Source organism: Candidatus Uabimicrobium helgolandensis (genome assembly GCF_041508025.1).
Classification (GTDB): Bacteria; Planctomycetota; Uabimicrobiia; order Uabimicrobiales; family Uabimicrobiaceae; genus Uabimicrobium; species Uabimicrobium helgolandensis.
On sequence record NZ_CP165719.1, the window covers coordinates 6,108,006 to 6,223,348 of the forward strand.

Below are 115,343 nucleotides of genomic sequence, written 5' to 3' on the forward strand. Positions count from 1 at the left end.
TGTTGAGCTTTTAGACCTGGTTTACTTCGATTTGCGCGAATGTTTTTTATCGTAAATGGTCTTTGACATAAAATAGAGAGAGTGAGAGAACTTCGTAAAACTTGTCCCCCTCCTTCGCCTAACGAGCCATCAATTTCTAGTGGTTCAGACATAAAATACCTCTAAATATCTTCATCAGTACTTACCGCATTACGGCCTTTTCGTTTTGATTCGTATAGAGCATCGTCAGCGCTTTTCATTATTTCTTCAAACTTACTTTTAACTCCGCTCTTACCATGACTACTTCCCACACCAACACTAATAGATAGTTTTTTGCCAATGTTCAAATGTGAACAATCGCAATTTTCGACACTAATTCTTAATCTTTCCGCTATTTCGCGTGCGTTTCTTCTATCAGTATTCGGTAAGCCAATTACAATTTCATCGCCACCGTAACGCATACCTAGATCTTCTTTGCGTATTGATTTTTTAACTATTTCAGAAAGAGCTTTAAGTATTTCATCGCCAACATCGTGTCCAAAGTTATCATTGATCCCTTTGAAATGATCAAGGTCAAGAATAATAAGAGAAAAACATCTCCCTGTTGCAACCATTTCTTCATACATTTTGGGCAAAGCTTCTATAAAAAAGCGTTTAGATAGCAATTTTGTTAATGCATCAACTTCAGACTCTTCGGCCTTATTGATAATCTCTTCGTAGAATTTGGCAACAATACCATCTTGTATTTCAAACAGTAATAGTGATTCGCCAATAAAAATTTTATCTCCGGGACCTAATTCCTCAATATCTACTTCTTTGCCGTTGAGCATTGTTTTATTCGTACTTCCTAAATCTTTGAGTTTAACTACTCGTTCATTTTCATTCCATTCTGTCCATACAATAGCATGAGCTCTAGACACAGAAAAATCATCAATCATGATATCACAGTCGTTGTTACGACCAATAACATATTGATGGTTTTCACATATTTGGATACGACTTCCTGCATTTTTACCCTTGATAACAGTTAATGTTGGTACACATGCTCTTTGGGCTTCTCTTAAAGAATCCAAATCTATTTTTATGGGCATTGTTTTTCGATAACGTTCGTTATCCATTTTACGACCTCATGGTAGAGAGTAACCATACTGGGTTTTGCGAAACAGTAAATAACACTTTATTATACACTACACTTAACTCACATAAAAACTTATTTATATCGTTTTTTTTGTGAGTATAACCCCACATTTTTATTTGCGAAGAATTTTTTGATGATATTACTTTATGAAACAATTGACTTTCTTGCATCTTTAAAACTACATCCTCGTGTTTTTCTGCACAGTACATATCTATTTGTATCATTGGAAGGTAACCATAGTCTTCAGTAGGTGTTTTTTGAGTAACAACGTTATCGATAATTGCACCATCTTCTCGAAGCCACTGTAATTGTTTACTATCTATGCCTACAGAGCCTGTTAAATCTAATCCTTTTACACGGGCATTGTATTTTTTTTTGTTGCTGTCAGGATAAAAGCGTACATTGAGTAAAAAAGCCTTTTTCATTGATACGTTTTCTAAATGCGCTCTTATAAAACTCGCTCCTTCGCAATCGCATTCATCAAGCGTTGCCGAATGTTTTCCTTTATCTGAAAATAATGCTTCGCGAAACAAACTAAGCGAAAAATTCGCTCTAGACATGTTTGCATTCAAAAAAGATGCTTTGGCAAAATTAATTCCTCGTAGTTGTGCACGGTATTTGTCTTTGCTAAACAGGCAATCATTAAAATCTTTATGTGGCCACTTGATTTTTGCAGCGACAATTTGCGATAGATCTTTCTTTTGATGAGCATTTTTAATAAAAACATCATGTTCATTTTCTGGTAGCTCGCGTAAAGATTCTATATTACCTCTATCGTCAAGATGTGTGATTTCTCGTAAAAAAGGCGAAAATCTTTCTTTTTCGATTATACGTGCATAGTTGTGATAGCCAGCATATTTTTCCCAAGTTCCTAAACACTCATCTATATTTTTTGTGGAAAATTCAATTTCGCTTAACCATTTTAGCGATTTATAAAAGTAACGTTCGCAACCAGCGATAAGTCGAAGTGGTCCACCATTTTTATAGGGCAAAGGCTGATTATTTAGACAACCTGACACAATTACATCCGATGTTTTATAGCAATATTCGTAATCTAGTGCTGTATAGTGTTTTTGTGTACTTGGACCGCAACTTCCAGAAGCTTCACTTGTAAAAATGATTGTCTTGATATTTTGTTGTGGGCAAACTAAGTCTATTAGCGTACGTAAAGTTACTCCTGCGAAAATAGCTGGTTTATTGCCATAAATTTTTCCAGCAGAAACGCATTCTATTTTAACAGAAACTTCCTGTGTTGGTAATGACCACAATTGTGATAAATTCATTATTTGTGGATAATGAATTTCTCCATGAATTCTAATTTGCCAATTCAATGTTGCATTTAACAAGTCACAATTATGACTTGCTCCAGAATCACCAACAACTTTTAAATCTTCATTTTTCATGTTACATCACTACCTTGCAATTGCTAAATGAAGTTTATTTTCTTTGTTATGTAAGATTTCTTTTGCTTCTTCGTAAGAAGCATTACATTTCGCCATTACTACCGCTACTTTTACTTCCCATTGTGCTTTTTCGAGTGTTGTTGTCGCATAATTTTCATCAGCGTTTTTAACTATCTGACAAAAAATGCGTTTTGCACGGCCACGTAATTTAATATTACTTGCGTTGAGGTCAACCATCAAGTTTTCATACACCTTGCCTATTTGCACCATTGCCACTGTCGTAATCATATTCAAAATAAGTTTGGTAACAGTACCTGCTTTTAATCGAGTAGAGCCACTAAGAACTTCAGGGCCAGTGATTGCACAAATTAAATGCGCAATGTAATCAAATTCTTGAAGACGAACACAAGTAATAAGAGCTGTTTTTGCTTTGCGCTTATGAGCTTCTTTGAGAGCTCCGTGGACAAAAGGAGTACGTCCACTTGCTGCAATTCCAACGACAATATCATCGTTTGTGATTTCACGCTCGACAATAGCAATACTTCCCTGTTCCTGTGAATCCTCAGCACCTTCTACCGCGTTTCGTAAAGCGGTATCTCCTCCTGCGATAATACCTTGTACCATACTATCGGGTGCCCGAAACGTAGGAGGACATTCACTTGCATCGAGGACCCCTAAGCGACCACTTGTTCCTGCACCAACGTAAAACAAACGACCTTGGTTTAAAAAACTTGCGACCACTTCCTTAACTAGAGCATCAATCTTTGCCTGGCTACTTTTTAGAGCATTTATCACATTATACTCTTCATCAATCATTAGCGTTGTGATTTGAGATATTGACATTTGATGAAGATCTGTTGAAGACGTCAGTCTTTGTTCTGTTTCAGGTAAATCATCGTTATTTACAGGCATAGTAAACAGCTCCTAGTATCAGTTTTTTATTTGCTCCTGTTGTAGACGGAATATGATTGTGACATTTGAGTAATGTCTGATGTCCCAGTACAGCAAAAGCAAATGCTTCCTTCGCATCTTCGCTAATTCCATATGTGCCAATAGGAACAAATTGCCACGACGATAATTTTTTTTGTAATGAATTCATCAAAGTTGCGTTGTGTTTACCTCCGCCACTAATCACTATCTTACCAGTAGAAGTACAAAATTGATTTATCGCGTTAGCAATGCTTGTAGCGGTGAGTTCTGTTACCACTGCTATTTTGTCTTCCGTATTTAGTTGTGACGTTTCTTTGATAAAATAATCCATATAATTTTTGCCAAAATCATTGCGTCCTGTTGACTTGGGAATTGTAAGGCTAAAATAGTTATGTAATAAAAGTTTTTTTAATATATTTTTATCAACTCTGCCTTGCGCAGCAATTTGCCCTTTTGCATCGTAATCTTGTTTATAGTAATGCTTAACAAGAGCATCAATAACCATATTTCCTGGTCCAGTATCAAAGGCAATTATTTCTCGATCTTTACCAATGTAAGTTATATTAGCAATACCACCAATATTAAGAAGTACAATCGGTGCTTCTTCGGCAAATAAAAGATTATCAACAAATGGTACGAGAGGTGCCCCTTGTCCTCCTGCTCCGATATCTTGAGAACGAAAGTCGCTTACTACTGTCATATCAAGAATAGATGATAACATACCTCCTGAACCGAGTTGTAGTGTTGCACTATCCTCAGGTAAGTGTCTTATCGTTTGTCCTGAAAAAGACACTAAATCAATTTTTGAGGTAGCGAAATTACGAATTGCTTGTGCTGCAAACTTGGTAAAAGCGGTATTTGTTTTCATTAAGAAATTGATAGTTGTTGTAGGTTCATTTGCTAAACTTCGTAAAGAATTTTGTAATTCTTTCGGAAAATCTATCGTTGTGAATTCGGTGAGTTGGTATTTTTGTTTTTCGTAACAAACAATAGCTATATCAAGGCCATCAAGTGAGGTTCCCGACATTGTACCAACAATGAAAAAAGGTTCACTTTTTGTTACCATATTATAATTCCAAACTATTTTTTTAGTAGGGCGTGTCATCATTCAAAATATTGTGTGTTTTTTCGAGCCCGAGCCCGTTTCCGAAACTTTCACTAACAATTTATCAAAGAAGCAAAGTTTCTTTTTCCATCGCAAAAAACTAGTATTGAACCAATAAATCACTTTCTGCCGCTCTCAAAAAGTTTTCGGGCGCGGGCTCGCAAACGGGCTCGGGCTCAATACTACTGGCGTATCATTAAATGAATCCGTTATATTTTTATCTGTATTGAATGATGACACGTCCTAGTTAAAGAGAAGGCAATCTTACAATTATAAAATTACCCTCTCTTTGATTTTAATTCTTAATTCGTAAGAAAAAATACCAAATAATAATAACCAATTGGAGCTGTTAATAAAAGGCTGTCCACCAAATCGAGAATACCACCAAATTCTGGTATAAGTTGATTAGAATCTTTTACATCACAGCGTCTTTTTATTAAAGATTCACAAAAATCACCTAACAAAGATAGTATAGCCATTAAGCAAGCAAATATTATGGTATGGGTTAGAGTTAAACTAGAACGAATAACTTCAATATTTTCTCGAAATAAATAGGCAACCCCTATAGCTAAAATTATACCGCCAATAGCTCCCTCGTAAGACTTATTTGGGCTAATTCCTGGAACAATTTTGTGTTTACCAAAAGCTTTTCCGACTAAATAACCTCCAATATCCATACTTTTCGCTACAAAAAGTAAGAATACTAAGTAATAAAGTCCATCCAAATTATGCTGTAACTCGCCGCCGATAGCTCGTATTTTAAGCACAAAACTAAATAGAAAATAAACATACACTAGACCAAGAACAGTGATAGCGCAATTTTCTAGGGCATTTTCTTTATTTACATCGAATAAGAATCGAATAAAAACGCCTGATAGTACAATAGCAAAAAGGTCTATTGGCAACATATGCGAAATCATAGCAGCAACCATTACTAAACTACTTAACAGTCCATATACAGTGTAGGGCTGATAGTTTCTATTTTTAGTCATGGCGTAAAACTCTGACAAGGCAACTACCAAAGCAAGTCCCATAATAGAACTGGTAGCGTATGCTGTATTTGTTTTATAATCTGTGTACCCTAACAAAGCGACAATAGCGATTAAAAGAATTCCTATTGGAATACGCACTCTATACATAATTATTCCTCTTTGACTTGTATGGTATAAGGGCGGCTAAAAAGTCCTTCTCTGTATGAAAAAAGTACATCGTTCTTTTGCGACTTAGATAACCACTCAATTCGACCTTGGTTGCTAAATACTTCATGTTGTTCATAGTTTTTATAATCGACAAGTACTATTTTGTCTTTTCCGCCTTTTTTGATATAAGCAAAATGCTGATCTAGCCAGGTAACCTTGCAATTCTCTGTAGAGCGTGTATTTGTAACCCACTTTTCAATTGGATCTTGTAAATTTTGCCAATTCCAAGCGCAAATATCGACATTTCCTTTGCCTGTCGCATTATTTTGTAGAAAAACCAGTTGATCACCTCTTGGTGATATTGAAAAATAACGTCCGTAGATGTCTGCTTCGGTTTTCTTCACGCGTTTGCTTCTTGGAAATTCCCATGAAACAATACCGCGAAGATCATTAGCCACAAAAAGTAAATGGCGACTATCTTTACTCCACACTGGTACCCGTAAAGTATCACCTCCTCCAGAAGTTGAATACAACATTTTACCTGTTAACATATCATTTATACGTATCTGCGTAGTATTATTTCTGTTGTAGACGTAAGCGAAAAAATGTTGGTTAGGAGAGATAGACGGAGGGCCAAGAGTAATAGGATACTGAGTTTTTACCATCTCTCTCATTTTTGCAGAGGCTTGCATACTGTTTTCGTCAACTTTAAGTTGCAGGCGGTGAATGCGATTAACTCCTTTTACTCTGGTGAGAAGTACAATACGCTTGTCTCCATTCCAATCATAAATAAAGGGTACTTCCCGATCTTTTAATTTTACAACAGGAGTTTGAAATAGAGTTACTTCTTTGCCAATACCACGCGAAGTGAGAAAAGCTAGTTTTAGATAACGACGTACGCGTTTTCGGCCAGCGTCTTGATCTCGGTAGAAGATCATGTACTTGCCATTATTCGATAACAAAGGAAAGTGGAAATCGCTTTCTTCAGAGGAAAGGGTTGCTACTTGTGTTTTTGGGGCTTTCGTTTTTACAGGAACACTACTGGTCTTTTTTTTTTGCTTCTTTAAGGTTATAACTTGTTTTTGCAATTCATAATTAGCATCGCGAATTTGTTGCATATCTTTTTGCAACTCACTGTTTTTCTTTTGCATTTCCCTATAAGTAACAAGCAAAGCTCTGTAAGATTTCTCTTTTTCACTAATAGTTGACTTCTCTTTTTTTAGGTTGCGTACAGCATTGCGATATTCTTTGTAAATTTTCTGGTACTCATTTTGCCATTTTTTTTGTTCATCATTTTTCACTGGTATTTGAATCTGAGGAAATTCCGGAAATTCTGGCATTTCAATATTAGCAATTTCGCCTTTAATAGAAAAGAGGGCTTGTGTAATATCTTTACTTTGCTTATCAAAGAAATGATATGCTAACATTGCAAAAGAAGAAAGAACGAGAAGCCACAGAAAATTCAATATCAAAATAGCGGCATAATTTTGCTGTAATTTGATACGGTTGTGTTGAGCTGGTAGATGTTCTTTTATTTTTTTCACATCTTCTTGAAGACCAAGTTCTTTTATTGAAAACTCAATTGTATCTTCTACCGAATCTTTTACTTCGTTAGGAGATGATTGCATCCCAGCACTGGTAATTGCTTGCGGTTGTTTTTCTTTATTAGCCAAAATATCACTTTTCTGAATTTTGACTGTCTCTTTATGTTTATCAGGAGTTTTATTTTCTTGCTTTTGCCTCGTAGAGCGAATTTTTCTTTCGGTAATTGGACTTTGTACTTCTACTTCTAATGCCTCTTCCTCAATTTCCTCTTTTTGTTCTAACATACTTCGGTTCATAACCGGCATTTTTACAGTTTGTTGCCGCGTTTTTTTCTGCGGAGAGGGGGCTTCTTCGAAAACTTCTTCAAGAGGATTTTGTTCTTCTTTCTCCAACATACTTCGATTCATAACCGGCATTTTTACAGTTTGTTCCCGAATCTTTTTCTGCGGCGGTGGAGTTTCTTCAAAAACTTTCTCAAGAGGGTTTTGCTCTTCTTGCTCTAACATACTGCGGTTCATAACCGGCATTTTGATTGTAGCAGGTCGTTTTTTCGATTGTATTTTTTCCGTAGGATTGTCATTTACTTTTTTAATCGGTTCTTGAGAAACACATTCTTGTATCGGAGGCCACTGTATGGGTTTTTGCTCAGATGGCTGATGTTGTTGAAAGTCTTTTACTATCTGTTGAGGAGAAGATTGTACTTCAAAATTAAAAACAGAATGCACTGCATTTACGTCTTTTGTTGTATATATCCACAGTAGAAAATTTCCTTGTGAATTGTGTTGAAACAATTGAGGAAAAAATGGTTGCGACTTCCAATCACAATGTTGACAATTTACAACCCACTGCTCTTTTTGTAAAGAATCCTGTTTGTCAGGGTTTTTAAATATGTAGTTCTCATGCCCATTTTCGCATTTGAAGTACAAGTATTCATTGTGTGAATTTTTATCCATAACTAGGGAGTGTCCTTATTCATTTCCCATAATTCGGTACTTTCAAGTACATAACAATACTATACACTTTTAAAGCACTTTCCTACTCGAATTTTACAAAAATCTAAATAGGGACACGCCCTATCAACTAACTTAAATTTGGTATTTTTTCTCTACACTACGACAAACAATTTCGAAAAAGCTAATACACAAAACAATAACATAAAAAAACAAAATTAAGTAGTGCCAATTATCGTATTGTAAAGCCTGTACTGCCGAACGTAGGAGAGCATTGTATGAAAAAGTGTACTCAATTACAATACTCTCTACAATTATATGAGGAAGTAATTCGCGTAATGTCACAAAAATATGAGGTATAAGACCAGGAAATACATAGTAATAAAAAATATGTTTTTTTGGTAAACCTAACGACTTTGCGTACATAACATATGGTTCTTGCAATTGTTTTTTTAGGCATACTTCTAGTTTATTATACAAGTAGCCGACATTAAATAACGAAAGACACAATATTCCATAAAAAAAATTATAGGAGTGAATAGTGTCTAAATGTAGATAGCGGATTAAAACAATAGCCGTTATAAACAAAGGAATCGAAGAGAAAATAGTTGGTAAACTGTTTATACTAAGCAATAAAAATTGCCGCGTTTTCGAAGCGTAATTTGCAAAATAACTAGCCCCAAATATAAGCACTACGATTAAACTCGTCACAAAAATAGAAGGAATTATTAGTAGTAAACTATTTTTAGTATCTTTAAATAGTTTAGGAGCATAATCCCATAAATAGATTTTTTCACCTTCGTAGGTAAATGTTCCCAAATAAAGAGTAAGTCCAAAACCACAGCACCCTAGAAACCACCAAATCCACGGATGTAATTTTTTATCGATCATGTATTTATTCCGCTACTTAATTTCTACGCGAACGCGATATTCGCCATTCTCTTCTGATTCCTGTAAAGAAGTAACATTCCCCATTGAGTTTGCTTTTTGTTTTACCGCTTCTTTATATACTTCCTTCAGAACTTTATTTACAAGTTGTCTTGCTCCTAAACTCTCTTCAACAATTACTTGCAAAATATTTTTTTCTGCTTCTTGTAGTTGCCCACCTATGCGGCTAGATAGTTCTTCCATCATATCAGATTCCCCATCTATTTCAATACAGCCACCTACCGCTAGATTTTTAATTTTTCGCGATAGAGATTCTTCTTCGACAAGAATATCAATATCCTTTTTTAAACCCCTAACATCAATTTCTAGCTTTTGTTGCTTAGGATCTATTGTATAAATTATATTTTTCTTTGGTTCTATTTGTATCTTTCCATCTACTTCACTTCCTCCTGCTTTTTTTAGCTCTTCTGCTAAAATTTCCTGCATAGTTTCTGTGTCGAGAATGGGAAGTAAATCTATATCTAATATTACATTTTGATCTTCGTGGAGATTCATATGCATACCTGCAATTTTGATACGATAAGCTCTACTCATTTTTTTCTCCTATGAAATTTTGATAGACCCCAAAGACTTTTTTATCTCTTTTAAACTGGATATGTTTTTTAACAACTGCCATTCTCGTTCGTGTTTGTGTAAAAAATCGCTATCATCATAGCCAATAGATCCTTCATTACACCAATATTTATAAGCGTTAGTTACAGCCTCGATTTCTAAATGTGATTCCATATTTTCTAGCCATTCCCAAAATCTTTTATCGCGCAAATCTAAACTATAACGATAACCACTATTCCAGTAACCTTCAGAACTAGATGCGATAACATCTTCGAAGATCTCTATTACTTTACTATAGTAAGTTGCTGTTAATTCAATTAATATAAATCGTAGAGGATATACAATTTTTTTGTAATTTTGGAAATAGAACGCGTGAGGAAATTTATTGTATGCAAATTTTTTATTTTGAAAAAACATAAAATAGGCCATAACTAACCAGTGCGCGTCGTTTTGCAAAAGCCACTGTTCCGAATAAAACTTATGTTTTGGGGCAAGAATCTGAATAAGCATTGCATCCCACGGGTTTATAGATTCAACAGAGGTTTGTTTCTTTATGTAGCTACACCATAAAACATTTGCACCTTTTTGGGTAAAACAAAACTCAATATTTTTCCAAAAGGAAGAGTCTGAAATGTTGCAACGATAAGTTGTTTCATTTTTACTAAAAAAGAAATCTCGCCATTTAAAAATATCTACTAATTTTTGTAATACAATTCTTTGCACAATTTCTAGATAACAATCGCGAAATTCGTTGGTTAATTTCAATTGATTTGGCAAAGTAATACCATCAAAAATCGGAATTTTTTGTGGAGAAAGACTATTTATACTTACCAAATATTTAAGTAACAAACGCTCGAGAATATATTTTTGCCTCACTGGGTATTTTCCTCGTTTATTTTCTCAACTTCACTACTACCACTATTATCAACTTGACTTACCTGTGGTTCATCATCTAAGCAAATCATATCAAGTTTACCACTCTTTACTTCATCTGCAATTTTGTCGCCAAAAAAATCTTTTACGACCTCTAACAATTCATCGCGCAAAGAACCATCGCGAATTCCGGTATTTATTTCTAAAGGCGTCATACTTTGGTCATGAAAATCGACAACGATATTTGTGGCGCCGGTTCTTTCGTTAAAAACAAAATCTAGTATATATTTTCTCATTATAATATTCCTGTGTCAAAAGGAGTGCCATTTACGATAATTTCCCCATCTTTTATATGAAACTCTACTTCATTGCGGTGATATTCCCAATCACCTTGTAAATGTTGATAACGTTCTGTAACAAAGTGAATTGTTTGGTTTTCTGATCCTATCCAGCGTCGTGAGGTAGGAGTGTATTTTTGAATGTAAGGCCCAGCAACCACCAAGTCGCACAATGAAATTATATCCATTAAGGTTGGTTGTGTTTTTATGTATTTCCATGTATACCCAGTAAATAACATTACACTGAGATCACACATTTTGCGCAAGTATTGTAAAAATTTCTTTACTTCCTCTGGCTGCTGTAAAGGTTCTCCACCCAAGAGAGTGATTCCATCAACGTTTAACTTAGCACAGTACTCACTTAATTTTTGTGCGCACCACTCTTTGCCTCCTGTACGTGGAAGATACTCCTGATTACAACAACCAGGACAATTTAAAGTACAGCCTTGAACCCATATTGCTGTTCTAAGTCCTGGACCTTCAACTTGTGTTTTATCAATAATTTGTGCTATGCGCATATTTCTACCTTGAAAAATACCCTGAATTGACAGCTCCCATTTCCATAATAGCAAAACGATTTTTAATTTTTTTAGCGATGAAAAAACGTTGATCATACCCAGATTTTTTTAGTTTTTCATCTGAATTTGTGCGTCTATACTTATAACGTACATGAACTTTTATCATGTTTTTTTTACGCCACTCCACCTGAATTTTTTGTAATGAATCAAAAATATAAATGCCAGCCCAGTCACCTTCTTCGTTGTAAAACTGAGCAATAGCAAGCTGTAAAGTTTTATATGTTTTTTGCTGATAAGTTCCTTTTTGCTTTTCACGACATCGCAGCAAACTTTTGCGAATTCTTTTACTAAATATCGATTCTAAGGCCAAGCACAATTTCCAATTTTTAATTGCTAACTTATATTTTCCGTGTATTTCATAAAGTCGCGCTAAACGATCATAAGAATTAGAATATCTTGGGTCTAAAGCAATACATTTTTTGTAATCGGCGGCAGCTAAAGAGTGTTTGCCTTGGTGTTCATAAGTAATACCGCGATTGTAGTAGCTCATGGCTTCTTTTGGATCTAGTGAAATAGCTATATTTTGATCTGCTAACGCTTGTTCGTTTTTTCCTATATATTTGTACGACAATGCTCTCGCATTGTATGCTTCTTTATAAACTTTATTTTTATCAATCGCTTTATTAAAACTCGCTATTGCTAAATCATACTTCTGAAGTTGATGGTACACTAAACCACAATTGTAATATCCATATAAAAAATCAGGGTTAATCTCAAGTGTTTTCTTGTACTGAGTAATTGCTTTTTCATACTCTTTTAAAGCTTGGTGTATAGTACCCTTGCGATTAAAATAGTATACATCCTTTTTTAGAGAAATAGCAGAATCAATATCTCGTAATGCCAATTGATACTCTTCTAACTCATCGTATAGCATAGCTCGATAGTAAAGATATGTAGAGTCCTGAGGATTAAGATTGATTGCGACATTGTAATCTCTTAAAGCTAGCTTAATTTCTTTTGTTTTTTCGTAAATCCTAGCGCGAGCGTAGTAAGAATATGAATTTTTAGAATCTAGTTTAATTGCTTTTTCTATATCAATTAACGCTTTTTGATATTCTTGTTGTTTACTATAACTAAATGCCCGCGACTGATACAAAAAAGTAGTTGGTGATATAAGAATAGCTTGAGAAAAATCGTTAACTGCCTGTTGATAGTTTTTTTTAAAATCATAAACAATACCGCGAGACTCCAGAGCACTTAAATCATTTGGAGATATACGTAAAATAAGATTATAGTCACTAATAGCTAAATCGTATTTTTGTAGCACTTTATATGATTCAGCTCTTGCCATATAAGCTTGTTTATAGTCTGGACGTATTAAAAGCACTTGATTGAAATCTGCAATAGCGCGGCTATACTGTTTTTGACCATGATAGGCAATACCTCGACTATATAGCGCCATTGGGTGGTATGGAACAATTTGTAATATTTTTTCAAAATCAGAAATAGCTTTTTTGTACTGTTGTATTTTACCATACAAAGTTCCACGACTTATATAGCCAAAAATCTCTCTTGGGCTTTTCTTTATTACTTCACTATAATCCTTTATTGCCAGTTCATATTTTCCACTTTTTTCATACACATAACCACGATCCATATAGGTAAGGACCTGGTTGTTATCGCGCTTAAGTATTATTGAAAAATCAGCAATAGCGAGAGAATATTTTTTTTGTTTACCATATGCAATACCTCGATTCGAATAAGCCGATAAGTTTTCAGAGTTAATTTCTATTGCCTTACTGTAGCTTTTGACTGCGAGATCGTACTCTTTTTGCTTTTCATACTGCAATCCTTCAGCAATATAATTTGTTACTTGTTCTTTTGTTTCGCGAGGATTTTCCTGGTACTTTACCTTATCTTTAGCTTTGGCAATTTCTAAAGACAAAAGTTGTTTGTTTTTGGGGTTTTTTGCAATTGCCAAAGCTAAATCGCTAATGGCATGCACGTATTCTTCTTGTAAAAGGTAAAGAAGACCTCGTTCCTTGTAAACTCTTGCATTGTGTGGTTGAAATTCTAAGATAGTTGTGTATTCATCCATTGCACGGTTATATTTTTGTTGCTTCTCGTAAATAGTTGCTCGCAACCAATAAGCCGGGAAAAATTTATAATTATAACGTGTTGCTAAATTGAGATCTTGAATAGCAAGATTATATTTTTTTTGATCTTTCAGAAGCTGTGCACGATGAAAATAAACCTCGTACATTTCTTTATTTTTAACTAAGGCCTTGTTGTAGTCATCGAAAGCTTTTGTATATTGTTTTTGTAAGTAGTAAGTCTTTCCTCGTAAAAAATAAAGTTGCGCTTCTGGAAAAAGTTTTAAAGCTTTACTATAATAATCACTTGCTAAACCATATTCATGTCGTTTTGTATGCTCATAAGCTTTTTCTTTATAATTGGCAAAAAGTTCTTTTTCATTAGGAGAAAAAGTAATCAATATCGTAATGCTGAAAAAAATCATACAAAAACATGCAATTTTTATTTTTGATGATATTGTTTTTGAAAATGATTTTTTTTTCTGTTCGTACGAGCGACATTTCTCTAACAGAGAAGAAAATTCTTCCATTGATGAAATACGCTGTAGGTGATTTTTAAACAAACTTTTAACTAAAACACTAGAAATTTTATGATACAAAGGATCACTATAAGGATATGCTTCGCTAAGCGGCAGTAAGTCCTTATTCACAATTTTATCAATAGTGGCGATCATGCTCCCTGCAAAAAATGGAGAGTGCTCTTGCCAAGAAAAAAATTGGTATAGAATTGTTCCCACACAAAAAACATCACTACTTGGATATACTTCTCCACTAACAGACTCTGGGCTCAAGTATTCTGGTGTTCCCACAATATCACCTGTTTTGGTGAGAGAAGACAAGTCTTCATTTACTGCTTTTGCAATGCCTAAATCAATGATATGAGGTTCATAAGAATCGTCATGCAAAATAATATTTGCAGGTTTCATATCGCGGTGAAGTATACCTTTTTTGTTTAGTTCTGATGCAGCATTGCAAATTTTAATAGCAATATCTAATTGTTGTTCTGTAGAAAGACTGTGGGGGTGGGTTTGGAGAAGATCCTCAAGAGTAATACCTGAAATATATTCCATTACAATAAAATAACGATCATATTCGTAAAACAACTCAAATGCTTTTACAATATGAGGATGGTCTATTTGGTTTAAGAAATAAAACTCTCTTTTAATACGTTTTATATACATATCAGCGTTAGAGCCTTGTTTGACAAAATGTTCTTTGATAGCAACTTTTGACTCACGTTGTATGTCTATAGCAAGAAAAACACGGCCCATAGCACCTTGGCCAATCATTTTTTCTAAACGATATCGCTGGTTTAATAGCTTCACTTTTTTATCCCACAAAATTACCCAGATTGTTCGAACGTGTCGACATTTATCTTTCCAACAAATTCGATACTTCGGAACTTAACCTTGTTGTTTTTCGGTTGCGTAGCGAAACTATGCACTTTAAAGTGCCTCGCTATTGTCCCAAATTATTCAAATTTCAAAAAAACCTAAATATCGATGCGCCCAGTTAAAGTAAAATAAACCACAGAGAAAGGTTCAATTTTTGAAGAGATAGGCCTAGTAATTAAGGTAAAATTCTAATTTGTTTTAAAACTCTACATGCGACGATTTTCCAAAAACCATTGACGTTATTTATGGTATAAACTGCTTCGTATTCGTTTGTACGTAGATGTTTGTGCCCCATATGTACAGCCCAACCACTGACTTGCCATCTTACTTTTACCTGGAAAGAGTCACTTTTTAATTCTATAACATAATCATCGTGAATAACAACATTATCTATGAGAAAAGTATTTTTTGCGTCGACAAATAGACTGCGGTGCGCTTCGAGATATATTTCTTCTAGCATATTACCACTCGTACTAAAGCTCAGCATATCATACACTTCTTCTTTAGTGTCATAGGAAAAAGAATTATAAACGTTGTGAAGTAAAGTACGAATGATCTGCTTTTTTGCATCCTTGGATATTGGTTTTTCTACAGTATGGTTCACGATTCTCAAATGCTGAAAAGAAAATGGTAAAACGTAAAATGCCAAAGCCAAGAAAGTGATCAAGATGATGTTTTTTTTGCGAAAGTATATTGCGAATAAACACAAAGTCAAAAATAAAAACCACGAGGCAACACGAGCGCGTTTTTCAGTAGAAACTTTAATTTTTTGCGGTGCTTTAGTGTATTTAGGAGACCACAATACATCTTTTTTTTGTTTGTTGAGTTTTGTTTCCATAGGGGATGCGTGTATTATTTTCGCAATCAAGTATACATCATTTTTACTATTTGACTTCTGCGACCAATTTTTTAACATATCAGAAGACAATTCAATCTGAGAAAGTTGCCACGATTTTTTAGCGACAGGTAGAATATCTTTGGGAAATATGTGCCAGGAAACTTTGATTTTTTGTGGCGGTGTTACGTAAGTATATCGTAAAGTAGTTTGTACATAGAGAGTCTTTACTTCACACTCTATACTGGAAATTGTCAACATAGTATCGTTGATAAAAATACTATTGAGATTTGCACAAAACTGTGAAAACTGTGTATAATTGGTGTAGTTTTTTCTTTTACCGTACAAAACGTTATTGTACACTTCTTTTGAAAAGTAAACATTTTGGACAATAGAATCTTTTGTTATGTTAACAACAGAACGAATATGAAAGTTCGTAGTATCTGCCTTGGTAAAACAAAGACAAAAACAAAAAACAATGGTTAAGTAGCGTATCATGCAATTATTCCCCATAACTTGCCTACACGAGATGATTGTTACTTATTGTAGCAGAAAGTAAAGGTATGTTACATATAAAAATAGATGATTTACCTGAGAATGTATCGATGTATCAAGCAGTAGAATACTGTTATAGCAATGAAATTCGTTTCATCTGGTCGCGGCTCAAAGATGGAATGTCTGTACTTATTCGCTGTGAAAAACAAATCATTCCCTATTTGCAGTTGATTATAAAGAAAAAATTAACTAAAGAAGGGAAGCAAATTGCAATTATTGATGGTAGAAGTGACTCTAGCGAAGCAATGCAGACAAGCCGCATCAATAAAATTGTCAACCATTTTCGCGACATAGTCTATTCATCAGAAACAGACAAAATATTCTTACTCCCTTATCTTGATATTATTACTTCTATTGCCCATGGAGCATTATCTATGGAAGGCAAGGAAGTCATGACCATTATTCACGAAAACCCATTTTTGGTACTTGCAGCTTTTGAAGATCCAGACTTTCCTATTCCTGATCTCATTGCGCAAGCATTTCCAGCAAAGGCAGAACTCGTCGGTATTCCGCGTAGTAAACTTCATAAACTTATTGCTAAAAGCGAAGCGCGAAAATTTGCAGAACAAGAACTAAATGTTATGGAGTTGTACAAATATATCTCAGGATTAAATCCTGTCAAACTCAGACAAATTATGCAAATTTTTGATAGTAAAGCCGACTATAACCCTGAAATCCCAAATATGAGTCAGGAATATTTTCGCGAATTACGAGAATACACAGCAACAGGAACGGCAAACCTTTCAGGTATTTGTTTAGATCGTGACATAGCAGGCTATAAAGATGTAAAAGATAAAATTCGCGAAAATATATTGGGTTTGTTAGAAAGAGCTTTTAAAAGCGGCAATGTTAAAGAAATTGAAAAAATAGAGGGTATAATACCTAAAGGGATCATTTTTCAAGGACCTCCAGGAACAGGAAAAACATTATTTGCTAAAGGAATTGCCGAAGCCATTAACGCTACTGTTCATATTGTTAGTGGGCCGGAATTAAAATCAAAATGGGTAGGACAAGGAGAAGCAAATATCCGCCGTCTTTTTGCAAGAGCACGTTCTACTGCGCCATCTGTTATTGTTTTTGACGAAATTGATTCCATCGCATCACATCGATCTGGAGAATCCGATGGTGGAGCCCAAGCTCATCATTCGATGGTAAACCAGCTACTCACAGAGTTAGATGGATTCCGTAAAGAAGAGCTAATTTTTGTTGTTGGTACTACCAACTTTGTCACAAGTTTAGATGAAGCCTTTTTGAGACCTGGACGCTTTGAGTATCAAATCGAAATTAGTTACCCTAAATGGGAAGATCGCAAAGAAATTTTAGAATTGTACAACAAAAAACTTCAAACAAATTTAAATGAAAAAGATATTGATAATCTCGCAGACTGGAGTGAGCGCCCTACCGAAACTTTCACTCCGCATACTGGTGACCACCTCAATGCAATTATGCGCAATCTAAAAAGACACCTTATCAACAAAGATTTAGACTGTGTAACAGGAAAAGATCTTATTTCTTGGTTAAATAAGAAATCTAAATTACACAAGCTTAGTTCACAAGAAGAAAAAGTTGTTGCTATTCATGAAATAGGCCACGCTTTAATGTATCACAAATACGATAGAGTAGATGAAATTAAGCGCATTACAATTGAAAGTGGACTCACCAATGCTCTTGGCATGGTTGAAGCCAAGCGAAAAGATTTAAACATGTATACTCAATCGACATTACGTCAAGAAATATCTATTTGCCTAGGTGGGTATAGCGCAGAAAAAATTATGTTTGGCGAGTATTCTACTGGGGCTTCGCAAGATTTAGTTCACGCCACTTTTATTGCTGAAGACATGGTTAAACGGTATGGCATGGGAAATTTAGGTGTACCAAGAAGTTATATTGACGAACGTGGTAGCACAAATCCGTATTTTTATAGTATTATTTCTCCGCAGATAGATGCTATTTTAATTGAAATCCTCAAAGACGTAAGTGATTACTTGACGAACAATAAAAAACTACTAGAAACGCTTTGTCAAAGTTTACTAAAACAGAGGACTCTTGACAAAGATCAGTTTCAAAAAGTATTGCAAGAATCATAGAGCAAAAGGCAGAAACATGTTAAAAAAACAAGTGTATTTACGAATTCCAAATTTCAACGATGCGCTGGCTGCGAAACTACTTAGTAATCAATATTCACAACTCCAAGGGGATTTTGTTGAAGAAGTAAAATACCCCTGGAGTTTGTGGTTATCATTGCCAGAGAAAATACAAAGTGACGAATCTTTTCTAAAAGCTATTCCGTGGAAATTTGGTATCCCTGAGATAAAAACGCGTAAAATAAAATGGAGCGATCTCCTAAAAAAAATAATATTAGAGGAAGATCGTAGCCAAAAAATTACGCAACGGATTATCATAAAGACCTCTAACTTAAAAGTGTTTATGCATTTAATTTTTAAACACTTTCAACTACAACAAGGACAAATTTTTTTTACTTCTCCTTCAGAGAAAGCAAATTTTTACTTATTAAAAATAACCCAGCCATCTTTATGGTGTATTCATTTGGCAGAAAATATAGGACAACTAGACATTTTTAACGAAAGCGACGATGTCGAACAACTATTTATTAAGCGAGGCTGGAAACAACGAGGCAAAATTACTTCAACAACTCTAAACATTCAGGGAAACGCAACTATACTTTTAGAAGAAAATACTTCTCCACAAGCATATACAGTGTACTGGAAGTCAGCAAATGAAATTATTGACATAAAGGAAACAAAACTACAGCAACTCGTGGCTGACGACGCCCAGCGAATTACAGTACCTTTATGTTTAATTGAAAATGAACGAGGAATTCCATCTTTATGGAAGATAAAAGATCATAAAAAATTAATTAAGGTAATTTCTCAGGTTCACTATAACCAGTTAGCTGGTTTTCGCGCGTGGTTCGACAATAATGGTCATATTTTCATTATGTCAGAAGGACGTTTAGCTGATAGTGCACTTCGAAGTCAGCTAACTGCTGTATTTGAAAGTTATTGTAAATATGAATCGCGTATTTTTTTTCCGCGAGGAAAAAGTCTTATGCCAGGTCTTCCAGAAAGAATGCTTGTCCAAGTGTATAATTCTCGAGGAGATTTCCTGTGCTTTGATGAAGATACAAATAAAAAATTATACGTTTGGCGCTTAAAAAGTAGTGAATTAAAAGACTTAACTTTCTTTTTACAGTACTCTGCTCAAACAGCTATTCGCGAAATTGATAGCTTTCAAAATCAGTGGGATTTAAATTTTCCTGACATTATTCCCAATCCGATAGTTGTTATTAAGGATTCTGGGGGAAAAAAAGGCATAGAGATAAGAGAAGATAAGTCTGCTCCTTCTAAACAAAAACTGAAAAAAGCCGCTAAAAAGAAAATGGTAATTAAAGATACACGTCTAAATTACATAGAAAAATTAAAAGAAGTAGATAGTCTTTTAGTTGAAGATATTGCTAACGCAAATTTGTGGCAACAACGAGCACAGTTAAGTTACGACTTAGGAAATGTAATGTGTGGGGTTGTGGCTCACTTGACGTCGTGTATCATTTCTAATAACCATAGTGCGCTTCTATCGTTTCTCCAAAAAAACTCCAATGCAAGAGAACTAGATATTCCCGAACTATTCATAGATGATCATCCAAAAGGAAAGATTCTTGCTAAAATACGTGATTGTAAAATGTATAAAGCCGAACTGAGTTATGTTTTACAACTGTGTTTTGCCCATCGATTTAATGATGAAGATGTTCGCAATAATGCTCTTGCAGCTATGCGCATTGGTTATGCCCGTACCGAATATAAGTTTCATATTTTTGAAGATTTTGATAAATCAGTAGAAAAAGTCGTGCAATCATCGAAAATAGAAGAAGAAGAACTCGTTGCCATTAAGAAAAAGTCTCTTGAGTTTTTATCTGGGTTGTCGGACGCGAAATTGGAACAACGCGTTGTTATTGAAAGACAATTTGCACTAGTCTTACAAAATAATTTCGGCAAAGAAGTCCTGCCTTTGGAAGACGCAGACCCTTCTTCGTGGATGGAGGAATGGCAAGAAATACTACAGTATTTACAAAATTACCATAGTATTGAAACTGATAAAGTAGATGACACCTATAAAATATGGCTAGAAAAATTATCTTTAAAAGACTTAAAGAATACTAGTTTTGAAAATATATTCACAGGAGATGTCTATCGTCCGGTATTTAATTTCGATTTCAAAGAAAAAACAACGAAGGAAGTAGAGGTTATTTACAACGATTATGCCAATGGCGGAACAGGATGGAGAGATCAATTTTCTCACAAATATACCGCTTTTGACAACGCTAAAAACCAACGCAAACTTCTTTATTTAATTACTCAATATGGTCCTCTACCTGATTTTGAAGACTGTATTTATGATTTTGTATTTGGCGATATTCATTTTAATACAATTATAATGAACTGCGATATTTACCGCTTACACCTTATGTACAACAAAAAAATAAATGAAAGAGAATTTTTTGATGAAATGTTAGCTATTTTTCCTCGCCCTAACTCAGGTTACAGCCTTATCGATTTTTGCGATGGTATGGAAAATGTAATACTGTGCTTATTTTTGTCTTCTTATCAAAAACGCGATGATATATTTATGCAAATTTTCGATAAAATACTAGAATGGATAGACTTTTATCCATCCTATTTGACAGAGTTACTTACTCTTGTCGCATTTTTACAAATAGGCATTGTTTATCATAAACTCCCTGATAGTGTTTGTGCATATAATTTCTATGCGCGCAAAAAAAGTTTGTGGATGAATCACGCTAACTATATTTCTCAGAATGGATGGACTACATAAATGACCAAAACAAATATTTCTGACATCAACGAATGCCGCGAGAGAGTAGTTAGTTACTACAATGACTTATGTTCATTTTTTATTGATCGCGATGAAATACTTAAAATGATGATCACCGCTACTGTAGCTCAAGAACCTATATTATTCGTCGGAAGACCAGGAACAGCAAAATCATTACTTGTTTCTGTTTTTTGCGAAGGAATTGGCCTACAACAAAGTGAATATTTTGAATATATGCTGACTAAATTTACCGAACCAGGCGAAGTAATGGGACCAGTGGACATAAATGCCTTAAAAAAAGGAAAATATATACGCAAAACTCAAGGACTCCTTCCTGAAGCTAAAATTGCATTTCTCGACGAAATTTTTAAAGCCAATTCGGCAATACTTAATATGCTACTAACTATTATTAATGAGAGAAAATACTATGAAGAAGGCGCCCCTGTTAAAGTTCCTCTTGTTATGCTTTTTGCTGCAAGTAATGAAATACCCGATTTTAGCGAATTCGACGCTCTAAAAGATCGCTTTATATTAAAAATGGAAACCGTTTCTGTCAAGGACTCACATTTCCATGAATTGATCAAATATGGCATCGAGTTTGAATGCCGCAAACGAAGTAATAGCAAACCATGGAAATCTGACTGTTCACTAGAAGACTTTAAACACCTCAATGATTATGTACTGCGTTATGTTCTTCCGCAAATGGTAAAGAATGAACAATCAATGGGCAGTGAAAAAATGACCAAAGCATTCAAAACAATTATTGATATTTTAGAGAATGAATTGGCAATTGAAATTACAGACCGCAAGTTAATCAAGCTGTATAAGCTAATCGTCACTCAAGCTTTTTTGTTTAACGGTGGAAAAGTAACAATGAACGATATGCGTTTACTATGTTATTGCGGAAATAACTTTAAGGATATTCGCAAAATCAAAAAACGTCTCACAGTATTACTGGAAAATATGTAATGGAATTTTTAAATCCTCAACAAGTAAACAATTGGTTTCAAACATCCTTACAATATTCAGGATACCAAAAGCTAGATAAATGGAGCTTTGTTGTTTGGAGAGATTTAGTAGAATTAGGCTATTGCTGTTTTCCTCCTGGATTAGTCGCTAAAATATTGAGAAAATTAACTCACCGAAGCGTTGGTACTAATTTTCCCAAAGAAGCTAATCTCGAAGACAAATTAGTTAATATTATAGTGAGCGGAAAAGGTTTTTCATTGTTAGAAGGTGAATTTCTAATTGCCAAAGAAGAAAACAACGAAAAATGTTTAGCCGTAACAAAGCGCATTGCTGAAAAATCGGGTAGTTTTTACCATCCACAAATTTTATTTTCAGTAAACGATGTAGACCAAGCTCTGGCTACTACAAAAAGTGATGATAATTTCTCTAATACTCTTGAAGATATATACCAAAAAGCTATTTCTCATTTAGTCAAAAACAATGAGTCTATAGACGAAAATGATATTTTTGAAATTACTCATCCACAACTTTTTGTTTCACCAACAGCTCGTAGTCTATTTCAAAAAATGGTATTCTCTCAAAAACACTTACGCGAAAATATCGCAGGCGAAATCACACCTGTGAAAGAAAACGACGAAGTAGCAGCTGTTTTTGGAGAACCGCAGTCTCTACCTCTAGGAGGATACGACTCAATCACTCGCAAAGGAGATATAGCCTCTCTTGTACCTTCAGAATTAGCTTATATCGAAGAAAATGAGGTAATAGATTACTTTGACTACAAGTACATGCAAAACGAATTAATGTACTTTAAACGCGAAGAAGGAATTGTATTTCGTATTCGTCGGCAAATGCATCTATTTTTATTGCTAGACCACGAAATGGAACACGAACGCAATTTAGCTGACTTATTTGCCTTTGTTTTGGTATTTTGCGAAAAAATATTTAATGTATTTGTTAAAGACATTATAGCCATCAATATTTATTTTCAAGGCGACCTTCCCTCAGAAATAAAATCAGCAATTTCTTTTTTACAACACTATTTAGAAGAAGGTAACTACCAAAATCAAGTACAAATCTATATAAATAGTGGCCTACAAATACAACAGCAAGAAAAAAAATCACAACATTGGTATTTAGGACCCGATTTACCAGAGATTCAGGTTAATAAAAAAATAGATTTTCTATTTCCCGGATTAGAAAACCTAACCAAAAAAAACCGCGTTTTTTTTCTCGCAGATCTTATTGATGATTTAGTTGAAAAAATAACGAGTATGTCTTACTACTAAGAGCGTTTCATATTCGAGGTTTTATGAAACATTTTCTCCAAAAATTAAAGTAATATCGGACAATTACTTCTGTTATTTTGCTTCATTGATTTAATTAATAACACACCTAACAGAAAAAATATAGTCTTGCCAAGATAAAACAATTGTAATTACAGTTGTTTTATCTCAAACATATATTTATCCAACCCAGTTGCCTTCTCATAGCGACATCTAAACTTATACTTTGGTTAAACGGCAACCATATTTTTATGAACTAAGCTCATTCGGTTAACAACTGAACATCATATACAACTCTCATCTTTTTCAATACTTCTTTTAACCAGAGACGCCCGTTTAAAAAAGAATCTGGCTTTGCTAGAACCAAAAAAACACTCCTGCTGGGATCTATATGCACAGATCGCGGCACCTTTGTATCTAGAAACCGTTCAATCTCTTCTTGTGAATTGCATTTTTCAGTGTATGTATAGTTTACGTGAGTTATTTGAAAAGTATTATTTTTTTTGATCACTATTTCAAAAATATTATAATTTCTTTGTAAAACAGATGCTTTTTGATAAATCTTGATAAGATTATGATTATCAAAATTGCTTTTAAGTTCTTTCCACATTTTGTCATATTGTTTTTGTAGTGCAGAGTTAAATATTTTATGCTCTTGAATAAGTATTTTTTGCTCTCGAATCTTTTTTTGCGCAGACTCTAGTTCTTTTTTATTACTTCGCTTTTGTTGCGTTAACTTATGGTCTTGTATTTGCAGTTTTTGTTTAAGTTCTTTTATTGTATTTAGTAAAGCATATTTTTTTTCTACTAATTCTTCGCGTTGTGCAAGCATTATTTCAAGCATTATTTTGACATTTTCATCTTTTACCGCTTTGATAAGTAAATCATCTTTGTTGTCCTGATCTGATTGCTGCGCGTACAGAGATAAACCAAATAGTAGTATCAGTATTATTTTTTCCATATAGCTTTCCCTTCGTAGATATATTCATTTTCAAATACAATAACAATAATAGCTTTTATTTTCTATGGTACAACTTATTTTAAAGAGACTACCTTTCATAATAACAAAGAAAAAGTAAATGGACAAAAGTGTCAGAAGGAAAAGTAAGATGAAAAGTAAGATGAAAAATATTTGCAAGTACTGTTGTGAAAAAATTATAGAGCCTTATAATATTATACTTTGCAGATCTTGCCGCGAGATAGGATATAGTAAGCGAGAAAACAAATACGAAGGTAGATTACAAGATCCGTGGTGGGAAGAGTGGTTACTTTCAAAGGAACTTTTTCTTACTATTCATTCGACAATAGCTGGAGTTAGTAAACCTGCGTCGTCTATGTGTGATGGAACAGTATTTTTTTTCAATAGTGAACAATATTGCAGAGTAGATGTTTGGATGTCTGATTCAGAGGTTATTGTTGCTTATCCCTTTTTATGTGGATATGCCACCTCTCAACAAGAAATAGCAGCAATTTCAGAATTTGAAATTTGGATTATAGACTTACGCCAAGGAGAGACTTTAAATTTAGGACAATGTAGAGATCGATCTCGATTCGAAAGGAAAACTCATCGTGAAATGGGCACAACCTGGTGATTGGGCTGCACTATTTAGCAATTGGTTGATTGATGAGTTAGATATTTAACCTTCTACATCTCATCAAAATATTTTTTAATTTTCAATGCTTGGGTTGTCGAACCTGCTTTTTTCTTTTTCATCATTCGTGTTACTACTTTTTGCAAATTAGTGGTTTTTCTGTCTTTAAGATTAGTTAAAGCTGCTGATACTTCGGTAATATTTTGATAGCGTTTTTCAGGTTTCTTATTCATCATTCGACAAATCACCTCAGAAAACATTACTGGTAAATCGCCTCTTTTTTCGTGTGGAGGAACAACATCTTTATGAATGTGTGCCATGAGGGTTGCCATACTTGTCGGGGTTTCAAATGGAGGGAATCCAGTTGTTAAGTGATATAATGTTGCACCAAGACTATATATATCAGAAGTTTGGTTTATTGGTTCTCCCATACACTGTTCTGGAGACATGTAAAGAGGTGTACCTATAATGGAACCTTTTTTAGTTTCTTCTTGATCGGGATTGATATGATGAACGCTCCCAAAATCTACCAAAATAGGTATAGCAGTATCTTTTTCAATGATAATATTCGATGGTTTTATATCGCGGTGTACAACTTTAAGGTTGTGTACTTGTTGTAATCCTGAACAAATATCAATAGCTACTGATAAAGCAACGCTGTAAGGTATAACTTCTTCTCGTTTTAGAATACTCTCTAAATTTTCACCTTCTATATAACGCATAATTAAAAAATCGTAGCCTGATTCGTGACCAAGATTAATAATTTTGGCTATGTTATTGTGTTCTATTTGAGCTAAAATACGTCCCTCTTGGACAAAACGTTGGATAGCATCACCGTCGTCTTCATTCGGAGTGAGAACTTTTATGGCAACTTTCATTCCCATATTAATGTGGATTCCTTTGTAAACCTTACCAGCCCCACCTTTGCCGATAAGAGCTCCTACTAAACAGCCACCAATTGTTTTATGGTTAATAGAACTAACATGTTCTGTTTTTGTTACTGATGTTATTGAGTGATTTGTTTGTGCTTGTTCGCAAAAAACATGTCTTTCAATTTTGTTGAGAATAGGTTTGCAAGCAATCCCAAAAAGTTTGCTATTAAAAAAACTATCAACGACAACAATTAAATATCCACTGGCAAATTTTTGCGCAATAATACTTTGATTTTTATAAGTAAAGTTAACACAGTCAGCTCCGTATGAGCTATTTATAACATCGCAGCAATTTACAACACATTCTACCGTCGCTTTAAGGTTTTCATCTACTGCAATATCGCTAAACGAGTATACAAGCTCGCTTTCGCGGTACAAAAAAACGTCTTGTATACCTTGTAACTTTTTTATAGGAGATAAAATCTGTTCCAAGGAGGCCATGTTAAATTTCCTTATGTTTTAAAATGTAATCAAATACTAAAGACAAAGTTTTAGAGAACAAGACTGTCTTAAAAAACACATATATTTCAATTCTACAATAGTTATACATCAAAAAGCAACACCGATTTCAGTAATTTAACTAACAGTTTGAAATAATTCATATTTATAAATAGTTTTAAGTCACCCGCCAAAAGTATTTACACATTGATATTTGTTCTTTTGGTTTTTAGTTTTGAGTCCACAGTTACGCGACTGTGCGTTTTCGTCGTGCCACGTTAGAAAATAAAAGATTGCACTGAGCAGGTCTTTTTGCTTTGTCGCTTAGCTTAAAGTTTTTTCAAGATAGGAAATATACTTACTATCCGAAATATCTTTGTCTATCATTACTAGAATTAAAATATTTCTTTGCTCGGTGATAATGCATTTATAAGTTTTGTACTCAAAAGAAATCTTATGAAAAGACGACAAACCAAATTCTTCACCCACTTGGAGTGCACTTTGGTGTAAAAATGAAGACATTGCTGCTTCTTCCTCTGTACTTCCGGTACTCTTTACAATTGTATTTCCTTGTAAATCAGCAATAATCATATGATGCACATATGGTAGTCGCAAATTTTTTTGTATAAATCTATAATAATCGTCCATATTATGTACTCTATGTAAATAAATTAGAAATAAACTTGGCCTCATCTTCCACAAACGGATCTATATATTTATAACGCTGGGTTCGCCACATGTCAACTTCAGAAGTATAATATCTCGAAAATCTTCTATCACTTGGCCCTCCTAGTATATGACTCATTATTCCGGTAGTGTTCATATCGACAATGACTCTCAAAGATGGTACAAAACTTGTCTTACGTCCTCCACTTTGATAAATTTGACCTTGTTGGGCTGTTGCGCGTCCGCCAGGTATATCAACAGGTCCATAGTCAAATAACCATTTAAATTTACCAGAAAAAAAGATATTGGTTAGTTCGATTTTTTGGTTGCTCCCCCAAGTTTTTATTTCCGAGGAAGAAAGCCTCGCTATACTTTTTTGATAAGCATCGTTAAAAACTTGTTCTTGGGTTTTACCTGCAAACCAACAATTAGTTTTTTGCAAGAGTATACAATCAAAATTTTTAAAAAAGTCTACAAAAATCCCTGTTTCCTTTTGCAAAAAACGAAATACAGTTTCCCCGCCAATAGTAGCAAAAACATCGTAAAGCAGTTGGCCGTAAAACTGTTCAAATAACCAAGCTCCTTTTGAAAGCAAGTCATATTGGTAATTCCATTCTCGGAGTTCTTGCGCTGCATCACTATTATCAAGTATTGGCTTTAACACCTTCATAAAGTCCTTAGCTTGTAAAGAGAAAAGGTTATGCTGCATTTTAATACAGTCAGCGCTGGAAATATCTTCTGCTTTTTCCAAAATTTGTGAAAGAATATTTGCACGATAGCTACCCATACACAAATTAATAGGGGAAACTTTTCCGAGATGATTAAGATCATTGTTGGCAGTAACGATATATTTTTGTTCAGGGTTAAGCACTCGTGGCAGATCTTTATAAGAGTGGAATCCTTGCCAATCATTTTCAGAAAAGCGCCCATCTGCCGGATACAAACCTGACCAATTTCGTATAGGACTTAAACCAGACATTTGGTAGGCGATGTTTTGATGGTCGGCGATTACCCAGTTAAATGGAACTTCTAGTTGTCCTAAAACATCCATCATTTCTTCTGTCGAAACGGTAAACGCAGCACAAAACAATGAATCAAGAGAAAGAGCTCCTGTGTTTTCAGAACAAGCCCATTTAGTAGCTAGATAACAGCCACTATTGTAAGGATCACCACTTAGAATTCCATGTTCGTTTTCGTAAAAGTACACCTTGTGAGCTTTCTTTTTTCGATAAATCGTTTCTTCTCTTTTTGTAAAAGGGTGCCACTGATCGTCTTTAAAGTATCTTCCATCTTGACACGTCTCTACCCATGAATCTAAACTATCCATAAAGGAATATGTCGCTCCCCACGACACATTGTTATTACGCCCTATTAAAACTCCTGGTATTCCGGGCATTCCAGCACCAACAACATAATTTTCTTGGCATTTAAGTAACACTTCTTGCCACACGTTGGGAAGGCGATTTCCTTCTAAATGAGGATCATTCGCTAAAATGGGATTTCCAGACAGAGTTTTACTACCATCAATGACCCAGTTATTTGAGGCAATAGAAGCGGAAATACCTGGCATCCATGGCAAATTTTTTGGTACAATTGTTTCTTGTAATTGTACTTTTTTTATCAAATCAATATCAATACCTTCTAACTGGCCAGGAAATAATTCATTGAGATGAGAAAGTGGTATAGAATTTTGAACGAGTTGCATAATCAAGTTTTCCATCTCTGCCTGCGACTGTTGCAAATTTAAATAACTAATCATACGCATAAATAACACACTATCTTTTATTTCCCAAGGTTCAACTCGTATTCCTAGTAAACGAAATTCCCAAGGAATACTTTCGCGAAGCGCATGATTAACTCCTTTACACCACGCTGTAAGTTTGGCAATATTCTCAGCAGACATTTTCTCTAATTCTCTTTCTGCATTTTTTTGCCAATTCATCCGTCGAAAGAACACATCCACTTCCCAAGTTGCGTCGCTATTTTTCAAAAGTTCACAAATGCGGCCTTGACCAATAATCCTCGTAAGAATCATTTGCATAGCGCGATCTACAGCCTGTGCATAACCATTACCAAAATACATATCTTCTTGATTATTTGCTTCTACACACAAAACGCCATTTTTTAATCTTTTAAACAAGATCTTTTCTTTATAAAATAGATTCTTCATCGATTTACCTCATAATAACTTAAGTTTTTACAGAAGATGTCTTGATAATAGTGATATAATCTAAAGAGCCTGTCATAAAATTGTACTAAAATTTATAACCAATGTTAAGTAACAGGCTCTTGGGGAGCGGCAAATAAGAATATCTCAGTATTTTACGCCACATTCCTTACTATGTTGAATCAAATTACGATCTATTCTCTTATAATTCGCATATGGACAAAACAATGAATAGAATATTATATATAGCCTTTTTAATATTGTTAAATGCGTGTAGCCCTTACAAAGTACGAGATCACAGTACTCCACAATCAATACCAACATCATACCACAATCATTATCTAGGTGAAAAAGAAATAGGGTATTGGTGGGAAGAATTTGCCGATAAAGAACTCAATAGTGTGATGCAAAAAGGGCTAGAAAAAAATCTTGAAGTAAAACAAGCATGGAACCGTTTACAACAAGCTCTTGCTATTAATGGTATAGATCGTTCGGAATTATATCCAAAACTAGATTTAAGTGTTGGAGCAACATATAACCGCTTTAAAGACAATGAAGATAACGGAAACAATATTTTCCAAGGTGGCGGTGGTGGATTTGGAGGAGCGCAAGCTTTTAATCAACAACGTTATTTTGTCAATATTGGGTTGTCTTACGAGGTTGATTTATGGAAACGTATCTCATCACAAAATGAAGCCTCTCGTTTACGATACCAAGCCAGTAAAGAAGATGTCAAACAGACGATGTTATTACTAAGTGGTTCTATTGTCGATGTTTGGTTTACGGCACAAGAACAACAAGCAGCTCTTAATCTCTTGCAAGAGCAAATTGAAGTAGCAACGACGCTCTTAGAATTAACAGAACTACGTTTTAGTTTAGGGCGTAGTTCGGCAGTTGATGTTCTACAACAACGACAACAGCTCGCGGCTCTCGAAGGACAAATTCCCACAGCGCGTTCTCTACTTGAGACATCATTACAACAACTCGCGGTGTTGACAGCTGTACCACCTGGAAATTTAAACATAAAGCCATCAGGAGAATTAGCAACTTTACCACCTTTTCCCAAAATTGTCGCTCCGAAAATGTTAATTAAAAGCCGTCCAGACTTACAATCTATTCTATTACAATTACAAGCTGCAGAGTACGATATTGCTGTAGCTGTAGCTGATCGACTTCCACGCTTAGTTATCACGCCTTCTTATGAATGGGCTACCACAAAAGTCTCTACTTTTTTTCATCAAGAAATTCTAAATATTATAGGAAATCTAACTGCACCTCTTTTTGATGGAGGTCGTAGAGTTCAGGAAATTGAAAGACGCAAGGCCATTGTTGATGAAATAGCTCATAGATTTGCCGATACTTATCTCAAAGTTCTCCTTGAAATAGAGAATGCTTTAGTTCAAGAAAGAGAGCAAGTAAAATTGATGGCGAATATTTCCGAGCAAATTGCTTTAGCACAAAAAACTTTGCAAGAATCGCAATCTCGATATATCAGTGGTCTTAATGACTACTTGACGGTAATTGTCACTTTACAAAATTTACAAAATCTCCAAAGGCAGCAAATCGCACAACAAAAAAATTTGCTGTTATTTCGAGCACAACTTTATAGAGCTATGGGCGGATCTTGGCTACAAAACTCATTCACAAAAGTACAAAGGGACATGAAATGAAAAAAATTATGAGATACGCTCTTAAAGCTAGCTATATTATTATTATACAAATAGCTTTACCGCTCGCTATTATCTTCTCGAGTTTATACTTTGGCAAAAAAATTATTACTTCAAAACCCAAACCGTCTCGCAAAGATACAGTAAAAAGCAAAGTGATTGTAAAAACTATCTCCGTTAAAAAACAAAAAAAGCGCGATATTATTATTGGCTACGGAACTGTGCAGGCCTACCGTAGGTTAAGTGTTCGTCCGCAGGTAAGTGGTAGTGTTGTTTGGCAAAACCCGAAATTACTTGTCGGCCAAATTATTGACAAAGGTGAAGATATACTGCATATAGATCGTCAAGAGTTTGAAATTCGCCATAAACAACAACAAGCAAGTCTCGTGAGAGCTCAGTTTGAGCTTAAATTAGAAGAAGGGAATCAAGTAGTTGCTGCTCGCGAATGGGAACTTTTAAATAAAACAATGCCTAATAAACCTAACTCTGATTTAGCGCTTCGTAAACCGCATCTCAAGGAAAAACAAGCAGCGGTTATGGCTGCTGAAAATAGCGTAAAACGTGCTGAACTAGACTTACAAAGAACAATAATAAAATCTCCATTCTCGGCTCTTGTTATAGAAGAATCTATTGAGGTAGGACAACTTATTAACGCCCAAAATTCGGTGGCGATAGTCGCTGACTCTAACGCGTTTTGGGTGCGAGTTAATATTTCTGTTAATCAATTGTCGCAACTAGTTATACCAAACAGTTATGATACAAAAGGTTCAAAAGCGCGCATAAAACAAAATTTGGGAAAAGGCCAATTCAATATAAGAAGTGGCTATGTCATTGGAATTTTAGGAGATCTTGACCCTCAAGGACGTATGGCGCGTATTTTAGTGAAGGTAAATGATGCTCTTGGAAAAGAAACAAATAAAAAACCAATGTTAATTGGGTCATACGTAAAAGTTGAAATCCAAGGAAAGTCAACAGCCAATGTTTATAAAATTCCGCGATACGCAATACACCAGAACAACGAAGTTTGGATAAAAAATGCTAAAAACCAACTTGACATTCGTTCTGTCAAAATTGCATTTGGCAACAATGAGTTTTTATTTGTTGAAGGTTTAAAAGATGGTGAAAAAATTATAACAAGTAACTTATCAATTGCTATACCAGGAATGCTCCTTGAAGAAACAAGGGAGAAATAATGAATAACAAGCTAGGTGGGCCCGTTGCTTGGATGACTAGAAATCATGTTGCCGCTAATTTACTTATGGGTATATTTATTCTTGGTGGCTTAATTGTTGCTGTTGGTGTAAAACAAGAAGTATTTCCTGAATTTGTGAGTGAGCGCGTTAGCATTGAAATTTCCTATCCAGGCGCAAGTCCCGAAGAAGTAGAACAAGGAATTATACTTTCAATAGAAGATTCTATCCAAGGGCTTGATGGAGTAAAATCGACTCTATCAAATGCATTTGAAGGTAGAGCACAAGTTACCGCTTCTTTGTTAAATGGCGCTGATTCCAGTAAAGCACTACAAGATATTAAAAATGCTGTAGACAGAATACAAACATTTCCTGAAGACGCAGAGAGACCGATTGTTAGTTTAATTGAAGCGCGTAATCAAGTTCTCTCTGTTATGGTATATGGTAATCAACAAGAATATCGCTTACGCGAAATAGCCGAACAAATTCGCGATGGTTTATTACAAAAAAAAGGCATTACTTTGGTAACTCTTGGTGCGAAAAGACCTTTTGAAATAGCCATTGAAATCCCTCAAGAACAACTACGCCGTTACAACTTGACATTAACAGATGTTTCAAATAAAGTACGTGCCTTTGCTTTGGAGTTGCCAGGAGGAGGAATCAAGACTAAAGGCGGAGAAATACTGCTACGTACCCAAGAACGAAAAGACTATGCACAAGAATACATGGATATACCTATTGTTGTTGATTCTAGTGGTAGTGTTATTTACTTAAAAGATATTGCCACCATTCGCGATCAATTTTCAGAAACCGATGAGGAAGCATCCTACGACAGTAAACCTGCCATTGAAGTTCAAGTATTTCGCGTAGGCAATGAAACTCCGCAAAGTATCTCAAAAATAACAAACAGCTATGTAAAAGAAATACGCACTCACCTCCCTGAAAGCGTTAAACTTGCTATTTGGAATGATCGCTCGGAAGTATACCAAGATCGTATGTTCTTGTTATTAAAAAACGCAGGTATAGGGCTTATTCTCGTTCTCATGCTTTTAGGACTTTTCCTCGATCCGCGCCTAGCTTTCTGGGTCACTCTTGGCATACCAATTTCTGTTCTCGGTTCGTTTTTGTTTATACCTTTTACCGGCGCATCAATTAATATGATTTCCTTATTTGCCTTTATCGTAACTTTAGGAATTATTGTCGATGATGCGGTTATTGTTGGCGAGAATGTTTACGAAAAACGTCAGCAAGGGCTTCCATTTATGGAAGCCGCTATTCTAGGTGCAAAAGGAATGACTTTACCAGTAATATTTGCCGTTTTAACAAACATTGCGGCATTTTTACCATTGTTTTTCGTTCCAGGGGACAGTGGTAATTTGTTTAAACAAATACCAGCTATTGTCGTATCAGTATTCATTGTTTCGTTGATTGAATCACTATTTGTTCTTCCCGCGCACTTATCGCACAAAGACAAACCAAATGTATTTTGGTTTGTACTGGGAATACCGAGTAAAATTTTTAGCAAAGTAATGACGTTTTTTGCCGATAAAGTTCATGCTCGTGTTGTTAGAGTTTGTGTTAATCAACGTTACACCACTTTATCAATAGCCATTGCCATTTTTGTTCTTTCTGTTAGTTTAGTGATAGGAGGTAGAATACCATTTACCTTCATGCCAAAAATCAGTTCCGACCGTGTAACAGCGCAAGTACTGATGCCCTTTGGTATTGCTGTTGAAGATTCGAGAAAAATAAAAGAAATACTCATCGAAAAAGCACACCAAGTCATCGCCGAAAATGGCGGAGAAAAAATAAAGCGCGGCATTTACGCAAAAATAGGCTCCTCTATTGGCGGATTTTCCCCTGGCGTACAAAAAGGAGGTGCCACTGGCAGTCATATAGTTGGTGTACAAATATATTTAGTTACCGCATCGAAGCGTGAAATTAGCAGTCAAGATTTTGCGCGTAAATGGCGTGAACTCACTCTCAATCTACCTAATGTACAATCGATAAACTTTGATTCGAGTATAGGTAACGGTTCTGGAGCAGCCATTCAAATAGAACTTAGTCATCGTTCGCGAGAAATACTAGAAACCGCAGCACAAGAATTGGCAAATATAGTTAGTACTTATAATGGTGCTAAAGACATTGACGATGGTGTCTCGCAAGGAAAACCACAAATTGATTTTAAAATTCGCAAAGAAGCTTCCAGTTTAAACCTAACTGCTAATGATATAGCGACTCAAATACGTGGAGCTTTCTTCGGCTTAGAATCTTTGCGGCAACAACGCGGACGCAATGAAGTAAAGGTGATGGTACGTTTACCTTTAGAAGAAAGAAGTACCTATCATACACTAGAACAAATGATCCTCCGCACTCCAAGCCGCTTAGAAGTTCCGCTAATGGAAGTAGCAAAGCTAAACTACAGTTACGCCTACACCGAAATCAATCGTCGCGACGGTCGTAGAATCATCTCCATAACAGGAGATGTAGATAATAAACAAGGTAACAGCAATAATATTATGAGTGAGATCATCGCCAATGATATACCAAGACTACAAAGCAAATACCAAGGACTAACTTACTCCCTTGAAGGCGAACAAGCCTCGCAAAGAGAATCACTAGAGTTTCTACAAATAGGTTTCATTTTCGCATTAATGGTAATCTACGCACTACTAGCCATTTCTTTTGCCAGCTACTTCCAACCATTCTTAGTAATGTTCTGTATTCCTTTTGGAATTATTGGAGCTATTTGGGGGCATGTAATACTAGGCTTCGGCTTAAGTTTAATAAGTATGTTCGGCTTAATAGCCCTTACTGGAGTAGTGGTAAACGATTCTTTAGTACTAATAGTTGCCGCAAATGAATTTCGCTACCAACAAAAACTAAGTGCTAAAGACTCCATAATTCAAGCCTCTGTCAGAAGACTACGCCCAATACTCCTAACCTCACTCACCACATTTTTTGGCCTAGCACCAATGATTCTCGAAACATCAGTCCAAGCAAGATTTCTAATCCCAATGGCAATTTCTCTAGGCTTCGGTATATTGTTCGCAACATTTATTGTTCTTCTAGTATTGCCAGCACTATACATTATTCTCGAAGATCTAGTTTTTATTTTTAGTAGCATTCTTCGATTTTGGCGCTACGAAAACGCTCCACAACCAAAAGAAAAACTGGAGGGTTTAGCAGCTGTACAAAAGTCAGAATCAGAATTATTTCAGTAGTTTACCAAGGTACATAAGATTATATCTTCAAAGTAGTAACATAATATTCAAAAGTACAACATTAGGGCGCTTTTAGAAAATTTTGGGAAACGCGCTTGGGCTCAATGTTACTCGCGTATTGTAAAATAAAGCAGCGATATTTTATGTTGTACTGAATGATGACACGCTCTAGTTTTGTATAATTAATAGCTATGGACTTGAAAACGATGAACTTAAATCTAAAAACTCAACAGCAGATTAATTTTTCAGATATTGTTGCGAACAACGCGATGAATAGAGAACGCGGTTTTTCAGGCATTAATAGTTATGAAAAAGAATTGCGATTTTCGCTGGGAGATTTTTTCGAAAGGGAACTTCAGACACAATCTTGTGTTACGTGGCTGGATCTTTGCTGTGGCAAGGGATATGCTTTACAGGAAGCCGCAAGTAAATTTGCAGATCTTGCAGTTTGTGGCATTGATCTTGTGGGAGATTTTGTTCATGTGGCTGGTGGAAAGTTTATTGTTGGTTCTCTTCCTGAGGCCTTGCCTGAAAGTACTTTTGATTTGATTACTTGTGTTCATGGTTTACATTATGTTGTCGATAAGCTAGGTTTTATTCATGATGCAGCAAAACTTTTGACACCAAATGGTATCTTTTTAGGCAATTTAGATCATCGCAACATAAAATCTTCTTCGGGAAAAACGCTACGCGGAATTGTCAAATTACTATCGACTTCCCCTTCCAAATATTCTGGTAATGTACTACGCATCTCACAGCCAATTGAAAAATTTCCTTATGAACTTATTGGTGGAGATGATCAAGCTGGTCCAAATTATACACACCAGCCTGTCATCGATTCTTACTACGCGCCTTTAGAAAAAATTAATAAGACGCGTCAACATTTAGAAAAATAACCAAAATAATAGAGTTTAGCCTTTTAAAATATAAACTTTCGATTCCAATCCTGATTTTTTAACATTTTGCTAACACTCTACAATAGAGACTATTGCAAACAATGATCAAGTAAATTGGAAAAACTGTAAAGACAACTTAAGTGAGTCGCAAAAAGTTTTTGAGCACGTTTCAAGTCAGCGTAGAATTTGAGTATCAAAGAAGGGCAGCCTGAGAGGCGCATAACTGTAGCTATGTAACCGAAGGCTCAACGCCGCTATGACACTCAAAGGCAAGCTGCCTGTTCTTAAAAACTTTTTGCGACTTGCTTAACAGGCACAACCAGAACTTGATATTAAAACTAATAATAGTTAAAATAAGAACTTATAAAAGAAGAACCAATCGAAATCACTATCACTCTTTACTTAGGAAATAATAATGAAATATTTAGTAATTCTTTTTATCGCAATGACTTTTGTTTTCGCTGACGACAAGGCTGATAAAACAGGGAAAATAAAAGATGGGGAGTGGGTGGATTATTGGAAAGACCTCAATGATGAACATAGTAAACTGAAGAAGATAGTCGACTATAAAAAAATCCACGACGAACTGGGTTTGAGATCTTATCCAAGAATATTTCTTCAAATTCAAGTAGCTTTTTTAAACTATGACAATGTAGAGAATGAAAAAAACTTTTTTAAATTTGAAAAAAAATGGGCAACTTTTAAAAAGGTGAAAAAAACATTTGATAAAACAGTAAAAAATATGAAGAAAAGTGACCGGTTTAACGAGGAACAATCAGATTTTATAGAAATAATTCAAAAAGGAATAAATGAGCTTTATGATGACATGAAGCTATCAATTAAAGCTCACAAGAGCGAGTTATCTAAAAATCAAAAAGCAGCAAAAAAACTGGGTGCCCAAGTAAAAAAAGTAAACAAATCTAGTAGTAAAATAAAATCTTCATATACTTCTAAACAAGCAAAAAAGCTTAAAAAATTACTTCCAGAAGTGGCAAAAATAAGAAGGAAATTCTTAAGCCTCGAATCATTAAACAAACTAGAAGAAACAGCTGTATCTGTACGAGAGAACCGCATATCACAAAAGTATTCAAAGATAAATGAAACGAATTTTTCTGCATGCCAAGATGATATAAAAAAACTCCTAGAAGAAATATACGAGTGGTGCGGAGAAAACAGTTAGGGCGTGTCATCATTCAATACAGATAAAAATATAACGGATTCATTTAATGATACGTCAGTAGTATTGAGCCCGAGCCCGTTTGCGAGCCCGCGCCCGAAAACTTTTTGAGAGCGACAGAAAGTGATTTATTGGTTCAATACTAGTTTTTTGCGATGGAAAAAGAAACTTTGCTTCTTTGATAAATTGTTAGTGAAAGTTTCGGAAACGGGCTCGCAAACGGGCTCGGGCTCGAAAAAACACACAATATTTTGAATGATGACACGCCCTAGTATAGAAATAAATAAAGTAGATACAACGTACCGATAAATTTTTAAATTACAAACCCTACCAAAACAAGCGCACCCTAAATATTGTGAAAATAAATAGTATAGTAAAGTTTAACATAAATCAATATCAAATATTATCAAAAAATATCAAATTGTTCTTGTCGAAAAGAAAAACTAAAGTATAATAAAGTAATGAAACTATCAGAATATGCAAAAAGAATTCAATAACTTATTTAACAGCTTATCGTCATTGGCAAAAAGGCTATATAAAAGGAAAACAACTCCCGTCAGGAACAATAGTTGTTTTCGACGAAAAGGAAAAAAAGCTAAGGAAGAAAAGCCAAGCGTGATCATTTATGCACGAGTATCATCATCAGAAAATAAAAAAAATCTAGAGTCTCAGTGCAACCGCCTAAGAGATTATGCAAGTGCTAGAGGCTATCAAATAGCAAAAGAAGTCAAAGAAATAGGATCTGGATTAATGATAAGAGAGCAAAATTAAAGAAAATTTTAGAATCAGATGATTGGGAAATTTTAATAGTAGAGCACAAAGATCGTTTGGCAAGATTTGGATTAAATTGCATTGAAATATTATTAGCAAAAGAAAATAAAAAAATAGAAGTAATAAACAAAACAAGTGGTGATAAAGAGGACTTGATGCAAGATTTCGTAAGTATAATTACTTCTTTTTGTGCTAGATTATATGGGTTGAGAAGAAACAAGAGGCGAACAGAGAAAATTATAAAAGAGTTAGAAGAAGAAATGAGTAAAACTGAAAAATAAGTGAGTTTAAGCAAAATTATGAAGCTCGTAGAAAAACATAATATAACAAAAAATAATAAAAAATACTCTGAACTGGACGACTTAAGTTTCCGTTCAAAAAATCTATATAATGCTGGATTGTATGTAGTGCGTCAAAATTTTTTCGCAGGAAAAGGTTTTATAGGTTACGAAAATCTTCAAAAAGAGCTACAACAAAGTAAGCAGCCAGACTATTACGCACTACCAACAAAAGTAAGTCAGCAGATATTAAGAGTATTGTGCAAAAACTTCGAATCATTTTTTAGAGGGTTAGAAGGATACAAGATCAATCCAAATAAATTCAAGGCAAAACCAAAATTGCCAAAGTATAAACATAAGAGTAACGGGCGGAATATAGTTTTATACCCAATAGATGCAATAAACAAAAAAGAATTAACAAAGAACAAAATCAAGCTATCAATGTGTAACATAACATTGTCATGTCAACAAAAACACATCAAACAGGTAAGAATAGTTCCTCGATATGGAATGTACAAAATAGAGATTGTTTATGAGAAATCAGTGTATCTACTCAAAGAAAAAGATATCACGTCGGAATTTCTCTTAGAACTACAAAAAGATACACCAATATCATTGTATTTGAGAAAAAAGTGTTCAAAAATATTGCAAGAAAAAATAGAAAACTACAAATGCGATAAACCAGCAAAGTTATTAAAAAAAGCAATAGCAGATAAATTGAATTCTTTGATTAAAACAAAAATTTATAACAAAGATATTTTTGATTCTGTAACACTATCAAAAGTAACAAAACAAATATTAAGTCAAAAGCCAAAAGAAGAAAAGTTACTTGAGTTCAATAGATTATTATTAGAAGATTGTTACAAACAATTAGGAAAACATAAAGTTCTTAATCCTAACCTTGATAAAAACAAAATCGCTGGAATAGACATTGGGTTAAACAACTTAGCGGCTATAACTTCAAATCAAAAAGACTTCACTCCTGTCTTGATTAACGGTAGACCTCTAAAATCGATTAACCAATTTTTTAACAAAAAGCGTTCTTGTTTAATGTCTTATATCGGTAACAAAGGAACTAGTAGAAGAATTGAAAAACTTACATACAAAAGAAATTGCGTTGTTAGCAACTACCTTCATCAATCTAGTCGCTATATCATTAAATTGCTAGTTGAGAAAAGTATTGGAACATTAGTTATTGGCAAAAACGATGATTGGAAGCAACAGATTAACATTGGCAAAAGGAATAATCAAAATTTTGTTTCTATTCCCCATTCTCAGTTTGTTAACCAACTTACCTACAAAGCCCAACTTGCTGGTATTGAAGTTCTTATTCAAGAAGAAAGTTACACTTCTAAATGTTCTTTCTTAGACAGTGAACCGATCAAGAAACATCAAAATTATTTGGGACGCCGTGTTAAACGAGGTCTATTTAGGTCTAAGCAAAATATTTTGCTTAATGCTGATATCAACGGGGCAGCAAACATTATTCGAAAAGCAATCCCGAATGCTTTTGCTAACGGGATAGAGGGCATAGTAGTATTCCCTAAAAGGATCACTCCTTTTTAAATGAAAATTCATTAAATGTAATATTTGATAATGTTTTCGTGAACTATTCGCAGGTTAAAACTGCGCAACTTTCGCATTTTGGAGTTTGGCTAGATACTATTTATTTTCTTCATTTTCCAAAAAGAAAAGCTTTATTTGATTTACAAGTAATCGCATTACCGTTTCCTTGCGCGTCAGAATATCTGCTTTTACTGTAAGCTCTGGGAATATTTTATGTCTGTTTATTTGTGTTATGAATTCATCTTTTTCTATATCAATATGAACAATAAATTCATCTTGCTTTTCCATATTTGGTAGTATTTCAACTACTCTTCCGGGCAGCGTACCAAACTGAACAAACGGATATGCATCAACCTTAATCTTGGAAATCATACGCTTTTCGACAAAACCGATATCTTCATTGGGAACAGATACTTTTACGATTAATTTTGCACCATCTGGAGTTACAGAAGCGATCGAGAACCCTTTGGTAATTACTTGATTAGGTTTTATATTCAGTTGTACGATAGTACCATTAGTAGGCATAATGATGTTGGTAAAAGCTAGTTGTTTTTTCTTAATAACAATTTTACCTTGAGCATTTTTTATATCTGTTTGTAAACTGTTTATTTTTTCAGTATTTTTCTTTAATTGCTCAAGAATATTATCCAAACTCTGTAGATAAAAATCTTGAGCGTATTGATACTGTTGCTGTAGATTATTTTGTTCTGTTTCCATTTGAATTTCAAGATCTAGAATTTTCATTTTAGTATTGGTTATTTCTACGCTTTTTTCTCTTAATATTCGTCTTTCTTCCGCAATATTTAACTCTTCTCGTTCATATTCGTATTGTTTTTCTTCTAATTCTTCCTTTGAAATAACTCCAGAACTAGCCAAGGAATAATTCCTTTTTAGTTGTATACTCTTTCGCTTTAACAAACCTTTTTTTCTACGCAAATCTTTACTTGTTTCTTGGATATTCTCTTTTAGCAAAACAATTCGCTCGTTCATTATTTTTAACTGCTTTTGTATTCTTGGTTTCTTTTTTTCAAGGAAGTAACGTTGCCTTTTTTGTTTGTGTTTTAAATCTACTTTTTTGAGCTTAATATCTGAAATAAACTTTGTCAGATTTCCTCTTGAGGAATTATAATTTTTTTTGAAGAATATCCCTGGGTTTTTAAGCAAACTTTTTATGATTTTAGTTTCACTCTTATAATTTTTTAATTCGCGTTGTTGCAAATATAATTGGCGCTGCAATGCTTGTAGATCGATTCTTACTTTTTCTAAATCAATGGTTGCAATTACTTTATTTTTTTCTAAAAACTGGCCTTCTACAACATAGATATCTTTAATAATACCTTCCGATTTTGTTTGTATAGATAAATTTCCTTGTTGGCAAACAATTTTACCAACACCTTCTGCAACAACATATATTTGTCCAAAATACAGCAGAGTAAAACACGACAAAATAACTCCACATACAAAGTACACGAGCCATCTTTGAAGGAAAACCGGTATTCGAGAAACCACCTCGGATAATTCTTCGACATTCAACATTTTTGTTGCTGTTTCTTCTAAGTCATCCAAGTTTTTTTGCGTAATATTTTGTGACATAGCATTCATTATCCACTAAAGAGGTTTGATTTTACACTGGTTATCGTAGGGCTACTATCAATACAAGCTGCCAATTGTGAAATAGTTGGATACCGAAAAAAAACATCTGCGGCAATCGTAATATTGTAATAGTCACTCAGTTGCGACATTATTTTCATTGCATGATAAGATTTCCCTCCCAAATCACTAAAATGATCGTTAACACTAATATCATTAGTCGCTAACTCTAAACTCCACAACTTCCATAGGATTTTTTCTGTTGCTGTTTGCGGTGATCTTTTTTGTTCGCGAGTATTTAGAAATTTTTCCCACTCCTCTATTTCCGAAGCGAATGCTCCTGAGTGATATAATTCGACTAGCTTATAACGCTGTAATTTGCCGCTAGAGGTTCTCGGAAAAGGATGCTTTGTTAGAATCATTTTTGCAATAAGTAAACCAGCTTGGTTTTTGAGATAGTTACCCATCTCAAAAAAAAGCTGCGTTGTAGCAAATTTGTTAACCTTCATAAATAGAATAATGTGATCTCCCTCAGCACATTTATCTCCGCAAACAGCGATTTCGCAATCTTCGAATTTTTTATTTTGAAGAATAATATTTTCTAAATCATGAGCGTAATAATTGCGACCGCCAACAAAAAGTAAATCCTTCGTACGTCCTGTCACAAATAAACAATGGTTACGTATAAATCCCAAATCACCTGTACGTAACCACGAATCGCAAAACATTTTATCTGTTGCAGCAGGGTTATCACAGTATCCACGAGAAACACTCTCGCCATAAACTTGAATATGACCGATAAATCCATCGGCCAAAATTTTATCTTCACTATCAACTATTCTTACTTGGTACTCTGATATTGCAGATCCTTCCGACACAACCTCAATAGCTGTTGCATCCCAATCTTTTGCTGACACAGCGCGATGCTTTATAAAATCTTCGCGATTCAAACGCTCTATAACCAACTCACTTTTCAAATTAGGCATTGTAACCGCAAGAGTTGCCTCTGCTAATCCGTATACTGGCAGCACTGCTGTTCTTGGTAACTGGTAAGCCGCCATTTTCTCAATGAAAATTCGAAGAAGTTTAACATTAATCGGTTCTGAACCATTTAACACGACGCGCACGCAAGATAAATCCCAATTTTCACTGCGATCGCCAATTTTTTTGGATATAAGCGTTGTTGCAAAATTGGTCATACAAGTGATCGTGGCTTTATACTCGCTAACCATTTTTAACCATGAAAGAGGACTTTGCGCAAACATCAAGGTTGGCATCAACAGATGATCGCACTTGCTATATATCGGGGTTAAATGAAATCCAATGAGTCCCATATCATGAAACAAAGGCATCCACGATAAGCATTTATCATGCGGTGAAATTTCTAAACTTTCCTTACAAGCCTGAATATTAGATAATACGTTCTTGTGGCTAAGTACTACTCCTTTCGGGAGAGTTGTGCTTCCCGATGAAAATTGAATCACCGCCACATCATCTTGCTTACTCTCATAATAATCATTGCAAGCTTCCTCTTTACAAAGAGTATCATATTGCAAAAGAGTATCTATCGGCAATTTTCGTTGTTGAAGTTGTTCTGAAAGTTGCTTGCTCGAAATAATAACCACTGGTTTTTCAAGTATTTCCCACACATGGTGTAATTTTTGAAAAGCGGCATCATGCGTCAAAAAAATAGGTGCTTGCACAAGAGTTGGTACAATACCACCAACAACACATCCCCAAAAAGAGATAACAAATTCAAGATTATTATCCACCGCTAAAATCACTTTATCTCCAGGATTCAAACCTGAAGATTGCAAACCGGCAAGAAAAGAACTCGCGGACTCTAGTAGCTCTTTATAAGAAAAGAATATGGTCTGTTTTTTTTCATCAATATAACTCATACCTTTTGAAGTGACAGCTGCTTGCTGAAGAACACTTATTAACATATTTTTTCCTTTAAATATCTAGTTTCTGCGTACTTAAATAGTAATATAGACCTTCTTTTTCAAATAACTCATCGTGCGTTCCTTGTTCAATGACATGTCCCTTGTCCATTACAATGATCTTATCGAAGTCACGTACTAACGGTAAACGATGAGTGATCATGAATATCGTCTTATCATTACAATATTCATCGATATTTTGTAATATAGATTGAGATGTTTCGACATCGAGAGCAGAAAAAGCTTCATCTAAAGTTAGAATAGCGTTATTTTGTAATAAGGCCCTAGCAATACATATTCTTTGTCGTTGCCCTCCACTCAAATTTTTACCTTGTGAGTACAACTCGTAGTTATAACCCTGATCAAGGTTCGTAATAAAATCATCTATACACGCAAGTTTTGCCACAGAAACAATATCTTTTAACAATGCTCCTGGTGTTGCCAAAGCAATGTTTTGTTTGATTGTTCCTGCAAAAAGATAATTTTCTTGGTCAATAATGCTGATATGTTCTCGCACTAGAGAAGGAGATAATTCACCTGCGTTAAATCCATCAATGCAAATTTTTCCAGATGTTGGCTGGTAAAATTGCAATAGTAATTTAAGCAAGGTTGATTTTCCTGAACCACTTCTTCCAATAATTGCCGTACGCTCTCCAGGCTCTATTTGCAAGGAGACATTTTGTAAAATATTTTCATCAGCGTCGTGGGCATAACGAAAAGAAACATCCGTAAATTCAATATGACCACTAAATTTCTTTATTTTTACTTTGCTTGAATATGTAATTTCTTCTTCTGCCCCAATAACATCATTGATTTTTTCTACAGAATTGACAGCTTCTTGAAAAGAATCCCAGGCGCCTACTATTTTTTGAATAGGTCCTGCAACACCTTTTGTTAAGAGAAGGAAAGCTGCTAAACTTCCTATGCTAAGTTGGTTGTTCATTGCCATAAATGCACCAACGAACATGACGAGGGCATTACCAGCGCCGTTTATAAAAAGGCTGATTTGGTTGGATAAAGCATCGTACTTGGCCGCTTTCATATAAGCGTTGAGATATTTATCGAATAAATTGTGCCATTCCCAACATCTAAGATGTTCACCGCCACTAATCTTGATAGTATTCCAGCCATGTAAGGATTCAATTAAATGGCTCGAAAAATTAACATTTTTTTGAAATACGTCGCGATAAGAAGAACGTAGTTTTGGCGTTATATAATAAATCATAAATGCGTTTAAAAAAATAGTTGTGCTAGCAATGATTGCAAGAGTTCTATGTAGATAGAACATCAGGCTTAAGTAGAGAATCGTGGTAAATATTTCTAAGAAAGTGTAGACCCATGTTTCGGTGATAAAACGATCGATATTTTCATTTTCTTTGAAACGGCTAGTAATATCGCCAGCTTTGCGCTTTTCGAAAAATGTTAATGGTAGTGTAAATAATTTGTGATAAAAGTCGCGGAGAATGTAATAACTAATTTTTGAGCTAATTTTTAAAAGTAAGTTTTGGCGCAAGTATATTAAAAATGTGTTGATAATTATGAGTGAACCAACACCTAAAATACTGAACTTTAGCCACGTCCAGTTTGATTTAACAATGATATCGTCAATGATAAACTTGTTGAATAAAGGTATAAAAACACTAACTATTTGGATAAATAACGATGCCAGTATAATTTCGAAGATGATTTTTCGGTGAGGTTTTAGGTACGGAAGCAGTTGTTTTAGACTAGGTTTTGATTGTTGTACTGTTTTGAGTGCTTCTGTTGGCTCCATAAACAGAGTGTAGCGCGTCCAATTTTTTAAAAATTCTTCTTTGCTTATTTTCCTTATTCCATCTGCAGGGTCAGCGATGACGACGGTTGTGGCTGTAACTTTGTAAATAACGATCCAATGAATACCATTCCAGTTGGCTATGGCTGGAAGATGAGACCGTTGTAGATGCTCGTATGTAGAAAGCATTGCACTTGTTTCAAAGCCAAAATATTGTGCTGTTACTAAGAGGCTTTTAAGAGAAGAGCCCGATGGACCAACATTTGCTAATTCGCGAATACGGTTAATGGTAACGCGTTTGCCGTAGTAGCGCAAAATAGTAGCTAAACAGGCGGCTCCGCAGTCCATCATACTTTGTTGTAATACAACAGGACGTCGTAAACGAAATCTTTTTTTTATTGGTTTGCGTTGTGGTGTACTCATTTTTATTGGTTCCACTTACTATACATTTTTCCATTATTCATTAATTCTCTATGTGTACCCACTTCGGTAATTTTTCCGTTATCTATAACAACAATGCGATCGGCATTATGTATTGTATGTAAGCGGTGCGCAATAATAATTGTCGTACAGTTTGTCGCAATAATATTTTTGTACACGATATTCTCGGTTTCACTATCAAGTGATGAAGTTGCTTCATCTAAAATAAGAAGCTTAGGAGTATGAAAAAGAGCGCGAGCAATAGCTAGCCTTTGTCTCTCACCGCCACTTAACGATAGACCTCTTTCACCAATAGGTGTTTCATAACCCAAAGGTAGTTTATCAATAAAATTGTGGCTTCCTGATTTAACTGCGCAGGCAATGACTTTATCTATATGTGCGTTGGGATCGGTATGTGCAATGTTTTCGCGAATAGTACCACTAAAAAAATACGGATTTTGTTCTATTACTCCCAGTTGTTGTCTTAGTTCTACAGGGCTTATATTACTAAGGTCATGGTTATCTAAATAAATGCTACCACTACTGGGTTGGAGGAGCTTGATTACAAGATTAATCAAAGTTGTCTTTCCAGATCCACTTCGACCAACAATCGCTATTTTTTCTCCAGCATAAATTTCCAAATTTATATTTGATAAAATATTATTGCTATTTTGAGAATAACGAAAACAAACGTTTTCAAAACGAATGTCTCCTTTTATATCAAACATCAAAGTAGAGTGGCTACTATCTCGTTCGGGAGACATCTGTAAGACATCCATCGTTTTATCTAAGGCTATTTTAATTTCACTCATCTCATCGATAACAGTAGTTAGACTGTTTAAAGAAGACATTAACAATCCCAGCGTAGCAGTGAAGGAGAGCAAAGTACCAACGGAGATAGCATCATCACCAGCTTGTATCACCAAAGACGCACCATAGCCTAAAATAGTAATAACACTTAACTTTTGTACTAAATCACTGCACAGAGCTATATTCAGAATTAATTGTTTTCTTTGTATAACTTCTTTTTTATGATCAAAAATCTTTTGCAAACCATTGTTGAGAAAATAATTTTTAGCGGAAAGCCCTTTAATCGTCATCATTCCTGAAAAAACTTCTACCAAAGAATCTTGGAGTTCTGTACGCTGCTCAAATAATACGCGGTTGTATTTTTTTAGTTTCGGTAGTGTCGTAAAAAAAATAATAGAAAACATTAACACTGAAATACAAGTAATAGCTGCTAAATGTAAACTGAGATAACACATAACTGCAAAATATAGAACAACTGTAATACTATCAATGATAATACGGTAACCGCTATTTGATATTAAGTGGAGAAGTCTACCATTTTCGTTAAAACGTTGCAGGTAATCGCCAACTGTCCATTTCAAAAAGTCAGTATACTTTGCTGCAAGTAAACGTTGAAATAAACGAATCATAAACATTGAATTGAAGCGAAAAAAGGCATGAAGAATTACAAAGCTGCGTATTAATCCTCCTAAAAGCTCAAATATAACAACCGTTGCCATAGAGCATACCATCAAAGTAAAAAGAGAACGATCGTTGTAGACAAGAACTTTATCTATGATAAGTTGCAAGAATAGAGGAGAAACAAGAGCGAGTATTTGTAAAAATACAGAAATCGTGGTGACAGAATAGATAATCTCTCGATAAAGGTATTTAAAAAACTGGGTATACTTTCCATTTTTGATTTCAGGTACGCGAAATACACTTAATATTTCTCCACTTGCAACATCGCAAAATTCGTCAATAGAAAGATAACGTAAACCATCGCAAGGTTCGGCAACAAGTACCTTATTATTTACTACCTTAAAAATTATTCCTTGGACATTGTTATCTAACTCATAAATAGCTGGTAAAGGAATTGTAGACAAAGAACTGCCATCTGTTGTTAGCATTCGCGTTAGATAACCACAGGATTCTAGTTTGTGATTGAGACTAAGTAATGAGTCTGGCTGCTGATACAACACTTGCTTTTCAAGTAACAATGATAAGTCGTGAGGTTCCTTATAAAAGGAGTCGAGCATCGCTATGCAAGCTATTCCCGCTGTAATTTCTGATTTAATAGAAACAAAAGGAAATGCTTTTTTACTAGATTTTAATTTTATATTCTGAACATGCAGTTCTTCAATAACCAGTTTATCATCTTGGTCCTCATTGAGAATCGATTTATTTTGCAAAATCTTAATCTTACTTGTTTCGAAAAGTAGATCTCTACTTTTTTTCTCGGTAGCAATAAAATATTGATACACTTCTTGCGAAAATAACATTACAGTTGCAAAAGAGGTGGCTTTTATTCCTGCACTACGAGGCTGGTTTTCAAGCATTGCTATTTCACCAAGAATATCTCCTTTTTTTAGAGAAGCCAATAACGTATTAGCAGCACTTTCTTTTATGACATCAAGTTCTCCTTCATAAAGAATATAAAAAGCATTGCTTTCATCTCCTTCATGAAATAGATATTCATTTTTCTCCAGTTTCTGCATATGCACTTGGCGAAGTAATTTTTTCATTTGCTGTTGCGGTAAATGAGAAAAGAATTTTAGACTTTTTAAAAAGTGGAGTTGAGTAACGGAGCGTACTTTAGCTTCTAGCTTTTTACGAAAAGCCTGTGATTTCTCGAACAATAATTTTGAATTTTTGTTCGAAATTTTTATTAATACTGTTTTGGAAGAAGTCCGAATTGAATTCTCTACTGTTTTTGATTCCAAAAAGGAATTTTCACCGAAAGAGTCACCTTTTACTAACCTATCTATAGTGGTAGGCTTTTCATTTGCACCGTGTTTAATAACTCTCGCTTTTCCAGAAAAAATCACATATAGATTCTCTTCTTCGTCTCCTTTTTCAACGATATTCTCGCCTATTTTGAAATTTACTATTTCTACTTTTTTAGCAATTTTGCTAAGAAAATCAGTTGAAAAACAAGAAAATAAATCGATGGTTGATAAGAAGTTTTTGATATCTATATTATTCATTTATTTTGCACGTAAGATATCATATTCAATTTTTGCTTGTTCGCGTAACTTATTCATTCTTTTATTGAATAGAAGTAAACGAATATTCTCTTGTTCTTTTTCAAGGGAAGCAGGATATATTTTGTGAATCATAAACAGATTGTAACCTTTTTCTGTTTTTATAGGTGGGATGATCCTTCCATCATCGCTTTTGAAAATGGCGGATTCAATTTCAGCAGTCATTTGATTGCGTTTTAGCTTTCCAATATAACCAGCGGCTAACTTTGATACCTCATCTTGCGAATACTCCATGGCCAATAAATGAAAATTTTCATCTTCTTCACTAACCTGCATATATAGCTCTTCAGCAAGCTCTTTTGTATCTACGCGGATACTATAAATTTCAGCTTCGTCGTACTGGCGTTCGTGCTCAATAAAATGCAATTTAATTTGTTCCGAAGTAATCGAGTCTTTCACCTTTTTTCTTAGAAGCACAGTGTTAATATAATTACGCAAAGTATTGACGCTTATATTGCGATCATTTAACCATTTTGTCGCTTTTTCCGCCGACTCCAGGCCTCGATCGTAGCGTACTTCGTCTATTGCCCATTGTAATTCTTCATGTGAATTAGATAACCCTATTTTTTCGGCATACTGTTGTAACAGCATTGCTCCGACGGTCATCTCTGCAAATTGCGCGTCATTTTGCAAAACTGAAAGCCCTAAAGCTTCTTCGATATTAATAGAATTATTATTTACAGTTATAAAGTCAGTCATATATTTCGCTTTCCCAAACATTAACAGCAATTTTATGTTTATAATGTTTCTATCTTGTTTTCACTATCATTAACAATAAGTTCCGCCGTCGCCCGTGCACGATATCTTTATTTATGCAAAAAATATACCATTTGTTATTAGAGCGTGTCATCATTCAATGGATTGCCTATTTTTTCGACCCCGCCTGCAATTCTAACTTTAAATTTAAATAGTTATAAAGCCAGTCATGTATTTATTTCCAATTTAAGTTTAATCAATTTGTATGATTTGTAATAGTAAGCTGTGTTGCTCAGGTAATGTAAAATCAGTTTTCAAAAGTAAAATGGATAGAGCAAAATAAATAATCTTATCTTGCTCTATTTACTATTTACTATTTCTCTTTTTGAAATTTATTAGAAAATCAAGTATTATAACAAAGAGAAGGACATCCACCATAAATTTTGTCTAGTTGCTCGGGAGCTACAGGTTCTGCTCTTAGGGGCAAATCTTTGATTTCTATATTTTTTTCCATAATTATTCACCTTTCGGAAAAATTACTAATAAATTTAAATAGCAACAAATATGCTTTTGCTACTACTAACAAAGTAGCTTTGTTATAACTACCAATGCTATAGCAATTTTTAGTTATGCAAAAAAGATGCCAGTATTTATTAGGCCTTTTCGACCATATGTAACAAATATTGGACCTTACATGGAGGAATATACAATTACAACGCAAAAAATGCGTGAATCATAAAGTACTGTAAAATTTATCATTACAAGGATTGTTTTATTTCACGCGAAATTCACGTGAAATATTATTCAGCCAAAAACACTAAAAATACTACCTTAAAAAGATGATCAAACTGTCACTCGATTTCCGCGTGAATTTATGAAAAATTAGCACATAATTGAGGAAAAAATTCTTAGAAAAAAAATACTTATTCAAAGCTAAGATCATTCTTAACTTTTCTTTTGAACAATATTTCCGTTAGTAACTGAGGGGATTCTTTTAGGGCAGACTCAATAAACCAACCTGGAACATCAGGTCGTAAATTAAAATTAGAATTGTTCGAAAATGATTTTGACGCGAGAGGAAAAAATTTGTGCCATTTAGGAAGCTTGTCTACTGTATAGTTTGGGAAAGCCGGAAGCTGTAGAACTTTGATTCCGCCAGACATGCACACTGCAAAAATTCCTTGTTTGCTAGAAGCCATTGCCCACGATCGAACCCAACCATAATAAAAATTTTGTATTGTATAGCCATAATTTTCTTCCACTAGACGGTAGCGAAAGTCTGCATAAATAAACCGATTATAATAAGGAGAAAATATACAACTGTTCCCATTGCCAAAATCGAGAGAGAGATAAGTTTTTCGTTGTTGAATATCCCAAAAATCTACTTGGTGAAAATTGCAAACCATAAGTAAGTTATTGTTAGCGGAAAATCCTAGTCTTATTTTATATTCATAATTCAATGTGCAAGGTAGCGTGTCGAAAAGCTGGTTTGTCTCCAAATCCCATAACATGACTTTTTCTCCGACAGAAGCAAGCATTTTGCCATTGTGCGAAAACGATAAATTTACAATGGATGTTTTGTGTCCGCGGAGAGTGATTGTTTTTTTGGTTAGACGGTTATGTATCAAGATTGTTGTTCCTGCTGCAGAAACAATGATATGATCGTTATTGGGATGAAATTTTGCGACACTAGCGGGCTCTAAATGTAGATCATGGATAACTTGTAGCTTTCTATTTTTCCATAAACGAATTTTTCCATCTTTACACGCAGTGACAGCAATATTCTTCTTTCTGCTAAAGTATAGAGAAGTAACGATATCAGGATGCTCAACATCTAACATTTTTTCTCTAGTGTTTAGATTCCATAAAGTGAATACTTTTTCCATCGGGGATACATACGACAAAACAGAGGAATCATGATTTATATCTATTTGCGCAAGTGGATGAATTTGCGGTATATCAAAAAGACGCTTGCTATAAAAAATACGCCAACAGCTGATATCGTCATTAGTACAACATAGTAATTGTTGGTCTTTATTTACGAATTTTAATTGCGAGTGATGTAGTTCTTCATTTATCTTAAAAGAATGAAGCAAACGTCCTAAATCTAAATCCCAAACAAAGATATTTCCGCGAAATATCGAAGCGAAGATTTCTTTAGACTCACTAAGTGCTACTTGTGTGCCTTTATTACGTTCCGCAAAGGTAGCTTTTCCATCGCGAATGCGCCATACATTGACCGTTCCATGGATAGTTGCGGAAATAAGTTTTTCATTATTCACAAAACATAATGAGAGAACATCGCTATTGGTTGTAGCAAGTTTTTTTCTGTTCTTGGTTTGAAGATTTTCTACAAAGATATCATGATCATCACTATAAGCAAACATTGTTTCGTCGTCACTAAAACGTACATGCCTGTTATTACGATCACCGGTACACTTATACTCTCTTATTTGTTTTTTCTTCTCAAGGCTCCAAATATAAGCTTTTTTAAAGTTCTTTGAATACAAAGCAACATATGTATTTTTTGGGCTAAAACAAATACGATGTCTATAGATGCTAGGAAATGGTATTATCTGTATTATTTTTTTTGCTGCTACATTCCAAATTTGTACTTGTTTGTTTTTAGTAGCAAATGCAAATAAACTCCCATCATCGCTAAAGTAAGGCATATTTTCACTTGTGATATCCAGTTTTGTCGTTGTAAAAACGCAATCATCACTTTCAATATACCGAATATAAAATGTATTTCCTTTGTAATAGCCAAAGCGGTCGTTACCAACGAGAGTAATCCCCTTTTTTTTCCATAGTAAAGAGTGTTGTAGTAGGTTTAAGCGTATAAGCTCCTCGCCATGGTTACGCATTTTTTCTACTTGCTCTCCTTTAAGTGAAAGCAACGACTGTAAAGAAACACCTGCCAAGGCCCCTGAGTTTCGCCATTTTTTTTCTTGGTAGGCTATTCTAGATCTTGATAGAGCAATTTGCGCAACGCGTAAATTTGCCTTATTCGCTGAAGCAGTGCTTGCTTTTGAAAAAGCCTGTACAGATCGAATGTAAAATGTAAAAAGAGAAACAATTATAAGAATAGATAAAAGTAGAATAGTAGTTGTTAATTTATTGCGTAGTATCCATTTATTCAATTTAGACAATCGACTCATTGGTTTTGCCAGAATAACTCTATTATTCTTGAAACGTTCGATATCATCTGCTATTTCAAGTGCACTGTGATAACGTTGCCCTTTTTCTTTTCGCAAGCATTTTAAACAAATCGTTTCTAAATCGTTCTTTAAACGAGGTGAAATTACTTTGGGAGAAGTAGGCTCTTGCGATAGAATGTTGGTAAAAATTTCATAGTCATTTTCGCCAACAAAAGGAAGTCGTTTTGTCAGAAGCTCATAAAAAATAATACCTAGAGAAAATACATCGCTGCTTGAGTCAAGGGCCTTACCTTTTGTTTGCTCAGGAGACATATAATTTGGAGTACCAAGAATATTCAAAGTAGAGAATTTAATTTCGCGACTTTTAGCCACTCCAAAATCCATAATGATTGGTTGATTTAAATTGTTTATCATTATATTTTGTGGTTTTAAATCGCGATGTACTATATCTAATCGATGAATTTCGTGGACAGCAAAACAAATAGTCTGGAACACATCGACGAGTATTTTTTGATTAATATTTTTTTGTAAAACCCACTTATCAAGCGTTACACCATCGACATAATCCATTGTTAAATAAAACTTGTCTTGGTGTTGATTTATTTCGTAAAACTTAACAATATTTTTATGATGTAGCCTCGCTAGAATTTGGCCTTCTGCAATAAAGCGATTTTTTATTTTATCAGAAGACTGGACAATCAACATTTTTAAAGCAATATTCTTATTTAGATGCGGATCAAATGCAAGATATACCTTACCCATTCCTCCTTGCCCTAACTCCGACAACAAAGTAAAACGCTCGAATGTTTTACAAGCGTCCAAAGAATCTAACTCTACATCACTCGATAGTTCGCAAATATCTTCCATTGTATATTCAGAAACATAACCACGCGCAACCAACTCATTCTTAAACCAGGAAACAGCATCACAATTATGAGGACAATCTTCCCAAGTTTTCAGCATTAGTCTTTGAGAAATTCCTTGTTCTTTTAAAAGTTTCATAATGCGTAAATGGTCATCATTCATATTCTACCTGTCTAAACATTCCTTCTTTATTTTTTCCCAAGTATAGCCAACTTCTTGTAATCTTCTTCGCAAAGCATCGCGCTTCAAACCAAAACTCTCTGCCATATCATCTAAATTGCAACGAGGATTTTCTTTTAACATAGAATATATTCTACTTTTAATAATTGCGGTTTTTTCAATGTGTAATAGTTCTTCATAGGTACTCATTTGATTGTAATACCTATAAGTGCTTGTATTAGTCTTTACTAAATGCTGTGGTATTTTGCCATCAATTGAGCATCGGCGTATATAATTAGCTAACTCTCTTATATTGCCAGGCCAATCATAAGAAACAAACGCTTTGCGCATTTCCGGAGTGATATTCTTCTGCCTACTTGGACTCAATTGTTTGCAAAAATAGTCGATCAATTTATCAATGTCCTGTTTTCGCTCACGTAGTGGCGGAATCTCAAGGCGAATACCGTCCAATCTTTGTGCTAACTCAGGTAAAAAATCGGGCATTGTTTTTATATCGTGTATACTAGCACTAATAATACGCACATCTACTTTTATATCTTTACTACCGCATACGCGGCGAAACGGTTTACCTTCGATTACTGTAAGCAAAGAAGCTTGCATCGTTAATGACAGCTCTGAGATTTCATCCAAAAAAAGAGTACCTCCGTCGGCCAACTCGAATAAACCTGGCTTTCCATCCTGATTTACATTTGCAACACCCGAATTTGCAGCAACGCCCAAAAACTCAGCTTCACACAGATTTTCAACAATAGCTCCGCAATTTATCTCAACAAACCTTTTTGAACTACGACTACTATAACGGTGTATAGCTTTGGCAAGCATTGACTTTCCTGTGCCTGATTCTCCATGGAGATACAGTAAATCGTTTTTATCGGAATGCTCAATAACTTTATCTAGATACTGTAACAATTCCAAGAAAGGCTTACTCTCACCGGTAATTTCAGAATAGGAATATTTTAATTCTGAACGCGCATCATTTTGATGAGACATTGTTTCTTTTAGTAAGTCGTTTTCATTTTCGTAGGAAATAATATTTTTTGTAAGTTGTGTTATTTGAAAAAAAGTTGGCAACACTACACTAAAAAACTCTATAAATTGTGATAGCAAATATTGTTCCATAATCGACATTTTTTTCGGCATTTTGAAAACAAAATAATAAAGAGTAGAGCGAAAACTAGCTTCGTATTTATCTTTGCTGACAACTAATTTTTGTTTAGGCTGCTTATCTAAGCTTGATGCGTATTTTGAGAAATTGCTCTGTTTTATTTCTGCAATAGATATAAAATTGTCGATTATTGTTGAGGACTGTTTCTCTGCATCCCAATTAACAAACAGCTTACTGTATATTGTTTTGTTTTGTTGTTTTGTAATACATAAAGTTATTTGTGCACAGTCAAATTTTATGGCAATTAGTTTGAGCATATGTAAGTAAGAGTCTTCTTGGCTTGAGTTACTAACTATTGACTTTAGTTTTACCAAAATATCAGTAACAGAAGGTAGGTCTTCCACAGTTCCTCCTCGAGTGATCTTTATCTATAGAATAAATGATGTTACTTAGCAAATAATAATGGACTATATTATAGAAAAAGCTAAATTAATAAAAGGAAAAACTACATTGTATGATTTACAAGGAATTAATTATGAATAACTTCAATTTATTACCACAAACAAAAACCTATGAACAGCTATCTTTTGCATTTATTGCGCCTTATTTTTGCTATGTGTTATTAAATTTGTTAAATGACTTTCTAGCGTTGTGGTTTGTGTACGCCATCAAAATAGTAATTGTAGGAATTTTACTCATTTCTAATCGTTATTTTTTTAAGAAACTGTATTTTCATGATGTTGTCTACAGCATTGCTTTTACTCCTTTTCTACTAAGTGACCTGCCAAAAGTATTTACCCATTGGCATTTTGTTTTTTAATTTTCTAGCTTTGTTGCTCCTCTGTTACGCAGCTACAGCTGCGCGCCTTCGTCGCGCCGCGCTATAAAAATAAAGCCCTGCATTCAACGGGTAACTACTTTTGTCAAGTTACTTATTACTATGGATCGCGCCATATTACATTTTTTTAACTATCACCGACTCATTTTCTTCTCAAAAATTAGAAATGATAGCAAATCCAGAAGTTTATTGGATATTGCGCACTCATTTATAGATGCCTACGTTCTCTGTGGGTGTGTATTATGATACATGCACTGACTAATTTGGGGATTGCAGTACTTGTAAAGTATTGGGAATGAATTTCTTGTGGTTTTAGTTCGCGCCGATTTAAAAAAGGATGTTTAGATTAGAGATCACATTCCTCTCTCGTATTTTATAAGCGAAAAAGTAGCTATTCAAATATTATGACCAAAATCACCAAAGTAAATGTGCGTAGTACTGAAAATGAGTTTCTTGTGGTTTTAGTTATAAAAAATTAACACCACAAAATATAGTAATATTGCGCCTCAGCCTAGTTAGCTAATTAGAACAGCCTAATTTTTTAAACATTCTTATTTGCTTAGGTAGTAATTCAGACGCGAGAAACACGCTATCAGTACCTCCTTTTATACATCCTATTCTTTCATATAGTTTTATAGCTCTTTTATTATCTTCATAAACATCAAAACAAAGAAATTCTTGTTGCTGTTCTTGTGCAAATATTATTACAGAGTTTATCAGCTGAGTACCATAGCCTTTTTCGCGATACTGTTTTTTTATCGCTAAATTTCCAACGTATAAAGACAATGGTTTTAAATTCGGAGTAATTTTTTTGAGGTATATTATTCTTTTAAACACTTGGATAAACTCACCAAAAGAATAAAATTTAAAAGCATTTATCAATGTCTCAATCATAAGATTTTTTAATTTGTATTCGAAATAAGTTCCTATATTTGCAACAATTTCTGTATCAACTACTCCAGTGAACATATTTTTATGACTAAAAAAACCTTTATTTGAATTAAATTCAAATTTAATAAAGTCTAAAGTATCTTTTCTTTTTGTCTTAAACATAAAGTCACATATCTTTGAGCCAGACTCATAGATTAATTTGCTGGACTCTTTAGAATCACAAGGCTGTGCTTTTCTTATTAACATTATTATCTTTCTTTATAAAAGTAATCTACAAATCTAATTCATTATCGATATAATACTGCAGTTTCCTTGCTATCTCTTTGGCTGACGGATTCAAGAAAAAATTAAAGTGGTCACCTGGTATTTCATAAAGCGTAAGTCCTTTTCTAGCCAGACTTTTCCATTTTTCGTAATCTACACAAGTAAAATTTTGCGTTTTCTGTGTTGGCTTAAAAAACAAAATCTTTCCTAGATACTTGCGTGGAAAATAACAAAAAGTTGATAAATAATTTATAGCAGACAATTGCGAAATTTTTTGAAATTGCTGTAATGTAACATAGGGAGGAAACTTTCTCGCATTCTTCAACTGCGATAATATTTGTTGACGTTGTTCCTCTTCTGTTTCGCAAACATAGCAATCTTCTTCATTTATTTCTGCTTGCCATGCGAGTTTTATAAAAGATGCTGTTTTTTTAATTCGCTTGCGACTCATTTTAGTAGGACGAAAAACAGAAATAAACATACGTTCCCACATAAATTTAAATATGTCTATTAGACTACGCATTGAATCCTTATTAAATCCAAGCCCACTATCAGCATCAAAAAGAACGAGAATAGGAACTTTTTCTTGTTGCGCTGTTAATTTCTGAGCCATTTCATAAGCAACGGAACCAGCCATTGATAGACCTCCAATAATATATGGTCCGTGTGGCTGAATTTTCTTCATAAGTTCAATATAAAAATCAGCCATTCCAGAGATGGTTTTTATCGGGTTTTGATCATCTTTTTGCCCGGCAGGGCGAAAACTGTAAATAGTTTGTTCAGAATCTAGATGTTCTACTATATGTCTGTAAGAAGCAGTATCTCCTCCTAAATCCGGAACCAAAAAAAGAGGGCGACGACTACCGGATTTCAATAGCACAATATTAGAATCTAAACCACTACATTCAATACCACGAACTAGATTGCAAAACTTGCCAAACGTTTGATTCTTATATATATCATCTAGGGAAATTTCACCTCGAAACTCTCTTTGAACTTCAAAAAGTAATTGCGTTGCAAGTAGTGAATTACCACCTAATTGGAAAAAATCATCTTCCATTTTTATAGTAAATATACCCAATAAATTTTGCCAAATTTTTAAAACATCATTTTCTACTTCATTAGTATATACAACAAAATTACTTTCCGATTTTTGCGGAGTTATTTGAGGCAACGTTTTACGATCAATCTTACCATTGTGATTCAATGTAAATTTAACTTCCACAATATGAGGGGGAATCATATAATCTGGAAGACTCGTTTGCAATAATTCACTAATATCTTTAGAAGATATGTCTTCTAAATCATACTTCTCTATATAAGCAACTAATACCTTATCACCGTTGTATTCTACTGCTGTGACAATTGCTTTAGCAATTTGCGGAATAGTAAGTAGCTTATTTTCTATTTCACCTAACTCTATACGAAAACCGCGAATTTTCACTTGGAAATCGATACGTCCTAAATACTCAATATTGCCATCTGGTAACCAACGCGCTAAATCACCTGTTTGATACATTATTTCGCCTAGTTCGCGGCCAAAAGGATTGGGAATAAATTTTTGGGCTGTTAATGCCGCTTTATTCCAGTAACCCCTCGCAACTCCCACGCCTGAAATATATAATTGACCTGCTACTCCTACAGATACTAAATCAAGATTATTATCAAGAATATACAGGCGAATGTTAGCAATTGGTTGGCCTATGGGAACGTTAGAACAACCTACTTGGCATTGCCAATAACTAACATCAATAGCAGCTTCCGTTGGACCATACAAATTGTACAATTTTCCTGGTATTTTATTTAAAAAAGCATTTTGCAAACTTACAGATAGAACTTCTCCACTGCAAATAGTATTTTTCAAACTTTTCAGCTTACTCGAATCTACTTGATTTACAAAAATCTGCAACATAGAAGGCACAAAATGAATAGTGGTAATCCGCTTATCGCAAATAATTCTTGCTAAATAACTAGGATCTTTGTGCCCTTCTGGCTTAGCCATCACTAACCTAGCCCCTGTTAGTAGGGGCCAAAACAATTCCCACACTGAAACGTCAAAACTAATAGGCGTTTTTTGTAACACTGCATCTTGCTCTGTTAATTGGTAATGTTCTTGCATCCACAAGAGGCGGTTAACAACTCCCAAGTGGCTATTAATTACACCTTTTGGTTGTCCCGTACTACCAGACGTGTAAATCATATAAGCTGCCGTATTTTTTAGTTCAAAGGAGCTTTCTATAATAAGATTACAACATGATTGTTCATTTATGCTAGATACTGCTTTTATTAAAAAATTATGATCAATAGTGAAGGTAACTTGAGAATCCCGAAGTATATAATCAAGTCGTTCTTGAGGAAAGTTTGAATCCATTGGTACATAAGCAGCTCCTACTTTTAAAACGGCAAGCAAAGCAACAACTAATTCACTAGATCGAGGCAAAGAAATTCCAATCATAGTTTCAACTGTCGCTCCTTGCTTTTGCAAATAATGGGCTAACTGATTAGCGCGATTGTTGAGTTTGTCATAACTCCACTGCTCCTCTTCAAATATCAAAGCTGTAGAGTTAGGAGTTTTTGTGACTTGCAGTTGAAACAAACTTGGAATAGTTTGTTCACAATTGGGATAAATTTTATCCGTGGCATTAAATACATTAACTAATTTCTGATATTCCGATGTAGAGAGTAAATCTATTTTTGAAATTTTTCGCTCGGGATCTGAAACCAATGGAGATTGTTTGCTTTTTGTTGTTGATTCTGTTTCTTGTTCAACTGCATCATTAGCTAATGCTAAATTGATATTTTTTAGTTGATCACTTTTTTTGATTATATTCATTCGAATTCCTCTATAAGTAAAAGCTATCTACTATTTTCTAAGTCATTAGCTCATCTAAACCCAATATTAAATATTATTATCAATTCTTACAACTTATTAACACTAGGTTGTTTCGAAATTTGAATAATTTCGGGCAATAGTGAAGTGTTTTGAAAATACATAATGTTGCTCTGTAACTGAAAATAATAAAACTAAGTGACTTGGCAAAAGTAAGTGACCTGACAAAAATAGTTACCTAATACTCAAAAGCACCAAATCCGCTAGAAAAAAAATGTCAATACGCCCTAATTGTCTTCTAAATTTCGGGTAAAAATTTTACTTTCTGCAAATATGAAGTATTCATGCGTAATAAATTGTCATCTACTGGACTACAAGACACACAATGCGAAACATTCGATACTGTATTCTGACAATCATAATTTAGTTCGCGTTTTGCAAAAAATTCAAGTATGGTTTTCTTGTTTGTTGGATGCTTTTCTGTAATAAAGGGAAGTACAGGAAACAATGCATTGTCTTCCATATTATCCTTTAGTAATTTTAGCCAAGATTCAAAATCTATTAACTCTACTGAAAAACCATATTCTTGAAGCCAGGAAACATAAGATTTTAATTTTATTGGCTGCGGATTTGCTAAGTGATAAACTTGATTTGGTTTATCTAGCAGATGAACAATTGCTTCGCTAACATAGTTAACAGGGGTCATATCTATTTCGATATCTATATCTGGAAACCTTTGCTTTTGAATCCCACCCTTGATAAAACGGCATAAAAAATCATCACTATTGCAATACCCTGTGTTCATATCTCCGGTGATAAGACCTGGGCGATATATCGAAACTGGTAGTAATTGATTTTGAGCTTCTTGAAAAAGTTTTTCCGCTACCCATTTTGATTGAGCATACCCAGAGTATAGAGTATTCACATCATCGATATACGAATTTTCAGTTACTCGTTCTGGACGTTGTGGCGAATTAAATACTGCTAATGTCGAAACAAAGTGTACTGGCTTTAGTCGAAACTTTGTAGCAAGACGTATAATTTCCAAGCAACTATGTACATTAGTTTTTTTCAAATATTCGTAAGGAGCTACGAAGTTTACATTCGCGGCATTGTGAATCACGCAATCTATTTCTTTAGCGAGTTCTAAGAAAACCCCTTCCGATAACCCCATATACTCCTCGTCAACCGTTCCTGTAACAATGACAAGCTTATCAGCAAATTCTTCGCGCCATTCATATACAGAACCCTTGATACGTTCAAAAGCACTATTTTTATCATGCGCTCGAACTAAACAATATATCTTTTCATAACTCGATTTAGTTAGCAAATCATATAAGAGATAACTGCCCAAAAAGCCAGTTACTCCCGTAACAAATACATTTTTTTGTTTTAAAGAAATATCTGGAAGATTGCCGCATAAAGACTGAACTTGTTGTAACTCTTCATCAAAAGTTATTAGTGAGTCATTACAAACACTACGCTTATAAAACAAATCAAGAATAAGAACTGCTAATTGATTTACAGAAGTTTCGCTAAAAAAAATAGAGTTAGGTATTTGTACATTAAAATGATCGTTAAGTTCCGTTAAAATTTTAACCATGGTAATCGAATCGATACCAAGATTGTAAATTGGTTGTTTGGTGTTAATATTATCTAAATCAATATTTAGGGAAGAGCCCAAATATTCTACTAGATTTTGAACGAGTTTATCGGAACTTTCAGAAGAAGATGGCAAGGAAATAAGGCCTGAGAATTTTTGAATGTGAATGCTCTTTGTTGCGCAAAGTTTAAAACGATTTGACAAGTAATAACTACGGCAAACGCTACGCTTAATTTTGCGCGTACTTGCACGAGGAATATCATTATCATCAACTACAATAAATCCATACACGCGAATACCATGCTTTTGACTATATACTTTATGTAGGTTATCCATTATTTTTTGAATATCAGTAACTTGCTTTTCATAACCAAGTAACACAATTAGAGATTCTTTATCTTCTATATCAACGGAAAAAGCTGCGGCTGACACAATAGACTCTGGAGTATTTTCTAACGCCGATATTTCTATATCTTCAGGATAATAATTTTTTCCATTTAAGATAATAAGTTCTTTTAATCGGCCAGTTATATATAGCTCATTATTCTTTAAAAACCCCAAATCTCCAGTGCGATAAAAAGGACCTTCTTCTCCTAAATATGCATGGCAAATTTCTGTGCTATATTCCTCTTTTTGCCAATACCCTTGAGTATTACTTGCACTACAAGCCCATACTTCGCCAATTGAATTTTCAGCGCATATCTTTTGTGTTTGCGGATCAACGATTTTTATTGTTGCATCCTCAAAAATACTACCGTTACTAACAAAAATTAAACTTCGCTCATCATTTTTATCAACAAAATCTACTTTTTGCTCTATAAGCTGCTCTCTATTTATACTAATTGTCTTTAATTTGTGGTTTGGGCGCGGCAAAGTAATACATAAACCTTCTGTTGATCCATAATAAGGAAAGAAATTTTCTACTGTGAAGCCATATTTACCAAACGTATCAATAAAGCGATTAAGAGTGCGAATACGAATAATTTCTCCACCAGAAATCGCCATTTTCCAAGAATCTAAATTTAAATGTTCTAGTGATTTTGTTTGCACTGTTTGCGAGCAAAGATCGTAAGCAAAATTTGGCGCAGCGCTAAAAGTAGCATTGTACTTCGATATAAGTTCTAACCATAACAGCGGTTGTTGTAAAAAATGTAAAGTAGGAAAAATAACGGTGTGTCCTCCAAGGACAATGCCAAGTAGTCGTGTATAAAGTCCAGCGACAGGGCTATTAGGTAGCCAAGTAAGAACAACATCACTCTCTTCCAAATTATTATGATGCTGTAACCACAACATGTTGTGCATAATATTGTGGTGTGTCAGCATCACACCCTTTGGATCTCCTGTTGATCCTGAAGTATATAGTAAAAGAGCGATATCATGGTGCTTTACCGTTTGTAGCGACGATGACTGCGCATAAAATTCGTTAATATCTAAACAATTTATTTCTTCTAGCGAATTTTTAATCTGTGGTTGTAATTCACTATTAGTTAGCACTGTTTTAATACCCGCATCTTTAACAATTTTAGCAAGAAGTTCTGTCGAAAATTGATTGTTCACAGGAATATAAAACGGAACTGCTATTGCTCCCAAATGAAAACAAGAAAACAACGCTTTGGGAAAATCTAGGCTAGGTGAAAGAGCGAGTAAAACTCGGTCACCATGGTTAATATATGAAGATAAATTGTTTGCTAAAATTTGTACGCTTGCATTTAACTGTGCGAAAGTAATCGTTTTTTCTTGTGTACCATCAACAAATGTATATGCGACCTTTTCAGGTATTTTTTGTGCATGTTTCGCCAATATATCTATAAAATTGGACTCTTCTGCTAAAAGGCTACTAATATTGCGCGACATAGCGTATCCTAACTTACTTTTTGGGTTTTTGTGTAGAGTGGATTTCTTACAATATTGAAGGAAGATTTTTGTTTGCGATATATTTCCTTGCAAGCATTACGTTGAATTTTTCCGCTTGTCGTTTTTGGTAATATCCCTTTAGGTAGAAATACAATTTCAAAAATATTTACTTCACGACTACGAGCGACGCGATTAAAAATTACACGCGCAATCAAATCTGTTGATGCATTTTCCTCCGTTAACTGGCTAAAAACAATTAAACGTTCTTCGTCATCAATTTCTAACGAAAACGCTGCGACGAAATTATTCTTTACACCACTAACACTTTCTACTGTGAATTCTATATCTTGAGGTGCGTGATTCTTACCATGAATAATAATCACATCTTTGCTACGCCCGGTGATATATATCCGCCCTTCATATACAAAACCAAGATCTCCTGTTCTTAAATACGGACCTTCACCATTTTCTAGATAAGCACTAAAGATTTCTTTTGTTGCCTGTGCATTATCCCAATAACCACTAGCTGTTATTTTTCCTCGAACCCACAATTCGCCAATTTCATCTTCATTGCACAATTCACCATCTAAGTTTACTATAACAACTTCTGTATCTAGATGAACTTTACCGCACGCCACTACTTCTGTCTTTTTTACCTCACTATCTTCTGTCACAAACTCTAATTGATTCTTTTGAAACTTATTTAAGTCTAAATATTTAAAAATAGGTGCTTTTTCTACTTCCCCACACGAAATATCTAGAGTAGCTTCAGCCATTCCGTAAGAAGGATTAAAATACTCTAAACGAAAACCACAATGAGCAAAACACTTACTAAAATTCTCAATAGTAGATTTTCGTACTGGCTCTGCAGCATTGACAATTCCTTTCCAGTTACTTAAATCAACAGATTGGTAATCCGATGCGCAATATGTTTCAACGCACAAATCAAAAGCAAAATTAGGTGCTGCGCTCCAAGTTCCTCCATATTTGCTAACTGTTTGCAGCCATATCGCTGGTTTGCGAATAAAGCTAATAGGCTCCATAAGGTATGTCGTAAAACCTAGATAACAAGATTGTAATACTCCAATAATAAGTCCCATATCATGAAATAACGGTAACCATGAAACACTTATATCTTCTTTAGAAAGATTAAAGCCTATTCTTAAATACTCTCCTTGGGTCATTAAATTATCATGCGTTACCATCACACCCTTTGGAGATGATGTTGATCCAGAAGTATACTGTAATAGAGCTAAATCATTTCCATTTATTTGCGGTTTTTTCCATGCTGGAATGCTCGTACTATCAGTTTCATCTACCGCAATAAAATGTAAATGCTGCAACTCTTCTAGTGAAGATACATCCCATTTACATTTTTGCACAACGCTAGAACTTGTTATCGCGCAAACTGCACCGCAATCGGAACTAATACCTATCATTCGTTCTAATTGAGCTTGATTACGCGGAGCATACATCGTAACAGCAACAGTATTTGTATAAATGCACGCAAAAAAAGCGACAATATAATCAATATTGTTCTCAAGAATAATAAGTACTCGATCTTGAACCTTACTATTTACTTGTAACTGTGCTGCCAATACTTGAATACGTTGATCTAATTGCTCATAAGTTACTCGATCAGCTTCTTCGCCTCGTTTATCTAAAAAAACATAAGCAATATCATGTGGCTGCGTAGATGCTCTGTAAGAAATAATTTGTTGATAGTTGTATTTTTCGCGCATAATTTTTCTTTCTATAGATATTTTGAGGACATACCACCGTCTAAAATAATACTCGCTCCTGTGATATAAGAAGCTTCGCCGGAACATAAAAACAATACCGTATTAGCGACCTCTTGTGGAGTTGCCATACGTCCAAGAGGAATTGATTTGTTAATTTCAGCATCCAACTGCTCTTTTGTGATTCCATAAAATTGCGCAAGTTCTTCAAAATATGTATGAATCATCTCGGTATCAAAAAATCCTCCACCTAACGAATTAACACGAATGCCATTTTGCGCATATTCTTGGGCCGCCGATTTACTCATCGAATCAACACCACTTTTAGCAATAGAATAAACAGAAATAAACGGCCAACCACCTCCTACTCCAGAAATGGAAGAGCTATTGAGTATTGCATAATCGCCTTTTCCTTGTTTTAGCATCGTTTTGATTTGATATTTCATGCACAACCACACCGATTTCATACTAATATTCATATGAGCATCAAAGTGCTCTTCTTTTACATCGGCAATAAGAGCAACTCCATCATCGTGCTTACCAAAATTATTGAATGCCACATCTACACGTCCATAAATTTCAACGGTTTTATCCATTAAGTTTTTAATATCTTCATGAGAACTAACGTCTGCCCTAACAAAAGTAGCCTCTCCCGAGAACGTCTTGATCTCGTCTACAACTTTTTGACCATGCTCTTCGCGGCGACCGGAAACAATAACTCTTCCACCTTCTTTAGCAAAAGCAATTGCCGAAGCTTTACCAACACCAGATGTAGAACCTGGAATTACAATTACTTTATCGAGAAATCTTTTTCTAGACATTAGTAAACCTTTCTTGTCCTTGATAGTAACCCTGCTTAATAAAATAGTCAGTGTATCTTTCCATAAGTACCAATTGATCTGGACATTCAATGCCACTCCCAGCAATACCATCTAAAAATTGAGTTTTATCCGTTGGCGGAAAATAAACTTGTTTTTCGGAAAGAGCGCGAATAAAGTCTACAAATGGAAACAAAGCATTTTGACGTAATGCTTCACCTTTCTGACTAAGAAGTTCTTTTTTCCAAACATCCCAAGGGAGACCGCGAATATTAAAGCCTGCATCTTGGTGCCACTTAACAAAATCAACAACTGGGCGCGGGTTTGGATGTAATGAAAAATACGCTTTACCTAAACTATTAGGGTTTAAGGCGATGTGTATAATTGCTTTCGCTAAATAATCAATAGGGACAATTTCCCAAGTAGTATCAAGTAGTGGCCAACTTCCCATTTGAATACATCCTTTCAAAAAGCAAGGAAGAAATTCATCTAACTTATGATATGTACCACTTTCACTTAATCCTGAAACCATTCCTGGACGATACATGCTTGCTGGTATTTGCCGTTCTTTCATAGCTAACCATACCATTTTGTCGCCTACAAATTTCGACTGTTCATACCCATTAAGTAAATCTTCACTATGTGCCAGTTCCTCGGTTTCATAAACTAAATTTCCTCGTGGATAACCTGTAGACATTATAACGCCAAGCGTCGATATAAAATGAAGTTGGATAGGGTGAGATTGGCTAGTTGTAAGACGAAGTATTGTTTCAACAGAAAAAACATTTGCTTTTTCTAAATATTGATATGGATAAACAAAATTCACCCAAGCTCCCGAATGAAAAATAGTATCTATGCGACGTCCAATATCTGAAAATTCTTCCAGAGAAAGACCAAATAATGGCTCTGTCAAATCTCCTAATACAACGTCAAGTCTGCTGCTATATTTTTCTTTCCACAAACTATAACGCTCAAGATTACTGCGCACACGGTCTATGCCATCTTCTTTTGTTGCTGCTCTAACAAGACAAATAACATTAACTGTCGATTGTATAAATAATTCAGAAATTAAAAATGCACCGATGTATCCCGTTGCACCTGTAATAAAGACATTTTTCATCGTAAGATTTTTAAAATTGCAGGGTTGTCCCATTATGTCTTCAGGAACTTTAGCTTCATCTTCTAATGAGAAAGTATCCATGAGTAGGCTTGGTTTTTTGCCATTTTTCACATCATCTATAGCTTGTGCTAATCCTGCGATAGTAGGTTTTGGAATAGTTTGTAGAGAAATAGAATCAGAAACACCTAGATCCCACATTTTTGCAAAGACCTCAGCTGCGCGCAACGAATCACCACCTAATTCGTAAAAATTATCATATATTCCAACTTTATCCATGCGCAGTACATCACACCAGATAGTCGCTAATTTCTTTTGCCAGCTTGTACGTGGAGTAACGAAAGGTGTAGAAATGGAAGGGCGTTTTATTTTCGAAACAGAAGTAACAGAACCTAGTATTTTTGTTATATCTCCTCGGAAATTTGCGATTTCTTGTAGCCCTTCCGAGAAACCTTGAGCGGCTACAGTTGAATTTTGCAATTTTCGCTTATTATCTACACTTCTTTGCATTTTTGCTTTTTGAATTATCTCGTTAATTTTATTTATGTCGATAACGATTTGCTGTTTTTCACCTTGTAAAGAGAGTGATGAATCAAGACTAGAGTAAAAATTGTATAGCGGTTCATTGCGCTCGGATGGTACAAAATCTAAACACAGATGTGTACATTCATTTTTACGTGCAAATTTTGCGAGTTCTTGTAACATGGTAGTTTCTACTTTACGCCCCAAAACACGGCAGCTCATTAAGAACGTTTCGCAAATAACATCCTTTTCTTGTATTTCGCACACCATCAGTCCCACAAAGCCGTAATCTCCAAATTTATCTTTTACATCTACAGAGAAAACTTCAAAGCGAGAGTTTTGTAGTAAATTGTAAATATCTGACTCAGACCTGCGGATGGTTGTTGCATTAAATTGGTTTGTTCGTTGTGTGAGTTGCGCAGCTCTAGGAAGTTTTTTTTCTACTAGTGGTTCGATATTAATCTCTACCTGCAACTGCTCTAAAAAATCATCAAAACGAACAACATTTTCTTCTAAGTCTTTACGTTGTTTATTTTCAATATACATTTGAGTGCGTTTTTTATCTTCAGTTGTTGCTGCTGTTGCTAATTCTAAAGGCCAAAAATGGCGTACCGTCGACATTATTTTGCTAGAATTTTTTGGTATATGGAGTACGCACACTTGTGGAAGTGTACTTTTAACCTCCGCGCATTCTGCTGGGTTGTCATCGATAAAAATAAAACTATTAAGCCCTAGTTGCAATTCTTCAGACATTTGCTTTATGTTTTGCGATTTAGGTTGCCAGTTAACGCGTGAGGTAACAATGTGTTTTTCTTGCAAAATCATGTTGGAGTTTTTTTCAAAAACTTCTTGCACATCTTGTTCTCTATTTTTACTAGCAATGCACAATATTTTTCCGCTCTGCATTTGTTCGATCATAAATTCTTGTAATTCTTGAAACGGTTTTGAAATCTCCACTCCGTCATAACCATCCTCTCCGCAAACACCACTCCACAGCGTATTATCACAATCAAGAACAATCACTTTATGAGGTTGTTGTAGGGAAAGAAATATTTTTTTACTTAATTCAATCGCCATCGCAGCGAAATAGTTCTGAGTAAAAGGAATGTGACCGAGTTGATCGCGCGCTTCGTCATAAACTCTACCAATCTCATAACTTTTGTCCAACTTGCGAAAATCTAAAATCTGAATATTTTTGCATTTATCAGCAATGCCAAGAATTTTTTGATCCAAATGTTCTAATATATTTGATATACCAAGTTTTCTTATATGTGAAGATGAATGAGGACAAAGACCTAAGATTAATTTAAAACCTAAGTGTTGAGCAGCATTTTCTAAAGCAGCAGTAAATTCATCTACTGTTTCTATTACTTTCTTACTAGTAACACTTTTACTAAAACGAAACCAGTCTTCAATACGCACGAGCATAATATTTGTATCATTACTTCTGAACAAAGAGCTTTGAGAGTTTAAAAGTTCTTGAAAGGTTTGATTGTAGCCTGCAAAACTAAGTAAAGGTCTATACATCAATTTTTCAAAACAATAAGTGAGAATTTCTTCCACTGGCTCTGCTGTAAAACTAGCTGTAATATGAATAGTAATCTCTGTTTTCGATTCTTGACTTTTTTTAATGTTGTTTTTTTTATGTAATACTTCGAATTGTTTTGCCATTTTTTGCAGATTCTCATATTCATACATGAGAGTCGGTTCGATATCAACGTTAAGATTTTCTTCTAAAGTTGCAGCTAAACGTACCACATTGATAGAATCAAGGGCATATTCTTCTAAAGATTTTTCTAAAGTAATTTTCTCCGCACCAATACCAGATCGAAGTGCTATTTCATTTTTAATAATGTCACAGATTTCTTCATAATTATATGTTTTCATATTTAGCTTTCCGCTTTATAGATACTTTTATTAAGTTACCCAGTTTGATTAAAAGCGAAATCTGTGCCAAATAAAAACTACGGACAAAGTTTGTCAATCTAGACAAGAGAAAAAGTGCTCTAATCTATTAACTTTATTTAAGTTAAGAAAAAAAAGCGCAAATTTTTATTCTTAAAAATTAAAAATCTTTTTATATTTTGAAATAAAATAAGCGCGAATTCTGCGCTTCAAAAAAACAAGAACCAAAGCCCCTCGATCTCTCTTTCATAACACATACATTTAAACCCGCGTAAGAAAGTAACTAAAACTTCTGACTTGCTATTTCGATTTATAGCTTCACTCCATCTCTTTTGCAGAATTAATGTTATGTAAGAGAAACAAAACTAAGTGACTTGACAAAAGTAGTTACCCGTTGAATGCAGGTCTTTATTTTTATAGCGAGGCGCGACGATGGCGCACAGCCGTAGCTGCGTAACTGAGGAGCAACAAAGCTAGAAAAGAACAATGCCAATGGGTAAATACTTTTGGCAGGTTACTTAATACTCAAAAACACCGAACTTACTAGAAAAATAAATATCGACGCGCCCTAATAAAAAAATTTAACGCGAAAAATGAGCATCTTAATAAAAAAATAACTTCGCACACCTAAAAAGCTATAAAATATCAAGCTAGCAAAGCTGCTCATTTGTCGCGCACAAAACCAAAACGGCCCTAAATCATTCCAGATTTAATGAAGTATAAAAAATAAACTTCTAATAATTCCTTTACAGAAAGACATTCAATAGAATCATTAGCCATCCCTTGATTAACATTACTACAATCAAACTTACATGAGAATATATCAATTTCTTTCCAGTTCTTTACCTTATCACGCATTCCTTTTTCAGTCATAAATAGAGGTGCCACTAAGTTTTTTGAATTTATATTTGTTGCTATAAATGCCCACCAATCCTCAACAGGTATCATTTCAACATCATAGCCCTGAGCATTTATCCACTTAAATAAATCACTCCATAAAATTGGGTTTTCATTTACTAGATGAAAGTAACGATTAATGTTATTTGGATTAATTGATAACTTAACCATAGCTTTACTACAATAATCAACAGGAGTAAAATGAACATAGGTACTCGTAATAGGAGCTTTTTGCAGTAATACGCAAGTCAGCAAAACACGAACAATAAAATCATAGTGATTCATAACGCCAGATTTTTGGCTTCCAGAAATAATTCCTGGTCTGTAAATAGAAATAGGTAATCCGCGTAAGCGTGCTTGTTCACAAATGCTTTCCGCCACCCACTTACTTTGAATATAGCCCAGTTTAATTCCCATCCCTTTGCCATAAATAGGCTCTTCATAAATCACACTTTTCTGTCGATAATAAGCCGACCTTGCAATAGAAAAAGAAGAAACATAGTGCACTGGTTTTGTTTTATTACGACATGCAAAAAGTAAAATTTCGATTGTTCCATCAACATTTACAGACTTCATTGTTGTGTATGATCTAAAATAAACAACAGATGCCCCAGAATGGTAAATCACATCAATACAATTGCTCAAATCCTCATACAAATTCGTTTTCCAGCCAAAATTCTTTTGACTAAGATCTCCAAGAACAAAATGTATACGCTTAAAATCAACCCGCGCAAAAAGTCCATACTTTTTCAAATTATCTTCTAATCTAACTCGCGCTTGTTCTTCACTACTCGAACGAATCAAACAATATATATTTGCTGTTGTTTCTTCCAAAAGATCCACCAAAAGATAAGCGCCAAAGAATCCCGTTGCACCCGTTAGCAAAATATTACGAAAAAGTGCATGTTCATAATCAAATTCTAAGTTGATCTTTTCAGGAAGCTTCACTTCTTGACTAAAATCGCGTTGATAAAATTCAAATTGTTCAAAGTTACAATTGGAATTATCTATTGTATTGCTCATTGGTTCCTCGTATTTTTTATTATTTTAATGATATTCTTAAACAATAATATGCAATAAAGTACTATCTACAAATAAAACTAGAAAATATTCTAGCTCTAGTGTTAAAATATAGGTTCTTTGTTTTATAAAAATAGCTATGGGAGCAAAAATGAAAAAATATATACTTGCTATAGACCTTGGTAGTACATTTGCGAGAAGCATTATTTTCGACAAACAATTTTTTCCTATATTTAAAGAAGAGCAGAGCATAAACCCCCATTTTTTAAGTAATGGTCATATTAACTATAATCTTGAAAAAGTGTGGGATGCACAGTTGAAAACCATTTTAAAAGTAATGTCTAAAGTTAATCCAAAAGAAATTGCCGCAATTGGAATAGCAAATCAGCGACAAACAACAGCAATGTGGGACAAAAATGGAAACTCTGTGTGTGAAGCTATTAGCTGGCAGTGCCAAAGAACAATAGACATATGTAAAGATCTAACAGAGCAAGGATTAGAATCTGAAATTACTGCAAAAACAGGAACAATACTCAGTACAGTATTTGCAGGTCCTAAAATTAAATGGCTACTAGAAAATATCGATGGTTTAGCAGAAAAAGCTATCAATAAAGAAATTCTTTTTGGAACACTAGACTCTTGGCTTATATACAAGTTAACAAGCGGACGACTGCATATCACTGACTACAGCAATGTTTCATCTACTATGATTTTCGATATTCACAACAGACAATGGGATTCTTTTCTTCTCGATTTATTTTCTATTCCACCGGAAATTCTTCCGCAAGTTGTTCCTTCTAGCCAAATTTATGGAACAACATCCAGCGAAATAATTGGTGCCGAAATACCCATTGCTGGTATTGCTGGTGATCAACAAGCTTCTTTGTTCGGACACGCATGTTTTGAAAAGAGTACACTGAAAAATACATACGGAACGGGCGGTTTTACTTTAGTAAATACAGGTAGCAAAGCCATTCCTGCTGCTAATGGATTAATATCGGAAATTGCTTGGGTAATCGAAGACCAAGTAACTTACGCGTTAGAAGGAGTTCTTCCCGTTTCCGGTGCCGTAATTAAATGGTTAAAAGAACAAGTGAAGATAATTAAAAATATTAGCGATAGCGAAAAATTAGCTTTCGAAGTAAACACTACAGAAGGTGTATATTTTGTACCTGCTTTAGCAGGAATAGGAACACCATATTGGGATATGAACGCCAAAGGAACTATTTGTGGTCTGACTTTTGGAACTAATACCAACCATATCATTCGCGCAGCTCTAGAGGGGATGTGTTATCAAACCCGCGATTTAATAGAAGCCATAACCAAACTTACTGCATTTTCTCCCAAAAAACTTCGAATTGATGGGGGAGCAAGCAACAATAAATTCATATGCCAATTTCAGGCCGATATATTAGGCATTCCTGTTGAAAAATCAACTGTAGCTGACTCTACAGCTCTTGGTGTAGCTTATCTTGCTGGTTTAGCTGTGGGGTTTTGCAAAAGCACCAAAGACATACAAGAAAATTGGCGTTGCGAACAAATTTTTTCACCGCAAATAAACGAGCAAGATAGAGAGTTACAATACCAAGGTTGGAAAAATGCTGTTGCAAAAACTAGATTACATTAATATCCATAGATTTTATTATTCTCGTTTCATTGTAAACACTGACTTTATACTATTATCAGGTTCTGAAGCAATCGTGAGAACAATTATTTCTTCTATTAACGTAAGGCAAACTAAAATAGAATATACTAAAAACACAGTAAAATAATTATCAGACCACAACATATACGTAAGAACTGGATAATTAATAAAATTAACAATTTTGCCCGAAATTAGATGTAAGGCCATTTTATCTTTAAATTTGATTAATCGTATCAATCTTACCCATAACAAAAATATTACAATTATTATAAACAACACTGCACACTCTATAATTTTTTCTGGTATCATGATATACAACAGAGGTATTGTCAAAAAGTGAACCATATCATCAGCAACTCGGTCTAAATAATTTCCTAGTTCAGAGCACATATTTAATTTTCTTGCAACATAGCCATCTGCCAAATCACTAATAATCATGTATATAAATAGTACTGAAAAAAGCATTTTATTATTTAAAAAAGCGGCATATGCCAAAAATGGAAACACAAAAAAGCGGCTAAGTGTTATTAAATTTGGAGGTTTAGATAATTCTTTCCATGTAGACATTTGTTTTATCCTCAAATGAAATATGTTTTAAATATGTACAAAAATGGCCCTGTAAAAAAAATATTATCACATCGATCTAGCATTCCACCATGTCCTGGTAAAAAACTACCGAAGTCTTTTACTTCTAATTTTCTTTTTAAAGCGGAGACCACTAGGTCTCCAACATTTGCTGTCAAATATAACATTGCTGTCAGAACTAAAACTTGCATTTGCGAATATTTACTTAAAATAGGTATGTAAAAATACAACGCCGCAGCAGCTACAGAGACACCTACAACTCCAGAAATATATCCAGAAATAGTTTTGTTTGGGCTAATTTCAGGAAAAGGCTTTTTCCCACCAATAGCTTTACCCAATGTATGGGCAAATATATCATTAAAAGATACCACTAAATACAAAACAATTATCATCTCAATACCTTGGTGCTTAGTGATAAAAAACAAAGACATCGCTCCATAAACAATGAAAAAAATAGCAAAACTATAAGAATAGATTTTTGATGTTGCTTCCATAAAAAAAGCAATAAAAACCACACAAATAAACGGAAGTAGAAATAATACAGCAAAAATTTCATAACGCAGTAATAGCAAAACGGTCATTGCCGCACACAAGAGTGTCCACTTAAAATTGATATTCATGAGTTTTGCTTGTTCATACAAAGAAGGCACTGCTAAAAACAATAACCAAGCAACAAATGAGTGAAAGTTCCATAACAACGAAAGACACAGTAAATGAACTAGTACAACCATGGTAAACCATTTATTTATACTCTTTTTTTGGGAGAAAAAATAAAAAGGCGACCAAATCAATAAAAAACAATGGAAAAAAAGATAAAATTTTAAAACCATAGTACAAGCTACCTTTTCGTAAAGTTCATATATACAGGTTTTCGCGGATGAAGTGTAAATACTGTAGATAAGCTAGGTGGTTCTGAAACTAAGTTTATATTAAAATTCTCAGTAATCATTGATAAAATTATTGCAATTTCATACATAGCGAATAATCCGCCACTACAAAATCGTTGCCCTAAGCCAAAAGGTAAATATCCCTTAGTTTTATAAATATTTTTATTATTATGAAAACGTTCAGGAACAAATTGCTTTGGGTTTTTCCACACTTGCGGATGACGATGAATTATATAAGGGCTTGTTAGTAGAAAAGATTTTTCGGGTATTTCATAACCTTTTATATGTGTATCAATTGTCGCCTGACGTCCAACATACCATACAGGAGGGTATAATCTTAAAGATTCACATATGACTGAATTTAGATAAGGATTTCGTTCTAAAATTTTATCATTTTGTTGTGTATCAATAGAATTTTGCAATTTCGCATACTCATTAGGATTCTCGGAAAGTAAATATAAACTCCAAAACAAAGCGCTTGCTGTTGTTGCAAAACCTGTAGATATTAATGTTACGGCCACATTTCGTAGATGTTTTCTCTGTTCTTGTTTACTCTTGTTTTTGAGATAATCAGATTGTAAGTACACAGCAAATATATTGGAAGAATCTGTCGTCTCTATATCTCCATCAATTATACTGTAAATCAACTGATCTATTGTTGCAATGAACCTCTCATAGCTTTTTTCTCCTAAAATTTTATTACTTTCTAAAGGATTTAGCAAAAAATGGACAGGAACATCCCAAAAATATTCCATTTGATCAAAAGCATCAAGAAGTTTTTTTAAAGTTTTTTTATCCTCTAAACCAAATAATTTCTTTGATATCACTTTTAAGGTAATCTCTTTCATATCAAAGAGTAGATCTACAGATTGAACAGCTGACCATTTATCAATGTAAGGAGCAGTGATTTTAGAGATTTCAGGAACGAATTTTTTTATTTGTATTTTTGAGAAAAATGGCTGCGTTAAACGACGTTCTTGTTTCCACTGAGTGCCTTCGCTATTAACCAAATTACGCTCACCCATTAGGTATTTAAAAGGTCCCCAGACATCACCGCGAATAAAGTCATTTTTTCTTTTTACAAAGATATCTTCAATATCTTCAGGATTAGAAATCAAATGAAAAAGTTGATCCCCCCAGTAAAAACGAACAATATCTCCGTAATCACTTCTTAGATTTTCAAGATATGAAAAAAAATCTCCTGTTGATTTTTTCAAAATATAACTTTTACTTTTTTTGCTAGGGCCGGGGGCTTTATTGTTTTTAGGAGCCTCTATCTCTATTTCTTGCGCTATTTCGTTCATAGTTTTGCAGATTTTATTAGCTAAAGATTCTAATTTTGGCAACTCAATAAAAGTATCTAAATCAAATTCACAACCAACTAGCTCATCAATTTTTAATTTAAACTCAACTAGCTTCATAGAATCAATATTCATATCTTTCAAAGGAACAGAAAAATTAATGTCATTAGCTTTTCTTTGTAAAATGTGAGCTAAAACAAGAGATAAGTACTTTTCTATATATTTCAACCTTTTGCGATATGGCATTGCTTTAACAAGTTTACTATCTAAACCAAGAATATCATAATTTTGATGATACTGTTTAGTTGCTATTATTTGCAATTTTTTGCCAATATAGCGAGATCTACATTCTTGTCTTTGTATTTTTCCACTTGTAGTCTTAGAAATAGACCGAGGCAATACCAATACAATTTCATATGGAGAAACACCATGATGATCATAAATATTATTATAGATACTATCAAAAATAGTATCTAACACCTCAGTTGTTTCTTTTACTTCCTGAACAACAACAAGTCGTTCCTCTCTTTCAATATTAATAGCAAAAGCTGCTCCACATCCCTTACGAATAGCAAGATGACTATTTTCAATAGTAAATTCAATATCTTGAGGATAAAAATTTTGCCCTAAAATAATAATAAGGTCTTTAATTCTACCTGTTATGAATAATTCATTTTCGCATAAAAATCCTAAGTCGCCTGTCCGCAGATAAGGACCATCATTATTTGCTAAGTAGGCCGAAAAAGTTCGCTCAGTAGCAACCTCGTTATTCCAATAACCATTTGCAACACTCTGACCTTTAAGCCATATTTCTCCTTCAGTCATGGTCTCGCATATTTGACCATCTTTAACAATAATTACTTGGCTACCAACAATTGCTTTTCCGCAACTAACAAGTGGCTTATTACCATTAAAAATAGGTGATACTTTTTTAATAGTACCTCGCTCGGATTTAGTATATAAAACGCTTGGACGATTGTTCTTGCTAGGAATTGTCGCAGCAACTGTTGACTCGGCTAAGCCATAACACGGACAAAAAGAATTTTTCGCAAATTTATAGGGTGCAAAGGTTTCGCAAAAACGTTCAATAGTCTCATGCCGAATAGGCTCAGCGCTATTAATTGCGGCTTGCCATGAACTAAGGTCAACATCGTTAGACATTTTATCAAAGTGTTTAATACATAACTCATAGGCAAAATTAGGCGCAGCTGAATGAGTTGCCCTTTTTTCAGAAATAATCTCTAACCATTTATATGGTTTTTGCAAAAAATCTAAAGGAGAGAATAAAGTGGATGAAAATCCGGCGCACAGAGGTAAAAAAGTACATCCCATAAGCCCCATATCATGATAAATAGGTAACCAACTGACTATCACAGAACTGCTCTTTAGGAATAACATATTTTTTATTGCCATTACATTATCTATGATATTTTCGTGTGTTAAAATAACTCCCTTGGGATCACTAGTAGAACCAGATGTATATTGCAGTATAGCAATATCTGAGTCTTTGGTTTCTAGTGATTGCCAGCTACTAAAAAAACTATTGTCTATCTTACAAGTATCAATCCATATTACTTTTCCCCAATCAGGCAATTTAATAATGTTGTACTTTTCTAGCAATTTTTGCGAAAATTTATTGATACCTGGTAGCTCTGCAATCTTATGAACAGTTTGGCTTTTTTTTACTGATGATAAAACAATACTATCCGTAAGAATACAAGAAGCAGAACAATTTTCTAATATAGTTTTTAACCTTGCAATTGCCCTTTCAGACACGGGAGGATGTACAGGAACAGCAATTAACTTCGCATACATACAAGCAAGTATAGCGCATACATATTCAATACCTGTCGGGTACATAAGAATTACTCTTGCCTGTTTTTCTTTAATATTTTGTTGTAACACGGCAGCAATCGCTTTTGCCCGCAAAATAATGTTAGAAAAACTAATAGTCGAAGTCTGCGTAAAGTTTTTTTCGATAAATTCAAACGCAATTTTATCCGAAAATTTTTGCGCATTTCCCTCTAGAATGTCTACTAAACTGATGCTTGTGCTCCTTTCAAGAAAATTCAATTAATCGCATTATCAATATTTTTATAGATACTTTGAAGACATACCACCATCAATAATAATGCTCGCACCTGTAATGTAAGAAGCTTCCGAAGAGCACAAAAATAACACAGTATTTGCAACTTCCTGAGGTGTAGCTAACCGACCCAGAGGAATAGACTTATTAATTTGATCATCTAATTCTTTTTTTGTAATTCCATGAAATTTTGCAAGTTCTTCAAAATAAGTATGGATCATCTCTGTATCAAAGAAACCACCTCCCAAAGAATTTACCCTAACACCATCTTGTGCGTATTCTTGGGCTGCCGATTTGCTCATTGAATCAACCCCGCTTTTAGCAATAGAGTACACCGAAATGAAAGGCCAACCACCGCCAACACCGGAAATAGAAGAGCTGTTAAGGATAGCATAATTTCCTTTTTCTTGTTTGAGCATCGCTTTGATTTGATATTTCATACACAGCCACATTGACTTCATACTAATATTCATATGCGCATCAAAACATTCTTCTTCATAGTCCGCTATTAACGCAATGGCTTCTGTATGCTTACCAAAATTATTGAAGGCTACGTCTATACGTCCATAGATGCGAATTGTTTCATTTATTAAATTTGCAATATCATCGCGAGAAGCCATATCAGCTCTTACAAAAGTTGCTTCGCCCGAAAATGACTTTATTTCTTCAATAACCTGTTCACCACAATCTTCGCGTCGTCCAGAAACGACAACTTTTCCACCCTCTTTGGCAAATGCAACAGCCGATGCTTTGCCTACACCTGATGTTGAACCAGGTATAACAATAACTTTATTTTCAAATCTTTTTCTAGACATAAGTACTTTTTCTTTATATGTGTTTTTTTATTTCCAAATAGATCAAAGCAAACTTCATGCCTTTAAAAAAATAATGACAAAAAATGCTTTTAAAAGCATATAAAATCTACCGATCAATTAAAGCCGAGATAACGGAAGCCATGTAACACTGACATCTTGATTAGATAAATCAAAACCTTCTTTTAGGCACTCTCCTTGTACCATTAAATGACTATGAGCAACCATAACTCCTTTTGGCGTTGAAGTTGAACCAGATGTATATTGTAGCAAAGCCAAATCACTATGTTTTATTTCTGGTGTTTGATATTTTTCTTTGCGACCATCAATTTGATCAACCAGTATTAAATTTAGTTGCTGCGATTCTACTAAAGAAGATATATTAGAATTATGCTTTTTAAGAGCTTGAGAATTCGTAAGTAGACATACAGCATTGCAATCATCACTAATGTTTTTCATACGAACTAACTGTATTGTATTGCGCGGTGTATGCATTGTTACAGCTACCATATTTGTATAAATACATGCGTAAAAAGCAATTAGGTAATCAATGCTATTTTCGAGGACAATAAGTATTCTATCTTGCGCTTTACTGTACAATTGCAATTTTGCAGCTACTATTCTGATGCGTTCATCTAACTCTTTAAACGTTACTTGGTCTTCTTCTTCACCTCGCTTATTTAAAAATACATAAGCAAGGTTATTGGGCTGTTTTACAGCCCGTTGCGAAATAATTTGTTGATAATTGTATTTTTTCATTACGAACCTTATAAATACTTTGAAGACATTCCACCATCAATAACAATGCTAGCACCTGTAATGTATGAAGCTTCAGAAGAACAAAGAAACAATACAGTATTTGCTACCTCTTGAGGTGTTGCTAACCGTCCAAGTGGGATAGAGCTATTAATTTGCTCATCTAATTGTTTTTTCGTAATTCCGTAAAATTGCGCAAGTTCTTCAAAATAAATATGAATCATCTCTGTATCGAAAAAACCACCACCTAAAGAGTTCACTCGAATTCCTTTTTGAGCATATTCTTGGGCAGCAGATTTACTCATCGAATCAACTCCACTTTTGGCAATCGAGTATACAGAGATAAAGGGCCAACCACCACCAACACCAGAAATAGAAGAACTATTGAGAATCGCATAGTCTCCTTTTTCTTGCTTAAGCATTGCTTTTATTTGGTGTTTCATACATAGCCACATGGATTTCATACTTATATCCATATGTGCATCAAAGCATTCTTCATCGTAATCGGCTATAAGTGCGATCGCTTCATCGTGTTTACCAAAGTTATTAAAGGCTACATCTATACGCCCATAAATACGTATTGTTTCATCTGTTAATTTCTTAATATCATCACGAGAAGCCATGTCTGCTTTTATAAAAGTCGCTTCACCAGAAAACGATTTAATTTTGTCAATAACTTGTTGCCCGCGATCTTCGCGACGTCCAGAAACAACAACTTTTCCTCCCTCTTTAGCAAATGCAATAGCAGATGCTTTACCAACTCCCGAAGTTGAGCCAGGAATTAGAATTACTTTATCCTGAAATCTTTTTCTAGACATAAATGTTTCCTTCTCGATTTAGAGTTTTGTTTGAGTAATACTTACTTTATTAAGCAAAGTTTATGCCACAAAAATAAAACCATTTTTTATATACGCATGTAGTGACCTTAGCGCTTCTATAAGTTGTTTTTTAGCAATAGAATAAGGGAGTTGACCTTACGTTGATTAAATTTGTTTTGTATGAATTGAGAGGGGGGATGCCAGAAGAAATGCGATAAAAAGGGCGAAACCTGAGCATTACAGTTATTGTAAATACCGCCTGTAATGTACAGTTTTAAGCAAGTGTGTATCTAAAAAAAGGGACGCGCGCAAAACGAGCGGATTGATGGTGTCTATATATAAATATCTATTTGAGATAGAAAATACAATGATTGTAGAGTAGCGCGTTCGGCGAGCGTAATTATTTGATGGTTGTTTTAGTCCGATGTATAAAAAGTCAGATCTTCTTTTATACGCAATTCAAATAACAATTCTGTTAGCCGCTGAGGTGATTCATCGAGTACGGACTCTATAAACCATCCTGGAACACGTGAATTTAGGTCGAAAAACGATTTTTTGGCAATCTTTTTAGAAGAAAGGGGAAACTCTTTGTGCCAGCTAGGAAGCTTTTTTATGGTGTAATTAGGAAGAGGAGGTAGTTTTAGAACTACAATATGGTCAGTGAGGCATGCTGCAAAAAAACCTTGAGAGGAAGATACCATCGCACGCGTACGTACCCAACCATAGTAAAAGTCTTTGATGGTATATCCATAGTTTGCGTTTACTAAACGATACCGAAAATCAGCGTATATAAAGTTTTTGTAATAAGGAGAAAAAATACAGCTATTTCCATTAGGAAAACCGATTTGATACTCCTGTTTTTGTTCGCGAATATTCCAAAAATGTATATTGTGAAAGTTGCAAACCATAAGTAGCTCGTTATTAGCAGAAAAGTCTAAACGAGGTGGATGTTCTACATCAGGGGCATAGGATAATCGTTGCAATAATTTATTTTCGACGATATCACCAACGATTGTTTCAATGGTATTTGTTAAGGCAAACATTGTGCCATCATGAGATAACACAAATCCCTTGATTGGAGTTTTACTTTCAAATATTTTGCGCGATTTTTGAGTATTTATATTAAATAAAAATAGTTTGTTTCTACTGGCATAAGCAATAATATTTTCATCCAAAGGATGAGGTTGCATAAAACGAGCAATAGATTCAAGTTTGTATGACGCAAGAACTTGATTATTTTGCCATAGGCGTAGTTTATTATCCAAACAAGTTGTAAATAAAACGTTTTGGTATTTGCTAAAAGCAATATCAGTAACAATATCTGGGTGCAAAATCTCAAAATGTTTCTTGTAAGTGTCTAGGCCCCATAAATCAACTTTTTTTTCGCGACTTTCTAGGCATGCAAGAATAGAAGAGTCAAAATTAATATCCAGAAGTGAAAAAGCATCTACATCTTTTATTTTAAACAAACGTTTACTATAAAAAATTTTGAAACAAGTAGTGTCATTTTCACTGATCACTAATATTTGTTTGTCATCTTTTGTAAATTTTAGATCCATCCAAACGCCGGCAGGGGCTTCAAATCTCTGAATAATACGTCCTAAATCCATGTCCCAAATAAAAATATTACCGTAAAAACAAGATGCAAACATTTCCTTCGATTTTGAAACAGCAACGGTGTGTCCTACCTCTGGTACTGAAAAAATTTGCTTTTGATTGTTTATTTGCCAAATTTTTACAACTCCTTGCACTGTTGCGGAAATAATCTGATTGTTATTGACAAATTTTAGAGAACTTATCATATTATTATGCTCTCCAATTATTGTTGTTTTACCAGAGTGAAAATCAGCAATAACGATTGTTTTATGATTACTATAAGCAAGTAATGAATTGGTGTTAGAAAAGCAAATTGCATTAATGTCTTTTTTCTCGTTGTATGTTTTGAGTAATCTATTTTTAACAATATCCCACACACATATATCACTTTGTCTATGGTTATAAAAAACTAGATATTGGTTATTATAACTAAATTTAATTTTGTAAGCGTTTTCTTTTATGGGAATCACGCGAATCTGTTTTTGTAATGAAATGTCAAAAACGCGTATTTTCTTGTTATCGCAAAATGCTAAAAGAGTGTTATCTTTACTGAAGTAAGGTGTCAAGTGACCTTTTGTAGAGTCGTTAATCGAGAATAATTTTCGGCCAGTTTTTCGTTCATAAAGACTAAAGTTCTTACTTCTTTTTATTCTATACTTCTCGTTAAAAATTTCTTTCTTTATATTTTTATGCCAAAGTATGGAGTACTGTAGTAAATTTAATTGGACTAATTCTTTGCTATGTTTACGTAGCTGTTCTACTTTTTTTCCATCGAGATTTAGAATAGATTGTAAAGAGCTTCCCGCGTAAACACCTGATTTTTGCCACTGCTGATTTTTATAAGCTCGCTTTGCCTTTGAAAAAGCAATCTTGGCTATACGAATATTTGCTTGTCGCGCAGTGCGCTCACTTTGCTTTGAAAAGCGTTGAATGGATATAATATAAAAGTTGAGGATAAAAAAAATAAGAGCCATAAATATAAACGAGACGATAGTTGTTAACTTATTACGTTTCGCCCATTTTTTGGCTTTTTGCCATTTACTTGTGGGTTTAGCAACGATAACTTCGTGGTTTTTAAAGCGTTCAATGTCTTCATATATCTCTAAAGCACTTTGGTAGCGTTGCCCAGGATCTTTCTGTAAACATTTTAAGCAAATGGTTTCGAGTTCTCTTTCTATTTGAGGATTAAGTAACCTGAGAGAAATTGGCTCTTTGAATAAAATGGACTTAAAAATTTCAAAGTCATTTTTGCCAACAAAGGGAAGTCTTGATGTCAGCATTTCATAAAACAAGATTCCAAGAGAAAAAATATCGCTGCGGCAGTCTATTTTAGAGCCTTGTGTTTGTTCAGGAGACATGTAGTTGGGTGTCCCAAGAACATTAATTGTAGAAAAATGTATATGGCGTTTTTTAGCAATACCAAAATCCAGAAGAATAGGTTCCTGTTGCTTTGAAATCATTATATTTTCTGGCTTTATATCTCGATGAATGATGTTATTGTTATGTGCTTCGTGTACAGCAGTACAAATTTTTTGAAAAGCATTGACTTGTGCACTAAGCTTTTGTGTAGTAAACCACTCACGAAGATTTGGGCCATCGATGAAATCCATTGTCAGGTAGTATTGATTTTCACATTTACCAATTTCGTAAAATTTAACAATATTACGATGATGTAAATTGGCAAGTATTTGTCCTTCTGTTAAAAATCGTTTAGCAATTTTTTCTGATGAACCGAGCGATAGAATTTTAAGAGCTATTTCTTTATTTAAGTTAGGATCAAAAGCACTATATATTTTTCCCATTCCTCCTCTACCAATTTCGTTGTGCAAAGTAAACCGTCCAAATAAAGTGGTATTGTTTATCTCGATAGTAACATCAGACTCCTCATGTATATTGACAATAATATCTTCAGCAACATATCCGCGAATAATGAGTTCTTGTTTTAACCATTTTATCGCTTGCTTTTCATCTAAATTTGGTGAGCGTTTAGCCCACGTTTTGTGAACTAAATTTAGAGGTACACCACATAACTTTAGCTCGTGGACTAAATGTTGATAGTGATTACTTTGCTTCATTTCTTATCCAAACATTCTTGTTTTATTTTGTCCCAAGTATATCCCACATCATAAAGCCTTCGGCGAAAAGCATCTCTTTTCAAATCAAAACTTTTTGCAACATCAATCAAAGTAGCTTTTGGGTTTTTAGAAAAGATGTATTGCATTCGATTTTTGATTATTTTTATTCTTTCTATATTAAGTAAATCTTCGAAAGAACCATCTTGCTTTTGTAATGGAGCTACGTTTTGCAAATGAGGAGGCAACTCTCCCATAATAGAACAACGACGAACACAATTAGCAAGCTCCCTTATATTGCCAGGCCAGCTATATAGGTTGAAAGCTGCCAGCATATCAGAAGTTATATTTTTTTGGCGCTCTGGACTTAGTTGTTTACAAAAATAGTCAACTAATTGGTTAATATCTTTTTTTCTCTCGCGAAGCGGAGGGATTTCAAGCCGAATGCCATCTAATCTTTGAGCAAGCTCCGGCAAAAACTGCTGTTTTGGCATTTTTTTGATATCGTGAATACTTGCACTAATAATACGAACATCTACCTGGATATTTTCTTTTCCACAAACACGTCGAAAGGGCTTTCCCTCTAAAACGGTAAGCAAAGCCGATTGCATAGGTAATGATAATTCAGAGACTTCATCTAAAAAAATAACTCCGTGGTTTGCAAGTTCAAAAAGACCGACTTTACCTTCTTTACCAACATTTGTAACGCCAGAATTAGGGGCAATTCCGAAAAACTCCGCTTCGCACAAATTATCGACAATAGCTCCACAATTAACTTCAATAAAACTAGCACCACTACGTTCGCTGTAACGATAAATAGAGTGTGCAAGTAAGGACTTTCCGGTACCCGATTCTCCTTGTATATATATAAGGTCGTTTTTATCGGAGTATTCAATTATTTTATCCAAATATTTTAATAACTTTAAAAAAGTATGACTTTCTCCAGTGATATCGGAGTAGGAATATTTTAGTTCTGATCGTTGGTTTGTACTTTGGGGCTTAGCCATTTCTTTCAGAAGATCATTTTCTTCTTCGTATGAAATAACGTTTTTAGTCAATTGTGATATCTGAAAAAAAGTAGGTAAGCTTATAGCTATAGCTTCTAAGAAATGTGAAAGAGAGTTTTGTTCTATCTCCGATAATTTTTGTTCTGTCTTACTAATAAAACAATATAAAGCAGAACGAAATATCATTTCATTATCTGTTACAAATAACTTTTGTTTCTCATATTCTTCTATACTTGAAGAGTACTTTTGCCATAAAACAAGATCTATTTTAGTTAAGGATATTTGTTTCTCAAATTCAGTGAGTAAGTTATCTCGATAATTCCAGCTGATAAAAAATTTGCAGTGAGTTAATTGTGGTGTCATTATGCAAAAAATGATCTCACACAAAGAAAATCTTTCCGCTAACAATTTAACCAATGACAGGTAAATATCTCTGGGGGAAGCTGTACTTGCAGCAACTCTTAGCTTTTGTAATATCTCAGTCAATGTTGGTGATTTTTTCACAGTTGCTCCTCAAATTACTAAATAATCATGAAACGAAGTGTACCAGATTGTTTAGTAATTGTTAAGAGGAAAATGAGTAAATGACAGCTTTACAGGAGAGATAGAGGAAAGTGCAATGAAGAATAGAACAATTTTACAGATATGGCTTAATCGTTGTCTAATGTTTTAGATATTGTCGATAGCGATAGATATAATTATCAAATGTTTTTTTCACAAAAACTTCCTCACCACTACGAATTACTCCGCCCTTGTGTTGTGCCTTGGTACTCTCATTCTTGTCTCTACTTGAATTTCTCCCTTTCCATCACTACTACAGGTTCCCAGGTTCCATATAAAAGCCTAAATCAAGTTCATGTCACCTTTATGCCGGATGCTACCAATACAGTAAACAGGTTTCTTATTGATTTTTCCTGGTCTAGACTCGCTCATCCCAGTTTTGACATCATCTTTTATGCCTTTCGACATGTCTTCGGTGATTCGCTTTCGATCATCTCCTTGATTTTCACTTGGCATATTTTGTTTATACCTTTTCCTTAACGCTCACTACCATAACTCTTTATTACAGCAGCTTAAGGTGGTTTGGAATCTTCTCCTGCAAGTTGATTCCGAGGGCCTTCCCTCATCTTTTATACAGCACTTTTATCATATTTCAATATGATAAAGTTCATGGCCCACCGAGTCTGGCATTGAATTAGTTGGACAGCTCCGCTGCATTATTTCTCTGACCTCAGGCAAAACCGAAAGCCAATAATGTCGAGGCAATAACCGGGCATGAGTCCGGAGCGGTACGCCGACCGCATGAGCCAAGACGAACTGAGCCCCCAACTACCGCCACGGAAGATACGGACAGAACCACTAATGGCTCCAACAGGATCTGTTGTTACCGAAATATCATATTCATCATACCAATCACTACACCATTCCCACACATTCCCGTGCATCTCATACAATCCCCAATTATTGCACTCAAACGATTTTACTTCTACTGTTGATTCTCCCCTATAATTCACTTGGTTCGTTGTAATACTTTTACCAAAACTAAACGCTGTCGTTGTTCCTGCGCGACATGCATATTCCCACTGTGCCTCTGTTGGCAAGCACAATTCCAAGTCTAACACCTCCTCGTTTAGTTTCTCCATAAACACACTGCAATCATTCCAACTTACCATCTCTACAGGATTCTTATCACTTTTAAACTTACTCGGATTACTTTCCATTACCGCTTCCCACAATTCTTGAGTACATGCTGTTTCTGCCAACCAAAATCCTTTGCTAATTGTCACTTGGTGTTGTACTTCTCCTTCTTGCCGATATTCTTCTGTTTCTGGAGATCCCATCATGAACGTTCCTGGTCTTATCCAGCGCATTACTTGGCGCACGTTTTTATAAGTAAACGCCATCCACAACCCGTATTCATCTCGTCCCCAATCGTTAAACCATCCGCGAAATGAACAGTTGTCAAACTCTGTTCCTGTAAAATTTTCACCGTCAACACAGCCTAAATAGAACGTGCATCCCATATATTTGGTGTTTGCCTCTACTTCTTTTAATGAATTCCCTTTTACTATTCTTTTGCTCATTGAAGGCTCCAAAATTCATTTGTAGAACTGTACTTTTATATCGATATTACTTAGTTCTATACTTTCAAGAAATGTCTTCCCGACGGCTCCGCCGTCTCCTATACATTTCTTCTCACAGCTCCGCTGCTTTATTTCTGTGGCCTCAGGCAAAACCGAAAACCAATGTCGTCGTAGCGGTAGCCGGGCATGCTCCTGAAACGGTGCGCAGAGCGTACGTCCCCCCCGGATGAGTAGTCCCAGCTACCACCACGCATGACACGGTAAGAACCACTAATAGCTCCGGTAGGATCTGTTGTTATCGAAATATCATAGTTATCATACCAATCACTACACCACTCGTATACATTCCCGTGCATCTCATACAATCCCCAATTATTGCATGCAAACGATTTTACTTCTACTGTTCTTTCTCCATCATAATTCACTTGGTTTATTGTAATACTTTTACCAAAACTAAACGCTGTCGTTATTCCTGCGCGACATGCATATTCCCACTGTGCCTCTGTTGGCAAGCACAATTCCAATTCTGACACCTCCTCATTTAGCTTTTCAATAAACGCATTGCAGTCATCCCAACTTACTCTCTCCACAGGATTCTTATCGCCTTTAAACTCACTTGGATTATTTTCCATCACCGCTTCCCACAATTCTTGAGTACACACTGTCTCTGCTAACCAAAATCCCTTACTAATTGTGACTTGGTGTTGCATTTCATCTTTATATCGACTTTCTTCTGTTTCTGGAGATCCCATCATGAACGTTCCTGGTCTTATCCAGCGCATTACTTGGCGCACGTTTTTATAAGTAAACGCCATCCACAACCCGTATTCATCTCGTCCCCAATCGTTAAACCATCCGCGAAATGAACAGTTGTCAAACTCTGTTCCTATAAAATCTTCACCGTCAACACAGCCTAAATAGAACGTGCACCCCATATATTTGGTGTTTGCCTCTACTTCTTTTAATGACTTCCCTTTTACTATTCTTTTGCTCATTGAAGGCTCCAAAATTCATTTGTAGAACTGTACTTTTATATCGATATTACTTAGTTCTATACATTTCTTCTCACAGCTCCGCTGCTTTATTTCTGTGACCTCAGGCAAAACCGAAAACCAATGTAGTCGTAGCGGTAGTCGGGCTCGTCCCCGTCGCGGCACGCGGAGCGCACGAGCCCAGACGAATTGAACCTCCAGCCACCGCCGCGCATGACACGGTCAGAACCACTAATGGCTCCGGTAGGATCTGTTGTTATCGAAGTATCATAGTCATCATACCAATCACTACACCATTCCCACACATCCCCGTGCATCTCATACAATCCCCAATTATTGCACTCAAACGATTTTACTTCTACTGTTGATTCTCCCCTATAATTCACTTGGTTCGTTGTAATACTTTTACCAAAACTAAACGCTGTCGTTGTTCCTGCGCGACATGCATATTCCCACTGTGCCTCTGTTGGCAAGCACAATTCCAATTCTGACACCTCCTCGTTTAGTTTCTCCATAAACACACTGCAATTATTCCAACTTACCATCTCTACAGGATTCTTATCACTTTTAAACTTGCTCGGATTACTTTCCATTACCGCTTCCCATAATTCTTGAGTACATGCTGTTTCTGCCAACCAAAATCCTTTGCTAATTGTCACTTGGTGTTGCACTTCTTCTTCTTGCCGATATTCTTCTGTTTCTGGAGATCCCATCATGAACGTTCCTGGTCTTATCCAGCGCATTACTTGGCGCACGTTTTTATAAGTAAACGCCATCCACAACCCGTATTCATCTCGTCCCCAATCGTTAAACCATCCGCGAAATGAACAGTTGTCAAACTCTGTTCCTGTAAAATCTTCGCCATCAACACAGCCTAAATAGAACGTGCATCCCATATATTTGGTGTTTGCCTCTACTTCTTTTAATGACTTTCCTTTTACTATTCTTTTGCTCATCTCAAACTCCACTTGAATTATTTTCCATCACTGTTTCCCCACAATTCTTTTTTTGCCAACTAAAACCCACTATAATACGCCCACAAAACCAGGGGGTGTCATGATTCAGTACGACATACTTTATTTTACAATACGCGAGTAGTATTGAGTCCGAGCCCGTTTCCGAAAATTTTCTAAAGCGGTAGAAAGTAATTTACTGGTTAAAAACTAATTTTTTGCGGTTGAAAAAGAACTTATTTCTTTGATCAAATTCTTAATAAAAGCTTTAGAAACGGGCTCGCAAACAGGTCGACCTTGAAAAAACAGACTGTATTTTGAATGATGACACGCCCTAGCTAGACCAAAAATATTAAGAAATAAGAATAAATCATAATATAGCCAAAGATAAATCTAACAAGAATGAATTGAAATGGTAATAACACCTAAAACTTATAAAGAATAAGCAAGTAGCCGAAAAATTACGCGAACATTGGTTTATATACAAGAAAAAGCCAATGAGTACTTGGAGTTTGCGCACAAAAACAAGTTCTATAGTCTGTTATTCATTGATTGATAGACTATACAGAGAACTGGAAAAGTACAATCAGAATACGGATAGCTAAAAGCTTGGAGAGTTTTAATTACCAGGATAGGTTAATAGTTCACGAAAACATGATCAAATAGTACATTTAATGAATTTTCATTTAAAAAGGAGTGATTCTTTTGGGGAATACTACTATGCCCTCTATCCCGTTAGCAAAAGCATTCGGGATTGCTTTTCGAATAATGTTTGCTGCCCCGTTGATATCAGCATTAAGCAAAATATTTTGTTTAGACCTAAATAGACCTCGTTTAACACGGCGTCCCAAATAATTTTGATGTTTCTTGATCGGTTCACTATCTAAAAAAGAACATTTAGAAATGTAACTTTCTTCTTGAATAAGAACTTCAATACCAGCAAATTGGGCCTTGTAGGTAAGTTGGTTAACAAACTGAGAATGGGGAATAGAAACAAAATTTTGATTATCTTTTGCCAATGTTGATCTGTTACTTCCAATCATCGTTTTTGCCAATAACTAATGTTCCAATACTTTTCTCAACTAGCAATTTAATGATATAGCGACTAGATTGATGAAGGTAAGTGACTTGACAAAAGTAGTTACCCGTTGAATGCAGGGCTTTATTTTTATAGCGCGGCGCGACGAAGGCGCGCAGCCGTAGCTGCGTAACAGAGGAGCAACAAAGCTAGAAAATTAAAGAACAAAATGCCAATGGGTAAATACTTTTGGCAGGTCACTTAGTTGTTAACAACGCAATTTTTTTGTGTGTAAGTTTTTCAATTCTTCTACTAGTTCCTTTGTTACCGATATAAGACATTAAACAAGAACGCTTTTTGTTTAAAAATTGGTTAATCGATTTTAGAGGTCTACTGAGACTCTAGATTTTTTTATTTTCTAATGATGATACTCGTACATAAATGATCACGCTTGGCTTTTCTTCCTTAGCTTTTTTTTCTTTTTCCTCGAATACAATTATTGTTCCCGATGGGAGTTGTTTTCCTTTTATCTTTTTGCCAATGACGATAAGCTGTTAAATAAGTTATTGAATTCTTTGTCGACACGTCTTAATTTACAAGTCATTTTAAATAATTTGTGTTCAACTCTATTAGGGCGTTTTTTCGAGCCCGAGCCCGTTTCCGAGCCCGTTTCCGAAACTTTCACTGACAATTTATCAAAGAAGCAAAGTTTCTTTTTCCATCGCAAAAAACTAGTATTGAACCAATAAATCACTTTCTGTCGCTCTCAAAGAGTTTTCGGGCGCGGGCTCGCAAACGGACTCGGGCTCAATACTACTGGCGTATCATTAAATGAATCCGTTATATTTTTATCTGTATTGAATGATGACACGCCCTAACTACAGCTGATAATTTATTCCAAACTGCTACCAATTCTTATTACATACCTTTAGGAAAAAGTTTGTAAAAAGGTTTAATATTTTGCCCATTTCGCGAACGATCGATTACTGCAAAGATAACTTTGGCAAATATCCCTGAGAACGAGCTTAGCTCCTGATGAAACAATTCTGCTATCATATTGCTATCGTTGCGAAAAACTCCACACCCCCAGGCCCCTAACACTATTGCCTCATTTTGATGAAATGCTGCAATTGTTAAAACCTTGCGAATGCGATTTTGCATTTCTTCGCGAATGTTTTCATTCGATTTTCTCTTGCGCATTGCACCTGCATTTACAGCGGGTGCGGTAATAAATGAGCACAAGTATGGTTTCTTTAACAAAGTGCCATCGTCGCGTTTAAAAACGGGAACTTTTGGTGAGTATAGAGCGTAATTACTATAAAACGGATTGTTACGCTGACGGTGAAATGTATACATACTATTATTTACAATACACGGATGCAGTGCCGATGAGCGCGCTAAAGATTCCTCTTGAGCACGCGCTCCACTTCGAAAACCACCACCGGGGTTTTTGGCCGAAGCGAAGTTAAGAGCCGCGACGCTAAAGTTTTCTTCTGCAAGTCTCTCAGTTGCGCTCAATGTCGTTTCATTCATTACCGTAACTTCCGTTTGTTGTTTTTTGATATCACCTACTTCTAGTGGATCTTTATCTGGTGGATAAGAACAAGTGTTTATAATCGCTTCTTGCATTTGTGAACCAATAAAAATATTTTCGCCATCAATAATGTAATAGCCACGTTCTATTATTTTCATTGTTTCTTCAGCGATTTCTGCTGCTGCTTTTCTATTTATATTCATTTCTATTACCATTTTCATCAAAACAGTGAACATTGGTGTTTGTATAGTCCAAATGTATACTTTCTCCGCGTTTAGCAGTGAAATCTGCTGTGGCTTTTACCATACAACGCTTATTCGCTATTTCCACATCTAAATAACGGCATTCTCCCATGAGTTGATTGGTAACAACTTTAGCTTTAAGACTATTTTCTTTTGCTTTTGTTATTATTTCAAATTGATGAGGGCGTATACCAATTGTCATGGTTTTTTGGGTATAGTTTTCGAGAGTTTGTTGAGGAAGCATAAAGTTTGTACCTTCTACATTAATACTTCCACCATTAATTTCTCCTTGCCATAGGTTCATTGGTGGGCTACCAATAAAAGTGGCAACAAATAAATTGGCTGGTTTTTGATATACTTCATCAGGACTAGCAAATTGTTGCAATTTGCCGCCATTAAAAATCGCAATGCGGTCCGACAAAGACATGGCTTCTTCTTGATCGTGAGTAACGTAAATCATTGTACTTTGTAAGTCTTGATGTAGGGTTTTTATTTCACTGCGCATATGGACTTTTAAGGCGACATCCAAATTGGAAAGTGGTTCGTCAAATAGAAAGACTTTTGGTGTGCGCACAATAGCGCGCCCTAGCGCTACGCGTTGGCGCTGTCCCCCTGAAAGTTCTCGTGGAAAACGATGTAATAATTGTGAGAGTTCCAAACGTTTGGCGGCTTTTTCTACTTGCTGTTTTATTTGTTCTTTCTCTATTTTACGTGCTGCTAATGGAAAGGCAATGTTATCAAAAACATTTAGGTGTGGATAGAGAGCATAACTTTGGAAAACCATTGCTATATCGCGCTCGCTGGGAGAAGCGCGCGTAACATCTTCGCTGTTGAACAAAATTTTTCCCGATGTGCACGTTTCAAGACCCGCAATCATATTAAGCGTCGTTGATTTTCCACAACCTGAAGGGCCGAGAAAAGTAACAAATTCACCATCATTTATAGTAAGATTGATTTCTTCAATGACAACAGTTTTTCCAAATTTTTTATGAATGTTTTGTAGTGTTACACTTGCCACTATAAGTCTCCTTATTGTTTGACTGCTCCCGCAGTTAATCCAGATAAAATACGTCGTTGAAAAAAGAACATCAAACACACAAGAGGTATTGAAACGAGCACACTTGCTGCTGAGACCTCGCCCCACGGTTGATGATATTGACCTTCATACAAAGTAATACCAACAGGTACAGTACGCGCTAATTCACTAGAAGTGAAGCAAAGCGCAAATAAAAATTCATTCCAGCAAGCAATAAACACCATAATTCCTGTTGTCGCTAGCGCTGGACCTGCTAGAGGGATATAGATTTTGCGTAAAATTTCAAAACGAGAAAGACCATCAATAAGTGCTGCTCGTTCTAACTCCTGAGGAATTTTCTGGAAAAAACTGGTCAAAATCCACAGCGTTAAAGGTAAAGCAAATGTAGCATAAGGAATAATCAGCGCCCAATAAGTATTAAAAATACCTGATTTGCGAATCATGACAAATAACGGAGTTACTGTTGCAATTTGTGGAAACATCGAGATAGAAAGAACTGACATAAGAGCCAGGGATTTCCACCAAAAATTCAATCGCGCTAGCGCATAAGCTCCCAAAGCGCCAATTACCAAGCAAAGAGTTGTTGTTACTGTTGCAACAATAGCACTATTCAATAAAAATTGCCCAAATGGCAACAACTCAAAAACCGAACGGTAGTTGTCGAGAGTTGGATTTACAGGTAAAAGAGGTGGTACACTTAGTAATTCTTGTTGTGGTTTAAATGAAGAGATAACCAACCACAAAAAAGGCGCAATTGTATATATAATTAATACCGAAATCAAAGCATAAAAGCTCATTTTAGATAGAATTTTTTTCATTGCGAACTCTCCATTTTCTTACCTAATAGTGACAAATACACCAAAGAAATAGCAAAAATAATTGCAAAAGTAACAAGAGATAAAGCCGAAGCATAACTAAGATCTCCTGCGCCTATTTTTTCATGTATATATATCGAAAGAGTTTTTGTTGATTCTGCATAAGCGGTCATTGCATATACCACATCAAAAATACGCAACGAGTCCATAGTGCGAAACAATAATGCTAATAAAATTGCTGGACGAAGTAGTGGCAAAGTAATGTGCACAAAAGTATACCAACTTGAAGCTCCATCTACCTTTGCTGACTTATAAAGATCTTTTGATATATTTGTAAGACCAGCTAACAATAGAATTGCCATAAATGGTGTCGTTTTCCATACCTCAGCAATAATAATAGAAACAAACGCAGGGCCTGGATCAATCCAGTTGATTTTATCCCAACCAAGACTCATCAGAAAATAATTGGCAATTCCTCCTTCGGTGGCAAAAATCCATAACCACATCTTTCCAGCAACAATCGTTGGTAAGATCCATGGTAATAAGATAAGTGCGCGTATCGGGCCACGACCTAAAAACGAGCGCGATAGGGTAACAGCTATTATTATACCCAAGATGAGCTGTAAAGTAACCGCAACAATGGTTATTGCCAGAGTATTAATCAGTGCATGCGTAAAATGAGGGTCAGAAAATATACGCGCAAAGTTATCTAGGCCACTTGCCATCCAACGTTGAGGATGCATGATGTTGGCAATTTCTACTTGATAGAAAGATAAAAACAGTGCGTAGAGTAGTGGTAATATCGCAACAAAGAAAATAATAATCATCGCTGGTGCTAAGTAGGTAAGAGCTGTTATATTTTCTTTGAATGAACCCTTAAAGACCATTAGTAAAAGAATAAAACTAAAAAGACCTGCCATCGTATAAAAAACAGGTATAGCAAAATCTTGAGTACTTTTTGCTTTGGGGTGAAAAATGGCATCTATTTCTTGTGCCGCGTCATTGGCAACTTGCTGTGGAGTTTTTTGATTAGTAATAAGTAGAGAAATTTCCCGTTGTAGCACATGCGAAATTTGTGGATATAAGTGCGTTACAGGTCTTGGTTCTGCTTGCAAAAATACTGGTTTTAAGCTGCGAAAAAAAGGATTTTTTTGGAGAACATCTTTGTCGTTATATAAACCTAGGAGAGTTGGATTGCGCGATAAGTATAGAGCTAACTGTTTCTGTGCTCTAGCACTAGCTAAAAAGCGCGCCAATTTTGCTGCTTCTTTAGGATACCTAGAATAAGAGCTCACCGCAAGTTGCCAGCCACCAAGAGTGGCAGACGGTTTTTCATTTACTAAATGTGGAGAAGGAGAAACACCTATTTTACCTTTTAAATTGAAATTTGGATTTTCAACAAAAGACCAAACATAAGGCCAGTTGCGTAAAAAAAGCGATTTGCCATTTAAAAAACGCATGCGGCTTTCTTCTTCATCAAAATTGTTTATTACTGTAGGAATAATTTTTTGCTTATGAATGAGATCGTGAATTTTTTGCAACGCCGCAAGGCCTTTTTCATCATTAATAACAACCTTGCCATCGCGAACTACTTCTCCGCCACAACCTCGTAAAATTTCAAGAAATGCGCACACTAAACCTTCATAATGTCTACCTTGGCAGATAAATCCGTATTCTAACGGACTATTAGGATTGGCTTTTTTTTCTTCAGGAACAATTTTTTCATAAGCTTGCTGCATTTGCTGCCAAGTCCAAGTTTTAGGAATCGGGATATCATATTTTTTTAAAAGATCGGCGCGATAATACATAAGTCCAGCATCAATGTACCACGGAAGAGCAACCATTTTATCTTTATAAGTGCAACTTTTAATTGTTGCTGGTAAAAACTTTGATTTCTCTTCTTTTGTTAAATGAAATGGAGCAAGCCAGTTAGCATGAGCAAATTCACTAACCCATATAACATCAATAACCATCAAATCAATATCCCGCGCACCACCACCGAGACTAGTTAGATAATATTGATGCTGTTTATCGGTAGCATTGGGTAATTCGCGTACACTTACGCGAATGTTGGGGTTTTCTTTTTCGAAATCTTTAAACAATTGAAAAAGTGCTTCGCGTTGTGCGCCAAGAGTTTTTCCTTGGCTAAAGATAATTTCAACAGGTTCTTGCGCATGCACACTTGCCACAAGGCATAATGCAAAGCACAAAATTTGTATTAATTTATACACGATTAACTCCAATCGCTGTACTACAAGTATTTTGTATTTTAAAGAGATATGTTCCAGAACGTACACACCTTGCTTATTTTTTTATGTTTACCAATTGTTTTTTTGCATCTTCCATCAAATCTCGAAGATTTTCGTGATAATCTTTATCCATCGAGATAGCTTTTTGCCAATTATCTAGCGCTTGTTGGTATTTTTTTAACTTATAATAAGCGTTTCCACGATTTACATAAGCATTGGTAAAACTGGGGTCTAGTAGAATTAATTTTGAGAGATTTTCAATAACATCATTGTATTCCTCTGCAGCAAAGTGTGCACTGCTTTTACTATAAAGAACATCTATATTATTGGGAGCTATTTTGAGAACTTGACTAAAATCATCTATCGATTTTTCGTATTTTTTAATATCAGAATAAAGCAAAGCTCTATTTGTGTATGCCTCCAGGTTTTGCGGTTCAATTTCAATGGCCTTTGTATAGTCATCAATCGCTTCCTTGTAACGCTCTAAAGCATAATAACAATTTCCGCGATTGTAATACCCAGGTTCGTTATCATCTTCTAATTCGATTATTTTTGTAAAATCAACAATAGCTTGTTCATACTGTTCAGAATCGAAATAACTAATACCTCGGGAATTGTAAGCATCAAAATTTTGTGTATCGATTTTTATAATTCTCGAAAAAATAACAATAGCTTTGTTATATCTTTGTAATTGGTGGTAACTTTCACCACGCGTAAATAGGGCATCAATATAGTGTTTATTCAATCTTAAAGCTTTACCAGTATCGCGAATAGCTTTTTTGTATTTTCCACGTGCGAGGTGATTTTTAGCGCGATTTGCATAGGCATATGCTGCACTAGGGTCTAGTTTTATAGTTTGAGTAAAGTCTGCTATTGCTTCCAAATAACGCTCTAATTCATAATAAAGAGAACCTCTATTGTTGTATACTGAAGGATCTTCGGGAATTATAACCAGTAGCCTTGTCAATTCTTCAATAGCCTTTTCTATTTCATTTATTTGCCGGTAGATATACGCACGATTCCTATATACCAAAGGATCTTGTGCATCTATCTTTTCTACAGCAGTAAAATCGCGGATTGCATCATCATATTTTAATAAATTCATATGGCTAATAGCTCGTTGAAAGTACACTTCTTTAGAATTTATACCCATTGCGATAACTCTGTTACAGCAATCTATTGATTTTTGATACTCTTCTCTTCCTAAGTATTCTAGAGCCTTTACCATAAGATCTGTTGTTTTGTGTTGCTGTTGTTTATTTTGTGTTGTTCGCGAAATTGTAAAAACAAAAACAAGTACAACAGTCGTTAGTAAAAGTATGCTCTTTTTTGATTTTTCTATTGAAAAAAGATTTTTGAAATATGAAAATCGATTCGATTTTTCTACTTTATACAAACTATTCAACATTTTCTCTGTAGAAGAAAAACGACGTGAACTTTCTTTTCTGAGAGCGACTTTCAAAATATTTGCTAGAGCGTATGTATTTGGATTATTATTGCTACATGGTAAAAGAGGTAATTTTCGATGAATAATTTTATCCATCGTCGCGATAGCACTACCAGCATAAAACGGAGAATCCTTCATCCAAGCAAAGAATTGATAAAAAACAATCGCTAAGCAAAATACATCTGTATTTTTTTTTATTTTACCGTGGATCTGTTCTGGACTCATATAGCTAGTTGTGCCGATAATGCCGTTTGTTTTGGTCAGAGTAGTGAGCTCGGCATTGATAGATTTTGCAATACCGAGATCTAAAATTTTAGGTGTGTAGTCATGAGTAATAATTATATTAGATGGTTTTAAATCGCGATGAACTATTCCTTTTTTATTGAGAGCAACAACTCCTTCGCATATTTTTACTGCAATTTCAAGTTGCTTAGAGAAATCAATACTTTTGGTGTTATTGCGAATTAGTTCTTCTAAAGTAATGCCTTTAACATACTCCATTACGATAAAATAACGATTATTCGCATCAAAAAAATCAATGGCTTTTACTATACTTGGATGATTCATTTCGCTGAGAAAGTTATATTCGCGTTTTATTCTTCGTATCATTTTACCTGAAGATTGAGGAAGAAAGCACTCTTTGATTGCAACTTCCTCATTTGTTTGACAATCCATGCATAAAAAAACTCTTCCCATACCACCTTGCCCAAGTATTTTTTTTATAGAATAACGACTATTTAACATTGAAATTCTTTCTTAGGCAACGGTAAATGGAGGTACTATATATTCAGATATTTTTGGACTATTTCACTTGTCTGTTTTGCAAAAAGTGGACGGCTTACATCACTGTGAATTGTCCCTTCGAGACGATGACTTTGGACTTCTTTTGCCAATTCTCTTAAGCGTTTTTCAGAATAATCGCCGCGCTTTTTTTCTGAACGTATGTAAATAATTTGTCCATCATAATATTGAGGTCGATATTTATCTCCAATAATACGGAGTTGATCACGCATTTTTTTCTTTAGTTTCGCGCGCGGGTCTGAAACTTTATTTATTTTACGCTCTATTTTTCTTTTCACTCGTTTTATTTTTTTAGAAATGAATTGAACATCACCCTTGGCAAGATGCTTTAAAAATTCACCTGCTTTTTGCATATTTATTATTTTGCGTTTACCTTTACCTGCCTCGTGTATTTCTTGGGTTTTGTAATCTTCCATCCCTGGGATATTTATTGCATCCATAATAAAAGCTAGGTTTATCTTATCTCCACGCTTGTGGAGTTGGTAGGCTACTTCAAAAGTAACAAGTCCTCCCATACACATTCCACCAAAAATATATGGCCCTGATGGTTGAATTTCTTTTATTTTTTCAATATGGTAGCTTGCTGTTTCTTCAATAGAAGCGTCAACTGCTAACTCATCAGTACGAATAGTGTAAACTGTTTTTTTGCCATCGAGGTGATCAGACAAATGACGGTAACAAATAGGGTCCACATGAGGAGCATGAACTAAAAACACAGGAGTTCCGTCTATTTTGCTATTCATTTGGATAGTTTGTTCCTGAGGAACGTCATCTTTATTGTCAATTGCTGAAGCCAAACGTTTAATCGTTGGATAACTTAAAAGTAGAGAAATAGGAAGTCCTTGATGATCGTCACTTTCCATTCCAACTACTTGACGTATTTTATCCATAAGAACTATTGTTAGTAGAGAATGCCCACCTATATCAAAAAAATTGTCGTTGATCGAAATTTTATCTAGTTTCAAGACATCACACCAAATACTAACCAATTTTTTTTCTAGCTCTGTTGTTGCTTCAATAAATTTGCTTTCACTTAAAATTTCGTTTATTGTATAGCCAGTTATTTCTGATCTACTTGAGATAATCACTTGTTGATAAGAACTTGTTGCCATTTTTAGCAAGGCTTTAAATCCTTCGTTATTGGAAATACCGTTTTGAGCATCGCTGCGAATGAGTTCATTTATGTCACAAGGAATACTCGCTGAAGTCGGTAGAGGAAGTTCTTTCCACACATCCCAATCAGCAGAAATAATTTTTAGATTGGACTGCGAATTCTTATGAGCAAAAGCATCGAGATAAGCGCTTGCGGCGCAATAACCAGCTTGCCCATATCGTCCAAGTAGCGAGCTCAACGACGAAAACAAGATAATATATTGCGCATTTCGTTCTGCAAAAATATCCAGTAATATTTGAGCACTATCTATTTTAAATTTGTATTTCTCGTCTATAATATTAGGTGTTGTTGTCAGTGCAAAGTGTTCTCTAGCTCCTGCACAATGTATTACTCCGTGAACGCTTCCTAGCTTTTTATGTATTTCATCTGCAATTTCTTTAACTTGTTCGTTGTTATCTAAACTACTTTCAAAAATAGCAACTTCTGCACCAAGTTCGTCTATTTGATTTAAGGATTGTTGGACTTTTTCGCTGATGTTGCTGCGATTTCTTGTAGTAATCGCAATTTTGGCTTTTGCTTTTTTTGCTAAAGATAAAGCGATATTCAAACCAATATTACCCAAACCCCCAGTGATTAGATATACTTCACCATCCTCAATCATTTTTTCACTTGCAATAACTGGTTCATAATCCATGGTATAGCGATTTTTATTCGCGTAAACAACATTTTGTGCTGGTAAACCATGTTCTAATTCATGAAGTATTTCATTGCTTAGTGGCTGTTGTCCTATATCAATACATGCGTAACGAAGTCCAGGATATTCGAGAGGCAATACTCGAGAGATTCCAGTAATGGCTGCATTTTCAGGACAAATGTTTTGGGCATTTCCAATAGGAAAGACATTTCTACAAATAATAGCTACTCGCATTTGCGATAGATATTCTGCAAAAGACTTTAGAGTAGTCGTAAAAAATCTAATATCTGGGTGTGCATAGAGAATATTTGTAAAATCAAAATCTAAACTCTGTAAATGTTTGATAAGTTGCGCGTGGTGGCTTTCACTTTGAAAATCGATAGTAATATTTTTATCACTGACACTAAAATTGCTACCCGGGCTAACCGAAATGATGTTGTCATTGTCTTGAAACTGCGGCTCTTCGGCAAAAAGTAAGTATAATTTTTTATCCGTTTCTATCTGCAGTAGTTTTTCGCTTAACTCCCACTTAGGGGTAAATAAAAAGCGCTGTTTTTTATCAAGCTGCTTAAGAGTTAAATAATCAGTTTTTCCAGTACTTGTTGTTGCCAAAGTAGAAATTTTGTACATTTGATGAGGAATCATATACTCAGGTAAAGATAATTGTAAATATTCGCGAATATCTTTTTGCACGAGTTTTTTATCACTGACAATGTAAGCTTTTAGAATATCATCACTAAAAATAACGGCCGCATCACTAACTCCTGGTAATTTGCGGAGAGCAATTTCTATTTCTAAAGTATTTACTCTAAATCCTCGTATTTTAACCTGGAAATCGGAACGACCTATTATTTCGACCTCATCATTGTCATTTATTCGTGCCAAATCTCCTGATTTATACAAAATTGGTTCTGTAGAAAAGGGGTTTGGTATAAAACGCGAAGCGGTTGTTTTGGGATCATTGTAGTAATTCCTGGCGATTTCTTCACTCGCTACGTACATTTCGCCAATAGTTCCCTTGGGAAGTTGCTGTAAATTTTCATCAAGTATGTAAATTTTATTTGTTCCTGTTGGTTTACCAACAGGAACATTTGCAGGATAATTTTCTAAATTTTTTGGCAATAAGTTTAGCATTATTCCAGAAGTTGTTTCTGTTTGGCCGTAACCGTTGTAAAAAAGTAAATTGGGCATTAACTGTTGCCAGTCTTCGACAATGTCAACGGATAGCTTTTCACCTGAGGCAACCATTTTATTTAATTCGCAAGAATTAAGAAGATCCTCATATTGAGGCTTTGCCAAAACTTGTGCACATGTTTTGCAGTAGGAAGTTACTAAATTTAATATCGTAACATTTTGCTCTTTTATAACTTGAAATAACTGTTGTGGATCTTTTATTTTTTGCGATTCAACAATGACTAAACTCGCACCAAGGCACAAAGGAGAAAAGATTTGCCGCAATGAAGCAACAAATGAAATAGAAGCAGTTAGACAACAAACATCTTTTTCGTCTATTGGATAAGCAGCGACCGCCATATTTGCCAAGTTACGATGATTCATAACAACACCATTGGGCTTACCAGTTGAGCCAGAGGTGTAAATAATAAAGGCCCCTTGCTCTGGGTCTATAGTAGGAAAATCTACATTTTCTTGTTTTTCTGTTTCGCCCATAATTTGATTGATATTAAGTATTTTAGAGGACAACTCTTCTGGTAAATTTGCAACCAAATCATTCGTTGTTAGTATAGCTTTTGCCTTGTCTGTTACCTCTTCTAATCTACTAATCGGAAAATCTGGATTTGCAGGGACACATACCCCACCTGATTTCAAAATAGCAAAAATAGCTACTAAACTTTCGATAGTAGGTTTAGCAAATAAGATTACCGGTGTTTCTTTGCCTACACCAGCTGTTATCAAATAAGAGCTCATTGCATTCGATAGTTGGTCCAATTCTTTATAAGAATATGATTTATTTTTGTAAAACACCGCTTTTTTTTCTGGTATTTCTGCAACGTGTTTTTTGAATAAATCTATACTATTTGATGTTATAGCTACTGTCATGTTTGCCTCTATTTATTATAAATGATTTCTCAAAAATGCTTATTTACTACCATCTACTTTGTGTAGGTGTTGACTTGTTTTTCTAAGTCATCAAAAGATGTTTGTATATTTTGTTTTTTTTGCTGGCGCCAAGAGCAAAATAGTCGAGTTTCCTGCTCTATCTCTTCTGTCATGTTCTTGATATCGCTCGCACCTCCAGGTGTTTTTCTTTCTTTAATCAGCAGAGTAGGGTCTAAAAGTTTTTGTAAGTCATCACTACTTATCTTGGGTTCAATCTCTTGCTCTTTAAGAACTTCATGTATAGTTGCTAACTTGAAACTCGTTTCATTACGCTCAATTGCACGCCTTACAATTACTCCTACAGCTCGATGTGCTTTGGTGTAGCTAATATTTTCTTCTAACATTAAAAATTCAGCTAAATCAGTGGCAAAGCTAAAACTATTTTCTACTCTTTTTGCAAGTAAATCAGTATTGACAGTGAAAGAGTCAATGATTTTTGCTAAAAGCCTCAACGCTTTTATACCCGAATCATAACTTTCAGGTGTTTTACCGTAGGCAAAAATCCGATTATCTGGTTGTCCAGAAGTCCCTTTTAATGCAGCTCCAAGACTCGATGTCTCTCCAACAAGCCATCCAGTAAGGCCCCTGATATAAGCAAGACCATATGGATTTTTTTTCTGAGGCATAATCACACTTGTTCGACAATGCTCATCCGCTAATTCTACCATTGAAAATTCTTTTGAATTCCAAATTTGCAATTCTTCAACAAAGCGATTTAAATTCAAAAAAGAAGTCACAAGCAAGCTATGCAACTCATATGCAATATCAGGTCTCCACATCGCATCTCGGGTGTGGCGCGTTAAACCATCAAATCCTAACAACTCTGAAAGCCTATGTCTATCTAAAGGGATCTTTGTTCCATTTACTGATCCTGAGCCAGCAGGACTTTGATTTAAACGACCAAAATGTTCCTTGATACGGCTAAAATCTCTAACAACAGGATAGAGAAATGTCAGTAAATAATGACTCAGATTTGTTGGTTGAGCATGTTGCAAATAAGTAAAGTCTGGCATGATAGTATCATGATGACATTTCACTTGTTTTAAAAAAGCTTTCGCTACATTTGCAATTTCTTCGGCAAATATGAGCAATTTCTCGCGCATATTTAAAATATATCCAATAGTTGAACATTCGCGACGCGCACGTCCAACATGAAGCCAACCTGCATTTTCGCCAATAATTTTCTTTAAAACTACTTCTCTGTTAGTGTAAGTATCGCCAAAGCGAGGAGAAAAATCTTCCGGCATATTATTATGTAATTTTTGCAAGCCACCTAGTAGTATTTTACCAACATCCGCATCTATTATCTTTTCTTCTATAAGAACAACAACATGTGCTAAGTCAGCATATGACATTCCATCGTACAAATAATTCGCGTCTTTTAATTCAAAAGCGTAAGCAGAATCTATGAGTTCCTCTGAAGGTGGAACCTTTATACGGTCACCCTCTCCACGTATATCAGTCATTTTATTTTTCTTTTTGTACAAAGTCCACTACGGTATCACCACGTAGCCCTAAACGAATAGTTTCTAACGAAATCACTTCATCGTAAGCAATATTTCCTAAATTAACATTACTACCAAACTCTTTGATAAACCAAACTTGTTGTGCTTTCTGTGGTGCTTCAAATACAATATTTGAAATATCGGTACTGGCTAAAATTTCTTCTATTAGTCCTTTGCGAATTTCACCAGAATTACGGAAAACCCCCACTGTTCCACTTTCTCGTCCTTCTGTCACAATTTTATAGGCACCGGCTTTTAAAGTATTTTTTATTTCTTCTACCCATTTGAAAGGAGCAACAACTACTTCTGCGTCCTTACTACCAATTTCAGAGAGGACTTTGAAATCTTTCGCAAAAAGTTCTACATACTTTAGTTTTTCTTTCATTGGAATACTTACTGATCCATCAGAAACTTCAACAAATGTAAGTCCAAGATCCTTCATCCACGATTTCAAATCTTCTACTTTGTTTTGAACATAAGCACACTCAAAAATCGTTCCCCCCAAACACACATCTATATCAGCATCTCTATAACGTTGTATTTTTTCAGAAAGATTTTGGGTAATATAACTAGTTCCCCAACCTAACTTGAGAATATCAATATACTGCGCTGCGGAAGAAATTAGGTCATCTACGGCATTAAGACCTAAACCTTTGTCAAGAACATGAGTGATTCCTTCATTACGCACCTTAGTCGTTCGTTTTGGTAAATCTAATTGAAACATTTTTTACTCTTTCTTGTATAAAAATCGCTAGGGATATGTCCTATTCAAAACAGAAACCGCGCTCTAAAAGTATTCGACTCAACTCCGTTCGGCTTTTTTCAGGGTTTTGTGTAGCAACTCTACGCGCACAGTGTTCTAACCAACCATATTCTTTAGAAGAGGCTTGTTTTTCTTTTATGGTATGTTCTTTTGGAAAATGCCTATTCTCATAGATCCCAGACTTAGCCATAACATCATTATATTCGTGCATTGCCTTTTTCACAGCTTCTCCGTCATAACGATTTTCAAATAGAACGCCTGATAAAGGTAAGCGCGCTTTAGGGGGGTTTTTCTTGCGAGGAACTCCAACACAAAGTCCAAAAATGGCAAATACTTTTGGTGGTAACTCTAATATTTCGGATATCTTATCTACATGATTGCGAATACCACCTATCATACAAATTCCGTACCCTAAACTTTCTGCAGCAATAGAAGCGGTTTGTCCTGCGAGAGTAGCATCGACACATGCCATGAGAAAAGATTCTAAAAATTTTGCTTGGTAGTACTGATAACCCTGCTCCTGTGTTGCTATTTCCATTTTGTTTAGATCAACACAAACCGCAAAAAAAAGACTTGCATCACAAATAAATGATTGCCGAGAACATAACTCTGCAATCCTTTTTCTTTTTTCAGGATCTTTTATTGATATAAACGAATATGTTTGTAAATTGAAAGAAGTAGAACTTCGCTGCGCAGCCTTTACAATTTGATGTTCTTCTTCAATAGAGATTTTTTTTGTGTTATCATACGATCTTACTGAACTGCGATTTTCTAAACAGTGAAATACATTTTCTATCTGATTCATAACTTTGTCCAATGATTATCTATTTTACAATTGTTTTGACTAGGGCAAGCTAACACGCTAATTCTTACGCAAATTTTAAGCTGCACGGTTTGTGTTAGGTGAATTGACAAAAGGCGTGTTTTACTATTTTTTGTAAAACACATCCAAGCTACATTTATACCAAGATTTTTTTTTCTTGCAAGAATTTCTTTGGGGTTTTGTAATTGTACATAACCTACCAAAAGTTTTTTCAAATTGACGTGTCAAAAGAACAAATATCAATTGAGTAACTAATAAACATAACAAATATGCTAAAATATAATAACAGAAAATCGTTTATTTCAAATTAAATACAAATAGGAATGTTTATGTTAAATAATCAGATTTTGATGGGTTGTTTTCAGCCATGGAAAACGCCGAACCAAGAATTACAAGTATCATCAAATCTTGTCACAGTAAAACTCATCACTTTTAGAAACAGTATCTATTGTTTCGACAAAGACAGACTCTTCGATCCTAAAATCCTTGGGTTAGATTACATATGGAAATGCTCTCAATATGTTTGATGATAAAAAATTACCCATATTTGACGGTCATAATGATAGTTTACTGCGCTTTTTTTACAAACATCGCGAACGTAAATCTTTTTTTAATCGTCACAACTTTGGGCATATCGATTTTCCTCGTATTAAAGAAGCTAACTTCATTGGCGGTTTCTTTGCTCTATTTGTTCCACCTATAGAATCACCAAATACGCAAAAAAATAAAAGCAAAAGGCCTCAGTTATCACCACCTATAGAGATGAACTACGCATACAAAAATATATGCGCACAGCTAGATTATCTAGACACTATTGCAGAACACCAGCAAGTTTTCTTAGTAAAGAAATCTCAAGATTTACAAAAGTGTTACACAACGTCTTCACTAGGAGTTGTACTACATCTAGAAGGTGCAAGTGCTATAAAAGATTTTTTAACCCTAGAGTACTTTTATCAGCGTGGCTTACGCTCCTTGGGATTAGTATGGAGTCGTGCCAATAAATATGGAGTAGGAGCGCCTTTTGCTTTTCCTCATACACCTGATATTGGTCCTGGACTAACACCCCTAGGAAAAGAGCTTGTTCACAAATGTAATGAAATGGGAATTGTTGTTGATTTAGCTCATCTGAATGAGCAAGGATTTTGGGACGCAGCTAAAATATCATCAAAGCCACTTATCGTTACTCATAGTGCTGTCCATGCAATATGCCCATCATCGCGCAATCTAACCGACAGTCAAATAAAAGCGGTTGCTGACTCTGGTGGTGTCATAGGAATAAATCTTGGAGTAATGTTTATACGCCGCGATGGCAAAATCAAAGCCGACACATCTATAGAAGATATTGTGGCGCACTTTGAATACATCATCAACCTTGTAGGCGCACAACATGTCGCATTTGGGTCTGACCTAGATGGCATTTATATTTCTCCACAAATACAAGATGTCGTGGGCCTACATAAAGTTTTATATGCGCTAAGGGAAAAAGGCTACAGCGCAGATAGCCTACAAAAAATAGCTTACCAAAATTGGTTTCGAGTTCTCAAAGACACTCTTGTCAATTAGCTAACTAATAAGAAGATAAGTCTATTTCTTTTTTAATCCTTCGCGAGCTTGTTCTATGTAAGGTTTTACTTTGTCCACTTGTCTATGATTAAGAGAAATCGTCTTTTTAAAATCTGCAAGCGCAAGTGCATACGACTCTTTATTAAGATATAAAAAACCGCGTAAAAAATACGCAGAGTCTAGTTTTTCATCAAAAGTCACTGCCTGATCACAATCAGCTATCGCTTTTTCTGTTTCACCCATAAGAAGAAACATTCGGCCTCTGTTGAAATAGGCTTTAGCATAATCTTTCTTTTTTTCAATGGCCAAAGTATAATAATCACTAGCTTTTTGATATTCTTTTAAACCACCATAACAAAGCCCTATATTATAATAAGGATTTGCTGACTGCTCCCCCGCTGTTATTGATTTTTGATATTGTTCAATAGCTTCATTGTATTTCTTTTGCGCGTATAGTCTATTTCCTTCGTCAAAAATTTTCTCATAACGATATTTCACATAACTGCCGTGAGTAAAATTTTGCAAAAAAGCATCTATAACGCAGTAAGTAATAAGCCCTACAATCATTGCAATAACAACCTTTTCAATATAATCTGTTTTTGGTTTCCCAGTAACAAGGCTCTCTACAACTCTTATTCTGAACTGAGGAAAAAGACATAAGTTTTTATAAGCCTCATCTTGAGTGATTTTTTCTGTAGAGATAACATAATCTATCGCTTTATCAACACCTCTCTCTTCTAGTAAAGATAGAGCTTCAATGTAGTTTTTATTTTTCTTCATCTTTCGAAGTAGCATTCTTTCCTGTGAAGAGCTACTTGAATTTCTGGACCCTTTTGTTACAAACGAATAAATTGCGATGAGTAGCAATAGCCAAAATCCATGTGGGATAGTATAAAAAATAGGAGGAGAAGCATTTGACATGTGTTTTCTTATAAAAAGAATTTGATCATTACTAAGAGATCTGTATACGTGAGATTTTGTATTGTAAAAACAAAAAAAGCCATTTGTTGTCCAAAAATTGATATAAAAAAGTCCGTAGTAATCATAAGCATACGCGAGCACATCGTTATCGTGAACATCAAGCATATTTTTTACTTCTTCAGGTAACTCTGAGATACTAGTTATGTTTCCACCAGAAGTAAACAAAAATGGGATTATTTTTGCCTCTAAGTACAAAGGGCAAACAAATACTAATAGTATTATTACTGATAGCGTCTTCATGAAAACATCCTTAAAAGTAAGCTGGCAAGAGTCGTACTTGTTAAATAGAACGCTTAAATTTTAAGCGTAACGCGATGAGGGCGTAAAGACTTAGCAGTTTACTTAGTTATAATTTAGTTGTAATGCATTTTATTTTTACAAAAAAATGACAATTTTACTAGAGAAAGTTTCTATGCTAATGATATTCAATTAACGACTAACTTTTATGATCTACTTTTGTCTTAGAAGGAAAGCTCCCCCTTCAATTGAAGAGCGTAATAAATAATTTATGGAGAATATTATGAAGAGCAACATGGCACATTCAATTTCTATACAATCTCGTTTTCGCGGGTGTTTACTTGGATTAGCTGTTGGTGATGGACTAGGTGGTCGTTTCGAAGGTATGGACAGGCACTGGATTGCAAAAAGATACCGCACTCCACAACAACTTATTGAAAATCCTCCAACAACAACGCTTTCTTATACTGATGATACGCAAATGATGATCGGAGTTGCCGAAGCTCTTTACGAGGATAAAGAAATTATAGAAAAAACACTATGCCAAAAATTTGTAGTAAACTACGTTCCTTCACGCGGATATGGACGCGGTGCACGAAGAGTTATTGAAGCAATGGAAGATAACAAAGATTATCACGCAGTAGCTTGCAGCTATTTTCCCGGTGGCTCGTATGGAAATGGAGCTGCAATGAGAGTTGCTCCTGTAGGGTTATTTTTTTTAAATAACCTAGAGAGTGTATCTTCTCAGGCATATTTATCTGCCTTACCAACACACACTCATCAACAAGGAATTGAAGGTGCACAAATTCTTGCAGTAGCAATCGCGATTGCTTGTTCTATGAATGAGTGGAATAAATCTTTATTTTATGACAAACTCATACCTCACTGTCAATCTCCTGAATTTAACAAACAAATAGAGAAAGCACGGAGAATAACGTGCGTTGAAGACCTTATTATGTTAGGAAATGCTATTACTGCTATTGAATCTGTTCCAACTGCAATTGCTAGTTTTTCACTGAATCCTCATTCTTTTACCAAAGCAGTAGGGCATGTCATTCTTATTGGGGGAGATACTGATACAATTGCAGCCATGACAGGAGCACTTTCAGGAGCATTTTTAGGTATAGATGCCATTCCCCAAAACCTACTAAAATCTATAGAAAACGAAGGCAAAGGTCGCGATTATATCGATGGGCTTGCTAAAAATTTAGCCGATATGTATCAGTCTACTTGAGTCGTTGTCGAACCATGACTATTACTATTTTTTGCTTAAAAAGTATCACTCACGGCCTAACAATAGGACGCTTCACTTACTTGTTTTTGGCATATAGCCGCGCGAAGCTTTTGCTAATTTTCTTTCGATATAATCCGGCATCAAACGAGATAAAAGTCTTAATTTGCTAGCTTGCCCAGGGCAAATTTCTTTTTTACCAGATTTTAGGCCACTGATTGTCGCTTTTACTAGTTCATCCGTAGACAAAATATCAAAAAATCCATCTTCTGGTAAACGAGCCGTCATATTAGTTTTTACTGCTGGAGGAGCGAGTTCCACAACTTCAACTCCCTGGCTTTCAAGTTGATATCTAAGACTCGTCGTAAATGAGTGAATAAAGGCTTTTGTGGCACAATAAATGGGAGCTGACATCATAGGAACGAAAGCTAAACCCGACGAAACATTAATAATCGTTCCTTTATTTTTTTCAATTTGATTTAAAAACAAACTCGTTGTGAGAACAGTTCCCTTGACATTGATATCGACTTCTTTTGTAAATTCGACTAGACTTTCAGGCTTATTTAACAAGTTTCGACTTACAAGAACACCTGCATTGTTAATGAGAACATTCATGTCCGGGTGAATATTCTGAATACTTTGAGATAGTTCGGTGATTTGTTGTGGATCACTTCCGTCGCACTGAAAACACATAAGTTCGTTACATTCTGACTTGGCAGCGTCTAGTTTTTCTTTCGTTCTCCCAGTTATAAGAACTTCGTTGTCAAGTTCAACAAATTTTTTTGCAAGTGCTAGCCCAATTCCCGCACTCCCACCAGTTATTAGAATTTTGTTTCCTTGTAATTTCATGTACGCTCTCACTAAAAATTTTTAAATTAGGATCTGCTGATAATTAAGTTTGATTCCATTTCTCGAATTTTTTTATAATCTTCAAATACAGCCTTACGGTCTCCAGATAAAGCGACAATGCCAATACTTGTTAGGTAATCGATAGTCTGAGGAACAGAGTCACCATTCTTAAACCAAATGTGGCTCTGAAATAGAGTAGAAAGTTTTGTTACATCATTAAAAACTTCAGCATTTGTCACAATTCCGCCAGTAGAAGATCGAAGAAAAACTGGAACCACGGTCTTCTTTAATTTGTAATTCTTGTTGGTAATATCACCATCAATATAGGCTTCTACAAGCTTATCTGCTTGGCTACTTCCTGTAGCTTCTCTTGCAAATCCAACTACTGGTCCTCCTGTCATTCTAGGGACAGACTCAATCAAGCGCGGTCCATTTTTGGTGAGCATAACTTCATTATGAGATGCACCCCAAAAAACACCCAAAGCATCTAACACTGTTTTTGTGTAATCAAATAGTTCACCGTAAACTTCTTCATCAAAAGGCACAAATTCTACGTGGTCGTAAATTGTTTCTCGTCCGTTAAACTCTATCTTATTGTATTTGATTAAGTGAGCTAAATAGTGTTTACCATTAGCACTTACCGTTCCAATGGAAAATTCAGGACCTATTGCAAGTTCTTGGATAATAACGGATTCGTTTAATTGACCAGTAATATTTGAGGGTTCACTTAAAATTTCGTTAAATACTCCTTTCCAATTTCCATTTTCTGAAATATGATAAACTTTTTCACTTCCAGCTGAAATTGGTGGTTTAATGATCAGCGGTGAATTTTCTAATTCGTTGTTTTTTAACCAAGAATCTACCTCTTTTTCGGAAGAAGTATCAAGAGTTTTTAAACTTGAAATCCCAGCATTGTGTAGGGCTTCTTGCATATGTGCCTTATGAAGACGGTTTAATAATTTTTTGGAGTCATTTGCAAAATTTGGGGTGAGTTTATCAGCAAGTTCATTGGCAAGAGGAACTCCCTTTTCTGCCCCAGGAATAAACCCAAGAGGATTGTACTTACTTAAAATTTCAGCAATATTGTCTTGCACAGAAATAACTTCTGAAAAATCACTGGTGTCGACTTCGGTTCCAAATCCAATTCGTTCCTTTATTGGCTTAAAAGTTAAGGCAATTGTGGGTATGCCGCGGGCTTTAAATGCAGGAGCAAGCTCTATACCTGAAGAACGTGGATCGACAATTACTATAGGATTATTCATTATGAACACTTTCTTTTTTAAAACGTTTCATTAGTAAAATTTGGCCCACTAAAACAATGAATAACACAGCTGCTCCCCAAAGAGGAAGGGTCTTTTCATTGAAACCAGTTGCAATCATTATTCCCCACAAAGCCGTCCCCATAGACCCACCTAGCCCTATCGCAGAAGAATTAAGAGCAGAAAGAACAGCCTTTTGTTTTTCGTAAAGCCCAAAAAGCACATATTGCTGAGGAGTAACTGTCGCCCAGCCCATAAGACCCCATAAAAAAAATGGAATTAATCCTAAATAAGGAATTTGAACTAAATAAGGCATACTTATAAATATAGGCACTAAACAAATAAGCAGGAAAGCCATGACGCCTTGGGGGTTTTGAGTTCTATCGACAACAGATCCGATGAATAAGCTTCCTATAAAACCACCAAAACCCCATAGAAGTAAAATTGTGGGAAGAGAATGCGATGACTGCGAATGAATTACTGAAATATATGAATATAACCCCGTTGTCGATAAACATGTAAAACAAGTTACTCCAATAACAGCAAGCACATTTCTATCCAATAAAAGTCGAAATCTTTCAGCAGTAGAGGATGGTGCTGAAGACTTGATCTGCGCTTTTTGCATCGAAAAACCAATGAGAACGATCAAAGCAAAAGCGGCAACACATCCAATAGAGTATTGCCACGCAAATTGTTGAGAAATATAAACTCCTATCGGCACACCAAAAACGACACCTGCACTATTAGCTCCCCAAATTAAGCTCAAAGTTTTTCCTCTTTTTGCAGGGTCTCCTAGTTCGATCGCGATACTTACTGCTAGAGGATTAAACAAGCCTGCCCCTAAGCCCGTAATAATTCGGCCAACTATGAACAAAATAATATTTTCGGCGCACAACGTAAGAATATTTCCGAGAATAAAAACAAGTAATGCTATTTTAAGAGTCTGTTTTGCCGATCGATTAGAAAAGATCATGGAAAAAACAGGTGCCGAGATAAGGTAAGTTAAACTAAAGGCTGTAATTCCTTGACCTGTAACAGAAATGGATTGGCCAATAGTTTTTCCAATGCCAGGAAGAAGCCCTGCAATCATGAAGGCACTACTACCCATGGTAAACATACCTAATACGAGAAAAACCAGCTTTTTCAAAATTAAATATCCTTTCTAATCATAAATAACCTCACTTATAACCATAGTGAAACTTACGTTATAAATGAAGCGTAAGTAGAAATAGAGAGCAAGATAAAACAAAATAATCTATATAAGGACCGTATTATAGACGATGCTACTTGGAAAATACAAGTTTACTCTTTAAAGTTAACATGGCAATTCAAAAGATTTTTCAGCGTGATATATTTGTTGCAAGTGACAATGAATTTAAACCACGCTATACCGAATTAAAAATATTTCTCAACATTATGTGCTCATTGATTTACTTGCGATTGATCACTGGTCATTCTATCCTTGTGTAGGTATAAGTTTTTTAAATTTTGGATTTTTTTGCCACGCTTTAGTAAAGTTCTCTTTGGCTTTTCCCCACTGTTGATGCTCATAATAAATTTTGCCTTGAGTAAAGTAAAATTGTCCTTGTGGAGATAACTGAATCGCGATATTTATTAGGTCGATTGCTTGATCTAATCCACCTGTATTTGTAGCTCTTTCATAAAAAATTTGCGCAAGTTCTTGTTGCATCTCCGGTGCGTTTTTACGAATCCATTTTAACGACTTCACCGGATTTAGTGTAATAGCCATTTGTAAATGATCTAACGCTAAACGTGGATTCTTTTGATAATACATCTTTCCGGTTTTGAGACAATTCTGTGTCGTTTTAGGATCGAAAGCTCGTACATTTGTATTTCGCAAATGAGTTTTTGTTGTGATAGCAAAATTTTTACTATTGACATGAACACCAAAAAGTTGGTGACATAATGCGCTAGGGGATTCATTTAATAAACGAAAGATTGTTCCACCATTTATGTCGCGACGAAAATTGAATTGCAAATTTGGTTTCTCAAACGTCACTCTATTTTTTATCCAACGAGGGTTGTTGGGGTAGCTCCAATTTGTTTCAAAACTCCATAGGTTTATCGTTGGGTCAGTAGAACTAGAAACAAGCACTTTGTCTTGAGGATGGAATGCTAGCGCGAAAATATTTTCGATTTGCGGAAAATGTAATGTGTGGAGATGGATACCACTTGTGGCATCAATAATGCGAATTTTACCGTCACTGCAGGAACACGCGATGATGTTACTGTCGTGTAAAAATGTTAAACGCCACACCCAGGCGTTATAACGCAGTGTATGAATAAGAGTCCCGGTTTCAGCATTCCATATTCTTACTGTACTATCTCCTGAGGAAGAAGCAATGAGCTTTCCATCAGGACTAAAAAAAGCCCTCGCAAACCAATTACGATGTCCAGAAAGACGATGTATCTCACGGTAATTTTGTGTATTAAGAACAAGAATATCTTCGCTGATGAGAACTATTTTTTTACCATCATGACTGTATGCAGCGTTGAAAAAAGGTAATTTTCCGGTTATCTCTTTTATTACTTTTTTGGCTTTTATATCCCAAACCTTTGCCGTCGCATCAGATGCTGCAGAAAGAAGATACTTATCATCAGGAGAAAACTGCACTGTAGAAATAATGCTATTGTGAATAGCAATTTCCTCTATAAGTTCCAAACTACTAGTATTCCAAATCTTAATTTTCAGATCATAGCCACATGTTACAAGTAAACTCCCGTCAGAATTGTAGTTGGCGGTCGTCACCTTAGCTTGATGATTTAGTTTTCCTTGTAAAGAGAGAGATTTGTAGTCCCATAGTAATATTTCTCCGTTTTTATTTGCTGAAACGAATTGTTTGCCATCGGGTGCAAAAGCTATGGACGTGACTACTTTGTTGTTGTGATGTAGTTTCGTAAGCAATTTTTGACTACTTAGATGCCATAGCCTTAGTATACCGTGCTGAGAAATGGAAACGATTTGTCTACCATCTGGATGTAATGCAATTCCCTGAACAGCTTTATCATCAGCAATAAATTTGCGTATAGGTTTACGGTGACTGACATCCCAAAAAATAATTTCACCATCCGCAGCTCCAGAAACTAACAAATCACCATTAAATTCTAAAGAAGATACGCTAGAAGAATGGCCACTGACCTCGGTTAGTAACTTGCGATTTTTACAGTCGTATAACATAATAGTATTTTTGCGAGAACCAATAGCTAGCAGTGAACCGTCGTGATTGTAACTAACAGCTGTTTGGGGGATATAGAGAGTATCAAATATATAGTTTTTATCTTGTTGTTTTGATGCTGATAAAAAATAAAACAATATTTCCGTACCTGATATACACGCTAAGTGATTTTTACCGTCAAAATCCATAGATGATATACTTTTGGAGTGTTGAAAAGACACGCGATTGTTTTTTTTATCTAAATCATAGACTTTCAGAGTTTTATCAAGAGAAGTTGTCGCCAGTAATTTTCCCTGATTGTCAAATTTTATTGCTGAAACAATATTACGATGTTGTTTTATAGTACGTATGATTTTTCCACTATATATATTCCACAGTGATATCTCTCCTTCACAATTCCCAACAGCAAGTGTACTTTTATTCGGATGAAACGCTAACGCTGTTACAGAAGTATAATTGCTATCTGTATTTTGATACAACGTACGAATGAATGCTCCATCATTAATGTTATAGAGGTTAACAGCTCCCGATTTACAACCAACAGCAACAATTTTGCCTCCAGGATGAATGTCAATCAAATCTACTGTTGTCATGTATTGCGCTATTTCTTCGGGCAAGTCAATCCTTTTTAAAGAATGATTGTCTTTTACGGCTGTTTCCCACACTAAACCCATTCCATGGAGCGCACTGCGCGTAATTGTCAGAGCATTTTGTTTTAGAGATTGCATATGTTGCGGATGTTCTTGAGTGATTTCAAGTGCTTCACCTGCTAACGCTCCTGCTTCTCGCCAGTAGCTTTTTGTTAATTGTTCCTTGGCTCGCGACAATAATATATTGACAGATTTGTCAGCAATTGTATAGTTCGCTTGCAGTGTTTTGTTCCATTGAAATAAGCAAAATGCTGCCGCAGCAGAAATAAACACAACCAAAAGTAGGGTGGTGATAGATGCTACCTTGTGGCGTTTAATCCACTTCCAAGTTTTCTTTACACTTGTTGCTGGCTTCGCTTTTATAGGGCGATGGTGCAGCATGTTGTCGAGATCGTCGCGTAAGTCTTTTACTGTTGCGTAACGATGAGCAGAAGATTTTTCCAAACACTTGAGACAGATTGCTTCTAGTTCAACAGATATATCAGGGTTCATCAAACGCAGCGCAACTGGATCTTTATAGTGTAGTTGGTATATGATATTAAAATGATTTTCACCCTGAAATGGTGGACGTTTTGTTAGTGCT

At 35.0% G+C, this 115,343-nt stretch carries 75 protein-coding genes and 1 pseudogene (2 of these 76 cut by a window edge); 17 read left to right on the forward strand and 59 right to left on the reverse strand.

What is annotated here, in order from left to right; all coding sequences use genetic code 11:
* From rtcA to UABHE_RS22770, 14 genes are all read right to left on the reverse strand, one after another.
* Positions 1 to 152 carry the start of an RNA 3'-terminal phosphate cyclase gene (gene rtcA, locus UABHE_RS22705; RefSeq protein ID WP_372365581.1) on the reverse strand. Its footprint begins 889 nt before the window's first position, so the window shows 152 of its 1,041 coding nt (coding positions 1–152); it begins with the start codon at positions 150 to 152; its stop codon lies beyond the left edge, outside the window.
* Between the two features lie 9 nt (positions 153 to 161).
* Positions 162 to 1,097, reverse strand: coding sequence for a diguanylate cyclase (locus UABHE_RS22710; RefSeq protein WP_372365582.1), 936 nt, complete (start codon positions 1,095 to 1,097; stop codon positions 162 to 164).
* 1 nt (position 1,098) lies between these two features.
* A complete protein-coding gene (locus UABHE_RS22715; RefSeq protein WP_372365583.1) occupies positions 1,099 to 2,520 on the reverse strand; it encodes a molybdopterin-dependent oxidoreductase in 1,422 nt (473 codons plus the stop codon).
* Positions 2,521 to 2,529: 9 nt separating this feature from the next.
* On the reverse strand, positions 2,530 to 3,432 hold the full coding sequence (gene murQ / locus UABHE_RS22720) for an N-acetylmuramic acid 6-phosphate etherase (protein ID WP_372365584.1): 903 nt from the start codon (positions 3,430 to 3,432) through the stop codon (positions 2,530 to 2,532).
* Positions 3,419 to 4,516, reverse strand: a complete 1,098-nt coding sequence (locus tag UABHE_RS22725; protein ID WP_372365585.1) for an anhydro-N-acetylmuramic acid kinase — start codon at positions 4,514 to 4,516, stop codon at positions 3,419 to 3,421. Before UABHE_RS22725 ends, murQ begins: the two co-directional genes overlap by 14 nt.
* Positions 4,517 to 4,857: 341 nt before the next feature.
* Positions 4,858 to 5,694: a phosphatidate cytidylyltransferase gene (locus tag UABHE_RS22730; RefSeq protein WP_372365586.1), complete on the reverse strand. Its 837-nt coding sequence runs from the start codon at positions 5,692 to 5,694 to the stop codon at positions 4,858 to 4,860.
* Between the two features lie 2 nt (positions 5,695 to 5,696).
* Entirely contained in the window at positions 5,697 to 8,192 is a 2,496-nt protein-coding gene (locus UABHE_RS22735; protein WP_372365587.1) for a hypothetical protein, read from the reverse strand.
* Between the two features lie 132 nt (positions 8,193 to 8,324).
* Positions 8,325 to 9,080, reverse strand: coding sequence for an ABC transporter permease subunit (locus UABHE_RS22740; protein WP_372365588.1), 756 nt, complete (start codon positions 9,078 to 9,080; stop codon positions 8,325 to 8,327).
* Positions 9,081 to 9,092: 12 nt separating this feature from the next.
* Positions 9,093 to 9,671 (reverse strand): hypothetical protein, encoded by a 579-nt coding sequence (locus tag UABHE_RS22745; RefSeq protein ID WP_372365589.1) that lies wholly within the window; start codon positions 9,669 to 9,671, stop codon positions 9,093 to 9,095.
* Between the two features lie 9 nt (positions 9,672 to 9,680).
* Positions 9,681 to 10,565, reverse strand: a complete 885-nt coding sequence (locus tag UABHE_RS22750) for a hypothetical protein (RefSeq protein ID WP_372365590.1) — start codon at positions 10,563 to 10,565, stop codon at positions 9,681 to 9,683.
* Positions 10,562 to 10,858, reverse strand: coding sequence for a hypothetical protein (locus UABHE_RS22755; RefSeq protein ID WP_372365591.1), 297 nt, complete (start codon positions 10,856 to 10,858; stop codon positions 10,562 to 10,564). The genes UABHE_RS22750 and UABHE_RS22755 overlap by 4 nt, the downstream gene beginning before the upstream one ends.
* Complete coding sequence (locus tag UABHE_RS22760) at positions 10,858 to 11,418, reverse strand: 4Fe-4S single cluster domain-containing protein (RefSeq protein ID WP_372365592.1); 561 nt, start codon at positions 11,416 to 11,418, stop codon at positions 10,858 to 10,860. Before UABHE_RS22760 ends, UABHE_RS22755 begins: the two co-directional genes overlap by 1 nt.
* 4 nt (positions 11,419 to 11,422) lie before the next feature.
* Positions 11,423 to 14,836, reverse strand: coding sequence for a tetratricopeptide repeat protein (locus UABHE_RS22765; protein WP_372365593.1), 3,414 nt, complete (start codon positions 14,834 to 14,836; stop codon positions 11,423 to 11,425).
* 244 nt (positions 14,837 to 15,080) lie between these two features.
* Positions 15,081 to 16,238 (reverse strand): hypothetical protein, encoded by a 1,158-nt coding sequence (locus UABHE_RS22770; RefSeq protein WP_372365594.1) that lies wholly within the window; start codon positions 16,236 to 16,238, stop codon positions 15,081 to 15,083.
* A 65-nt stretch (positions 16,239 to 16,303) separates the two neighbouring features.
* Here UABHE_RS22770 and UABHE_RS22775 point away from each other — a divergent pair, with 65 nt between their 5' ends.
* From UABHE_RS22775 to UABHE_RS22790, 4 genes are read left to right on the forward strand one after another with little or no spacing between them, the layout of a single operon-like run.
* Positions 16,304 to 18,382, forward strand: a complete 2,079-nt coding sequence (locus UABHE_RS22775) for an AAA family ATPase (protein ID WP_372365595.1) — start codon at positions 16,304 to 16,306, stop codon at positions 18,380 to 18,382.
* 16 nt (positions 18,383 to 18,398) lie between these two features.
* A complete protein-coding gene (locus UABHE_RS22780; RefSeq protein ID WP_372365596.1) occupies positions 18,399 to 21,146 on the forward strand; it encodes a hypothetical protein in 2,748 nt (915 codons plus the stop codon).
* The gene (locus tag UABHE_RS22785) at positions 21,147 to 22,115 is read left to right on the forward strand and encodes an AAA family ATPase (protein WP_372365597.1); all 969 of its coding nucleotides are present in this window, start codon (positions 21,147 to 21,149) and stop codon (positions 22,113 to 22,115) included.
* Entirely contained in the window at positions 22,115 to 23,401 is a 1,287-nt protein-coding gene (locus tag UABHE_RS22790) for a hypothetical protein (protein WP_372365598.1), read from the forward strand. Before UABHE_RS22785 ends, UABHE_RS22790 begins: the two co-directional genes overlap by 1 nt.
* Positions 23,402 to 23,660: 259 nt before the next feature.
* Here the strand turns inward: UABHE_RS22790 and UABHE_RS22795 are convergent, their stop codons facing one another.
* Positions 23,661 to 24,359 carry a hypothetical protein gene (locus UABHE_RS22795; protein ID WP_372365599.1) on the reverse strand — a complete coding sequence of 233 codons (699 nt, stop codon included), beginning with the start codon at positions 24,357 to 24,359 and terminating at the stop codon, positions 23,661 to 23,663.
* A gap of 148 nt (positions 24,360 to 24,507) precedes the next feature.
* Here UABHE_RS22795 and UABHE_RS22800 point away from each other — a divergent pair, with 148 nt between their 5' ends.
* Positions 24,508 to 24,990 (forward strand): hypothetical protein, encoded by a 483-nt coding sequence (locus UABHE_RS22800; protein ID WP_372365600.1) that lies wholly within the window; start codon positions 24,508 to 24,510, stop codon positions 24,988 to 24,990.
* 53 nt (positions 24,991 to 25,043) lie between these two features.
* Here the strand turns inward: UABHE_RS22800 and UABHE_RS22805 are convergent, their stop codons facing one another.
* From UABHE_RS22805 to UABHE_RS22815, 3 genes are all read right to left on the reverse strand, one after another.
* A complete protein-coding gene (locus UABHE_RS22805) occupies positions 25,044 to 26,363 on the reverse strand; it encodes a serine/threonine protein kinase (protein WP_372365601.1) in 1,320 nt (439 codons plus the stop codon).
* A gap of 321 nt (positions 26,364 to 26,684) precedes the next feature.
* Positions 26,685 to 27,008, reverse strand: coding sequence for a hypothetical protein (locus UABHE_RS22810; RefSeq protein WP_372365602.1), 324 nt, complete (start codon positions 27,006 to 27,008; stop codon positions 26,685 to 26,687).
* A gap of 10 nt (positions 27,009 to 27,018) precedes the next feature.
* The gene (locus UABHE_RS22815; protein WP_372365603.1) at positions 27,019 to 29,196 is read right to left on the reverse strand and encodes a penicillin acylase family protein; all 2,178 of its coding nucleotides are present in this window, start codon (positions 29,194 to 29,196) and stop codon (positions 27,019 to 27,021) included.
* Between the two features lie 224 nt (positions 29,197 to 29,420).
* On the opposite strand from UABHE_RS22815, the gene UABHE_RS22820 reads away from it, so the two are divergent.
* The 7 genes and pseudogenes from UABHE_RS22820 to UABHE_RS22850 all read left to right on the forward strand — a co-directional run bounded on the left by UABHE_RS22820 (position 29,421) and on the right by UABHE_RS22850 (position 39,962).
* On the forward strand, positions 29,421 to 30,863 hold the full coding sequence (locus UABHE_RS22820; protein ID WP_372365604.1) for a TolC family protein: 1,443 nt from the start codon (positions 29,421 to 29,423) through the stop codon (positions 30,861 to 30,863).
* Positions 30,860 to 32,053: an efflux RND transporter periplasmic adaptor subunit gene (locus tag UABHE_RS22825; RefSeq protein WP_372365605.1), complete on the forward strand. Its 1,194-nt coding sequence runs from the start codon at positions 30,860 to 30,862 to the stop codon at positions 32,051 to 32,053. Before UABHE_RS22820 ends, UABHE_RS22825 begins: the two co-directional genes overlap by 4 nt.
* Positions 32,053 to 35,274: an efflux RND transporter permease subunit gene (locus tag UABHE_RS22830; protein ID WP_372365606.1), complete on the forward strand. Its 3,222-nt coding sequence runs from the start codon at positions 32,053 to 32,055 to the stop codon at positions 35,272 to 35,274. Before UABHE_RS22825 ends, UABHE_RS22830 begins: the two co-directional genes overlap by 1 nt.
* A gap of 206 nt (positions 35,275 to 35,480) precedes the next feature.
* Positions 35,481 to 36,170: a class I SAM-dependent methyltransferase gene (locus UABHE_RS22835; protein WP_372365607.1), complete on the forward strand. Its 690-nt coding sequence runs from the start codon at positions 35,481 to 35,483 to the stop codon at positions 36,168 to 36,170.
* A 415-nt stretch (positions 36,171 to 36,585) separates the two neighbouring features.
* Positions 36,586 to 37,350 carry a hypothetical protein gene (locus UABHE_RS22840; RefSeq protein WP_372365608.1) on the forward strand — a complete coding sequence of 255 codons (765 nt, stop codon included), beginning with the start codon at positions 36,586 to 36,588 and terminating at the stop codon, positions 37,348 to 37,350.
* Between the two features lie 458 nt (positions 37,351 to 37,808).
* Positions 37,809 to 38,399, forward strand: a pseudogene (locus tag UABHE_RS22845) (IS607 family transposase).
* A gap of 18 nt (positions 38,400 to 38,417) precedes the next feature.
* Positions 38,418 to 39,962, forward strand: coding sequence for an RNA-guided endonuclease InsQ/TnpB family protein (locus UABHE_RS22850; RefSeq protein ID WP_372365609.1), 1,545 nt, complete (start codon positions 38,418 to 38,420; stop codon positions 39,960 to 39,962).
* Positions 39,963 to 40,058: 96 nt separating this feature from the next.
* Here UABHE_RS22850 and UABHE_RS22855 read toward each other — a convergent pair whose 3' ends face one another.
* From UABHE_RS22855 to UABHE_RS22885, 7 genes are all read right to left on the reverse strand, one after another.
* Positions 40,059 to 41,555, reverse strand: coding sequence for an HlyD family efflux transporter periplasmic adaptor subunit (locus UABHE_RS22855; RefSeq protein WP_372365610.1), 1,497 nt, complete (start codon positions 41,553 to 41,555; stop codon positions 40,059 to 40,061).
* Between the two features lie 8 nt (positions 41,556 to 41,563).
* A complete protein-coding gene (locus UABHE_RS22860; RefSeq protein WP_372365611.1) occupies positions 41,564 to 43,498 on the reverse strand; it encodes an AMP-binding protein in 1,935 nt (644 codons plus the stop codon).
* Positions 43,499 to 43,508: 10 nt separating this feature from the next.
* Positions 43,509 to 45,689 (reverse strand): peptidase domain-containing ABC transporter, encoded by a 2,181-nt coding sequence (locus tag UABHE_RS22865; protein WP_372365612.1) that lies wholly within the window; start codon positions 45,687 to 45,689, stop codon positions 43,509 to 43,511.
* 2 nt (positions 45,690 to 45,691) lie between these two features.
* Positions 45,692 to 48,682 carry a peptidase domain-containing ABC transporter gene (locus tag UABHE_RS22870; protein WP_372365613.1) on the reverse strand — a complete coding sequence of 997 codons (2,991 nt, stop codon included), beginning with the start codon at positions 48,680 to 48,682 and terminating at the stop codon, positions 45,692 to 45,694.
* Positions 48,683 to 49,438: a peptidylprolyl isomerase gene (locus UABHE_RS22875; RefSeq protein ID WP_372365614.1), complete on the reverse strand. Its 756-nt coding sequence runs from the start codon at positions 49,436 to 49,438 to the stop codon at positions 48,683 to 48,685.
* Between the two features lie 920 nt (positions 49,439 to 50,358).
* Entirely contained in the window at positions 50,359 to 53,619 is a 3,261-nt protein-coding gene (locus UABHE_RS22880; protein ID WP_372365615.1) for a protein kinase, read from the reverse strand.
* A 3-nt stretch (positions 53,620 to 53,622) separates the two neighbouring features.
* The gene (locus tag UABHE_RS22885) at positions 53,623 to 55,146 is read right to left on the reverse strand and encodes a sigma 54-interacting transcriptional regulator (RefSeq protein ID WP_372365616.1); all 1,524 of its coding nucleotides are present in this window, start codon (positions 55,144 to 55,146) and stop codon (positions 53,623 to 53,625) included.
* Between the two features lie 131 nt (positions 55,147 to 55,277).
* Between UABHE_RS22885 and UABHE_RS22890 the strand changes: the two genes are divergently transcribed.
* Positions 55,278 to 55,562 (forward strand): hypothetical protein, encoded by a 285-nt coding sequence (locus UABHE_RS22890; protein WP_372365617.1) that lies wholly within the window; start codon positions 55,278 to 55,280, stop codon positions 55,560 to 55,562.
* A gap of 537 nt (positions 55,563 to 56,099) precedes the next feature.
* On the opposite strand, the gene UABHE_RS22895 is transcribed toward UABHE_RS22890, so the two are convergent.
* The 7 genes from UABHE_RS22895 to UABHE_RS22925 all read right to left on the reverse strand — a co-directional run bounded on the left by UABHE_RS22895 (position 56,100) and on the right by UABHE_RS22925 (position 71,043).
* On the reverse strand, positions 56,100 to 56,717 hold the full coding sequence (locus tag UABHE_RS22895; protein ID WP_372365618.1) for a GNAT family N-acetyltransferase: 618 nt from the start codon (positions 56,715 to 56,717) through the stop codon (positions 56,100 to 56,102).
* A gap of 25 nt (positions 56,718 to 56,742) precedes the next feature.
* Positions 56,743 to 59,568, reverse strand: coding sequence for an amino acid adenylation domain-containing protein (locus UABHE_RS22900; protein ID WP_372365619.1), 2,826 nt, complete (start codon positions 59,566 to 59,568; stop codon positions 56,743 to 56,745).
* A 295-nt stretch (positions 59,569 to 59,863) separates the two neighbouring features.
* Positions 59,864 to 63,022, reverse strand: coding sequence for a thioester reductase domain-containing protein (locus UABHE_RS22905; RefSeq protein ID WP_372365620.1), 3,159 nt, complete (start codon positions 63,020 to 63,022; stop codon positions 59,864 to 59,866).
* An 8-nt stretch (positions 63,023 to 63,030) separates the two neighbouring features.
* Positions 63,031 to 64,764 (reverse strand): fatty acyl-AMP ligase, encoded by a 1,734-nt coding sequence (locus tag UABHE_RS22910; protein ID WP_372365621.1) that lies wholly within the window; start codon positions 64,762 to 64,764, stop codon positions 63,031 to 63,033.
* 11 nt (positions 64,765 to 64,775) lie between these two features.
* On the reverse strand, positions 64,776 to 65,582 hold the full coding sequence (locus tag UABHE_RS22915) for an SDR family oxidoreductase (protein ID WP_372365622.1): 807 nt from the start codon (positions 65,580 to 65,582) through the stop codon (positions 64,776 to 64,778).
* On the reverse strand, positions 65,575 to 69,105 hold the full coding sequence (locus UABHE_RS22920) for a thioester reductase domain-containing protein (RefSeq protein ID WP_372365623.1): 3,531 nt from the start codon (positions 69,103 to 69,105) through the stop codon (positions 65,575 to 65,577). Before UABHE_RS22920 ends, UABHE_RS22915 begins: the two co-directional genes overlap by 8 nt.
* A 711-nt stretch (positions 69,106 to 69,816) precedes the next feature.
* Positions 69,817 to 71,043, reverse strand: a complete 1,227-nt coding sequence (locus UABHE_RS22925; RefSeq protein WP_372365624.1) for a thioester reductase domain-containing protein — start codon at positions 71,041 to 71,043, stop codon at positions 69,817 to 69,819.
* 148 nt (positions 71,044 to 71,191) lie between these two features.
* On the opposite strand from UABHE_RS22925, the gene UABHE_RS22930 reads away from it, so the two are divergent.
* Positions 71,192 to 72,667: an FGGY family carbohydrate kinase gene (locus UABHE_RS22930; RefSeq protein WP_372365625.1), complete on the forward strand. Its 1,476-nt coding sequence runs from the start codon at positions 71,192 to 71,194 to the stop codon at positions 72,665 to 72,667.
* A gap of 15 nt (positions 72,668 to 72,682) precedes the next feature.
* Here UABHE_RS22930 and UABHE_RS22935 read toward each other — a convergent pair whose 3' ends face one another.
* The 22 genes from UABHE_RS22935 to UABHE_RS23040 form a co-directional block, all read right to left on the reverse strand.
* A complete protein-coding gene (locus UABHE_RS22935) occupies positions 72,683 to 73,252 on the reverse strand; it encodes a CDP-alcohol phosphatidyltransferase family protein (protein WP_372365626.1) in 570 nt (189 codons plus the stop codon).
* Between the two features lie 11 nt (positions 73,253 to 73,263).
* Complete coding sequence (locus tag UABHE_RS22940; RefSeq protein WP_372365627.1) at positions 73,264 to 74,100, reverse strand: phosphatidate cytidylyltransferase; 837 nt, start codon at positions 74,098 to 74,100, stop codon at positions 73,264 to 73,266.
* 8 nt (positions 74,101 to 74,108) lie between these two features.
* Positions 74,109 to 77,531 carry a cytochrome P450 gene (locus UABHE_RS22945; protein WP_372365628.1) on the reverse strand — a complete coding sequence of 1,141 codons (3,423 nt, stop codon included), beginning with the start codon at positions 77,529 to 77,531 and terminating at the stop codon, positions 74,109 to 74,111.
* Positions 77,532 to 77,552: 21 nt separating this feature from the next.
* Positions 77,553 to 78,359, reverse strand: a complete 807-nt coding sequence (locus UABHE_RS22950; RefSeq protein ID WP_372365629.1) for an SDR family oxidoreductase — start codon at positions 78,357 to 78,359, stop codon at positions 77,553 to 77,555.
* A gap of 117 nt (positions 78,360 to 78,476) precedes the next feature.
* A complete protein-coding gene (locus UABHE_RS22955; protein ID WP_372365630.1) occupies positions 78,477 to 79,115 on the reverse strand; it encodes an AMP-binding protein in 639 nt (212 codons plus the stop codon).
* Positions 79,116 to 79,123: 8 nt separating this feature from the next.
* Complete coding sequence (locus UABHE_RS22960; RefSeq protein ID WP_372365631.1) at positions 79,124 to 79,930, reverse strand: SDR family oxidoreductase; 807 nt, start codon at positions 79,928 to 79,930, stop codon at positions 79,124 to 79,126.
* Positions 79,931 to 80,346: 416 nt separating this feature from the next.
* The gene (locus UABHE_RS22965; protein ID WP_372365632.1) at positions 80,347 to 83,601 is read right to left on the reverse strand and encodes a protein kinase; all 3,255 of its coding nucleotides are present in this window, start codon (positions 83,599 to 83,601) and stop codon (positions 80,347 to 80,349) included.
* Complete coding sequence (locus tag UABHE_RS22970) at positions 83,598 to 85,109, reverse strand: sigma 54-interacting transcriptional regulator (protein ID WP_372365633.1); 1,512 nt, start codon at positions 85,107 to 85,109, stop codon at positions 83,598 to 83,600. The genes UABHE_RS22965 and UABHE_RS22970 overlap by 4 nt, the downstream gene beginning before the upstream one ends.
* A 339-nt stretch (positions 85,110 to 85,448) precedes the next feature.
* Entirely contained in the window at positions 85,449 to 85,622 is a 174-nt protein-coding gene (locus UABHE_RS22975; protein WP_372365634.1) for a hypothetical protein, read from the reverse strand.
* Between the two features lie 200 nt (positions 85,623 to 85,822).
* Positions 85,823 to 86,689: a formylglycine-generating enzyme family protein gene (locus UABHE_RS22980; RefSeq protein WP_372365635.1), complete on the reverse strand. Its 867-nt coding sequence runs from the start codon at positions 86,687 to 86,689 to the stop codon at positions 85,823 to 85,825.
* A 128-nt stretch (positions 86,690 to 86,817) separates the two neighbouring features.
* Complete coding sequence (locus UABHE_RS22985; RefSeq protein ID WP_372365636.1) at positions 86,818 to 87,684, reverse strand: formylglycine-generating enzyme family protein; 867 nt, start codon at positions 87,682 to 87,684, stop codon at positions 86,818 to 86,820.
* Positions 87,685 to 87,770: 86 nt separating this feature from the next.
* Positions 87,771 to 88,637 carry a formylglycine-generating enzyme family protein gene (locus UABHE_RS22990; protein ID WP_372365637.1) on the reverse strand — a complete coding sequence of 289 codons (867 nt, stop codon included), beginning with the start codon at positions 88,635 to 88,637 and terminating at the stop codon, positions 87,771 to 87,773.
* 683 nt (positions 88,638 to 89,320) lie between these two features.
* Positions 89,321 to 89,677, reverse strand: a complete 357-nt coding sequence (locus tag UABHE_RS22995) for a zinc ribbon domain-containing protein (RefSeq protein WP_372365638.1) — start codon at positions 89,675 to 89,677, stop codon at positions 89,321 to 89,323.
* Positions 89,678 to 90,570: 893 nt separating this feature from the next.
* The gene (locus tag UABHE_RS23000; RefSeq protein WP_372365639.1) at positions 90,571 to 91,389 is read right to left on the reverse strand and encodes a TIGR02452 family protein; all 819 of its coding nucleotides are present in this window, start codon (positions 91,387 to 91,389) and stop codon (positions 90,571 to 90,573) included.
* Entirely contained in the window at positions 91,376 to 92,446 is a 1,071-nt protein-coding gene (locus tag UABHE_RS23005; protein WP_372365640.1) for an ABC transporter ATP-binding protein, read from the reverse strand. The genes UABHE_RS23000 and UABHE_RS23005 overlap by 14 nt, the downstream gene beginning before the upstream one ends.
* Before the next feature lie 11 nt (positions 92,447 to 92,457).
* Positions 92,458 to 93,282: a carbohydrate ABC transporter permease gene (locus tag UABHE_RS23010; RefSeq protein ID WP_372365641.1), complete on the reverse strand. Its 825-nt coding sequence runs from the start codon at positions 93,280 to 93,282 to the stop codon at positions 92,458 to 92,460.
* Positions 93,279 to 95,510 carry an extracellular solute-binding protein gene (locus UABHE_RS23015; protein ID WP_372365642.1) on the reverse strand — a complete coding sequence of 744 codons (2,232 nt, stop codon included), beginning with the start codon at positions 95,508 to 95,510 and terminating at the stop codon, positions 93,279 to 93,281. Before UABHE_RS23015 ends, UABHE_RS23010 begins: the two co-directional genes overlap by 4 nt.
* A 73-nt stretch (positions 95,511 to 95,583) precedes the next feature.
* Positions 95,584 to 97,719: a tetratricopeptide repeat protein gene (locus tag UABHE_RS23020; protein WP_372365643.1), complete on the reverse strand. Its 2,136-nt coding sequence runs from the start codon at positions 97,717 to 97,719 to the stop codon at positions 95,584 to 95,586.
* A 35-nt stretch (positions 97,720 to 97,754) separates the two neighbouring features.
* Positions 97,755 to 101,642 (reverse strand): amino acid adenylation domain-containing protein, encoded by a 3,888-nt coding sequence (locus tag UABHE_RS23025; RefSeq protein ID WP_372365644.1) that lies wholly within the window; start codon positions 101,640 to 101,642, stop codon positions 97,755 to 97,757.
* 53 nt (positions 101,643 to 101,695) lie between these two features.
* On the reverse strand, positions 101,696 to 103,168 hold the full coding sequence (locus tag UABHE_RS23030; protein ID WP_372365645.1) for an argininosuccinate lyase: 1,473 nt from the start codon (positions 103,166 to 103,168) through the stop codon (positions 101,696 to 101,698).
* Between the two features lies 1 nt (position 103,169).
* The gene (locus UABHE_RS23035; protein ID WP_372365646.1) at positions 103,170 to 103,931 is read right to left on the reverse strand and encodes a phosphosulfolactate synthase; all 762 of its coding nucleotides are present in this window, start codon (positions 103,929 to 103,931) and stop codon (positions 103,170 to 103,172) included.
* Positions 103,932 to 103,971: 40 nt separating this feature from the next.
* Positions 103,972 to 104,775 (reverse strand): nitroreductase family protein, encoded by an 804-nt coding sequence (locus UABHE_RS23040; protein ID WP_372365647.1) that lies wholly within the window; start codon positions 104,773 to 104,775, stop codon positions 103,972 to 103,974.
* A gap of 347 nt (positions 104,776 to 105,122) precedes the next feature.
* Here UABHE_RS23040 and UABHE_RS23045 point away from each other — a divergent pair, with 347 nt between their 5' ends.
* Both UABHE_RS23045 and UABHE_RS23050 read left to right on the forward strand, forming a co-directional pair.
* Positions 105,123 to 105,320, forward strand: a complete 198-nt coding sequence (locus UABHE_RS23045; protein WP_372365648.1) for a hypothetical protein — start codon at positions 105,123 to 105,125, stop codon at positions 105,318 to 105,320.
* Entirely contained in the window at positions 105,313 to 106,356 is a 1,044-nt protein-coding gene (locus UABHE_RS23050) for a dipeptidase (protein ID WP_372365649.1), read from the forward strand. Before UABHE_RS23045 ends, UABHE_RS23050 begins: the two co-directional genes overlap by 8 nt.
* A gap of 21 nt (positions 106,357 to 106,377) precedes the next feature.
* On the opposite strand, the gene UABHE_RS23055 is transcribed toward UABHE_RS23050, so the two are convergent.
* A complete protein-coding gene (locus UABHE_RS23055; protein WP_372365650.1) occupies positions 106,378 to 107,577 on the reverse strand; it encodes a tetratricopeptide repeat protein in 1,200 nt (399 codons plus the stop codon).
* A gap of 280 nt (positions 107,578 to 107,857) precedes the next feature.
* Between UABHE_RS23055 and UABHE_RS23060 the strand changes: the two genes are divergently transcribed.
* Entirely contained in the window at positions 107,858 to 108,808 is a 951-nt protein-coding gene (locus UABHE_RS23060) for an ADP-ribosylglycohydrolase family protein (protein ID WP_372365651.1), read from the forward strand.
* Positions 108,809 to 108,880: 72 nt separating this feature from the next.
* Here the strand turns inward: UABHE_RS23060 and UABHE_RS23065 are convergent, their stop codons facing one another.
* The 4 genes from UABHE_RS23065 to UABHE_RS23080 form a co-directional block, all read right to left on the reverse strand.
* On the reverse strand, positions 108,881 to 109,654 hold the full coding sequence (locus UABHE_RS23065; RefSeq protein WP_372365652.1) for an SDR family oxidoreductase: 774 nt from the start codon (positions 109,652 to 109,654) through the stop codon (positions 108,881 to 108,883).
* A 26-nt stretch (positions 109,655 to 109,680) separates the two neighbouring features.
* A complete protein-coding gene (locus UABHE_RS23070; RefSeq protein ID WP_372365653.1) occupies positions 109,681 to 110,916 on the reverse strand; it encodes an ATP-grasp domain-containing protein in 1,236 nt (411 codons plus the stop codon).
* Positions 110,909 to 112,060, reverse strand: coding sequence for an MFS transporter (locus UABHE_RS23075; protein ID WP_372365655.1), 1,152 nt, complete (start codon positions 112,058 to 112,060; stop codon positions 110,909 to 110,911). The genes UABHE_RS23070 and UABHE_RS23075 overlap by 8 nt, the downstream gene beginning before the upstream one ends.
* Before the next feature lie 309 nt (positions 112,061 to 112,369).
* Positions 112,370 to 115,343: the 3' portion of a protein kinase gene (locus UABHE_RS23080; protein WP_372365656.1), read on the reverse strand. Its footprint extends 1,097 nt past the window's final position; 2,974 of the gene's 4,071 nt are visible here — the last part of the coding sequence; its start codon lies off the right edge, out of view; the stop codon is at positions 112,370 to 112,372.

Excerpts from the sequence above, each read along its gene's own strand:
- UABHE_RS22710 (WP_372365582.1), bottom strand. The coding sequence starts at position 1,097 with ATGGATAACGAACGTTATCGAAAAACAATGCCCATAAAAATAGATTTG.
- UABHE_RS22715 (WP_372365583.1), bottom strand. The coding sequence starts at position 2,520 with ATGAAAAATGAAGATTTAAAAGTTGTTGGTGATTCTGGAGCAAGTCAT.
- murQ (WP_372365584.1), bottom strand. The coding sequence starts at position 3,432 with ATGCCTGTAAATAACGATGATTTACCTGAAACAGAACAAAGACTGACG.
- UABHE_RS22725 (WP_372365585.1), bottom strand. The coding sequence starts at position 4,516 with ATGGTAACAAAAAGTGAACCTTTTTTCATTGTTGGTACAATGTCGGGA.
- UABHE_RS22730 (WP_372365586.1), bottom strand. The coding sequence starts at position 5,694 with ATGTATAGAGTGCGTATTCCAATAGGAATTCTTTTAATCGCTATTGTC.
- UABHE_RS22735 (WP_372365587.1), bottom strand. The coding sequence starts at position 8,192 with ATGGATAAAAATTCACACAATGAATACTTGTACTTCAAATGCGAAAAT.
- UABHE_RS22740 (WP_372365588.1), bottom strand. The coding sequence starts at position 9,080 with ATGATCGATAAAAAATTACATCCGTGGATTTGGTGGTTTCTAGGGTGC.
- UABHE_RS22745 (WP_372365589.1), bottom strand. The coding sequence starts at position 9,671 with ATGAGTAGAGCTTATCGTATCAAAATTGCAGGTATGCATATGAATCTC.
- UABHE_RS22755 (WP_372365591.1), bottom strand. The coding sequence starts at position 10,858 with ATGAGAAAATATATACTAGATTTTGTTTTTAACGAAAGAACCGGCGCC.
- UABHE_RS22760 (WP_372365592.1), bottom strand. The coding sequence starts at position 11,418 with ATGCGCATAGCACAAATTATTGATAAAACACAAGTTGAAGGTCCAGGA.
- UABHE_RS22770 (WP_372365594.1), bottom strand. The coding sequence starts at position 16,238 with ATGATACGCTACTTAACCATTGTTTTTTGTTTTTGTCTTTGTTTTACC.
- UABHE_RS22775 (WP_372365595.1), top strand. The coding sequence starts at position 16,304 with ATGTTACATATAAAAATAGATGATTTACCTGAGAATGTATCGATGTAT.
- UABHE_RS22780 (WP_372365596.1), top strand. The coding sequence starts at position 18,399 with ATGTTAAAAAAACAAGTGTATTTACGAATTCCAAATTTCAACGATGCG.
- UABHE_RS22785 (WP_372365597.1), top strand. The coding sequence starts at position 21,147 with ATGACCAAAACAAATATTTCTGACATCAACGAATGCCGCGAGAGAGTA.
- UABHE_RS22790 (WP_372365598.1), top strand. The coding sequence starts at position 22,115 with ATGGAATTTTTAAATCCTCAACAAGTAAACAATTGGTTTCAAACATCC.
- UABHE_RS22795 (WP_372365599.1), bottom strand. The coding sequence starts at position 24,359 with ATGGAAAAAATAATACTGATACTACTATTTGGTTTATCTCTGTACGCG.
- UABHE_RS22800 (WP_372365600.1), top strand. The coding sequence starts at position 24,508 with ATGAAAAGTAAGATGAAAAATATTTGCAAGTACTGTTGTGAAAAAATT.
- UABHE_RS22805 (WP_372365601.1), bottom strand. The coding sequence starts at position 26,363 with ATGGCCTCCTTGGAACAGATTTTATCTCCTATAAAAAAGTTACAAGGT.
- UABHE_RS22810 (WP_372365602.1), bottom strand. The coding sequence starts at position 27,008 with ATGGACGATTATTATAGATTTATACAAAAAAATTTGCGACTACCATAT.
- UABHE_RS22815 (WP_372365603.1), bottom strand. The coding sequence starts at position 29,196 with ATGAAGAATCTATTTTATAAAGAAAAGATCTTGTTTAAAAGATTAAAA.
- UABHE_RS22820 (WP_372365604.1), top strand. The coding sequence starts at position 29,421 with ATGAATAGAATATTATATATAGCCTTTTTAATATTGTTAAATGCGTGT.
- UABHE_RS22825 (WP_372365605.1), top strand. The coding sequence starts at position 30,860 with ATGAAAAAAATTATGAGATACGCTCTTAAAGCTAGCTATATTATTATT.
- UABHE_RS22830 (WP_372365606.1), top strand. The coding sequence starts at position 32,053 with ATGAATAACAAGCTAGGTGGGCCCGTTGCTTGGATGACTAGAAATCAT.
- UABHE_RS22835 (WP_372365607.1), top strand. The coding sequence starts at position 35,481 with ATGAACTTAAATCTAAAAACTCAACAGCAGATTAATTTTTCAGATATT.
- UABHE_RS22840 (WP_372365608.1), top strand. The coding sequence starts at position 36,586 with ATGAAATATTTAGTAATTCTTTTTATCGCAATGACTTTTGTTTTCGCT.
- UABHE_RS22850 (WP_372365609.1), top strand. The coding sequence starts at position 38,418 with ATGAAGCTCGTAGAAAAACATAATATAACAAAAAATAATAAAAAATAC.
- UABHE_RS22855 (WP_372365610.1), bottom strand. The coding sequence starts at position 41,555 with ATGTCACAAAATATTACGCAAAAAAACTTGGATGACTTAGAAGAAACA.
- UABHE_RS22860 (WP_372365611.1), bottom strand. The coding sequence starts at position 43,498 with ATGTTAATAAGTGTTCTTCAGCAAGCAGCTGTCACTTCAAAAGGTATG.
- UABHE_RS22865 (WP_372365612.1), bottom strand. The coding sequence starts at position 45,689 with ATGAGTACACCACAACGCAAACCAATAAAAAAAAGATTTCGTTTACGA.
- UABHE_RS22870 (WP_372365613.1), bottom strand. The coding sequence starts at position 48,682 with ATGAATAATATAGATATCAAAAACTTCTTATCAACCATCGATTTATTT.
- UABHE_RS22875 (WP_372365614.1), bottom strand. The coding sequence starts at position 49,438 with ATGACTGACTTTATAACTGTAAATAATAATTCTATTAATATCGAAGAA.
- UABHE_RS22880 (WP_372365615.1), bottom strand. The coding sequence starts at position 53,619 with ATGAATGATGACCATTTACGCATTATGAAACTTTTAAAAGAACAAGGA.
- UABHE_RS22890 (WP_372365617.1), top strand. The coding sequence starts at position 55,278 with ATGAATAACTTCAATTTATTACCACAAACAAAAACCTATGAACAGCTA.
- UABHE_RS22895 (WP_372365618.1), bottom strand. The coding sequence starts at position 56,717 with ATGTTAATAAGAAAAGCACAGCCTTGTGATTCTAAAGAGTCCAGCAAA.
- UABHE_RS22900 (WP_372365619.1), bottom strand. The coding sequence starts at position 59,568 with ATGAATATAATCAAAAAAAGTGATCAACTAAAAAATATCAATTTAGCA.
- UABHE_RS22905 (WP_372365620.1), bottom strand. The coding sequence starts at position 63,022 with ATGTCGCGCAATATTAGTAGCCTTTTAGCAGAAGAGTCCAATTTTATA.
- UABHE_RS22910 (WP_372365621.1), bottom strand. The coding sequence starts at position 64,764 with ATGCGCGAAAAATACAACTATCAACAAATTATTTCTTACAGAGCATCT.
- UABHE_RS22915 (WP_372365622.1), bottom strand. The coding sequence starts at position 65,582 with ATGTCTAGAAAAAGATTTCTCGATAAAGTAATTGTAATTCCAGGTTCT.
- UABHE_RS22920 (WP_372365623.1), bottom strand. The coding sequence starts at position 69,105 with ATGAAAACATATAATTATGAAGAAATCTGTGACATTATTAAAAATGAA.
- UABHE_RS22925 (WP_372365624.1), bottom strand. The coding sequence starts at position 71,043 with ATGAGCAATACAATAGATAATTCCAATTGTAACTTTGAACAATTTGAA.
- UABHE_RS22930 (WP_372365625.1), top strand. The coding sequence starts at position 71,192 with ATGAAAAAATATATACTTGCTATAGACCTTGGTAGTACATTTGCGAGA.
- UABHE_RS22935 (WP_372365626.1), bottom strand. The coding sequence starts at position 73,252 with ATGTCTACATGGAAAGAATTATCTAAACCTCCAAATTTAATAACACTT.
- UABHE_RS22940 (WP_372365627.1), bottom strand. The coding sequence starts at position 74,100 with ATGGTTTTAAAATTTTATCTTTTTTTCCATTGTTTTTTATTGATTTGG.
- UABHE_RS22950 (WP_372365629.1), bottom strand. The coding sequence starts at position 78,359 with ATGTCTAGAAAAAGATTTGAAAATAAAGTTATTGTTATACCTGGTTCA.
- UABHE_RS22955 (WP_372365630.1), bottom strand. The coding sequence starts at position 79,115 with ATGAAAAAATACAATTATCAACAAATTATTTCGCAACGGGCTGTAAAA.
- UABHE_RS22960 (WP_372365631.1), bottom strand. The coding sequence starts at position 79,930 with ATGTCTAGAAAAAGATTTCAGGATAAAGTAATTCTAATTCCTGGCTCA.
- UABHE_RS22965 (WP_372365632.1), bottom strand. The coding sequence starts at position 83,601 with ATGAAGCAAAGTAATCACTATCAACATTTAGTCCACGAGCTAAAGTTA.
- UABHE_RS22975 (WP_372365634.1), bottom strand. The coding sequence starts at position 85,622 with ATGCCAAGTGAAAATCAAGGAGATGATCGAAAGCGAATCACCGAAGAC.
- UABHE_RS22980 (WP_372365635.1), bottom strand. The coding sequence starts at position 86,689 with ATGAGCAAAAGAATAGTAAAAGGGAATTCATTAAAAGAAGTAGAGGCA.
- UABHE_RS22985 (WP_372365636.1), bottom strand. The coding sequence starts at position 87,684 with ATGAGCAAAAGAATAGTAAAAGGGAAGTCATTAAAAGAAGTAGAGGCA.
- UABHE_RS22990 (WP_372365637.1), bottom strand. The coding sequence starts at position 88,637 with ATGAGCAAAAGAATAGTAAAAGGAAAGTCATTAAAAGAAGTAGAGGCA.
- UABHE_RS22995 (WP_372365638.1), bottom strand. The coding sequence starts at position 89,677 with ATGATTGGAAGTAACAGATCAACATTGGCAAAAGATAATCAAAATTTT.
- UABHE_RS23000 (WP_372365639.1), bottom strand. The coding sequence starts at position 91,389 with ATGAATATAAATAGAAAAGCAGCAGCAGAAATCGCTGAAGAAACAATG.
- UABHE_RS23010 (WP_372365641.1), bottom strand. The coding sequence starts at position 93,282 with ATGAAAAAAATTCTATCTAAAATGAGCTTTTATGCTTTGATTTCGGTA.
- UABHE_RS23020 (WP_372365643.1), bottom strand. The coding sequence starts at position 97,719 with ATGTTAAATAGTCGTTATTCTATAAAAAAAATACTTGGGCAAGGTGGT.
- UABHE_RS23025 (WP_372365644.1), bottom strand. The coding sequence starts at position 101,642 with ATGACAGTAGCTATAACATCAAATAGTATAGATTTATTCAAAAAACAC.
- UABHE_RS23030 (WP_372365645.1), bottom strand. The coding sequence starts at position 103,168 with ATGACTGATATACGTGGAGAGGGTGACCGTATAAAGGTTCCACCTTCA.
- UABHE_RS23035 (WP_372365646.1), bottom strand. The coding sequence starts at position 103,931 with ATGTTTCAATTAGATTTACCAAAACGAACGACTAAGGTGCGTAATGAA.
- UABHE_RS23040 (WP_372365647.1), bottom strand. The coding sequence starts at position 104,775 with ATGAATCAGATAGAAAATGTATTTCACTGTTTAGAAAATCGCAGTTCA.
- UABHE_RS23045 (WP_372365648.1), top strand. The coding sequence starts at position 105,123 with ATGTTAAATAATCAGATTTTGATGGGTTGTTTTCAGCCATGGAAAACG.
- UABHE_RS23050 (WP_372365649.1), top strand. The coding sequence starts at position 105,313 with ATGTTTGATGATAAAAAATTACCCATATTTGACGGTCATAATGATAGT.
- UABHE_RS23055 (WP_372365650.1), bottom strand. The coding sequence starts at position 107,577 with ATGAAGACGCTATCAGTAATAATACTATTAGTATTTGTTTGCCCTTTG.
- UABHE_RS23060 (WP_372365651.1), top strand. The coding sequence starts at position 107,858 with ATGAAGAGCAACATGGCACATTCAATTTCTATACAATCTCGTTTTCGC.
- UABHE_RS23065 (WP_372365652.1), bottom strand. The coding sequence starts at position 109,654 with ATGAAATTACAAGGAAACAAAATTCTAATAACTGGTGGGAGTGCGGGA.
- UABHE_RS23070 (WP_372365653.1), bottom strand. The coding sequence starts at position 110,916 with ATGAATAATCCTATAGTAATTGTCGATCCACGTTCTTCAGGTATAGAG.